Annotated in this window: 74 protein-coding genes, 1 tRNA gene, 2 pseudogenes and 3 riboswitches (1 of these 80 running past the window's edge); of the genes and pseudogenes, 26 read left to right on the forward strand and 51 right to left on the reverse strand. The window is 64.8% G+C overall.

Going from position 1 to position 115,343, the window contains the following annotated elements; translation table 11 throughout:
• Positions 1 to 993: 993 nt before the first annotated feature.
• Positions 994 to 2,349: an oxygen-independent coproporphyrinogen III oxidase gene (hemN, locus tag ACFC2Y_RS08160; protein ID WP_375174983.1), complete on the forward strand. Its 1,356-nt coding sequence runs from the start codon at positions 994 to 996 to the stop codon at positions 2,347 to 2,349.
• Between the two features lie 37 nt (positions 2,350 to 2,386).
• On the opposite strand, the gene ACFC2Y_RS08165 is transcribed toward hemN, so the two are convergent.
• The 4 genes from ACFC2Y_RS08165 to ACFC2Y_RS08180 all read right to left on the reverse strand — a co-directional run bounded on the left by ACFC2Y_RS08165 (position 2,387) and on the right by ACFC2Y_RS08180 (position 5,799).
• On the reverse strand, positions 2,387 to 3,274 hold the full coding sequence (locus ACFC2Y_RS08165) for an amidohydrolase family protein (protein WP_375174982.1): 888 nt from the start codon (positions 3,272 to 3,274) through the stop codon (positions 2,387 to 2,389).
• A complete protein-coding gene (locus tag ACFC2Y_RS08170) occupies positions 3,271 to 4,299 on the reverse strand; it encodes a 4-oxalomesaconate tautomerase (RefSeq protein WP_375174981.1) in 1,029 nt (342 codons plus the stop codon). Before ACFC2Y_RS08170 ends, ACFC2Y_RS08165 begins: the two co-directional genes overlap by 4 nt.
• Before the next feature lie 76 nt (positions 4,300 to 4,375).
• Positions 4,376 to 5,068, reverse strand: a complete 693-nt coding sequence (locus ACFC2Y_RS08175) for a 4-carboxy-4-hydroxy-2-oxoadipate aldolase/oxaloacetate decarboxylase (RefSeq protein WP_375174980.1) — start codon at positions 5,066 to 5,068, stop codon at positions 4,376 to 4,378.
• Positions 5,065 to 5,799: a PIG-L deacetylase family protein gene (locus ACFC2Y_RS08180; RefSeq protein WP_375174979.1), complete on the reverse strand. Its 735-nt coding sequence runs from the start codon at positions 5,797 to 5,799 to the stop codon at positions 5,065 to 5,067. Before ACFC2Y_RS08180 ends, ACFC2Y_RS08175 begins: the two co-directional genes overlap by 4 nt.
• A gap of 113 nt (positions 5,800 to 5,912) precedes the next feature.
• Here ACFC2Y_RS08180 and ACFC2Y_RS08185 point away from each other — a divergent pair, with 113 nt between their 5' ends.
• From ACFC2Y_RS08185 to ACFC2Y_RS08200, 4 genes are all read left to right on the forward strand, one after another.
• Complete coding sequence (locus ACFC2Y_RS08185) at positions 5,913 to 7,166, forward strand: LysR family transcriptional regulator (RefSeq protein WP_375174978.1); 1,254 nt, start codon at positions 5,913 to 5,915, stop codon at positions 7,164 to 7,166.
• A 120-nt stretch (positions 7,167 to 7,286) separates the two neighbouring features.
• Positions 7,287 to 7,682 carry a protocatechuate 4,5-dioxygenase subunit alpha gene (gene ligA / locus ACFC2Y_RS08190; RefSeq protein WP_375174977.1) on the forward strand — a complete coding sequence of 132 codons (396 nt, stop codon included), beginning with the start codon at positions 7,287 to 7,289 and terminating at the stop codon, positions 7,680 to 7,682.
• A complete protein-coding gene (locus tag ACFC2Y_RS08195; protein ID WP_375174976.1) occupies positions 7,682 to 8,524 on the forward strand; it encodes a class III extradiol dioxygenase subunit beta in 843 nt (280 codons plus the stop codon). The genes ligA and ACFC2Y_RS08195 overlap by 1 nt, the downstream gene beginning before the upstream one ends.
• 7 nt (positions 8,525 to 8,531) lie before the next feature.
• On the forward strand, positions 8,532 to 9,479 hold the full coding sequence (locus tag ACFC2Y_RS08200; protein ID WP_375174975.1) for a Gfo/Idh/MocA family oxidoreductase: 948 nt from the start codon (positions 8,532 to 8,534) through the stop codon (positions 9,477 to 9,479).
• A gap of 484 nt (positions 9,480 to 9,963) precedes the next feature.
• On the opposite strand, the gene ACFC2Y_RS08205 is transcribed toward ACFC2Y_RS08200, so the two are convergent.
• From ACFC2Y_RS08205 to ACFC2Y_RS08230, 6 genes are read right to left on the reverse strand one after another with little or no spacing between them, the layout of a single operon-like run.
• Positions 9,964 to 11,946 (reverse strand): translocase, encoded by a 1,983-nt coding sequence (locus tag ACFC2Y_RS08205; RefSeq protein WP_375174974.1) that lies wholly within the window; start codon positions 11,944 to 11,946, stop codon positions 9,964 to 9,966.
• A complete protein-coding gene (locus tag ACFC2Y_RS08210; RefSeq protein WP_375174973.1) occupies positions 11,939 to 14,089 on the reverse strand; it encodes a PqqD family peptide modification chaperone in 2,151 nt (716 codons plus the stop codon). The genes ACFC2Y_RS08205 and ACFC2Y_RS08210 overlap by 8 nt, the downstream gene beginning before the upstream one ends.
• Before the next feature lie 7 nt (positions 14,090 to 14,096).
• A complete protein-coding gene (locus tag ACFC2Y_RS08215; protein ID WP_375174972.1) occupies positions 14,097 to 15,971 on the reverse strand; it encodes an HlyD family efflux transporter periplasmic adaptor subunit in 1,875 nt (624 codons plus the stop codon).
• Between the two features lie 20 nt (positions 15,972 to 15,991).
• Entirely contained in the window at positions 15,992 to 16,627 is a 636-nt protein-coding gene (locus ACFC2Y_RS08220; protein WP_375174971.1) for a VPLPA-CTERM sorting domain-containing protein, read from the reverse strand.
• A 34-nt stretch (positions 16,628 to 16,661) separates the two neighbouring features.
• Positions 16,662 to 16,991, reverse strand: coding sequence for a DUF3467 domain-containing protein (locus tag ACFC2Y_RS08225; protein WP_375174970.1), 330 nt, complete (start codon positions 16,989 to 16,991; stop codon positions 16,662 to 16,664).
• Positions 16,992 to 17,023: 32 nt separating this feature from the next.
• Positions 17,024 to 53,704, reverse strand: coding sequence for a CARDB domain-containing protein (locus ACFC2Y_RS08230; protein WP_375186429.1), 36,681 nt, complete (start codon positions 53,702 to 53,704; stop codon positions 17,024 to 17,026).
• Between the two features lie 169 nt (positions 53,705 to 53,873).
• Between ACFC2Y_RS08230 and ACFC2Y_RS08235 the strand changes: the two genes are divergently transcribed.
• From ACFC2Y_RS08235 to ACFC2Y_RS08270, 8 genes are all read left to right on the forward strand, one after another.
• Positions 53,874 to 54,701: an efflux RND transporter periplasmic adaptor subunit gene (locus ACFC2Y_RS08235; protein ID WP_375174968.1), complete on the forward strand. Its 828-nt coding sequence runs from the start codon at positions 53,874 to 53,876 to the stop codon at positions 54,699 to 54,701.
• 184 nt (positions 54,702 to 54,885) lie between these two features.
• A riboswitch (cobalamin riboswitch) is annotated at positions 54,886 to 55,087 on the forward strand.
• A 129-nt stretch (positions 55,088 to 55,216) separates the two neighbouring features.
• The gene (locus ACFC2Y_RS08240; RefSeq protein WP_375174967.1) at positions 55,217 to 56,002 is read left to right on the forward strand and encodes a DUF4198 domain-containing protein; all 786 of its coding nucleotides are present in this window, start codon (positions 55,217 to 55,219) and stop codon (positions 56,000 to 56,002) included.
• 6 nt (positions 56,003 to 56,008) lie between these two features.
• The gene (gene cbiM, locus ACFC2Y_RS08245; RefSeq protein ID WP_375174966.1) at positions 56,009 to 56,620 is read left to right on the forward strand and encodes a cobalt transporter CbiM; all 612 of its coding nucleotides are present in this window, start codon (positions 56,009 to 56,011) and stop codon (positions 56,618 to 56,620) included.
• Positions 56,617 to 57,201 (forward strand): cobalt ABC transporter permease, encoded by a 585-nt coding sequence (locus ACFC2Y_RS08250; RefSeq protein WP_375174965.1) that lies wholly within the window; start codon positions 56,617 to 56,619, stop codon positions 57,199 to 57,201. The genes cbiM and ACFC2Y_RS08250 overlap by 4 nt, the downstream gene beginning before the upstream one ends.
• The gene (gene cbiQ / locus ACFC2Y_RS08255; RefSeq protein ID WP_375174964.1) at positions 57,201 to 57,989 is read left to right on the forward strand and encodes a cobalt ECF transporter T component CbiQ; all 789 of its coding nucleotides are present in this window, start codon (positions 57,201 to 57,203) and stop codon (positions 57,987 to 57,989) included. Before ACFC2Y_RS08250 ends, cbiQ begins: the two co-directional genes overlap by 1 nt.
• Entirely contained in the window at positions 57,980 to 58,630 is a 651-nt protein-coding gene (locus tag ACFC2Y_RS08260) for an energy-coupling factor ABC transporter ATP-binding protein (protein ID WP_375174963.1), read from the forward strand. The genes cbiQ and ACFC2Y_RS08260 overlap by 10 nt, the downstream gene beginning before the upstream one ends.
• A 52-nt stretch (positions 58,631 to 58,682) precedes the next feature.
• Positions 58,683 to 58,946, forward strand: coding sequence for a metal-sensing transcriptional repressor (locus tag ACFC2Y_RS08265; RefSeq protein WP_375174962.1), 264 nt, complete (start codon positions 58,683 to 58,685; stop codon positions 58,944 to 58,946).
• Positions 58,947 to 58,958: 12 nt separating this feature from the next.
• The gene (locus ACFC2Y_RS08270) at positions 58,959 to 59,837 is read left to right on the forward strand and encodes a nickel/cobalt efflux transporter (RefSeq protein WP_375174961.1); all 879 of its coding nucleotides are present in this window, start codon (positions 58,959 to 58,961) and stop codon (positions 59,835 to 59,837) included.
• Here ACFC2Y_RS08270 and cobF read toward each other — a convergent pair.
• The 6 genes from cobF to cbiE are packed head-to-tail and all read right to left on the reverse strand — an operon-like array spanning position 59,831 to position 64,981.
• Positions 59,831 to 60,562, reverse strand: coding sequence for a precorrin-6A synthase (deacetylating) (cobF, locus tag ACFC2Y_RS08275; protein ID WP_375174960.1), 732 nt, complete (start codon positions 60,560 to 60,562; stop codon positions 59,831 to 59,833). The genes ACFC2Y_RS08270 and cobF overlap by 7 nt on opposite strands.
• A complete protein-coding gene (gene cobA, locus ACFC2Y_RS08280; protein ID WP_375174959.1) occupies positions 60,555 to 61,301 on the reverse strand; it encodes a uroporphyrinogen-III C-methyltransferase in 747 nt (248 codons plus the stop codon). The genes cobF and cobA overlap by 8 nt, the downstream gene beginning before the upstream one ends.
• The gene (locus tag ACFC2Y_RS08285; RefSeq protein ID WP_375174990.1) at positions 61,301 to 62,611 is read right to left on the reverse strand and encodes a cobyrinate a,c-diamide synthase; all 1,311 of its coding nucleotides are present in this window, start codon (positions 62,609 to 62,611) and stop codon (positions 61,301 to 61,303) included. Before ACFC2Y_RS08285 ends, cobA begins: the two co-directional genes overlap by 1 nt.
• Before the next feature lie 2 nt (positions 62,612 to 62,613).
• Positions 62,614 to 63,408, reverse strand: a complete 795-nt coding sequence (gene cobM, locus ACFC2Y_RS08290; protein WP_375174958.1) for a precorrin-4 C(11)-methyltransferase — start codon at positions 63,406 to 63,408, stop codon at positions 62,614 to 62,616.
• Entirely contained in the window at positions 63,405 to 63,785 is a 381-nt protein-coding gene (locus ACFC2Y_RS08295; protein ID WP_375174957.1) for a cobalamin biosynthesis protein, read from the reverse strand. Before ACFC2Y_RS08295 ends, cobM begins: the two co-directional genes overlap by 4 nt.
• A complete protein-coding gene (gene cbiE, locus ACFC2Y_RS08300) occupies positions 63,782 to 64,981 on the reverse strand; it encodes a precorrin-6y C5,15-methyltransferase (decarboxylating) subunit CbiE (RefSeq protein WP_375174956.1) in 1,200 nt (399 codons plus the stop codon). Before cbiE ends, ACFC2Y_RS08295 begins: the two co-directional genes overlap by 4 nt.
• On the opposite strand from cbiE, the gene ACFC2Y_RS08305 reads away from it, so the two are divergent.
• On the forward strand, positions 64,980 to 65,735 hold the full coding sequence (locus tag ACFC2Y_RS08305) for a cobalt-precorrin-6A reductase (RefSeq protein ID WP_375174955.1): 756 nt from the start codon (positions 64,980 to 64,982) through the stop codon (positions 65,733 to 65,735). The two genes, cbiE and ACFC2Y_RS08305, sit on opposite strands and share 2 nt — an antisense overlap.
• Here ACFC2Y_RS08305 and cobJ read toward each other — a convergent pair.
• From cobJ to ACFC2Y_RS08345, 8 genes are all read right to left on the reverse strand, one after another.
• A complete protein-coding gene (gene cobJ, locus ACFC2Y_RS08310; protein WP_375174954.1) occupies positions 65,711 to 66,460 on the reverse strand; it encodes a precorrin-3B C(17)-methyltransferase in 750 nt (249 codons plus the stop codon). The genes ACFC2Y_RS08305 and cobJ overlap by 25 nt on opposite strands.
• Positions 66,457 to 67,185 (reverse strand): precorrin-2 C(20)-methyltransferase, encoded by a 729-nt coding sequence (locus tag ACFC2Y_RS08315; protein ID WP_375174953.1) that lies wholly within the window; start codon positions 67,183 to 67,185, stop codon positions 66,457 to 66,459. Before ACFC2Y_RS08315 ends, cobJ begins: the two co-directional genes overlap by 4 nt.
• Positions 67,182 to 67,811, reverse strand: coding sequence for a precorrin-8X methylmutase (locus tag ACFC2Y_RS08320; RefSeq protein WP_375174952.1), 630 nt, complete (start codon positions 67,809 to 67,811; stop codon positions 67,182 to 67,184). Before ACFC2Y_RS08320 ends, ACFC2Y_RS08315 begins: the two co-directional genes overlap by 4 nt.
• Complete coding sequence (locus tag ACFC2Y_RS08325) at positions 67,811 to 68,935, reverse strand: cobalamin biosynthesis protein CobG (RefSeq protein WP_375174951.1); 1,125 nt, start codon at positions 68,933 to 68,935, stop codon at positions 67,811 to 67,813. The genes ACFC2Y_RS08320 and ACFC2Y_RS08325 overlap by 1 nt, the downstream gene beginning before the upstream one ends.
• On the reverse strand, positions 68,932 to 72,234 hold the full coding sequence (gene cobN / locus ACFC2Y_RS08330; RefSeq protein WP_375174950.1) for a cobaltochelatase subunit CobN: 3,303 nt from the start codon (positions 72,232 to 72,234) through the stop codon (positions 68,932 to 68,934). Before cobN ends, ACFC2Y_RS08325 begins: the two co-directional genes overlap by 4 nt.
• 42 nt (positions 72,235 to 72,276) lie before the next feature.
• Positions 72,277 to 73,332: a cobalamin biosynthesis protein CobW gene (gene cobW / locus ACFC2Y_RS08335; protein ID WP_375174949.1), complete on the reverse strand. Its 1,056-nt coding sequence runs from the start codon at positions 73,330 to 73,332 to the stop codon at positions 72,277 to 72,279.
• A 9-nt stretch (positions 73,333 to 73,341) separates the two neighbouring features.
• Positions 73,342 to 73,743, reverse strand: a complete 402-nt coding sequence (locus ACFC2Y_RS08340) for a DUF1636 family protein (RefSeq protein WP_375174948.1) — start codon at positions 73,741 to 73,743, stop codon at positions 73,342 to 73,344.
• Between the two features lie 30 nt (positions 73,744 to 73,773).
• A riboswitch (cobalamin riboswitch) is annotated at positions 73,774 to 73,974 on the reverse strand.
• A 242-nt stretch (positions 73,975 to 74,216) separates the two neighbouring features.
• Positions 74,217 to 74,291, reverse strand: a tRNA-Phe gene (locus tag ACFC2Y_RS08345).
• 275 nt (positions 74,292 to 74,566) lie between these two features.
• Between ACFC2Y_RS08345 and ctaD the strand changes: the two genes are divergently transcribed.
• Together ctaD and ACFC2Y_RS08355 are read left to right on the forward strand one after the other, a co-directional pair.
• Entirely contained in the window at positions 74,567 to 76,237 is a 1,671-nt protein-coding gene (ctaD, locus tag ACFC2Y_RS08350) for a cytochrome c oxidase subunit I (RefSeq protein WP_375174947.1), read from the forward strand.
• Positions 76,238 to 76,338: 101 nt separating this feature from the next.
• Positions 76,339 to 76,812 carry a DUF2244 domain-containing protein gene (locus ACFC2Y_RS08355; protein ID WP_375174946.1) on the forward strand — a complete coding sequence of 158 codons (474 nt, stop codon included), beginning with the start codon at positions 76,339 to 76,341 and terminating at the stop codon, positions 76,810 to 76,812.
• Positions 76,813 to 76,921: 109 nt separating this feature from the next.
• On the opposite strand, the gene ACFC2Y_RS08360 is transcribed toward ACFC2Y_RS08355, so the two are convergent.
• Positions 76,922 to 77,380 (reverse strand): GatB/YqeY domain-containing protein, encoded by a 459-nt coding sequence (locus ACFC2Y_RS08360; protein ID WP_375174945.1) that lies wholly within the window; start codon positions 77,378 to 77,380, stop codon positions 76,922 to 76,924.
• Positions 77,381 to 77,573: 193 nt separating this feature from the next.
• Between ACFC2Y_RS08360 and carA the strand changes: the two genes are divergently transcribed.
• Positions 77,574 to 78,731, forward strand: a complete 1,158-nt coding sequence (carA, locus tag ACFC2Y_RS08365; RefSeq protein ID WP_375174944.1) for a glutamine-hydrolyzing carbamoyl-phosphate synthase small subunit — start codon at positions 77,574 to 77,576, stop codon at positions 78,729 to 78,731.
• 212 nt (positions 78,732 to 78,943) lie between these two features.
• Positions 78,944 to 80,503: pseudogene (locus tag ACFC2Y_RS08370) on the forward strand (glycosyltransferase); the annotation flags it as partial.
• Between the two features lie 336 nt (positions 80,504 to 80,839).
• On the opposite strand, the gene ACFC2Y_RS08375 reads toward ACFC2Y_RS08370, so the two are convergent.
• On the reverse strand, positions 80,840 to 81,475 hold the full coding sequence (locus tag ACFC2Y_RS08375; RefSeq protein WP_375174943.1) for a GntR family transcriptional regulator: 636 nt from the start codon (positions 81,473 to 81,475) through the stop codon (positions 80,840 to 80,842).
• A 107-nt stretch (positions 81,476 to 81,582) separates the two neighbouring features.
• Between ACFC2Y_RS08375 and ACFC2Y_RS08380 the strand changes: the two genes are divergently transcribed.
• The 3 genes from ACFC2Y_RS08380 (at position 81,583) to ACFC2Y_RS08390 (ending at position 83,814) form a co-directional block, all read left to right on the forward strand.
• Entirely contained in the window at positions 81,583 to 82,227 is a 645-nt protein-coding gene (locus ACFC2Y_RS08380) for a pyrimidine 5'-nucleotidase (RefSeq protein WP_375174942.1), read from the forward strand.
• Between the two features lie 99 nt (positions 82,228 to 82,326).
• Entirely contained in the window at positions 82,327 to 82,545 is a 219-nt protein-coding gene (locus ACFC2Y_RS08385) for a hypothetical protein (RefSeq protein ID WP_375174941.1), read from the forward strand.
• 66 nt (positions 82,546 to 82,611) lie between these two features.
• On the forward strand, positions 82,612 to 83,814 hold the full coding sequence (locus tag ACFC2Y_RS08390; protein WP_375174940.1) for a UbiH/UbiF family hydroxylase: 1,203 nt from the start codon (positions 82,612 to 82,614) through the stop codon (positions 83,812 to 83,814).
• Between the two features lie 80 nt (positions 83,815 to 83,894).
• Here ACFC2Y_RS08390 and ACFC2Y_RS08395 read toward each other — a convergent pair whose 3' ends face one another.
• Positions 83,895 to 84,362 (reverse strand): Lrp/AsnC family transcriptional regulator, encoded by a 468-nt coding sequence (locus ACFC2Y_RS08395; protein WP_375174939.1) that lies wholly within the window; start codon positions 84,360 to 84,362, stop codon positions 83,895 to 83,897.
• On the reverse strand, positions 84,359 to 84,814 hold the full coding sequence (locus ACFC2Y_RS08400) for an Lrp/AsnC family transcriptional regulator (RefSeq protein WP_375174938.1): 456 nt from the start codon (positions 84,812 to 84,814) through the stop codon (positions 84,359 to 84,361). Before ACFC2Y_RS08400 ends, ACFC2Y_RS08395 begins: the two co-directional genes overlap by 4 nt.
• 142 nt (positions 84,815 to 84,956) lie before the next feature.
• Here ACFC2Y_RS08400 and ilvC point away from each other — a divergent pair, with 142 nt between their 5' ends.
• Positions 84,957 to 85,979, forward strand: coding sequence for a ketol-acid reductoisomerase (gene ilvC / locus ACFC2Y_RS08405; protein WP_375174937.1), 1,023 nt, complete (start codon positions 84,957 to 84,959; stop codon positions 85,977 to 85,979).
• A gap of 66 nt (positions 85,980 to 86,045) precedes the next feature.
• Here the strand turns inward: ilvC and ACFC2Y_RS08410 are convergent, their stop codons facing one another.
• The 9 genes from ACFC2Y_RS08410 to ACFC2Y_RS08450 form a co-directional block, all read right to left on the reverse strand.
• Positions 86,046 to 86,210 carry a hypothetical protein gene (locus tag ACFC2Y_RS08410; RefSeq protein WP_375174936.1) on the reverse strand — a complete coding sequence of 55 codons (165 nt, stop codon included), beginning with the start codon at positions 86,208 to 86,210 and terminating at the stop codon, positions 86,046 to 86,048.
• Positions 86,211 to 86,352: 142 nt separating this feature from the next.
• Positions 86,353 to 87,369, reverse strand: a complete 1,017-nt coding sequence (folP, locus tag ACFC2Y_RS08415) for a dihydropteroate synthase (RefSeq protein WP_375174935.1) — start codon at positions 87,367 to 87,369, stop codon at positions 86,353 to 86,355.
• Positions 87,366 to 88,283, reverse strand: coding sequence for a dihydroneopterin aldolase (locus ACFC2Y_RS08420; protein ID WP_375174934.1), 918 nt, complete (start codon positions 88,281 to 88,283; stop codon positions 87,366 to 87,368). Before ACFC2Y_RS08420 ends, folP begins: the two co-directional genes overlap by 4 nt.
• Before the next feature lie 145 nt (positions 88,284 to 88,428).
• Positions 88,429 to 89,070, reverse strand: coding sequence for a cell wall hydrolase (locus ACFC2Y_RS08425; protein ID WP_375174933.1), 642 nt, complete (start codon positions 89,068 to 89,070; stop codon positions 88,429 to 88,431).
• A 161-nt stretch (positions 89,071 to 89,231) separates the two neighbouring features.
• Complete coding sequence (locus ACFC2Y_RS08430; RefSeq protein WP_375174932.1) at positions 89,232 to 91,781, reverse strand: putative PEP-binding protein; 2,550 nt, start codon at positions 91,779 to 91,781, stop codon at positions 89,232 to 89,234.
• Between the two features lie 65 nt (positions 91,782 to 91,846).
• Positions 91,847 to 94,063, reverse strand: coding sequence for a glycine--tRNA ligase subunit beta (gene glyS / locus ACFC2Y_RS08435; protein WP_375174931.1), 2,217 nt, complete (start codon positions 94,061 to 94,063; stop codon positions 91,847 to 91,849).
• Between the two features lie 140 nt (positions 94,064 to 94,203).
• A complete protein-coding gene (locus tag ACFC2Y_RS08440) occupies positions 94,204 to 95,070 on the reverse strand; it encodes a DUF1206 domain-containing protein (protein ID WP_375174930.1) in 867 nt (288 codons plus the stop codon).
• 82 nt (positions 95,071 to 95,152) lie between these two features.
• Positions 95,153 to 95,665, reverse strand: coding sequence for a DUF6446 family protein (locus ACFC2Y_RS08445; RefSeq protein WP_375174929.1), 513 nt, complete (start codon positions 95,663 to 95,665; stop codon positions 95,153 to 95,155).
• Positions 95,665 to 96,609 carry a glycine--tRNA ligase subunit alpha gene (locus tag ACFC2Y_RS08450; protein WP_375174928.1) on the reverse strand — a complete coding sequence of 315 codons (945 nt, stop codon included), beginning with the start codon at positions 96,607 to 96,609 and terminating at the stop codon, positions 95,665 to 95,667. The genes ACFC2Y_RS08445 and ACFC2Y_RS08450 overlap by 1 nt, the downstream gene beginning before the upstream one ends.
• Before the next feature lie 153 nt (positions 96,610 to 96,762).
• On the opposite strand from ACFC2Y_RS08450, the gene ACFC2Y_RS08455 reads away from it, so the two are divergent.
• On the forward strand, positions 96,763 to 98,562 hold the full coding sequence (locus ACFC2Y_RS08455) for a serine protease (RefSeq protein ID WP_375174927.1): 1,800 nt from the start codon (positions 96,763 to 96,765) through the stop codon (positions 98,560 to 98,562).
• Between the two features lie 111 nt (positions 98,563 to 98,673).
• Here ACFC2Y_RS08455 and ACFC2Y_RS08460 read toward each other — a convergent pair whose 3' ends face one another.
• The 12 genes from ACFC2Y_RS08460 to ACFC2Y_RS08515 all read right to left on the reverse strand — a co-directional run bounded on the left by ACFC2Y_RS08460 (position 98,674) and on the right by ACFC2Y_RS08515 (position 108,962).
• Complete coding sequence (locus ACFC2Y_RS08460; protein ID WP_375174926.1) at positions 98,674 to 99,291, reverse strand: class I SAM-dependent DNA methyltransferase; 618 nt, start codon at positions 99,289 to 99,291, stop codon at positions 98,674 to 98,676.
• Complete coding sequence (locus tag ACFC2Y_RS08465) at positions 99,288 to 100,772, reverse strand: TrkH family potassium uptake protein (protein WP_375186132.1); 1,485 nt, start codon at positions 100,770 to 100,772, stop codon at positions 99,288 to 99,290. The genes ACFC2Y_RS08460 and ACFC2Y_RS08465 overlap by 4 nt, the downstream gene beginning before the upstream one ends.
• A gap of 122 nt (positions 100,773 to 100,894) precedes the next feature.
• Positions 100,895 to 101,533, reverse strand: coding sequence for an urease accessory protein UreG (gene ureG / locus ACFC2Y_RS08470; RefSeq protein ID WP_375174924.1), 639 nt, complete (start codon positions 101,531 to 101,533; stop codon positions 100,895 to 100,897).
• A gap of 11 nt (positions 101,534 to 101,544) precedes the next feature.
• Positions 101,545 to 102,186, reverse strand: coding sequence for an urease accessory protein UreF (locus tag ACFC2Y_RS08475; RefSeq protein ID WP_375174923.1), 642 nt, complete (start codon positions 102,184 to 102,186; stop codon positions 101,545 to 101,547).
• Positions 102,176 to 102,727, reverse strand: coding sequence for an urease accessory protein UreE (locus tag ACFC2Y_RS08480; RefSeq protein ID WP_375174922.1), 552 nt, complete (start codon positions 102,725 to 102,727; stop codon positions 102,176 to 102,178). Before ACFC2Y_RS08480 ends, ACFC2Y_RS08475 begins: the two co-directional genes overlap by 11 nt.
• Before the next feature lie 28 nt (positions 102,728 to 102,755).
• Positions 102,756 to 102,977, reverse strand: coding sequence for a hypothetical protein (locus ACFC2Y_RS08485; protein ID WP_375174921.1), 222 nt, complete (start codon positions 102,975 to 102,977; stop codon positions 102,756 to 102,758).
• 166 nt (positions 102,978 to 103,143) lie between these two features.
• A complete protein-coding gene (gene ureC / locus ACFC2Y_RS08490) occupies positions 103,144 to 104,853 on the reverse strand; it encodes an urease subunit alpha (RefSeq protein WP_375174920.1) in 1,710 nt (569 codons plus the stop codon).
• Positions 104,854 to 104,898: 45 nt separating this feature from the next.
• Complete coding sequence (locus ACFC2Y_RS08495) at positions 104,899 to 105,204, reverse strand: urease subunit beta (protein WP_375174919.1); 306 nt, start codon at positions 105,202 to 105,204, stop codon at positions 104,899 to 104,901.
• 108 nt (positions 105,205 to 105,312) lie between these two features.
• Positions 105,313 to 105,615 (reverse strand): urease subunit gamma, encoded by a 303-nt coding sequence (locus tag ACFC2Y_RS08500; protein ID WP_375174918.1) that lies wholly within the window; start codon positions 105,613 to 105,615, stop codon positions 105,313 to 105,315.
• 3 nt (positions 105,616 to 105,618) lie between these two features.
• The gene (locus ACFC2Y_RS08505) at positions 105,619 to 106,392 is read right to left on the reverse strand and encodes an urease accessory protein UreD (protein ID WP_375186430.1); all 774 of its coding nucleotides are present in this window, start codon (positions 106,390 to 106,392) and stop codon (positions 105,619 to 105,621) included.
• A 193-nt stretch (positions 106,393 to 106,585) separates the two neighbouring features.
• Positions 106,586 to 107,677 (reverse strand): GTP cyclohydrolase FolE2, encoded by a 1,092-nt coding sequence (folE2, locus tag ACFC2Y_RS08510; protein WP_375174916.1) that lies wholly within the window; start codon positions 107,675 to 107,677, stop codon positions 106,586 to 106,588.
• 106 nt (positions 107,678 to 107,783) lie between these two features.
• Positions 107,784 to 108,962: a trans-sulfuration enzyme family protein gene (locus ACFC2Y_RS08515; protein WP_375174915.1), complete on the reverse strand. Its 1,179-nt coding sequence runs from the start codon at positions 108,960 to 108,962 to the stop codon at positions 107,784 to 107,786.
• A gap of 71 nt (positions 108,963 to 109,033) precedes the next feature.
• Positions 109,034 to 109,110: riboswitch (SAM riboswitch) on the reverse strand.
• A 114-nt stretch (positions 109,111 to 109,224) separates the two neighbouring features.
• Between ACFC2Y_RS08515 and ACFC2Y_RS08520 the strand changes: the two genes are divergently transcribed.
• Positions 109,225 to 110,163, forward strand: coding sequence for an alpha/beta hydrolase (locus ACFC2Y_RS08520; protein ID WP_375174914.1), 939 nt, complete (start codon positions 109,225 to 109,227; stop codon positions 110,161 to 110,163).
• A 13-nt stretch (positions 110,164 to 110,176) separates the two neighbouring features.
• Here ACFC2Y_RS08520 and ACFC2Y_RS08525 read toward each other — a convergent pair whose 3' ends face one another.
• A complete protein-coding gene (locus tag ACFC2Y_RS08525; protein ID WP_375174913.1) occupies positions 110,177 to 110,767 on the reverse strand; it encodes a GcrA family cell cycle regulator in 591 nt (196 codons plus the stop codon).
• A 269-nt stretch (positions 110,768 to 111,036) separates the two neighbouring features.
• On the opposite strand from ACFC2Y_RS08525, the gene carB reads away from it, so the two are divergent.
• Entirely contained in the window at positions 111,037 to 114,312 is a 3,276-nt protein-coding gene (gene carB, locus ACFC2Y_RS08530) for a carbamoyl-phosphate synthase large subunit (RefSeq protein WP_375174912.1), read from the forward strand.
• 379 nt (positions 114,313 to 114,691) lie between these two features.
• The gene (locus tag ACFC2Y_RS08535) at positions 114,692 to 115,237 is read left to right on the forward strand and encodes a VPLPA-CTERM sorting domain-containing protein (RefSeq protein WP_375174911.1); all 546 of its coding nucleotides are present in this window, start codon (positions 114,692 to 114,694) and stop codon (positions 115,235 to 115,237) included.
• A 72-nt stretch (positions 115,238 to 115,309) separates the two neighbouring features.
• On the opposite strand, the pseudogene arsH reads toward ACFC2Y_RS08535, so the two are convergent.
• A pseudogene (gene arsH, locus ACFC2Y_RS08540) lies at positions 115,310 to 115,343 on the reverse strand (arsenical resistance protein ArsH); it runs 617 nt beyond the window's last position.

Here is a 115,343-nt window from a genome sequence, read left to right on the forward strand (position 1 = left end):
AACCGCTCAAAGAACGCCCACTCCTCGTCCGACATCAGGTCTCGTGCCAAGCTGGTCTCCATCGCAGATATCAGCTTGAATCACGATTAGTCCGCCCTGTGAATCCTTTTTGTCAACACTACCTAGGAGTGACGTTCTATCACGAAAGTCTGCTGTTTCGGCACTTTCAGTAGCCAGTTGAAAACCTACCGTCAGAATTTTCTTAGGCATATTTACCTCGGGAGCAGACAAAACTCTACATATAGTAGTTGATGCTCCTCGTGACCGCAACAACGCGATAGTTTCAGGAAACGGGATATCTTTGATGTGCGTCTCGAGGGTTCCACGTTTTTTAGCTCGCTCTATTCAGGCTTTGGCCCTCTATTGTCAGTTGGTGATGCCTCTACGGGCTGAAGCCTTTGACGTTCGCGTGGGGGCAGTGGTGATTGTAATCGTCGTGCCGGGCCTACCGCGCGTATGCCGGTCCACTCCTGCGCCCCCTCGCCCACCAATGCGGAGAACTGAAAGGCCGCTTTTCTTCGCATTGCTGACGCCTGTGAAGGCGCAGCGAAAGTCAGCTTTCCGCCACGCCGTAGAGTGCTGCACTGTCCACCAAATCAGCAACTTGCCCCCAAACCAGCCCCCTACGCGACACCTCGTCTGCGATGCACGGACAATCTCCGCCGGGCGCAGTCCCGCCAGCACAGTCCCGCCAGCGGATGGCGCCGCCGGGGGTCTTCGTGGCGGGCCCGCCGCCGGGCTTGATGACCTTTTTCTAGCGGGCGTGGCGCGGGGTCACGTTCCGGATCTGATGGCATCCTGAGGCCCCTCGCCTGCCTGGCCTGTTGCCCACCACGACGGGCTCGAGACCGCCTGCCAGGGGATACAGGCCCTTCCGCAAAAAACCGAAACGCACCGGCACGGATTGCGGACAGCCCCCCAAAAAATCCACCGATCCGCCGCCAATTGATCCTGCTCAAAGTCACCCCCGGCCAAAAGGGACATAGCGGAGACATGAAACAGATCGACCGCCTCAGATCCCTCGGCCTCTTCGACGCCCGGGTGCCCCGCTACACCTCCTATCCCACGGCCCCCGTCTTCTCGCCACAGGTCGGCGCGGCGGACCAGGCCCGCGACCTCGCGGCGCTGGACCCGGGCGAACCCGTCTCCGTCTATCTGCATATCCCCTTCTGCGAACGCCTCTGCTGGTTCTGCGCCTGCCGGACGCAGGGGACGAAGACCCTCTCGCCGGTGGAAAGCTATATCGGCACGCTGGAGCAGGAGCTGGCGCTGCTGGCCGACATTCTGCCCCGGGGGCTGCGCATGGGGCGGATGCACTGGGGCGGCGGCACCCCGACCATCCTGCCCCCGCATCTGATCCATCGCCTCGCCCGGGCGGTCAAATCGGTGATCCCCCAGACCGGGGGCTGGGAGTTCTCGGTGGAGATCGACCCGACCATGGTCGACCGCGACAAGATCGCCGCCCTCGCGGCGGAGGGGATGACCCGCGCCTCCCTCGGCATCCAGGATTTCGACCCCCAGGTGCAGGAGGCCATCGGCCGCATCCAGCCCTTCGACATCACCAAAGCCTGTGTCGACGACCTGCGCGCCGCCGGGATCACCTCTCTCAACGCCGATCTGGTCTACGGCCTGCCGCATCAGGATATCGCCCGGCTGGATGACACGGTCAGCAAGGTGCTGGACCTCGCCCCCGACCGCGTCGCGCTTTTCGGCTATGCCCACGTGCCCTGGGTCTCCAAACGCCAGCAGCTGATCGACGAAGAGGCCCTGCCCGGGGAACTCACCCGCTACGCGCTCGCCAACCACGCCGCGCTCCGTTTTTCCGATGCGGGCTTCGACAGCATCGGGATCGACCACTTCGCCCTGCCCGATGACGGCCTCGCCCGCGCCGCCCGCACCGGCCACCTCCGGCGGAACTTCCAGGGCTATACCGACGACACCTGCCCCACCCTGATCGGCCTCGGCGCGTCCTCGATCTCCCGCCTGCCGACCGGCTACCTCCAGAACGCCCCGGCCACCGCCGCCTATATCCAGCGGATCGAGGCCGGGACCCTCGCCGGCGCCCGTGGCCATGTGATGAGTGACGACGACCTCCTCCGCGCCCGCGCGATCGAGATGATCATGTGCGACTTCCGCCTCGACCGGCAGGAGCTGAAGGACCGTTTCGGCCCCCTCGCCGCCACGCTCGATCCCGTCATGGCCACCGTCGCCGAACGCTTCGGCGATTACGTCCGCATGAGCGACACCGCGCTGGAGATCCGCCCCACCGGCCGCCCTCTCACCCGGATCATCGCCAGCGCCTTCGACGCCCATGTGCCCGACGGCGTGCGCTACAGTCAGGCGTCGTGACGGAATCGCGCCGGACGCGACGGCCCCCGCCAGCAGATCACGCCCAGTAGAGACGCATCGGGTTGTCGACCAGCAGTTTCTGCTGCTGTTCGGGCGCCGGAGCGATCCGGGGGATGAAATCGACCAGCGCGCCGTCGTCGGGCATGTGCGATTTCATGTTCGGATGTGGCCAGTCCGTGCCCCAGAGGACACGGTCGGGGAACCGGTCGACAATGGCAGCAGGGTACGGAACGACGTCGTCATAGGGCGGCCCGGCCTTGGTCAGCCGCTCCGGGCAGGTGACCTTGGACCAGATCGTCTCGTTTTCTTCCATCAGGCGGATGAAGCGTTGGAAATCCGGGTGATCGACACCCTTGGTCACATCCGGGCGCCCCATATGGTCCACCACCAGCGTCGTCGGCAGCTTTTTCAAGAACGGCTCCAGTTCCTCCAGATCCTGCGCTTCAAAATAGACCACGATATGCCAGCCGAAGGCCTTGATCTTGTCGGCGATGGTCAGAAAGACCTCCTGCGGCGTCGAATCCACCAGCCGCTTGACGAAGTTGAAGCGCACCCCGCGCACCCCCGCCGCGTCCATCTCGGCGATCTCCGCCTCGGTGATCTCCGCCCCGACGGAGGCAATCCCCCGCGCCAGGTCCCCCGCCGTCCGGCAGGCATCGACCATGGCGCTGTTGTCCTTGCCGTGGCAGGTCGCCTGCACGATCACATTGCGCGCAAACCCCAGGTGATCGCGCAGGGCATAAAGCTGATCCTTGCCCGCATTGCAGGGCGTGTACTTCCGTTCCGGCGCAAAGGGAAACTCGGGGCTGGGGCCAAAGACATGGCAATGCGCATCCACCGCCCCCTCGGGCAGCTTGAAATCCGGCACTTTCGGATCGGGATGAAATTCCAGCCAATCCGCATCCATCGTCTGTATCTCGCTCATACGAAGACCTCCCCGTCCATCAATTTGCGCGCCGTCCGCAGGATCGCCGCGCTTGTCACCTCTCGGGCCTCGTTCAGCCGCGCCACCACCGTCATCTCGCCCGTCGGATGTTCGACCGCAAGGCTACGTTCCGCCCCCTCGCCCCGCGCAGCCAGATCATAGCCCACGGCCCCCTCGATCAGGCAGGCCGTCGCGACACTCACCGCGCCCAGCACGCCAATTGTCTTGTGGCAGCGATGCGGAATGAAGGTCCGCGTCGCAATCGCCCCGCCGTCGCGCGGTGCGCTGACCATGGTCATCTTCGGCACCGACTTCTCGCGCACATCGCCGAGGTTCATCATCGGCCCGCAGAGCAGCCGGATCGCTTCCAGCTTCTCCCGCAGCGCCGCATTGCCTTCCAGCTCCTCCGGGCTCTCCTCGCCCGAAATCCCCATGTCCGAGGCCCGCATGACGACACAGGGCATCCCGTTGTCGATCATCGTCACCTCGACGCCTTCGACCACGTCCGACACGTTCCCCGTCGGCAACAACGCGCCACAGCTGGACCCGGCCGTATCCTTGAACTCGATCGGCACCGGCGCGGCACCGCCCGGCACCCCGTCAATCCGAGCCTCGCCCTTATAGGACACACGGCCCGCAGGCGTCTGAACCTGCGCCACCGCGACCTGGCCGGTATTCTTCATATAGATCGTCACCGGCGTCACCCCGTCCTGCGCCGCGACCAGCCCCCGCTCAATCGCAAAAGGCCCGACACCGGCAAGGATATTGCCGCAGTTCTGCGCATCCGTGACAATCGCCTGATCCACAAAAACCTGCAAAAACAGGTAGTCCACATCCACGCCTTCACGCGCGGACGTCGACACAACCGCCACCTTGGAGGTCAGCGGGTCGGCGCCGCCCATCCCGTCGATCTGACGGATATCGGGCGACCCCATGATCCCCAGCAATGCGGCATCGCGCGCGGCCACATCCGCAGGCAGGTCGTCCAGCAGGAAATACCCGCCCTTGGACGTCCCGCCCCGCATCCACATTGCCCGGTAACTTTTTTCGCTTTCCGCAATCCCGGACGCGGAACCGGTGCCCACTTCCGCTGTGATTGCTTCAGACATACTTCAGACCCTTCTCAGCCAGCCGCCCGCGCATGTCGTAGATATCAAGCCCCAGCTCCCCGGCCTCGAACCGCGCCCGCTTGGACGCCTCGTTGGCCTCCCGTGCCCGCGCCTTCTCCAGCACGTCGGCCGCCTCTTCACGCCGCACGACGCAGACGCCATCGTCATCCGCGACGATGATGTCCCCGGGGTTCACCAGCTCATCCGCGCAGACAACCGGCACGTTCACCGACCCGAGCGTCTCCTTGATCGTCCCCTGCGCAAAAATCGCCTTGGACCAGACCGGGAAATCCATCTCCGTCAGGTCGCGCACGTCGCGCACGCCCGCGTCGATGATCAGCCCCTTGCACCCGCGATGCTTGGCCGAGGTCGCCAGCAGATCGCCGAAATACCCCGCATTCGACGGCGAGGTCGGCGCCAGCACCAGAATATCCCCCGCCTTGATCTGCTCGATCGCGACATGGATCATCCAGTTGTCGCAGGGTGGCGCGGAAATTGTCACCGCACTCGCCGCGACCCGCGCGCCGGGATAGATCGGCCGCATGTACTCCGCCAGCAGCCCCTTGCGCCCCTGCGCCTCGTGCACCGTGGCCACGCCGCATTCGGCCAGCCCGTCGATCACCGATTGATCGGCCCGTTCGATATTCTGGACGACAACGCCCTGTGTGCCTATCGGATAGCTCATACCAGTTCGTCCATGACAAAGGGGAAGATGCTCTCGAAGCCTTCGGCGTATTTGCAATCCCGCCCCCCGGCCATCCCGCCGGAGTTGCGCTTGAAATGGTTCGCCCGTTGCTGCGCGACGCGGGTGTAGAAGTCCCACAGATGGACCTGCCCGTTCATGCATTCCATCGCGGCCTTCTTCTTTTCCCAGACCGGGGTGATGTCGAGGAAGACATTCGGCTTCCACTGCATCTGCTCCGTCTGGTGCGGCTCGAACAGATACATCTGCGGCGCGCCCAGAACCTTCTGACCCGGGTTGTGCCCCCAGGCCTGCGCGATCATGCGGCAGGTCAGGGCGAACTCCGTCGTCTTCATGTGGTCGGTGTTGTAGGGGTCCCATTTCGAGTGGGAGAACATGAACTTCGGCTGCACATCGCGGATGATGTCCACGACCTTGTTCTCGTAGTCCTCGGTGAACCGCAGAGGATAGTCCCCCATGTCGAGGAACTTGATGTCATGCACGCCAAGCGCCTCGGCCGATCCCTCGGCCTCCGACTTGCGGATCGCCTTCACCTCGTCGAGGCTCTTGCCCTCTTTCCACAGCCGCGCGCTTTCCCCGCGCTCGCCGAAGGACAGGCAGACCACCGTCACATTGTATCCCAGTTCCTGATGCAGCGCGATCGCACCGCCGCACCGCCACACGAAATCCGCCGCATGCGCGGAGATTACCAGCGCCGTCTTGTTCTCAGTCATTCGAGTGCCTCCCAAAATGCCTCATGAAGCTGGACGAAGCTTAGCTGAAATCCGGCGGGGATCACCATTTCGATTGATGGCAAACCGAATTTGATTTCGTTATAAGCCGTCAAATGCTGGCACCCGAAAACACCCCCGAACTTCCCCATATCCGGTACCTCTGCGTGGTTCGGGAGGTATTTCGACACGGTCGCATCGGGGCCGCCGCCGATGTCGTCCATGTCTCGCAGCCTGCCGCGACCCAGTCGCTCGCCAAGATCGAGGCCCTGCTCGGCGTGGACCTCTTTGACCGTCGCCCGACCGGCATGTTCCCGACCGAGGCCGGGACCCTCTTCGAACGCCGTCTCGACCGCATCCTCGAACACCTCCGCCGCGGCGACAGCCTGGCCCGCCGCCGCGCGCCCCGGCCCAAATCCGGCCGCCCGCTGAAATCCTTCTACACGCTCTGCACCCCGGTGCAGGTCCGCGCCCTGCTCGCCATCGCCCGCGCCGGCAGCTTCAGCCAGGCCGCGAATGAACTGGGCGTCAAGCAACCCGGCATCCACCGCGCCGCCCGCGATCTGTCGGCCCTCGCCGGCTTCGACCTTTTCGAACAGACCCGCGGCGGCGTGATCCTGTCCGCCGCGGCCGAGGCCTTCGCCCAGCAACTGCGCCTCGCCGCCAGCGAATTCCGCCAGGCCATGTTCGAGATCAACGAGTTGCTGGGCCGCGACGTGACCACCATCAACATCGGCTCCCTGCCGTTGTCGCGCGCCACGATCCTGCCCGCCGCCATTGACGAGATGATCCGCGCCGAAGGCGCCGCCGTGCAGGTCAACTGCGTCGACGCCCGCTATGCCACCCTGCTGCACGACCTGCGCTTCGGCACGCTGGACTGCCTGATCGGCGCCCTGCGCTTCCCCCCGCCCGCCAGCGACATCGAGCAGGAGGAGCTTTTCGTCGACCGCCTCGCCGTCGTCGCCGCCCCCGATCACCCGCTGGCCGGTCGCGACCGGATCGCCCTGCAGGACACGCTCGCCTATCCTTGGGTCGCCCCGCCCCGGACCTCCCCCTCCGGCGCCTACCTCTTCGATACGCTCGGCATCCAACACCTGCCCAACACCCCCGTCCGCGCGGTCTCCAGCTCCCTCGTCCTGCTGCGCGGGCTGCTGGCTCGGGGCAATTACATCTCCATCGCTTCGGTCCGTCAGGTCGAGGTGGATGAACAAATGGGCGCGCTGATCCGCCTGCCCGTCGACTTGCCGGGATCGGAACGCACCATCGGCCTGACCTTCCGCAAGAATTGGTCCCCCACCCCGGTGCAGCGCCGCTTCCTCGACATCATCCGCCGCAGCACCGCCACCGTCCCCGCACCAACCTCAATATAACATTTTCGAATATCGGAACCCGCATTCGAATTCGCAGATCAGAGTCACCCTCGCTATACTCCTGCAACAGATCGGGCTATGCGCAGGACAAGGCGAATGCACCGACAAGGAGGTCATCGAATGTCGATCAAGAAGGATTATGAGGATATTCCGGGCACGTTCGTGTTCGACGCCGACCGGGCGCGGATCGGGTATCACCTGAACCAGTTCTGCATCTCGCTCGGCAAGGCCAAGGGCCGCGATGCCTTCCGCGAAGACCCCGAAGCCTACCTCGCCAAATACCCGATGACCGAGGAACAGAAGCAGTCGATCCGCGACCGCGACTGGAACCGCATGCTCGAACTGGGCGGCAACATCTACTACACGTCGAAACTCGCCGCCTTCGACGGGATCAATTTCCAGAACCTGGCCGGGCTGATGACAGGCATGGGCGTCGAGCCCTACCGCGAAATGATGCTCAACGGGGGCCGCTCGATCGAGGGCAACCGCTACAAGAGCGAATGGGAGAAAGAGTAATGGCACGCATTACCGCAGGCGTGGGCTGTAGCCACGTCCCCGCCATCGGTGTGGCAATGGACACCGGCATCACCGAACAGGATTACTGGAAACCGGTCTTCGCCGGGTTCGAGAAATCCCGCGAATGGATGAAGGAAGCCAACCCGGACGTGATCTTCCTGGTCTACAACGACCATTGCACGGCCTTCGACAGCTCCATCATCCCGACCTTCGCACTTGGCTGCGCGCCCGAATTCCAGCCCGCCGACGAAGGCTGGGGCCCCCGCCCCGTCCCGGTGGTGAAAAACCACCCCGTACTGGCCAGCCATATCGCCCAGTCGCTGATCCTGGACGAATTTGACATCACAATCATGAACGAGATGGAGGTCGACCACGGCCTGACCGTCCCCCTGTCGGTCATGTACGGCCAGCCCGAGGAATGGCCCGCGCTGGTCATCCCCCTCGCCGTCAACGTGGTCATGTACCCCGCCCCGACCGGCAACCGCTGCTTCCAGCTGGGCAAGGCGATCCGCCGCGCCATCGAAAGCTTTGACGAGGATCTCAACGTCGTCATCTTCGGCACCGGCGGGATGAGCCACCAGTTGCAGTACAAGCGCGCCGGCCTGATCAACCCTGAATGGGACAAGTCCTTCCTGGACCGCCTGACTTCCGACCCCGTCGGCCTGTCCCAGATGCCGCACGTGGAATACCTGCGCGAGGCGGGCTCCGAAGGGGTCGAAATGGTCATGTGGCACGTCATGCGCGGCGCGCTGGACGACGAGGTGACAGAGGTGCACCGGCACTATCATGTTCCCGCCTCCAACACGGCCGTCGGCCATATCATTCTGGAAAACAAGACCTGAGGATTTGATGATGCGGATTTGCGTAGCAGGCGCCTATGGCGCCTTCGGCCTGAAACACCTCGACGCCCTCGCCCAGATCGAGGAGGCAGAGGTCACCTCCGTCATGGGCCCCACCAAGGCCAAGATCGAGGGCCTGGCACAGGACCGCGGCATCCCGCATGCCGCCACCACGCTGGAGGAATGCCTCGCTCGGGATGACGTCGACGCGGTGATCCTCTCCACCCCGACCCAGTTGCACGCCGAACAGGCGCTCGCCTGCATGGACGCGGGCAAGCACGTGCTGATCGAGATCCCGATGGCCGACAGCCTCGCCGACAGCCGCGCCATCGTGGCCAAGCAGGAAGAAACCGGGCTCACCGCCATGGCCGGCCAGGTCCGCCGCTTCAACCCCTCGCACCAGTGGATCCGCAACAAGATCGACGCGGGCGAGCTGAAGGTCCAGCAGATGGATGTGCAGACCTATTTCTTCCGCCGCACCAACACCAACGCCAAGGGCGAACCGCGCAGCTGGACGGATCACCTGCTCTGGCACCACGCCTGCCACACGGTCGATCTGTTCCAGTACCAGACCGGCGGCCAGGCGGTCGAAGCCTTCGGCCTGCAGGGCCCGCCCCATCCGGACCTCGGCATCGCCATGGACATGGCCATCGGCATGAAGGCCGCCGACGGCGCGATCTGCACCCTCTCGCTGTCCTTCAACAACGACGGCCCCTTCGGCACCTTCTTCCGCTACATCTGCGACAACGGCACTTACCTCGCCCGCTATGACGACCTCTACGACGGCAACGAGAACAAGATCGACCTCTCCGGCGTCGCTGTCTCCGACAACGGCATCGAGCTGATCGACCGGGAGTTCATCTCGGCCATCACCGAAAAGCGGGTGCCCAACAGCTCCGTCGCCGATGTCCTCTCCGCGATGGAAACGCTGGACCGGATCGAAAAGTCGATGTCGTGAGTCGAGTACCCCACGGGGGCAGTCCTCTGCGGGTCCGCGCAAAGGGCAGCGGCGGTCCGCGGGGGGACGCGAAGCGGCCGCCCAGGGGGGCGGACGGCCGCTGCCCGGCGTAAACGCCGGGCGGGACCCATGATCGGTGTCATCTTCAACTGGCCCTGCTTTTGGCCCTAGAATTGGTCGACGGTCGTGTGTAGGTCGACGCAAAGCGGCCGCCGTCGCGCGAAAGGCGTGCCAGCTATTGACGGCGCACCTCTGGTGCGACGGGGGCGGCACCCTCTCCTCGATTTCGGGAAATCGACTGTCGGGCAACGGGCGGTGCCGCCGGGCGGGACCTGTGATCGGTGTAGAGCAAAGCAGGCTTCACAGCCGTCTGACACTGCAAACTGCCCCACCGACCATCCACCGACAAAATACCGACGTAATACCGACCTCGATATTCCGGCCTGATCGCAGGCCAGGCCACTAAATCACCCGCGCCGTCCGATCACTCCGCCCGGCCGGTGAAGGCCAGGCTCTTCTCCATTTCCTTGTCCAGTTTGGTCTGTTCGCGCCGGGTCAGCGCATGTTCCCGCTCCGCCTTTGCCTGGGCGGATTTGCGCATCCGCTCGCACAGGCCCGGAGTTTTGACCACCTTGCAAACCCGCAGCCAGGTCTTTGAAAAACGGTGAAATAATTCGTCCTCGAGGCTGACGATTGCTTCGGTCGATCCGGGATCGCCCTGCCGCCCGGCCCGGCCATATAGCTGACGGTCGATCCGGCTGCTTTCGTGAAATTCCGTCAGGATCACATGCAGCCCGCCCATCTCGCGCACGCCTTCGCCCAGGTGAATATCCGTGCCACGCCCGGCGATATTGGTCGCCACGGTGATCGCCCCCGGCTGACCCGCAACCGAAACAATCGCCGCCTCCTCCGCATCCTGACGCGCATTCAACACCGCAGGCTCCAGCCCCCGCGCCCGCAGCGCCGCCTCCGCCGCCTCGCTCGCCTCGACGGAGCGGGTGCCGATCAGCACCGGCTGCCCGGTCTTGTGCAGCGCCACGACGCGCTTGGCCAGCCGCTCCCACTTGGCGGCCTCGGTCCGCAGATAGACCGTTCGCAGGTGACGCCGCAGCAGACGCCGGTTGCGCGGGATGCGCACCGTGGGCAGGCCGAAGGTATCGAGGAATTCCCCGGCCAGTTCCGTCCCGGTCCCCGTCATCCCCGCCAGCCGGACATAGCGCCGGAAGAACCGCTGATAGGTGATCCGGGCCAGCGTGTATTTCTGGCCGCTGATCTCCACCCCCTCCTTGGCCTCGATCATCTGGTGCAGCCCGCCCTGCCAGCTACGATCCGCCATCACCCGCCCGGTGTATTCGTCCACGATCTGGATCGAGTCATCGACGATGATGTAATCCTTGCCATGCTCGAAGAGGCACAGCGCCGACAGCGCCTGCCGCCCCAGTTCCTCGCGCGCCTTGCGGATCTGCCAAATCCCCGGCAGATCCTCGGCCAGCTGCGCCAACCGCGTCTTGCCCGCCTCCTCCAGCGTGATCTGGCGGTTCATATGGTCTATCTTGTAGTGCTGCGGCATCTGCAACTGCCGCACCATCTCCAGCGCCTGCCCGTAGATCGCATTGGCCTCCGGATCGTCGGCGGAGGAGGACAGGATCAGCGGCGTCTTGGCCTCGTCGACAAAGACGCTGTCCGCCTCGTCGACAATCGCGAAGGCCAGCCCACGCAGCATCAGATCCCCGCCCCGTCCGCCCGACAGATAGTCCAGTGTCCGCCGCCGGGCCGCGGCGCGGCGGTGCTGCAGGGAAATCCGGTCGCGCAGGTAATCGAAGGTCAGGTTCTTGTTGGAGACATAGGTGATATGACAGCCATAGGCCTCTTTCCTGGCCTGCGGGTCCATGTCACTGTCGATGATCCCGATGGAGAGGCCGAAGAAATCGAAGATCGGCGTGTTCTCCTCCGCATCCCGTGCGGCGAGGTAGTCATTGACCGTGACGACATGCACCGGCAGTCCGGCCAGGGCCGCGACCACGGCGGCGGGCGTGGCGGTCAGGGTCTTGCCCTCTCCCGTGGCCATCTCCACCATCCGCCCCTCGAAGAGCGCCCGTGCGCCCATCAGCTGCACCGGGTAATGCCGCTTGCCCAAGGTCCGCCAGCTGACCTCGCGCACCAGGGCGAAGGCGCGGGTCAGCTCCGGCTCCGCCATCTCGTTGCGCAAAAGCGCCGGGCGCAGCCGCTCCGCCTCGTTGCGCAGGGCGTCGTCCTCCCAGCTTTCAAAGGTGGATTGCAGCCGCAGCACCCGCCAGGCCGCCAGACGCAGGCGCAGCCGGGTGAAGGGCGTATGCGCCAGGATGCGGCCCAGCTGCCGCTCCAGCCAGCGATCCACGGCGTTGTTGATCGGATCGGCCAGCTCCTTGTAGGGCGCCGTGCCCAGCCGTGGCCCGCCAAAGCCGAGGAGCCCCCGCGCCTCAGGCACCGAACCGCCTCAGGAACAGCTGGCGCGCGCGGCGGAAGCCCTGTTGAGCGATGGTTTCATGCCCATGATCGAACCGGACCAGCACCCGCGCGCCAAAGGGCGCGGTCCGCAGTGTGTCCGGCAGGGCGATGTCATAGACGAAGATCGGCTCCAGCGTCTGCAGCCCCTCCTGATCGCCAGGGTTTGTCACATGCCGCCCGCCTCCCATCTGGCCAAGCGCCGGGCTGGGCAGTTCATTCACACCGGTCGGCACCGCGCGCAACACGCGGCTTTCGTATTTCTCCTCCGCCCGCCCGGCCAGCACCAGCTCCACCTTGTCAACCCGGTCGCGCACCAGGGCGATGTCATCCTGCGGCACCACCACCCGCACCTCCGTCGCGTGATCGGGTAGGACATAACCGACCAGATCGCCCTCCTGCAGGTAGCGCCCGGGCAGATCATCCAGCGGCATCACCGTCTCGAACCGGCCTTCGCGCGGGGCACGCAGGGCGAGGTCGTGCCGCCGCTTGCGTTCACGCTCCAGCTCCGCCTCGGCCTCCGACAGTTCCAGCCGGGCCACCACCAGCGCTCGGCGGTCCTTCACCTCCGCCGCGACGACCCGCAGGGACATCTCGCGCACCCGCGCCTCCATCGCCGTTATGCGCGAGTCCAGCGAGGGCTCTGTCAGGTCCAGCAAGGGCGCGGCCTGCGCCACCTCCGCCCCACGGGTCGCCCGGATCTGCCGCACGAAGCCCGATGTCTCCGCCCGCACATGGGCGTTGTCGGGCAGCCAGACGACCCCCTCGCTATCCGTGCGCAGCGGCATCGGGATCAGCGCGATCGCGGCCAGCAGCACCGCGATCGTCCCGAAGGTCCAGGCCTTGGCCCGCCGCCGCACCTTGCGCAGCTTGGGCGAGGTCAGCACATGCCGGATATGCTTGAACGAGGGCTTCACCAGCGCGTTGAACACCGACCAGAGCGCGATGCAGACCCCGACGATGAAATACTTCGTCGCCACCAGCGTCGCGATCCCGATCATCACCGACATCCGATAAACGAAGGCCGCAGGCGCATAGAGCACGAACCAGACCTTTTCACCCGTGGTGGCGGTCTTTTCGCGCATCTGTTTCGCACCGAAGACATAGCGCTGGATCAGGTGGCCGTAGAATTTCGTCGCGCGGTCCGACAGGTTCGGGATCTCGATCAGGTCGCTGAGGATGTAGTACCCGTCAAACTTCAGCAGCGGGTTGCCGTTGACGATGATCGTCGACAAACCGCCCACCATGATCACGTTGAACGCCAGGGCCGAGACCAGCCCCGTCTCCGCATTGGCCCAAATCATCACCGCCACGGCGGCAGCAAAGGTCTCGATCAGGATGCCCCCCGCGCTGACCAACGCACGATGCCACTTGTTGCGGAAGGCCGCCGCGGCTGAGGCATCGACGTAGGGCACCGGGAAGAAGACCAGGAACATGATCCCCATCTCCCGCACCTCCGCCCCGCGCCGTTTGGCCAGATAGCCATGCGCCAGCTCGTGCAGCGCCTTGAGCAGCGGATAGGTGACAAGGGTGATCAGCAGGTTTTCCGTCGCCAGGATGCGGTCGGCGAAATTTTCCGTCAGCCGCCCCCAGTTGAGGAAGGCCGTCGCGCCCCCGGCCAGGATGACAACCGACCAGAGCAGCAGGCCGAACCAGCCCAGAAGCCACTGCACCCCCGGCAGGGTCTTGTCGAGAAAGGCATTGGGGTCCCACAGTGGCACCCGGATCGAGATCGGATTGGTCAGGTTCTGCTTGATCACCTGGCGCGACTGCTTGTTGTACCGCTCCAGCAGCTCGGCCACATCCGGCGCGCCCTCGTATTGGATCAGGTCCTGCTGGTGCAGGGTCGACAGCAGCTGGATCACGTCGTCCTGGCTCGGCGCGTCCTCGTCATAGCTGTCCGCCAGTTGCTGCCAGATGCTGTCCACCGTCCTTGCGCCGTCGAACTGGCCGATCAGCATATAGGCCCCGGGGGTGAAACGGTGGATGCGCCCCGCCCCGTGGTCATGCAGCACATACCAGGGATGCCCCCGGTAGCGATGACGATGGACGGAGACATGGGCGCGCAGCCGCGGCTTCAGCTCGGCGACGCGGTACCAGATGGTGGAGAGGAAACTGTCCGCCATGGGGCCCTCACGGTTGCCAGGTCCAGGCCGTCTCCCGGACCCAGTTGATCAACCGCCGCGTCCAGACCCAGGCCATCAGCTCCTGCCCCGCGTCGATCCGGGCAACCCCTTCCATCCCCGGCCGCAGCCAGGTCGGCAGGGTGGTCAGCTCCGCCTCCACCCGGAAGGTATTGCTGCCATCGCGCGGCTCGGCCACCGGGGTGATGCGCGTCACCTCGAAAGGCAACGCCTCGTCCGGCCGGCCGGAGAGGGCGATATTGCCGCTCATCTCATCGCTGACATAGCGCAGGTCGCGCTCGTCGACGTAGATGTCGATCCGGAAGGCGTCCAGCGGGGCCACCTCGAACAGCAACTCCCCCGGTTGCACCGGCGCGCCCAGCTTCTGGCTGAGGTCGCCGTTCACCACCAACCCGTCGATCGGGCTGGTGATCCGGGTCCGCGACAGCTGTTGCACCGCCAGATCCAGCTGCGCCCGCCCCTGGGCGATCTGTGCCTCCAGGAAGGCCACCTGGGGCCGGTCATACTGCGCCAGCGCATCCCGTTGCTGCGCCTCCAGCCGGTCGATCTCCGACCGCCAGCGCAATTCCTCCAGCCGAAGGTCGGTGGCGTCCAACTCCGCCAGGACATCCCCCGCCGCGACCGTATCGCCCGCGCGGACCGATGCCGTTTCGATGAACCCGTTGAACGGCGCGACGGCCGCGCGCAACACGGACCCCCGCATCACCCCATCCGCCGTCACTCGGAACGGCCCCTGCACCGTCGCCGCCGCCACGCCAAGCGCGATGACCGCAATGGCCAGCAGCTTCCAGCTCAGCCGCCGAGGCCCCAGCACCACGCCCAGGGCATGGCCGACCGTGTCGATGATCCGCCCGCCGAACCAGCGCCGGTTGCGGCGTTTCAGCTCCAGCACCGGCCCGACCAGCGCGGCAACGCTTTCCAGCAGGCGGATGTCCTCGTCGGCAAAGGGCGCATCCGCCCGGCGCCGCTCTACCGTGATCGCCCCGACGGCCCCGTTCTCGTCCTGCAGGGGCGCGGTCAGCACATGCTCTGTCCGCCCCGCCTTGACCAGATCCTCATGCGCCACGGCAATCGCCCGCTGCGTCGAGGGCAGCGCCGGCACCGCGACACATCCGTTCTGGTCATAGGCCTCCTCCATCGCCGTCTCGATCCGTTCGGCCAGGGCCGAGCGTTTCTTGAACCAGGCGGAATAGCTCATCGCCATCAGCTTGATACGCGGCGAGGAGCGGCGGCGCACGATCATGCCAAGCGACACCTGATCGGCCTTCATCACGGTCTGCAACTCGTTGATGATCGCCACGGCGGCCGGTTCAGGCCGTTGATGTTCGGAGGTCAGCGCTAGCAGGTCCAGCGCCACCGCCGCGCGATGCATGCCAAGCGTCTGGTCGATCGCAAAGCTCTGCCACGACTTGGAGGTCAGCCAGCCCCCCGCCCAGTGGATCTCGCGCAGCGCCGCCTGCCCCTGCGCCTTGTTGGCCTGCCTCAGCTCCAGCGCAACGACGCGGCCCACGGGCGCGGCCTCGATCCGGACGGGATAGGCCACCAGGATCGTCCCGTCCTCGGTCGTTTCACTGGCGGGCCGGGCCGAGGTCAGGACCTTTTCGGCGATATCCTTGAAATGGGTGCAATCACGGCGCGGGTCCGGCGCGATGGCCGAGGGGACGAAGGCGCCGGAGGCCAGGTCCGGCTCCAGGATCACCCCGAGAGAGGCGCGCGGCACCTTGGACAGGATCAGCGCCAGCCAGCTGGTCAGAAAGGCGCGGTCCCCTTTCGCGTTCGCGAAAGAGGACCAAAGAGACGCGTCAAGCGCGATTGTATTCTGACTGGAAACAAGTGGGTCGGAATTGCCGCTGAATACCGTCATCCGACCGCCCCCGGTTCAGATCAGGCCGCGGTCGCCTTGCGACGCCGCAGCAGAGCAAGAGCCGCCAACCCGGAAAGCACCAGCGGCGCCCCGGCCGGCAGCGGGATCGCGGGGGTGTCGGCGAAGTCGATGTCGACAGGCACGTCATAATCGGCCAAGACATAACCGTCAGCGTCAGTCTGATACCAGACGTCAAAATAGAGCGTCGTATCGACGGCACCGGCCAAAGAGGAGAAGATCAGGTCGATATTTCTGAAACCTGCCGAACCAGCCGCGGAAAATACTTCGAAGTCAGCAAAAACGGTGCCTGGGCCATATTCCACCCCCCCGATCCCCTCGGACACAGGAACCGGAGTTAAGCTGACGAACTCGCCAGCAATCCCGCCATCATCGACGTCGTTTGCGCGGTCCAAAAACACCGTCGGAGTAGGGTTCGACACAAAGGTGAAGTAGTCGGTGCAAGTGATTTCGCCGCAAAAGACAATTCCAAATGAGATCAGATCCGAAGGATCACTTGGATCATCTGCGGAAAAGCCGACGGAAAAAGAATTCCCAGGCTCAACAGGCCCGGATGGCGCGTTAAACGAAAGCGCCTCGGCCTGGGACACCCCAAGCCCAAGGAACGCTGCTGCAATACCAGCAAATAGATGTTTCATTGTTTCCCCCACGGAAAAAATTCAAATAGAAAAATCAACCTTCTAACTTACCATAACGGGTTTCATGCTCTTCGATCAACCGTATCATCATGTCGCGAACGCGCTTGGCCGCATGGGGTGACATGACGATGCGGTGCTGCAGGGCGACCTCCAGCTTCTCGCGTCCCATGTCCCAGTTCTGGTTGACGCCGAAATTGACGACAACCTCCTCGCGGGTGGATGACCCATTGCAAACATTACAATAACTGCTCTTCAGCTCTGATGTGTTGAAGGCAATCTGTGAGGCCGGAGTGGTCTGTGCACTCTTGGTCTGAGGGGCACCGTTCGCTTCGGCCTTGGTCTTGGGTTCAGGGCTTTTCGCCATTGTTTCCTATCCGTTCAAAATGAATTTCCGAGTTAACCTGCCCGATTTTCGTCGGACCAGTGGCGTTCGTCGAGGGTCAAGCCAGAAACATCCTGTTTCGGGTTGATCGACAAGTCCACCCCGTCAACCTCCAGCGACGCCAGATCAATCCGACCCAGAGGCAGGCTATCCGCCCGACGCACCACACGCAGCGCCGCCGCGGCGACGGAGCCGGTGACGATCACGCTCAGCAGATCGACGGTGACCCGGGCCAGCCCCGGTTCGACGATCTCCAGCGTGACGCCCTCCGCCGCGTGGCTCAGCTCGAAGCCCCGGTCGTGATGGACCTCCATCACCAGCGATTGCGCCCCCTCGACCCCGTCAAAGAAGATCGGCAGCAACCCATCCGCCAGCAGATCGGGATCGATCAGACCTGGCACCGCGACATCGGCACCAAAGTCGCTGATGCCCAGGGTCATCGCCAGCTTGCCCTGCGGCAGGGCGTGGTCGCCAAGTTCGACAACCGCGGCCTCACCAGCGCGCGCCAGCTGCACCGGTTGATCCACCGCCACGCCGTTCACCGAAAGCGTCTCGATGGTCATACCGGCCCGCTCCAACGCGTCCGAAGCATCGCCGACCGGCCGCGCCTTGAGGCGCAGCAATTCCGCCACCGGCAGATCCAGCGTCTCCGCCAGGCTCAGCCGGACGATGAGACCCTCTGCAGTCTCCTCCATGTCGATCCGGGTGCCCGCAGGCAGATCCGGACCGAGGGCAACGTCGCGCAGGCTCAGCGCCGCATCGTCAAAGCGGATCGCGAACTCCATCTCCCGGACCCCGCCATCGCTTTCGATGACCAGCGGAATATCCAGATCCCGCAGGACCGGGAAATCCCCCCTGTCCATGTCGGACACGCGCGAGACCGTCATCGTCCGCGTGGCAGTGACACGGCTGCGCGAATAGCTGCTGCGCACAGTGGTATCCCGCGATGTGGTGACAGGCGCGCTACGGCTCGTCGTCAGGGTCGACACCGTCGGCGTGGATGTCTCCGGTTCGGAGGTCGGGGCCGTTCGCAGGCTGGTTGTCTGCGTCGTGGTCCGCGATCTGGGTTGATAGACCGGCGGGTCTTGAACAAGCCCCTCGGGGCCGGGATGTTCCGGATCGAAGGTGACCGTGAAGCCACCCGGAACATCCGGGATCACGTCAACATCGACCCCGCGATATTCACCCGAAATCATGGACGCATCCAGCGACGTGATCGCCCCGCTGCGGTCGACATCGCCGATGAGCAGCGGGGAAACGCCCTCCTGCCAGGTCGTCAGGGACTGCAGCATTCCGCGAGAGAAATACGCAGCCATCTGGACATCGCCTTGACCCAACGCCCCATCCCCATCCAGGTCGCCGATATAGCCAATCACGACCGTCAGCATGGAGGCCTCGGTCTCCACCGGCAGGCCGTCGACCTCTGTCACCTCGACCGTGACATCCTGCAGGCTGCCATAGGCCGCGCCCTCTTTCACCTTGAGTACCAGATCCGCGAGGGCATAGGTCCCCGCCGCGATCGGGCTGCCCAGGGTGATCCGGATCTGCCCGGTTCCCAACAGCTCCACCACGTCACCGGCCCGGGCCTCTGCGCCGGCCTTGACCTGATCCACCTCGAAGGCCGCGGCCTCTAAGCCCAGATCGACGATGATCTCGGTGACATTGGCATCGACGGTAAAGCTCAAAGGCACGCCCTTGACCGAGGTGCTGGGCAGTTGCACCAGCTGACCCGGACCCGCCACCAGCGGACCGGCCATCACGACGACAGAGGCGCTGCGGACGATGTCCGCCTCCTCCACCACCAGGGCGAAGGTGACCATGCCGGTCAGCCCGTCCTCATCCGTGACCTGCAGCTTGACCGTGTACTCACCCACGTGACCCGTGCTGTCGCCACTGACCGCCCCCGTCTCGGGATCGACCAGGATCCAGTCGGGACCTTCCAGCTTCTCGAAGCTCAGATCGGCCGGATCGCTGTCGGCATCGGTGACCACCGGCAGGATCGAAACCGGATCGCCCACGGTCATCGTCACCGGGCCGATGTCGGCAAAGACCGGGCTGGCCTGGACATCGACCACAAAGGTGACATCCGCGCTTCCGCCCTGCCCGTCCTCGACGATGACGGTAAAGCTCTGCGGTCCGGCAAAGCCGGTGCTGTCCCAAACCAGCGCGCCGGTTACGGGGTCGATGCTGGCCCCCTCCGGCACCGTGCCGAGCGAGAAGGTCAGCACGTCCTCCAAATCGGCATCCGTCGCCTGGATGTTCAGCGCCAGTGCGGCGCCCGCGACCAGGGTCAGATCCCCGACCGGGTCGATGGCAGGATCGTCATTCACCGGTGTGACGGTGATCGTCACGGTGGCCGGTGCGCTGTCCAGATCGCCGTCGTTCACACGGTAGGTGAAACTGTCGGTGCCATTGGCGTTGGCGTCCGGCGTGTAGCTGTAGGTGCCGTCCCCGAGGGCCGTCAGCGTTCCCGCAGCCGGACCCTCAATGATCTCGACGATCAGCGGATCGCCTTCGCCATCCGTGTCATTGGCCAGCAGGTCGATGGTGACCGGCATATCCTCGTCCGTCGTGGCCGTGTCATCCACAGCCACCGGCGCGGTGTTGTCGCCAAGACCAAGCAGGCGCACATCGTCGATGTTTGCGCGGCTGTCGACCACGCCGAACCCGATCAGATCAAAGCTGAGCAGGACCGCCTCGGGCAGGGTCAGACCGTCGAAGTCGATGGTGACGATCAGGTCAGTCCCGTTCTCCACGACGGAGACGTTGGCACTCAGGAACCGCGAGCCATCCGACTGGATATTGAGGAAGGCGTCCGTACCGGGCAGGCCCACGGGATCACCCAGGACCGACGTGCCCGTGACCGCATCCAGCAGCGCCACTTCGAAGGCGTCGGGCGCGGAGCCCTCGGTCTGGTTCAGATCGAGATCCCGGATCGTGAACTGCAGCCCCGTGGCCGCCGCCGGAAGGGCGAAGGTCTGGCCCATCCCGGTCATGGAGACATCCGCCTCCCGCAGGACGGCCTCGCCGCCCTCGGTGGTGACATCGCCGTCGAAGACCCAGTTGGTGAGCCCTGCGCTGAAGCGTCCGTTGCCAAAGGCTTCCGGATCGCCGCTCAGCAGCGCAAGATGCCCGCCAAACGTGCCACCCGACCCGGAGGACGAGGCCGCTGCATTGCCGGAGCCCGGCGCGATCGGGTTGGTCAAACCGTCCTCACCAGCGAAGGGATCTTCCTCCTCCGTTTCCAGACCGCTGTAATCCTGCACGTCCGGTCCGCTCGGCAGGCGGCGTTCGCCGGTGTCGAGCAGGGCGTTCATCAGATAGCTGGGATCGCCAAGGCCCGGATAGTCGGTCAGGCCAAGGGCATTGCCCATTTCGTGCAGCATGACCGTCAGCAGGTCGATCCGGTCCTCGACCGGGCCGCCGATGGAGCCGGTGAAGAGATGCGCATGGGACGTGGCGTCGAATTCCTCGTTCGCGAGCGGTGTGGCATCGACGAACCAGCCGTGGCCCGCCGCATCGCTGTCGAGGGTGATCGTCGTTTCCGTCGTCTCGGCCAGATGCGCCCCGTCCAGATCGCCGATGGCGACCATGATGCTGTCCAGCGGGGTGGTGTCGGGCACCAGGCCACTGTCGGCCCAGATGCCGCGCGCCACTTCGGCCAGGGCCTGCGCGGCCTCCAGCGTCAGCGCGGGCTGACCGCCTGCCCCTTCGCTCACCGCGGTCTGCGGGTTGGAGGAGGAGGCAAAGCGCACATCGTCGAGGATCATCAGGGTGGACACCGCGGAGGACAGCCCCCCCGCCGTATCCGCCAGATCACCGAGCAGGCCGCCAATGAGGGCTGTCTCCGTCGCGCCGATGTCGTTGAGCAGGTTCAGGTAATCGTCGGAGGTGTCGTATTCGAGACCAGAGTTGCTGATCGTCATGTTGACGACGTTGTCCTTGATGCCTTCAGGCAGCGGGAAGGTCACCGTGTTTGTCGTGAAGAACTGCGGATTGATGACCTGCTTCAGACCCGGATGAGAACCGGAGTCATACACGTTTCCGTCGAGGTCCGTGAAGGTGACCTCGATGGTCAGGCCCTCGCTCAGCGCCAGCGGCACGAAGACGTCCATCTTCAACTCGTCCACATCACGCGGCACGAACATGCGGTTGTGCGTGACCGTGTCCAGGTTGCCGATCTGGTCCAGCTTTTCGACGATGAGGTCCGCAAGGGATTTCCCGTCGAGGCCTGGCAGTTCGATCTCGGGCGTGAAGACCTGAACCAGCGTCTTGATCACCTGACCGCCACCGAAGATCAGACCGTAATCCGGCTTGGCCAGATCGCCGATATTCTTGTCCAGAATTCCAAGGGCCTGTGCCGCCAGCAGGAAGATGTTGTCGGACAGCCACTTGGCCACACCCTTCAGCGCCGCGCGCTTCGCATTGCGCTGCTCCGCCGTCGTTTCCGGCATGGAGAAGACGTCGCGCATCTTCTGCAGGTTGGTCAGTTCGGGCGGCAGGGCCTTGAACCACGCGATTCCCTTCTGCAGCGCCTTGGCCTCTTCCGAGGGGGCATTGGCCGCCACGCCGTTCAGGTAATCCAGCGCGAGGTTAAGCTGCGATGTGATGGAGTTCAGCGGATCGAGCCATTTCTGACCGAAGCTGTGGTACATCGTGATGGATTCTTTGTACTGCGCCTCGGTGAAGAGCGTGGTGCCGGAAGAATCCCGGTATTTGACCGTCCCGTCGGTGTCGGTGAACTTCGTCCAGCCCTGCGTCGCCGCATCGGCCGCCATCTTCTGATCGACCGCTGCGGCCTGATCCGTGTTGTAATCCTTGATGAAGTCACGATCGCTGTCGGCCTTTGCCAGCTGGAAGACCAGACGCTCCATCAGCGGCTGAACCGCCAGTTTGAGCAGGTCGATCAGCTCAAGGATGACATTGGTGTTGACCAGGAACAGCCCGGTGATGTCGACCGGCCCGCCAAAGAGCGACGGCGCGATGTTTTCCAGCAGCTTGATCGCGTAGGAATAGCCCTCGTCCTCCCCGCCGTCATTGGCGACATCGACACCGCCGTGCATGGACCAGCCCGGAAGGTCGAAGTGGTAGGGGAAACGACCCAGTTCCGCAGGCAGATTGCCCAGACCGTCCAGGCCCTTCTTGCGTGGCTTGTACTTGACGTTCGGGTCATCGGTGTCCGGCACCCGTTCGTCGGCACTGGTCGCGTTGGTGGCAACCTGCGTGAACAGCCACTTGATGTAGTTGGAGATCGAGTGGCGCGTTCCCAGTTCGAAGTTGCCGTTGAAGATCGTCGTGACCGGTTCGTTCGCGACCTTGCCCGCTTCGGTATTGTCGTAGCTGGTCGGGATCTTGGCCTCGCCCGTGGTCGGCCGTTTGCTGACGTCGCCCGCGACCTCGGCAAAGTAATAGCCGGTGCCGACCGCCTCGTTTGCGGTCCACTTGAGTGCCGGATTGGTGACGGCGGATTTGGCGTTCTTGAAGTAATCCTTGTACCAGTCCCCGACCTGATTGTTTTCAAAGAAGCTGGCCGAGGCGCCATACCAGGGCTGCCCGGTAAACTCGTCCGTGAACCAGCCGCCATCCTGCAGATCGACGCCCTCGTCCTTGTAATTCCGGTAGATCAGGTCGCCGCCGATGGATTTGGCATTCACATCCGCCGTGCCCAGATACCAGTTCACGATCCGCGTGCTCGGCGTGCCGCCGAAGTCGTCGTCGGTGAAGCCCGGCACCTCGGGATCGGTGAAGCCCAGTTCGATATCCGGCGTCACCTTGTAGCCCGGCACCGCCGTGGACGGGATCTTCGTTCCTTCGAAGGTCGTGGTGATCGAATAGCCCGAGAAGGCCTGACCGATCAGGTTGCCAAGCGAGCCGAACACCAGGTCCGGGAAACTTGTCGGCGGGTTGTTCGGCCCGGTGACCGAGGTCTGATAGTAGTTGTCGAAGAAGTCGATGTTGTCCCAGTAGAGGACGTTCGGATCCTTGAAGTCGTTGTAGGGGATCGGCTGAAGCTGAAGCCCCGTGTAGCTGATCCAGCGCATCAGTTTCTCGAACGCATCCTTGGCCTTCTGGATCCGCTGCGCCACCCCGGCGGCAGGCGGATAGAAGGGCGTCACCAGCACTGCGATATTGCGCGCCGTGGAAAGGTAATTCGAGATCACCGAAGGCCCGTTGATCGCCAGCGACCCCTGCGCCTGATCATGCGGATCAAGCGTGGTCATGTGAATCCGCGGCGCACTGTCGGTGTAGACATGGCCGATCCGCTGCACGATCTCGGAGTTGACGACCGCCCCGCGCTCATGCCCGATGAAGTGCATCGGACCATCCAGCAGCTTGTTGGAGGTCTGTCGATCAAGATGCGCCAGCGAGGCAAAGAAGGCATCCGCCGCCGCCTCGGCAAAACCGGTGTCGGAGATGTCGCTTTCGCGCAGCCAGTCCATCACGATGGTGACCGGCTCATCCTGCTGCAGGTCGGCCCCGTTGAAGGAGGTGGACATGTTGATCCGCTGGCTGGCCGGGTCGTACTCGTGGAACAGACCCGTCTGGCGGTTGTAGACGAGGATGGTGCCCCCGCCCCCGGCTTCGTCAAAGATTTCCGCCGCTTCGAGCCAACGCTCGAGGTTGTTTTCGCTGCGGCTGGTGTGACCGCCGAGCGCGGTGTTGGCGTAATCCGGGAAGAAGGCGAAATCCATGCCGTGGGTGATCACCGTCACGGTCGAGAAATGACCATCGGTCGGCACCGCCTCGGTCTGGAACGAGGTCGAGCGGCGGATCACCTGGTCATTGCCGGTGACATCGACACCCCAGTAGTAGGTCTGCCCGCCGGTCAGCATCTGACGATGCCCCTCGGACATCTTGACCTGCACCCGGTGCTTGATCAGCTCTGCGGGCACATCGTCGCTGGTCAGCGGACGCGAAGAGGCGATCGCACCAAAGGCGTCCAGCTCGTAGTAGTAGCCGCTCTTGAAGGCGAATTCTCCGGCGGTCAGCGAGGTGTTGAGCAGAATGCGATGCTTCTGGTTGTTCTCCGCCACCGAGCCACCGCTGAACGGATAGAAGGACCGGTCACGTTCCGGATCATCCGGGAAGAGGCCCTGCCGCTGCGGCTGCGTGGAGAAGTAGAGATCCATCTTCCACTCCGGCACGCCGAAGGCATCGGGATCCAGTTCCACCTCGAAGATGAATTCGTCCGCATCCTCGCCATGCGCCTGGTTCTGCGACACGGGGCGCATCAGTTTGATCCCCGGCTCCAGCTGGACATCCAGCCCGCGCGCATAATACGCCACTTCGATACCGACCTCGGTGTTCGGCGCATCCGGGTTCAGGCCGAAGACGAAGGGGTTGTTCCTCGGCTGGCCGAACTCGTCCACCTCGTCATACATCAGGTCGATCGGCCAGATCCGGTTCAGCGGCGCATTGACGCTCGGATCGTTCTGACCTTCACGGCTCTCGAACTCCAGGATCCAGTTCTCGACGTCATAGGGGATCACCACACCGGCGGCCCGGAACAGCGCATAGAGCTTGGAGGCATCCGGCGTCAGCGCCAGATCCTGCAGGAACTGCATCGGAATCGGGCTGGTGGCAGACACCAGGTTGGTCTCGCCCCATTTAACCCCGGTGGTTTCCAGCTGGTTCCATTCCGTTTCGGACATGCCGAAGGGGTTCCGGATCATGCCGATCTTGGAGCCGACATCATGCCGCAGCTCGATCTCGTAGGCGAGTTCGGAGGACATCGTGAAGTAGCGCGACAGGTGGTAATCCGCCACGAAGGCGTACTTCAGATCCGGCGTCACCTGCACGCCCGTCGCATTGCGGATATCCAGATCGTATTTCTGCGCCGAGACCTTGCTGTAGTACGGAATGTAGATCGGCCCGATGAAGCTGGGGATCGTCAGCGAGTTCGACTTGACCATGACCTGGCCGTAGTTCAGCAGCATCTGCTGCGGCGACCCGGTCTGCTGGCCCCGGTTGTTGTAGGAATTCACGCCATCGAAGGTCTTGACCGAGGCCGCGTATTTGGCCGGGTTGGAATTGGTCACGATGATCGTGTGGAACCCGTGCTTGGTATCCCCGCGCGAGGTGAAGGCCATCTTGTTCGGGTCGGAGGTCGCGGTGATGTCATAGGGGTCAGTGAACCCGTTCAGGACATCAATGACCTGCAGATACTTCTGCGGACCACCGGGCATCCCGCCCTCGGGCCGGGATTTCGGATCGACATTGATGACAAAGATGCTGCCTTCCTTGCCGGCCCCGCGGACCCAGCCATCGGTGCCGAACATGCTGCCATCGGGCACGGCGACATAGAGCTTCTTGCTGTCCGAACTCAGCTCGATGTCGTTGATCTGGCCCTCGGTGACGGAGCCGGGGATGTTCACGCTGATCGGCGGCAGATATTGCAGATAGGTCGAAGACCCGGGCCGCAGGTCGATCACGTAGATCTTGCCGCTGCCCGCCGCATAGAGCCAATTGCCGTCGCCGGAAATGGTGACCTTCTGCACATTGCCGCCGGGGATGCGGATGATATCCGTGCCCTCGGTCGTCGGATCGACATCGAACTGCTGAAGCGTCAGCATGTCGACCACGGCGATCCCCTGGAAGGTCGCGACATAGGCGGCGCTGTTGTCGGAGGCCAGAACCACGTCGTTCAGCCAGGTCAGGTTCGCCCCGTTCTCGTCGGTGATATGCAGATCCTTGACCACCTGGCCGGCCGTCTGGCTGCCGACGCCTTCGGTATCGAAGATCGACAGGATCGACCGCTGCACCCCGTCGGTGTAATCGCTGCCCGGCGTGACGCCATAGCCCTGAGTGTTGGCGATGGTGAAGTCCGCGCTGTTGATCCAGTTCTCATTGATCTCACCCGGGATGCCAGGCCCGCGACGCTGGTAGGTAAAGGTCGCGCGGGTGGCCAGGATATCGTTGGGAATGTCGAACTTGAACGTGCCGGCCGACAGTTCGTTGTCGCTGACCACGACATCGGTGAACTCGTCCCCATAGATGTATTGCACGTAGTTGCCGATCTGCATCCGGATCCGGCTGTCCTCGATCGAGAAGAGCGAGTCATGTTCGACGAGGTTGGCGCCGATCATCTTCAGCTTGACGTTGCCGGCGCTGTCGAACTCCGGCGCAACCTGCGTGAAGATCGGCTCCACCCCGGCGGGCGGGACGGTCGGCGCGGGCGGGATATCGACAGACACGCGGAAGGTGTCGCCGGTGATCCCGGTCGGGTCGATGGTGGTCGTCTCCATCTCGCCATACTTGTTCCAGGCCTTGAGGTCCTGAACCCGCGGGCTCACCACCGAGGCGACCGAACCCAGGATGACCGAAGAGGCAACCGACAGGCCGATCAGACCCGCAGGCGCCGCCATCACCATAGCGGGCAGGATCATCGCGGCGGCCACGGCCAGCAGCGGGCTGTAGACGCTCATGTAATTCAGCGGCTTGTTCGCCTTGGCGACCAGGATGTTGCCGTTCTTGGACATGCCCGGGAACGGCGGGGACGCGGTGCGCGCCACGCCATCGGCGCCCACGGTGCCGCTGTCGACGATGGTCCAGAGCTTGCCATATTCGCCGTTCGTGATTTCGGTGTAGTCGACCTCGATAAAGAAGAAGACCTCTTCCCCCGGCGCCGCGACGGCAGGGTCGATCGGGGTGGCCAGCTGGATCGGGCCATTGATCTCGCTGTTTTCCACCTCGAGGTTGAGCGCGGCGAGGAAGTTGAAATCGGGCGGCGGCGCGGTGTCGAGGTTGGCTTCGGAGATGGAGCTGACATTGACCGTCGCGCCATCTTCCAGCTGCCCCGCCCCGAAGGCAGCGACGATGCCGTCATCCGTCTGGATCGCACCACCGGCCGATCCGATCTCGGCGCTCGCCCCGACCTGCGGCGCGATGACGGAGACGTCGATCGTCTCCTCCCCGTTCCGGTAAAGCACGGTGACCTTGGTCCGGCCTTCGGACACGGCCTCGATCAGACCGTCTTCGTTGACGGTGATGATGCCATCGTCATGCGCGATATACATCACGCCATCCCCGGCGCCCTGAACGAACTGCTCCTGATCCGTACCGACGGAGGTCACGATCTGACGGCTGCCGCCATTGGGCAGGATCGTCACGGAATCCGGGTAGGCGTCGATCCCGTAGTAGAGCGAGATCATCCCGTCCGGATCGTTCGGAACACCGACGGTTACGACCGTGCCGTCCGCAATGCCCCCACGACGCGCCACCAGCGCGGTATCGCCATCGCCACGGGTGGTCAGGATGCCGTTGGAATTCACCACCGCCACTTCGGGATCCATGGTCTGCACATCGACGTAATCGAACGGCAGGATCACGTCCTCCTGATCCGCGAAATCGCCGATCACGATGACCTGGCTGACCTCCCCCGCCGAGGAGAAGCGATAAACCCGCGTGGCCAGTTCGATATTCGTCAGCGGCGCGTCGGAGACGTCCACCTCGACCTCGATCTCTTCAGAGGCCGTGAACCCGTCATCCGCGATCACGGTAAAGGTCCCGACACCGGAGAAGCCGTCATTCGGCCGGATGCGGAGGAAGTTGCCATCCGCGGTCAATTCCGCATCGACATTCTCTTCGCCGACGATGCGGAAGAACATCCGGTCGCCATCCTCATCCACCGCTATATCGTCTAGCGCGACAAGGATTGGCAATTCGACATGGGTGAAGACCTCCGGCAGCGTCTCGACCTGGATCGGGGCGCCGTTCTTCTTGATGCCGAAGTTGACGTTGAGGATCTGGCGGTCCTGCTGGTCGGTATCGCCGTCCCCGTCGATATCCGTGCCCGGCCCGCCCGCGCGCAGCAGATCGCTGTCGACCCCGTTCACCGACCCGTCGAGGTTGATGTCGCCGGCGATAGAAATCTCCATCTCGGTGTCCGGGCCGTCCACGTCGATCCGGTAGAAGCCGCCACGTTCAACCGAATAGAGCGCGACCGTCTGACCGCCGTTGCGCAGCAGGCTCAGCAGCCCCGCGCCTTCGAGGTTGGGTGTCGCCGCTTCGCCGCTCAGGGCGATGCGCAGGATCATGCGACCGCCGGCCGCCGCGGCGACCTCATTGTCGCGGATCGTGAAGGTGTAGGTCGAATTGCCCGCGGGCACGTCGGTCACCTGGCCGACCACCTGACCAACGCCGCCAAGGTCCGCCTCGACCTCCGCCTCGGTCACGCTGCCATCGGCATTATAGGCGATGGTGCGCCCGGTGCCGCCGATTTCCGACAGCGAGGTGAGCAGACCATCCGCGTATCCATAGCGCGCACCTGTCCCGTCGTTCAGCTTGCGCACGCCGATCAGCTGGCCCAGCTCGTCATAGCTGTAGACGACACTCTCCCCGGAGGAGGAGGTCGCCCGCGCGATCCGCCCCTCAGCATCGCGCAGGAAGGACAGCACCTCGCCGGAGGCCGCGGTGATGCCGCTGTCGCCAACGAAGAGCCGCTTCGTGGCGGTGCGGATTTCCTGAATGCGACCGTCGGTAGCAAGCACATAGGCGGTGCCGTCCGGCCCGGTCAGGACAAAGGGCTCCTCGCCGCCGATGAAGGGATCCTCGACATTGTAGGGGATCGCGCTGTCGGTCGTATAGAACCGGCCACCCGCCTTGCGCAGGTCGATCTTGTTGGAGCTCAGCTGCCAGTCCGATCCTTCATCCGCGACCCAGGCCGGGGTGTAGAAGTTCAGATCGCCGATCTTCTTGACCACCGGTGCGAAGGTGAAGCCAAGCCGCGTCCCGTCCGGCGCGGTCAGGTAAAGACGCGTGCCCTCCTGCATCGCCGCGTATAGGCCCACGGCCTCGCGACCGGTGGTGTCGGTATTGACGGCCAGGTTGGTATCGAAACCCGCGCTCCAGGTGCCGAAATCGGCATCCTGCGGCGCCAGGCTGTTGTAGCGCCGGATCAGATCGAAGGTGAACCCGCCCAGATCGACCGACAGGTCGATGCGTTCGTCTGCGAAGAACCCGGTCTTGTCGCGGCCCTTGACCTCCATGTCGGCCAGGACACGCGCCATGCGGCCGCCGATATCCATCGCCGTCAGCCGCAGCTGGTAGAAGCCGTTCAGCAGCGTCCCGGTATCCAGCGTTGCAAAGGTCAGATCGCCGGTGGTCTCATCCGTGGCCAGTTCACGCAGCAGGTTGCCCTCGGCATCCAGCAGCTCCAGCACCCAGTAATCGAGGTTCGACTCCTCGACAAAGCCGCCGATCTCGACAACCCCGGCAGAGGCCCCGCGGCTGAGCACGGAATCCAGCGCCACGATCGGCGCCAGCCGGTCGGCCGGGTCGCGCACCTTGAGCGTCAGCTCCTGCGCGCCCTCGATCCCGTCCGCATCCGTCGCGGTCGCCCTGAGCGCGATCTTGCCCGGCACATCCGGGACCACCACGGCACGGCCAAGCGCATCCAGCGCCGTTTCCACACCGTCCACATAAAGCGTCATTCCGGTGATGTCGGACAGGCTGTCGGCCACGACCTGCACCAGGACGGGCTGTCCCGGAACCGCCGGGAAGGACGGGGTCAGTTCGATCCGCACCGTCGGCTCGATCGGTTCGAGAGAGGCGCGCATGACGATGGTCTGACGCCCTTCCCGCTTGCCGTCATTGGCCAGGAAGGTGACGTAGTAATCGCCCGCCTGCCCCGGTCCGGGCAGCCAGGTGACCTCGCCCGTCGCCTCGTTCAGCACCGCCCCTTCAGGCAGGTTGATCGCGCGGAAGGTCAGCGGATTGCCATCGGGATCGGAAGCTTCCAGCGTAAAGCTCTTCTCTTCGCCGATCAGGAAGGACCGGTCGGAGGCCACGAGCTCCGGCGCGCGGTTCACATCCGCGATGGAAACGGTGACTTCCAGCGTATCCGACGCGCCCGAGGGATCCTGCACACCGAAGGTGATGACATAGTCGCCCGACTGATCGTATTGCGGAATCCAACTGAACTGGCCGGTTTCCTCGTTGAAATACGCCCCCTCCGGCAGGCCGTCGATCACCGACATGACCACCGGATCGCCATCGGCGTCATCCGACACGACGGTAAAGCGCAGCTCCGCCCGGTCGCGACCGAACTGCGTGGTCATTGGCACGAAGACCGGCGCGCGGTTCAACTCTGCGATCACCAGCGTTACCGTCTCGGACGAGGAGCTGTGGCCATCGCTGGCCGTCACCGTCATCTGGTAGGTGCCCGCCTGGGTCGAGGACGGCAGCCAGTTGAATTCGCCGGTTTCCCGATCGAAGGTCGCGTTGCGCGGCAGATCCTCGACCGAATAGGTGATCCCGTCGCCGTCATCGTCGCCGGCGTTGAAATCATAGCTCAGCGGGGTGGATTCCGTTCCGGAAATCGTGCCGACCGGATCCAGCACCGGTGCGCTGTTCGTCGTGCGCACCGACAGGTTGAAGGTCAGCTCCGTCTCGGCCGGATCCGTCAGCCCATCCGCCCCGGTATCGGTCGCCGTCACCGTCACGGCGTAGGTCCCGACATTGCCGATCTCCGGGTTCCAGCTCAGAGTGGCGCGGCCGTAGATCAGCGGGTCCATCGTCAGCACCGCCCCCAGGGGCAGGCCGGACAGATCGAAGGTCAGGTCATCCGCATCCATATCCGATGCGTTGATCTCCAGTTGGAGGGTCTCGCCCACCTTGGCGACGACACTGCCCTGGTACTCGAACTGCGGCGGTTCATTGTCCGACAGCACGTCGATCACGAAGGTATAGCCGGAGCCCCGGATCACCCCTTCGTCACCGCCATTGTCATGAGCATAGACCTGGATCGGATGCTCGCCACGGTCACCGACACCCGGCGCCAGCCGCAGCACACCGGTGCCATCGCCATTGTCGATGAAGGTGATGAAATCGGGCAGCGGATAGCCGGGCTGTTCGTTCTTGGCCCCCAGGGTCACCGGGTCGCCCTCGGGATCGACCGCGCTGATCGGGATTTCCAGAACCTCGCCGCGTGCGATCTCTACATTGCCCAGTTCGGCCAGTTGCGGCCCGCGATTGAGGTCCAGCACCTCGATCGTCACCGTTTCCGTCACGACCGCAGGCGTACCGGTGCCGTTGCCGTCATCGGTGGCCCGGAAAGTGATGTCGTAGGTCCCCGCCTGAGTGGCGCCCGGAACCCACTTCAGCTCCCACGTATCCGCGTCGAAGGTGGCGCCATCGGGCAGATCACCGACCACCTCGATCTCGACCGTCTTGGGGAAATCGGTCGGCTCGAACAGCTCGCCCTCGCCGGTGCGGACGGTCGGCTCGTAATAGGGGTTGTCCGGATCGCTGGCGAAGGCCCGCAGCGCAAAGCGCTGACCCTCATAGACCCGCAGCCCGTCGAAATTGTCGAAAACCGGCGCGCCATTGCCATTGGTGACCTCGATCACCGTGGTGTTCATCGCCACCCCGATCCCGTCGGACACGGCGAACATGATCTCGTAGGTGCCCGCCTGGATAAAGCCCGGCACCCATTCGAACTCGCCCGTGGAGGCATTGAGCGTCGCGCCAAGCGGCAGCGAATTGTTGAAAACGCCAAACGACAGCGGCGTCCCCGGCTCTGCCTCGGCATCGAGGTAGAAGCGGATCCGGTCGCCCTCGACCGCGTTTATGCTGGCGGGCACATGCAGCGACACGGGCCGCGCCACTTCGGAAATCAGCGCCGTGATATTGGCCGAGATGTCCGCAATACCGTCGGAGGCATGGACGGTGATGTTGTAGGTCCCCGCCTGGTCGTAGCCGATGGTCCAGGTGAGGATCCGGGTTTCCGGGTTGTAGGACGCGCCCTCGGGCAGGTTGTCGACCCAGATCACCACGTCATCGGCATCCGGATCGGCCGCCACCAGTTCGACCTCCAGCGTCTCGCCCTCGGAGGAATTCAGCTGCGTCGGCATGGCGATGAAGACCGGGGCAGAGTTGCCGCCGTCCACATTCAGGATGAAGCGCTGCACCGCCACGGCGCCGCGGCTGTCAAAGGCCTGGATGACCACCGGAACCTGAACGTCATGTTCCGGCGTCGGTGTCCAGACAACCTCGCCGGTGACCATGTCGACGGTCATGCCCTCGGGGCCCGTCAGCAGATCGTAGATGACCGTCTGACCATCCGGATCCTCGGCAATCGCATTGAAGCGCAGCTCCTGCCCGACGGAGGCCACATCGGGCACCTCGCCGGTGAAGCGCGGCGCGCGGTTCGGCGCGGTGGAGGCCACAACACCGGTCGAGAAGAGCACGCGCTGACGATCCGGTGTGGCCACGGAAATGGTCTGGCCACTGGTCGTCGCGCCGGAGGGCAGCTTGCCATCCGCAGGCAGCGAGGCCGAGAGATCGACAAGCCAGACACCCTGGTCGTTCTGGCCTTCGTTGGCGGTCGGCAGGCCCGCATAGCCGCGCTGCGGATCCAGCGTCAGCAGGGCCGGCAGGACGATCTCGGTATCCGAGTTGTTGGTGATGGTGACATCGTAGGAAATCGTCCCGAGCGCGCGGTTGTACCGCGTCGCGCCAAAGTCGATGTCCACAATCGTGCTGAGGTCGTCGATCCCGCGGAATTCGGTGACATAGGCGTCGCCCATCCGCAGCCCGTAGTTCGAGGTCACGCTGCTGGCGACGGTCAGCGTGTAATTGTCCGCCAGCATGTTCTCGAACCGCACCAGCGCCGTCCGGGTGGAGGCGTCATAGACGATCCCGACGGGGGTCATCTCGCCCTGGTTTTCGCCAACCAGCGTGTAGTTCTCGATGTTAACGACAGAGGCGGTCGAATTGGGATCGCCCGCGAACATGTCCTGATCGAAGCGCACGGTGATCGCGCCAAGCGGCAGCGGCACCACCGCATCGGCGGGCGGGTTGGTCGCGACGACCACCGGCGAATAGGCCGGGCTGATGACATCCACCTGGTTCGACTGGCTCAGCAGGACGCGGCCATCCGTGGTGGTGATCAAGACATCGCCCCGCGTACCGCCCTTGGCCAGGTCGATCTGGCGCCGGGTGGCCTGGTCGATCATCGTCAGCGCCGATCCCTCGGCCACCGCGCCGGTGTCGGAGATGCGGCCGGTATTGTGGCTGACAAAGATCAGATCGGCGATGGCGGTGCCAAGCTGCCCGAAGGCGATGCTGTCGATTTCGCTGTCGAAGGTATATTCGATCTCCGCCCGCTGGCGCTCGGTAAAGCTGACCACCTGCATGCGATCGGGCCAGGTCACCGCCCAGAGCTTGCCATAGTTGTCAAAGGCGATGGAGCCGATGCGCAGGTTCTCGTCTCGGCTCCATTGGGTGAACTCCCCGGTGGCCGTGTTGAAGGTCAGGATGCCGGAATTACTGCCGACATAGATCAGGCCGGTGTCTTCCTCGATGGCCAGCCCCATGGTGAGGCCCTCGCCATAGCGCGCCACGACACTGCCCGTCGTGGCATCCAGCTTGAGCAGCGCGCCACCCCCGGTGGTCGCCCAGATATTGCCGTCCGCATCCTCGGCGAGGTTGAAGATCGGGTCGTCCAGCTGGATCAGCTGCGCGCCCTGGTCGAAAGCCGACCCGCCGTCCTGCGGATCAAACAGGTAGAGCGTGCCGCGATTGGCCCCGCCCGACACCAGAATGTCACCGGTACTGAGCTCCAGCAGCGCCATCGGCGCGATCCCGGCGTTGGAGCCGGGGATGTCGGTGGCAAAGCTCTGCGCCACGAAGGGCCGCAGCACGCTGTCGAACTCCGACGGGCGCGTCAGCGGATCGGCGGAGGGCACCAGTTCCTCGGCGATCGAGAAGAGGTCGTTGGACGAGGGTTCCGGGGTCGGGGCGGGCGGGCGCCCGAAATTGGGCGGAGTCGTCCCGTCGACCGTTGCCGGCGCACCCAGATTGACCGGGGCCCCGTCTGCCGTCACGGCCGATCCGTCGCGCGGTTCTTCGCGGTTGCCCGCGACATCGGTGCCCAGGGCCAGGAACTCGTATTCCTTGCCCGCCACGCCTTCGAAGATCTCCACACCCGAGGCGGATTCCACCCGTCGTTGCCAGATCTTGAAGTCGCCACCGTCCTCCGAAACATAGATCGTGACGTGTTTCACGCCCGATCCGGTCGCGTCATCTTCGGACGACCAGCGCACTTCGACGTTGTCGGTCCCGGCGATCTTCGCCGTTTCCAGCGTGGTCACCGGGCCGGAGCCATCCACCACCTGGACCAGTTCCAGCGTCTCTTCCGGCGCGGCGGTGTCAAAGGCCACGACGGCCGACGACGAGATCCGCGTGCCCGTCTCCACATCCTCGTTCGGGCGCACGGTGTAGGCGACAAAGCCCTGCCCCTGCCCGCCCGCGTTGTTCGGCGGGAACAGCCCGCGAGCGCTGTCCTGGATCTGTTCACCGGTCAGCGGGTCGATCGCCTGGATGACCCATCTGGCCGCCGCCGGATCCTGGTAGATGTCGATACCAGCCGAGACGCGCACGAGGAAGCCGAGCGTATCGGTAAAGTCAATCTCGTCCTGATAGAACCAACGGCCATCGGGCACGTCGATGGTGATGTCGCCGATCTTGATATCGCCCAGTTCGAAGCTGCGCGGGTCCAGATCGGTGTCCAGCTGCGTGACCACCTCGATCCGGTTCGCATGGCGCGTCGACTCCGCGTCATTCTCGAACTTGACCGTATAGGGCAGCGGCGCCGTCGCGGGCAGCCAGCCCATGGTGTCAAAGGTTTGCGGCCCCACGAGAGAGGCTAGGCGATCGGAGTTCTGCGGATCGGCAAAGTAATCCGAAAAGTCGAGCGCCGAGAACCCGTCGCCATCCACCGGGCCCGGGGCGCCGGAGATCAGGAAGTCCTCGGGCAGCGCCGCGCCGCGGTCCTCGAACGGAACCCAGGGGCTGAAGATGCGGACCGCCTCGAAATGGGTCTCGTTGGTCAGGCCCAGGTCGTAGTCCTCGAATTCCGGCAGAGCCGCGAACGGGATCTCGCCCGTGTAGCAGTCGCTCATCCGTTCTTCCCAGAACTCGATATCCGCCATGATCGTCTCGTCATGGCCGTAAAGCGTGCGGAGCTGTTCGAAGAAGCCCAGAATATCCGCATCGCCACGAATGTCCGTGCCCGCAGGCCCGAACAGCAGACCCGAGGCGATCACCGACATCAGAGACAGGATTTCCTGACGCTCGCGGATCGGCGGGGTTTCCCCGTCGTCGCGCAGGATGCCCGCCTGCTCCAGGGCGGCGAGGTAGAGGTCAACCCAGATTTCCGGATCGGCTGCCAGCGCCAGGACCCCGCCCGGCGCGTCGTCCGCCGCCAGGATCGCGTCGCGCAGATCCAGCGCCTCCTGCGTCTGATGCGCCACGAATTCATCGCGCGTCATCGAGGTCGAGGCCGCAAAGATGTGGAAGCGGAACGGGATGAAGGGGATTTCACAATCGCCCGGTTTGGCCGCATTCTTGTTGTAAAGGTCCTCGAACGGGAAGTTCGCCAGCGCCGCGCCCAGCCCCGGGCTGACCTCCGTCGCCTTTTCGACCACCGCGTCGAACCAATCGCCGATCGCCCCTTCGCCACCCTCGGCGAGGATCGGATCCAGATCAGGCAGCACATTGGCCATCCGCGCCCGGAAGGCGCCAAAGGCCTCGTCATGCAACTCGCGCAGACCCGGATAGGTCGAGATATTGAAGCTGAAACCCGCAAAGCCATCGGCCGGCAGATCGAACAGGTAGCCGCTGGTGGTCAGTTGGCCATTGGTGTTCACGATGCTTTCCAGCCCGGCCCAGAAGACATCCTCGTTCGGCGTCCCGGCCGCGCCATCGGGCGTACCGCGTACATTGGTGAAGAACTCCAGGAACGGCAGACCGTAGACATAGGGGTTCAGGTGCAGTTCCGGCACGCCGACCTCGAAGAAGGTATAGGGCGCATCGGTGTTGTTGAGGTTATGCAGCGCGACGGAATAGGTCTCCGTCTCGCCGGGCAGAATGACCCGGCTGCCGCCGATCCCGATGGTCACATCGCCCTCGATGGCGCGTTCGACCAGGAAGCGGTAGGGCAGCACGGCCTTGGCCCCCGAAGGATTGGTGACCTCAATGTCATAAAGCCCCTTCGGCGCATCCGTCAGATCCCAGACCGCGATGATCTCGGTCGAGTTCACCACACGCCAGTCGACGGGCGAGAATTCGGCGATGTTCGGCCGCACCAGCTTGACGGTGGCGCTTTCCCCGAACTGCGCCCCCTTTATGGTGGTCGTGACAAACTGCCCGTCCCCGCCCCGGTCGCTTTCGACACTGGTGATGACCAGCGGAAGCAGTTCCGCCAGCAGCGTGATGTCGACCCCTTCCGGCGGGCCGGAGTAGTTGCGCACGGAGACATAATAGACCCCCGGTTCCGTGTCCGGGACCACCGCCACCAAATCCGACGATAGCGGCCCTTCATAGGTCGCATCGAACGAATTCGGCGAGGGCAGCGCATCATGGCGCAGGAAGATCTCGTTGTTGGCCGTGTCATCGGAGGACACCAGCGTCACACGCAGGGTTTCCTCTGGCGGCACCTCGATCCGGTAGAGCCGTTCCTTGCCCAGCCCCAGGCTCGTTGTCAGCGGCGTGCCGATCAGCAGTTCGTCCACCGCGACATCCAGCGCATCGGGGCTGGCGGTCGTGTTGTTCGCCTCGTTGATGTCTTCATAGACCTGGTTGAAGATATCCGTCCGCACGATAACGCGATACCCGCCCGGCGTGGAGGCCGGCATGGTCGTCTGAAGTTCCAGCGTATAGCTTTCCCCCGGGGCCAGCGCGCCGGCGCGTTCCACACGCCCGATCGGACGGTCGCCGATGTCCCAGATCCCGTCCTTCGACAGGAAGACGGAATCCGACCAGCGGCCCTCGGCCACAACGGAGTCGGAGTTGTTGGTGACAGTCCAGTTGATCGTGATCGGCTCGCCTGCCCGCGCGCTTGTCGGGATGTCGATAGACGACACCTCGATGTCCGTCGGAGGCGGCAGTTCGACGATCATCTGCACGTCGGAGCGGCGATCGTTATCCGCCTCTGCCTCGCCCTCGAAGACCGAGCCGCGGCCGCCATAGCGGTTCGGATCGGTCACGACGAAGACGTAATAGGCTTCGGTCGGCAGCTCGGTCGGCACGCTGAAGGTGCGGTCGACGTCATAGCTCTCGCCCGCCGCCAGCCCGCCGGTGTGGGTGATACTGCCCAGGAACCTGTCGGCCTTCAGATCGAGGAAGGCATCGCGGCTGAGGTAGACCAGATCATTCCAGCGCGCCTGCTGGAAGGGCACATCACCGCCGCTGTTGGTGACCGTGTAGGAGACATCGAATTCCTGACCGCGCACCGCCCGCAGGCTGGCGTCCAGCGCCGTGACCTGAAGGTTCGGCGGCAGATACGGGCCTACCGTCACGGCCTCGAAGGTCGTGTTGTTGCCCTCGCCCTGGAATTCGCGAACGGTTCCGTTCGCCCCCCCGGCCAACCCGGGCAGGCGCGAGGAAATGGTCGACTTGGCGCGGCCGCTGTCGCCCAGATCGCTGTCGGCCACCGCCAGGACGTGGAAGTCGCCCTCGATCTCGAACGGCAGGGTGACGGTCACGGTAGCGGTATAGCTTTCCCCGGCTTCGAGGATGCCGACGCGGTTGTGCGCGGCCCGGATCTCGCGGTTGTTTTCCTCGCGACGCAGCAGGAAGTCGCCCTCGTCCAGCGAGGAATCCAGCGACAGGTAGACCCGGTCGACCCAGCTTGACTCGCGGGTGGCGCGGTTGCCGACGTTGGTCACCTCGAAGGTGATGTCCACCGTCTGCCCGGCCTGCAGATCCGTCGGCACCTGCAGATCGGTGACCTGAAGATCGGGTTCGGCATAGATGACAGGCATATCCGCCCGCAGCATCGTGCCCGAGGGATCCTCGAAGGCGATCTTCTGCAGGCCGCCGATCTGGCCCCCGTAGGTCCCGCCCCGGATCGGCCAGGCGCGTTGATGTTCCTGCAGCCCGCCACGGACATTCGTGAACACATAGATGAAGAAATCGCCCTCGATCCCCGGCGGCAGCGTGCCTTCGAAGGTCCGGGTATAACTTTCCCCGCCCTTCAGCGGCGTCGCATTGGAAATGAACTCCGTCCGCAGCAGCACGGCGCGTTTCGGATCAAAGACCGGATCCTTGGTTATATAGATCCGGTCCTCCCAGAACTGCGTGCCGTCCCAGATATCGGCGTCGCTGTCGTTGACGACGGTATAGCTGATCTCGACCTTCTCGCCGGAATAGGCCTCCGTCGGCGGAACGATCTCGGACACCACGAGATTGGGCTCGGGCGAATTGACATCGGTCGCCGCGACGTCGCTGTTGTTGGAGGTGTCGGGATCTCTGCCCAGTCTCAGCTCGGCAATGATGTATTTGCCATCCAGCCCCGGCGGCAGATCGAACGTCTGGTTGAACGACAGCGTGCCGCCCTCGGCCTGGATGGATTCCCCCCCGAACCGGCCCAGGAGCCACTTCTCCTGCCCCGGGGCATTGATGGAGGCGGTTTCGGTCAGATAGAGGTCGACCGTGTAGCCCGAGGCCGGGCCGTCGCCGTTGTTTGTCAGGGTATAGCTGACCTCGAAATCATCCTCGCCCTCGACGCCCGCAGTCGCCGACGGTGTTACCGCGTTGATGACGATCCCCAGTTCCGGGGTGACGATCGGCGGCGGATTCCCGATGATCTGCAGGACATTGCCCTGTCCCAGCACATCGGATCCGCCGGCCTTGTAGTTGTTGGAGTTGATCTCGTTCGGATCGTCCTCGTTCACGTTCACCGCCAGCGTATCTTCCAGCAGCGTGGCATAGGGATCGACCCAGGGGGTGATGTAGTAGTTGCCGGAAACCAGCGTGTCGGGCAGCGACACCGTCAGCTGACGGTCATAGCCCGCGCCGACCTCCAGAATGCCGCCGGTGTAATCCAGCGTCTTGAGCAGCACATCGCCCTGCCCCGGATGCGGCCGGTTCTTGTCCAGCGTCAGCCAGATCTGTTCCTTCCACGCGCCCAGGTTGGTATCGCCCGCGCCACGGTTGGTGACCGTGTAGTTCACCGTGACCTCGTTCCCTTCGAACGCCTGGAAGGGCGTGACCACGTCATGCACGACCAGATCGGCAAAGGGGATCGGCTCCACGTAGAGCTCATGAACGCCGATATTGTTGTTCTCGTTTGGCCATTCCGAAATCCGGTCGGAGCTGTCGGTATGCACCAGCAGATAGACCGTGCCGCGGAACCGCTCCGGGATCTTGTAGAAGACTTCCTGGCTCCGGTACTCCTCGCCCGAGCCGAGCGCGGCCTCGTTCGAATAGCTGCCCAGTCGGATGTCGTCGAAGGAGATCTTGGTGTCCAGCGACAGGTAGACGCTGTCGGTCCAGTTCGGCCCGGCCGCTTTTGGCCCCTGGTTGATGACGGTCCAGAACAGGCTGCCCGTCGCCCCGGCGGTCAGTTCCTCCGGCGCCTCGAAGCCCGAAACTTGCAGGTCGGGCCGTGGCAGGACAGAGACCAGGATCTGCGTATCCGCGGCGCTTTCGTTGTCGTCCTCGTCGGTGTGTTCATAGACGTCATCGTTGAAGTCGGTGATGACGATCAGGTCGTAGCGGTCGTTGGTTTCGACAGGCAGAACCAGCTGTTCGCGCCGCGTGTAGCTGGTATTGGCCTGCAGCGGGCCGGTGAACGTATAGCTGCCGACAAGGATGTCCCTCTCGTTCGCCGCCGTGTCGGTATTGCGCAGATACAGGCGGTCGGTCCAGGACCCTTCGGCCGGGCCGACACCGTCGTTCTTGACCGTCCAGGTCACGTCGATGGCGCTGCCCTCGGGCGCGGTTGCCGGCGCGATGACGTCGGTCACGATCAGGTTCGGCGGCGGCGTCAGCGCCACATCCACGGCCTCCGAAACACCCTTGTTGTCCTCTCCGGTGTAGATGAACTCGTATGGGCCGCCGCCATAGGCGGTGCTCGTCCCCGGCGTTTCGACAATGAAATACGCCGGTCCGGTCCAGCCATCGGGCAATGTAACCTGCGCCTCCCGGGTATAGGAGGCATCCGGCGCCAGGAAGCCCAGATGGTCGAAGCTGCCCATGAAGATGCGGCCCGTGCCTTCGGCATTGTCCGCCAGGTAGACCGCGTCATACCAGCGCGAGGTATTGGTCAGCCCGATCCCGTCGTTCAGAACCGTCCACGACAGGGTCATCGGCTGACCCGATTGCGCCGTGGCCGGGGCGGTGACATTTGTCACCTTCATGTCGGCATAGGGGATAGGCGTGACGTCGAAGAAGCCGGTCAGCGTCTTGGTGTTGTCGGCCTCCTGCCCGTTCTCGAAGACCTGGCTTGTGGCATCGGTGGTGACATAGAGCGTGAAGCGCCCTGTCAGCGCCGCCGAAAGATAGACGGATTCCGTGCGTTGATAGCCCTCGCCCGCGTTCAGACCACCCGTGTGATCGAAGCTGCCGACCAGGATATCGTCGCTGTCGCCCAGGATATCGTCCCGCGACAGCCAGATCTGATCGACCCACTCATCGGTGATGCCGCGCCCGGTGCCGGTGTTCTCGACACTCCAGGTGAATTCCACCTGCGCCGGATCATCGACGACCAGCCCCGGTGCGATCACCTGGGTCACTTCCAGATCGGCATAGGGGGCCAGCGCAATCTGGATCGGCGTGGCGGAGGTATTGTCCCCCTCACCGCCGGATTCCACGATCGCATTCTCCGCGTCGGTCTGTACCAGCACATACCAGTTGCCCGACACCTCGATCGGCAGATCCACCGTCAGCGATCCCGGCCCCTCGGCCGCGACGTCGAACGGCAGGCCCGCGTCGCTGTCGCGCGCGCCCAGCAGGATATCGGCGCTGTCCAGCACCTCGTCCCGGCTGAGCCAGACCTGATCCACCCAGCCCGAGGTGGCCGCGCCGGTCCCGTCATTGGTCACGATCCAGTCGACCTGTATCGTATCGCCGGACTGCACCGCATCCGCCGACAGAACGGCCGGGGCCACGGTCAGGTTCGGATGACGCAGGCTCAGCGGATCGTCGGAGGCGCTGTTGTCCTCGCGCCCGCCCTCGAAGACGTTGGAGTAGCGGTCGGTAATGACCGTGATCTGATAATCCTCTTCCGCCACATTGGGGATCGTGACGGACCGGGTGACCTCATAGCTGGCCCCCACGGCCAGATCGAACAGCCGCTCGACCCGCGCCAGCATGGTGCCGCTGCCCAGACCCGGGCCGGTCAGGCGGATCTCGTCCGTCCAGGGCGACCGCGCAGCGGCCTCGCCGGTGTTGGTGATCCGGAAGGTGACCTCGACCACCTGCCCCGGCACGATGCTGTCGGGGCCATCTACCAGCGTGACCTCCAGGTCCGGCGACGGGGCCGAGATCAGCTCGAAGCTTTGCGCCGTGCCGCGAACGTTGTTGCCCGAGGCGCCGCGCTCGTAGACGCTGCCATCGGCGTTGGTTTCCACCACGATGAAGAAGTTGCCGACGAAGCCCGGAGGCATCGTGATGTCCTTGACCTGGCTGTAGCTCTGACCGACGGCCAGATCCGATGTCCGGGTGAAGGTGCCGATGGTCGCCACCGATCCGGCCAGCGTGCCGTCGGTCGACAGATGCACCACATCCGTCCAGCCGCCCGCAGGCGCGATCAGCGCGCTCGGCCCGTCATTGACCACCCGCCAGGTGACCTGCACCACATCATTGGCCGCCACCGTGCCGGTCGGCCCGGTCAGGGTCTGCACCCGCATGTCGGAATAGGGCGAACTGACGGTCACCAACTCGCGGTCGATGTTGTTGCCGAAGGTATCCGGTTCCACCACCATGCGATCCGCGTCGCTGACGACCAGCAGGTAGACGTCCCCCTCGATCCCGATGGGCGAGGTTACATCGGCGCTGCCGGTATAGGTCTCGCCCACCCCCAGATCGCCGGTCCGGGTGAAGGAACCGATCTCGGTATCTCCGGCGTCAAAGACCGTGTCGCTCGACACATAGATGCGATCCGTCCAGCCCCCGGCCTCGGTCGCGCGGTCGCCGATGTTCTCCACTTGCCAGCTGACCGTGGTCGGGCTGCCGCCGTCCAGGGTCGACACCGTGCCGATGATGCTGGCAACAAGATCCGGATAGGGCGTCGCAACAGAGGTGACATCGACCGAATTGCTGTTGTTCGACTCGGCCTGATGGGTCGTCAGCCCGGCGCGGGCCTCGTTCAGAACGTCCTGGCCATTGCGACGCTGATCCGCGCGCACTTCGACCCGGATTGTGCCCACCCCGGCCAGGCCTTCGGGAAGGTCCAGAACCAGACTGCGGACATGACTGCCGCCAGCGGCCAGCGGCATTTCGGCGTTCAGAACCTCCAGATCATGCAGATATTGTCCGGTCGTCAGGTTGCGCACGATCACCCGGTCGTACCAGTCGCCGGGGGTCGCCGCCGCACCGGCGTTCTCCACCGTCCAGTTGATGGTCAGCGACCCGCCGGCGTTCGGCTCGGCCTCGTCTACGGAGACACCCGAGACGATCAGATCGGGCGCCGAGGCCACGACGAGTTGACCGGTATTGTTGGTCTCGCCCGTTGCGTCGGGGTTGCTTTCGAACTCCTCGCCAAGCGCATCGACCACCACGTCGAACCGGAATTCACCGGTGCTGTCGACCCCACTGGGCCAGGCCAGGGCAATGAACCGATCGCGCGTCGCGCCTGCTCCCAGATCCGTGGCATTCTGTTCGCGCAGGTCCTGCGAGTAGACAACGCGCCCGGTGGATTGGTTGGTCACGATCAGCCGTTCCGTCCAGGGGCTGGTCGCCGCCTTGGTGCCGCTGTTCGTGGTCGTCCAGTTGACGGTGACGCCCTGCCCCGGGGTCCAGCCCTGGGCCGGGTCCACCGTAATGTCACTGACGACAAGGTCGGTATAGGGCGCCAGCTCTGTCGTGATGGCCAGGTCGGCGGCGTTGTTCAGCTCTGCCGTGCCACCGGCGTTCTGCTCGGCGACATTGTTGTTGATGTCGACCCGCAGCGCGACGGTCAGATCGCCGACCGCAGTGGTCCCCGCGGGCAGGGTCAGGCTGGCCATGCCGGAAATCGTCCCGTCCGGACCCACGACATTGGCGCCCGTCGCATCATAGGGCACCACCATATCCGCCAGAACCAGACCGCTGTCGGCCCGCCGGATCGTCACGCGCGTGTTGAACGCGGCATCGACATCGGCGTCGCCCGCATTGCGCAGTGTCCAGCGCACGGGCACCGTCCCGCCCGACAACAGCGTGTCGGTCGTATCCAGCGCGAACTCGTCGACCACGAGGTCCGGCGCGGGTTCGCCATCCACCGCCAGTTCGATCGGCTCGGTCACCGGGTTGGCATAGACGTTGAAGCCGAAGGTCTGCGTGCCGCCCACATGGATGCGGCCTTCGACTAGGATCGTGTAGGTCCCGGTTTCCTGCAGCACCGTCGTGTCCAGATCGTTCGCGAAATAAGCCTCGTGCATCTCGCGCCCATAGGGGTCGAGGATACGCCAGAAGACATTCGAATTGCCGGAGGTCGCGTCGAAGAAATACCGCTCACCCGCCGTGCCGTGGAACTGGTAGATCTGCGTTTCGCTGGCCGGAGCCAGTTGACCGCTGATCGGCGTGCCGATGGTAATCTGTTCCGCGGCCGACACATCCAGAACGGCCAGCGAATAACTGCCCGTCTGACCGCCACTGGTCGTGATGTTCAGACTGTAGTCGCCCGGCACCAGATCGAAGAACGGCGGATAGCTGGCGGCATTGGCGTCCGATTGCCCGAAGGCGCGGGAGGAGACCTGCCCGCGCGGACCGGTCAGCGTCCACTGCCAGCTGTTGTTGTTCGGCCCCTGGATGTCGACATAAAGCGACTTCGCCTCGGCCAGCGAGAAGGTGTAGGTCGCGCTTTCTCCAGGCAGATCAAAGGCATCCTCGATCCGTTCGCCCAGTGTCAGAGCCTCGGTCGTGCCGGACAGCGGGATCAGCCGGAAGGAATGGGTCCGCTCGTCCGAGTCGTAAACCTCGCCCTCGATCATCAGATAGAACAGACCGTCGGACTCCAGCGTGACCGACTGGATATCGGTGTAAACATTGGTGTTTCCGGCGGTCACGAGCGAGCCGTACTGGTTCACGATCTTCCAGTGACCGTCCAGGTTGCCGCTGACGAAATCCAGGTAGAACCGGTCGCCCGCCTCGCCCGAGAAGCTGTAGATCCGCGACATGGACCCGGGGTTGTAGATCGCATCGACCTGTTCCCCGATGGTCAGCGCCTCCGCATCTGCCAGGCTGCGCACGACAAAGGAATAGTCCGTCGTGTTGAACTGGGTCTCGTCCAGGGTGATCCGGTAGCTGCCCGGCTCGACCCAGATCACCGTCGCATCGGTGCGGAAGTGCCCGTCGGTGCGGCGGATTTCGTTGTTGTAGAGCGTGCCGGACGGCCCGGTCAGGATCAGGTCCAGGGTGCTGGAGTCGGTGAAGCCGTCGATATGGATATACCCGGCCTCGGCCACGTCGAAGGTGAAGGTATCGCGATCCCAGTAACGGTCGATCGACCCGCTGACGACCTCGCCGATTTCGATGGCCGTGTCAGCGCCATAGTCCGGCGACACGACACGGAACCGATAGGTCGTCTCGTCGGTGCGGTAATAACGCGGCTCCGCCAGCAGGGTATAGGTCCCCGACACGAGGAGGTTCTCGGTTTCCCAGTTGTTGGACCCGTAGAGGCGATGGAACACCGTCTCGCCGGCTGGCGCGATCAGCTTGTAATAGAAATCCGCGCTGCCCGAGGTGATCCCGGTCGCGATGTAGAAGGGTTCGTTCCCGTCCCAGTCGAACTGATAGATGTTCGACCCGTTGAACGGTGCGAAACTGTCTTCGGTCAGCACATCCAGGTCGATGGTCTGCGCCTCCGCGGCGACGTCGACCAGGCGGAAGGCATAAGACCCGGTGGAGAAGTTGTTGGTGTAGACCCGCAGCTGGTAATCGCCGGCCTTGAGCACCGGCAGAGCTTCGCCGGTGAAGTCATAGCTGTCCGAACCGGTGAAACTCGCCACCGGCAGATTGGTCGGCCCGACGAGGGACCAGCGCATCTGGTTGTTGTTCGTAAGGCTGTCGAAATAGACTTGGGTGTCTTCGGTCAGGGTGAAATAATAATACTCCGCCGCGCCACCGGTCAGGATCGCGCCGTTGACCTCCTCGCCCAGGGCGAAGGTCAGTGGAGAGGTTGCCGGTGTGACGTCGATCGCGACATTGTCGATCGTCAGGCCGACCGTCTGCGATGTGCTTTCGCCCATGATGGCAAATCGGGTGTCGGCCAGGTCGAACCCGTCGGCCATGATATTGCTGGCCAGCTCATACCGCGTGCCGTCGACGATCAGGGCGATCGTGACATGCATCCCGTTCTGGACGGTTGTCATCTCCATGTCGAAGGAGGCCGGGCCGTCCAGCAGATCCTGAACGGTCAGCCCTGCGTCGGCCAGGTTGATATTGCCCCAGCTCGTCGTGTTGAAATAAAGCGACAGATGCGGTGTGCCGGTCAGATCCAGACCCGCCGCGAACCCGCGCGAAATCGCCGGATCGACACCGACCCAGGGGATCTGCCCGGATTTGCCGAAGGTGTTGGACTTGGCCATCACGACCGAGAAGCCGCGCCCCGGCTCGCCGCTCGCAGGCGCTTCGAGATCGAAATCGAACTGAATCCGAGCACTGTCATAGGGCCCGCTGGCCGTCTGACCAAAGGCGATGCCGCTGCGGGTGTTGGCCTGAAGCGGATCAAGCAGACGCAGGACGGTCTCCGCCCCCTGCTCTTCTTCCACAGGCGCCGCACCCTGAGCATTGATCAGCACATGCGCGATGGAGGACCCGGTGCCGAACTCCTCCAGCACATCGCCGGTCGCATCGGCGACATTGGGGCTGTTCAAGATGAAGCGGAACGGGTTGGTCGTGGTCCCGTCACGCCCGTTGCCCTCGACAAAGAACAGGTAATCGCCATCCAGCGGCAGCACGACATCGCTCAGGTCCAGCAAGCGCCGTCCGGAAACCACCTGCTCGCCCGACGGGCCGATTAATCGCCAGCTGGTATAGGTGTCCGGCATCTGGATCACGTCGAGATCGAAGATCTGGTGACGGCTGCCCGTCAGCTTGTAGATCAGCGTGCCCAGCCCCTCTTGCGGCAGCACCCCCTGCGTCTCGTCGTTGAAAAAGACCTCGCGCGCGGCCGCTTCGGCATCCACATCCAGCAGACGGAAGGTGAGGTCACCGGTGATATCCGTCGTCGTGTAGACCGTCAGGACATAGCTGCCCGGCCCGCCTTCGAGGATCGGATTGCCCGTGTAGCGTTCCGCATCGGTCTGATCGAACCGCCGGTCCGACCCGGTCAGATAGTTGCCCGCAGGTCCCTGCAGGGCCCAGTAGACCTCCGACGAATAGGCGTTCAGCCCGTCCATGACCATCCGGGTGTCCTGGCTCAGATCGAACTCGAACCGCTGGAAACCGCCCGGCTCCTCGATGGAGGCGGTCATGACATCGCCGAGGGTCAGCGCAATCGGATCAGGCTCCGCCCGCTCATGGATGCTAAAGCTGTAGTGCGAGCGCCCGGCATTGCCGGTCTCGCCCTCGACCATGAAGATATAGGTGCCCACATAGGGCAGGTTCAGGCGCGTCTGGTCAGCCGGCGAGGTATCGCGCAGCATCTGCCGCCCGAAGGGATCAATGATCCGCCAGTCCATGTCGCCGGATTCGACCAGTTCATCGACAAAGACCTGGGTCGGTTCGGTCACCTCGAAACTGTAGAGATGCGTGGCGTTCGCCGGATCCAGGGGCCCGCTGACAACGCTGTTGAACGAGATCGGTGTCGCATCCGCCAGATCACGCATGACGAGGTTGAAATCGCCCGTCGCATCGCCCTCGCCCTGCACCAGCAGAGTGTAGTCGCCCGCATGCAGACGCAACACCGGGTTGCTGGACTGGTTGGAGGCGTCGATCTGATAGAAGGAGCGGTCCAGATAGGTGCCGTTCGGCCCGGTCAGCCGCATCCGCAGATCGCTGCGGTCGGTCAGGCTGTCGATATAGATAAGCCGCTCTTCACTCAGCGTGAATGTATAGGTCCGCTCCTGCCCGACGGTTTCGATCGTGCCCGTGATGCCCGTCTCGGCATAGCTTTTGATCGCCGCATCCAGCCCGTTCGGCCCGGCATCCGGCGTGCTGCCGACATCGGTGGATTGCAGCGGCAGGTAGAGCAGCAGGTTCTCTTCGTCGCCGATCAGGGCCGTGTCATATGCATCCGCGATCTCTGTGGCGCTGCGCGCGGTGGACCAGGCCCGCAGATCGGCGATCTTGCCGGTAAACATTGCGTAAGTGTTGGAGGTTTCCTTGGTCCAGCCGACCAGGAAGGGCGCATCGGAACCAAAGCTGGGCGCAGGCGTGGTGCCCGCGGATTCCACATCGACCTCGGCTCCGTTCACATAGATGCGCTGCTGGCCCGCCGCCTTGTCGAAGACCGCGGCGATATGCACCCAGGACCCCGGGGTCACATAGCCGCTGCCCGTCTGGGCGGTATCCTGTGTTCCGCTGCCATCGCGATAGGAGCTCATGTAGACGGAGCCGTTGCTGTGCAGCCAGATCGAATAGGTCCGTTGCGACCCGTCGGATTTCTGGATCAGCGGCGTCCATGTGTCGTCGAAAAAGTCGATATTGACCCAGGTTTCCAGCGTCAGGTTGCCGGTATGGTCAATCGCGGTATAGCCCGCGATCTCAAGGTATTCCGCCCCCCGCAGATCCAGCGCACCGGGCAAGGAGCCATCGGGCATCGGCCCTTCGACAACCGGGGCCTGCCCGCCGACGTTCGGCCCGCCGATGGTCACCGGCACCGGCGTCGCGATAATCGGGTTGACCGCAAAGCGATAGGTCAGCCCCGCCTGCACCAGGTTCTGCCGGTCCCCTTCGAGGATCAGCGTATAGGTCCCGTCGACCGGCAGGTTCAGACCGTCAATATCCCCCGCATCGACCGCACCGTAGATCTGCTGGCCAAACGGGTTCAGAACCCGCCAGGTCGCCAAGCTGGTGCCGACATTGATGCTTTGCATGTCGATGAACACACGGTCGCCCGCGCTGGCCTCGAAACTGAAGGCCTTGGCGCCGCGCTGCGTCTGGATCTCGCCCTCGATGATCGTGCCGTCGGCGGTGATCGGTTCCGCATCCGCCAGATCCATCAGGCGCAGACCATAGGCCCCCTTGAAGGTGTTGCGGCCGTCAAAGGTCAGCGTGTACTCGCCCGGCGGGGCGGTGAAGGCATAGTTGCCGTCGAAGTTATGCGCGCCGCCATCTTCCAGCTCGCGCGAGATATTGACCCCGCCCGGCCCGCGCAGGGTGGCGATGATCTCGCTCTGGTAGGCATGGGTGTCCCAATAAAGCAGCCGCTCTTCGCTCAGCGTGAAGGTGTAGACATCCACCTCGCCGGCCTTGTCGAGCCGCCCGGTGATCAGCCCGGGCGTGCCGTCGGACAGATCCTCGACAATCGCGGTGACGTCCAGCGGCCCGGCATCCTCCGGCGCGGTGACAAAATCGCCCAGGGCCGCGCCATCGTCCATCGGTAGGTCGATCAACTTGTTGACCGCAACCGCCTCGCCCCCAAAGACCGAGGCCGCCTGCGCATCATCCAGTGCACCGTCCCAGTAGACAAAATCGCTCAGCGCACCTTCGAAGCCGGTGTTGCTGACCCCCCCGATATAGAGCGGACCCGTCCCGGAAAGCGGATTCCCACTGATCCCGGATGTGGAGAGCAGCACCCCGTTGATATAGGTCCGGATTTCCCCGTCTGTGCGATCATAGACCGCAACCGCGTGGTTCCAGTCGTCGAAAGTGATCGAATTGTTGGGCGTGTTGGCGTAGTTCTGGGCGCTCGACGTATAGCTCTTGGTCGTGTGAAGGAAACCGCTGTCCTCAACCCAGAGAGAGAATTCGCGGCCGTAGTCGAGGCTGGTATCCTCGCGGAAGATGAGCGGCATGTAGGACCGCCGCATCTGGTCCGGCTTGAACCAGATCGACACCGAGAAATCACCGTCATTCTGCAACGCCGGGTGTTCGATCTTGATCCGTTCGAACCCGGTATAGGCGAGCGCCGTGTCGCCTTCGCCGCCCGGCCCTTCGACCACGCTCAGCCCGCTCTGGCTGTTGGTGCTGTCCAGATCGGCGTCGAAGGTCTGAACCTGCGCCTCCTCCAGTACGAAGTCATAGGAGATCGTCCCCGCCCCTTCGTAGACGCGCCCCTCGATCAGCAGATAATAGCTGCCGGTGCGCGCGAAGGTATGAGTATCCCGGTCCACCAGTGAGGTCGGAGAAATCTCGTTCGCGCCGCGCGGGTCGATCAGACGCCAGTGGACACCATGCACCGACCCGGCCACGCTGGCCACATCCATCAGGAAGGACTGCCCCGCCACCGCGTCAATGCGGTAGATATCCGTGATCTGCTTGGGATCGAGCACACCAGTCACGCGATCGCCCAGAACGATATCCGTCGCCTCGTCGGCCAGATCGCGGAAGGCGAACTTGTAACCGCCGGTGCGCGACCCTTCCATATAGACGGTGATCGTGTAGGTCCCGGGCAGGACCTCGATCGTGACATCCCCGGTGTAATCCGCCGAATCCGTGTGGCGCGCCCGGTAGTTGCGATCCACGCCGCCAGGGCCCTGGATGCGGACACGCTGGTAATAGTCGTTGACGAAACTGTCGAGGTACAGGGTCTTGGCTTCTGTCACCTCCAGCGTCATCACATGGGTCTGGCCGACCCTGTCGATCGTCCCCTCGACGATGTCCCCGACAGCCACGGCGCGCGGCGCCGGGTCCTGCGGATCCTGGAGGGTGAAGCCGTAGGTGATTGTATTGGCGGCGTTCTCGTAGGCGTGGGCCTCGATCATCAGCGTGTAGGTGCCACTGCGCGGCACGGTGAAGGGATCGCTCGAGGTCAGATGAGTTGAGCTGATCACCTGCTGGCCGTAGGGATCGACTAGCCGGTAGTAGGCATTATAGCTGCCACCGGTGTTCGTCACATCGGTGATCGCGAAAACCTCGCCCGCCTGCAGCTCGATCTGGAAAAGATCGGTCTCCGTTGCAGGGGTCAGCGTGCCGGAGACCGCCTCGTCCAACGCAGAGGCGGTCGCATTGGCGGCCACATCCAGGAAGCGGAAGGTGTACGACGGGGTCTGACTGGTGTTGTTTGAGGTGACGCGGACCGTATAGTCCCCGGCCGGCATCATCAGCAGCGGCGGGTTGCCGTTGAACGGACCATCGACATTGCGGAAGGTGTTGGAATAGCTGAACCCCCCGGGCCCGTCGATCGTGAAGGAGGCATAGGGGCTGTCCTGCAGCGAATCCAGCGCGACCAGTTTGGCCTCAGTCAGCGAGAAGGTATAGGTCGCGCTGTCAAAGGGCGTCGCGAGGCTGCCCGCGACGGGGGTGTCCAGCGCCATGGCTTCGGTCGTGGCGGAGGTCGAGCGCAGGTTCAGCGCATAATTGACCTCATAACCTTCCGGGTCGTAAATCCGCCCTTCGACCAGCAGCGTATAGCTCCCCGCGTCGAGGGTCAGGGGCGATCCGCTGTTCAGGGTCTGCGGTGACCGGACCTGACGGCCCCACTGATCCATAATCCGGTAATAGGCCGCGTAATACTGGCCTGTGACGCTGATGTCCTGCAGGAACACCCGCGTCTGTTCAGTCAGTTCGAAGGTGTAGCGATTGGTCTCCTGACTAGGTGCGAGTGTGCCGGAGAATTCAGTGTCGACAGCGATCGCCGTGGCATCGCTCAGATCGAGCAGCCGGAAGGAATAGTCGCCGGTATTGCTGCCCGGTTTGCTGACGCGCAGCCGGTAGGTCCCCGCCTCCAGTGCAATCCCCGGGGCGCTGGTGTAGTCGATCCCGTCCGAGGCAAAGAAATTGCGCGTGACGACCAGATCGCCGTCCGGCCCGGTCAGCGTCCAGTAGGTGGTGCTGGAGGGAGTATAGAGCGCGTCGAAATAGATCGACGTGTCTTCGGTCACCGTGAAGAGGTAATCATCCACCTCGGACCCGGTGGCGATGGTCGCATTGACCGTACTCCCCACGACATAGGCCAACCCTTCCAGCGGCGCGGGCGGGGTGGAGCCGCTCTTGACGATGTTAAAGGCAAAGGTCTGGCTACCCGTAGGCGAGGCGGAGTTGAGCCCCTCGACCAGGAACAGATAGGTGCCGGTCGACCGCAGGGTCTGCGTGCCGAAGTTGGACTGATACCCTTCGAAAATCTCCTGCCCCGTCGGTGAAATGAGCCGCCCATAGGCATTGTTGGTGATCCGCTGGATCTGCACCTCGTCGCCCACCTCGCCCGTGAAGGAGAAGGCGGCGGTGGAATTGCCCGGGTCCAGCGTGACCTCGATGGTATCGCCGTCATCCTCGGGGTCGTCATAGGCCACCGGCGTCGCACTGGCGGTATCGAACAGGCGGAAGGAGAAATCCCCGGTTGCGTCCCCCGAGCCGTCGACGATCAGCGTATAGTCCCCGGCGATCAGATCCAGCAGCGGATAGCTGATCGAGGAGCTGTCGGACTGGTCGAAACGTCGGCCCGAGACCTCCGTCCCGCGCGGACCGACCAGCGTCCAGGTCATGTCGGACCGCCCCGTCAGGACATCGAAATAGACCTGCGAGTCGTCGGTCAGGTTGAAGGAATAGGCCTTGCGTTCGCCCAGAACCGCAATCTCGCCCTCGATGGCGTCGCCAACGGTCAGGCTCAGCTCTTCGGTCGCTTCCGGCACGACGAGCATTGAGTAGCTCTGCGGCTCAGCCTCATCGCCGTAGCCCTCGATCAGCACGGTGTAGACCCCGTCATCCGGGATCACCAGCGGATCGATATCCCCCAGACCTTCCGGCCCGCGGATCGTGCTGCCATTGGGCGCCAGGATACGCATGTAGATATTGCCGGTCCGGGCGTTGTCGAACACCAAGCGATCACCGGCATTGGCCGACAGCTTGTAGATATGCGTCCGCGTCCCCGGCCCCGGTTGGATCTGCGCCGCCGGACCGCCGGACACCCGGTTGACCAGATCTAGCCCGCTGGTTTCGTCAAAGCCGAGGTTGACCAGCAGCCCCTCTTCGTCCCCGGTCAGTTGCGCTGCCATATTGGCCTGGATCTCGGCCTGGCTGCGGACATCGTTCCACAGCCGGAATTCGTCCATCTTGCCGCGGTAATTGTAGCCGGAGTAATGCCGCCCCAGTTCCAGCATCCGGTTGGCGTGGACCACATCCGCGGTAATCTGGTTCTCGCCCACCAAATCGCCGTTGAGGTAGAGCTTCATGCTGCCGGATTCATAGCTCGCGGCAATATGCACCCATTCGTCCACCGGCAGAGGGGCCACGATGCGGACGCTATTGTTGTTGTACTGATTGATGAAGAAGACAAGGTTGCCCGAGCTTTCGGTATAAAGCCCGTAGCCGTCGTTCCAGCTAGTGCTGGAGGACCGCATGGCCAGCACATCCCATTGGTTGGTCGCGGTCGGAAGGTACCACCCCTCCAGCGTGAACGCCGCGGAGTTCAGCGCGGCGTCATTCTCGATCTGCACGGCCCCTCCGCCGCCCCAGAAATCCAGCGTCCCGCCCGGATCCCCGTCCAGCGGCGCGTCCGAAGCGGCGCGCCGCCGCTCCGCTTCGAAACCGGCGTCGTCAATAACGCCATTGACCTGCTCCCCCGCGGTCAGGGTCTGGGCCGAGGCATCCGTGAGGATCTGGAAGGCATAGGCGCTCTTGTTGTCAGACGCGCCGCCGATGGTCAGCTGGTAGTCTCCTTCGGGCAGATCCAGCAACGGCGACCGGTGCGCCCAGTCCGAATACCGCATGTCGAGATTGGAGAAGACCGTGCCCTGCGGCCCGGTCAGGCTGATCCGGAGATCGGTGAAGACGCCCAGAAGGTCGAAATAGGCCCGGGTCTGTTCGGTGACGGAGAACTCGTAGATATGGCGCTGACCGGCCTGGGTGATCTCGTCAAAGATCGGCGTATCCAGATCCAGCGCACGGGTCTGGTCGACCACCTGCTCCACCGTGAAGGCGTAGCTGCTGTCCGACCCGTTGTAGACATAGCCTTCCAGCAGCAGCGTGTAGGTGCCGGTCTTGCCCACGGTCAGGCGCGCGGGGTCGGAATTCACGCTGAACTGCGTATTGCTGAACACCGCCGCCCCTTCCGGGTCGATCAGCGTCCAGTAGGCGGTGCCGGAGGAAAACTGCTGCGCATCAAAGAACAGCTCCGTGCCCTCGACCGCGTTGAATTGGAACAGGTCGGTTTCCCGTCCTGAGTTCTCCAGCGTGCCGGAAATCTGGGTGCCGAGATCGACAGGATCGGCATTCGACAGATTCAGCAGACGGAACTGATAATCGCCCGTCTGATCGCCCGAACCATTGACCCGCAGCGTGTAGGTCCCGGAATCCAGCGCCAGGATGGACCCACCCTGGGCCGCGTCCGCAGAGGTGAGGGCCTGTGCGGATACAACGGTGCCACCGGGGCCTTCGAGCGACCAGTTGAGATTGCCATTGGGGGTGAGCGAGTCAAAAACGACCTGGCGCTCTTCGGCAAGTTCGAAGGAGTAGTAGTCGGTCTCGCCCGGGACTTCGATCGTGCCCGCAACGGGGATCAGATCGGCGGAAAGCAGGATCCGCGGTTCCAGCGTTTCGATATGAAGACCGCGATTGAGAGAGGTCGATCGCCTCAGTCTGCTTTTGCGGCTGTCAAAGCGCCGATCGTCCAGATTTTCCGTAATACCCAAAGCTAAAGCCCAGGCGGAATCACCCTTTAAAAAACCCATAACGTTCCCCCCAGAACGAAAATGAAGTATCTAAAAAACGTCTTAACAGTCCAAAGACCGACCCCCTGACCATAACCCCAGGATCCCCTTTTCGGCAATGTTTTGCTGATTGTTTGGAAGCTCTTGACCTCTTAGGATGGCTCCGGTTGACCAAACGGAATGCAGCGCAATGTTTAAAATTTTGTTAACGTTAATAAAATCTAGCCAGACCCTTCTTGCTGCCTTTTCGACCCTGTTTGCGCTCGCACTGCCTGCAGTTGCGCTGGAGCCGATCCGGTGCCTGATAGAAGCTGATGACCTGATCGAGCTTTCCACCCCGGTTGCGGGAATCATTTCCGAAGTTGCGGTCGGTCGCGGCGACCGAGTCGAGGCAGGTCAGATCGTCGCCCGCCTCGACAGCCGCGCCGAGGAGGCCAGCCTGAAACTTGCCGAGGCCCAGGCGGCCGACACCACGGCGATAGATGCCGCCCGCGTCCGGCTCACTTTCCTCGAAACCCAGGCCGAGCGCGCCAACACCCTGGCCGCCCGCAACGCCGTTTCCGAAACCGTCGCCAACGAAGCGCAGCAGGAGGCCGAGATTGCCCGTCAGTCGCTGCGCGAAGCGGAATTCAACAAGAGCCTCGCCGCGATCGAGGCCGAACGCGCCCGCGTCCAGCTCGATCAGAAGACACTCCGCTCTCCGGTCACCGGTGTGGTGACTGAACAGCTGCTCAGCCCCGGCGAATACCAGGCGGGCGAAACCCAGATCGTGACCGTGGCCAAACTGGACGTCCTGCGCATCGAGGCCTTCGCCCCCCTCGACTATTTCGAACACCTCGCCCTGGGTCATCAGGCCGAAATCCTGCCCGAACCGCCATTCGACCAGCCGCACAAAGCGACGATCACCGTCATCGACAATGTCTTCGACGCCTCCACCGGCACATTCGGCATCCGACTGGAACTGCCAAATGCCGATTTCGCCCTGCCCGCCGGGCTTCGTTGTACAGTGCAGTTCTAGGCAGACCGGCGGTCAGGTTTCCCATGGAGTTGGGGTAAAACCGTAGCAAAAGCATGGCCGATTGACCGTCACAGTCGCCTCTCACGGCAAACTGGTACGCGCGCCCTCCAAACGGGTTCGAGAAAGACGTTTCCGGGCACGCGGCGCAAGCGAATCCACGTTTACAAGAACGCAGGGTTTCTGCTAACTCCGTCCTATGTCTGGTTTCGGGTACGCCCGAACGTAATAGGGAATGCGGTGCGGGTTATTCGATGACCCAAGTCCGCAACTGCCCCCGCAACTGTAGGCGGCGAGCAGGGCTGACAAGCCACTGGGATACCCCGGGAAGGCCAGCCCAATGCAACGACCCGCAAGTCAGGAGACCTGCCGGACATATGCCCTCGGAAAGGGCATGTCACCGGCGCCGGGGTGCGCGCCAGACCGATGCACCCGTCCGGGTGACCTGGTCCGGCCGATCCCGATGTCACAACGTGTTTCGTGTCGGGGACGACACGACGGGACAAGGACGAAGATCCATGAAAAAGCTGCTCCTCGCGGCCGCTGCCGCTGTGGCGCTCCCCGCCATGGCGCAGGCGCATTTCCTTCTGGAATACACCACCGAAACCATGATCAAGGCCCCCGGCGACGTGCCGGTGAAACTGATCTTCTGGCACCCCTTCGAAAACGGCCATGTCATGGACCTGGAGATGCCACAGGAATTCTTCATGGTTCACAATGGCGAACGGACCGACCTGAAAGGGACATTGGAACCCGTGCGTTTCAAGGGCGCCGCGAACGAAGGTGCAGCCTTCAAGGGCTCCGTACCGGTCAAACGCTCCGGCGACTATGTGCTGGTGACGGTGCCGGTGCCCTATTACGAGGAAGCCGAGGATGCCTATATCCAGCAGATCACCAAGGCCTTCCTGAACCGCAATGAACTGCCGACCGACTGGATGGAACCGGTTGGCCTGCCGACCGAGATCATCCCGCTGAACAAGCCCTACAACGTCATCGCGGGCGGCACATTCACTGGCCAGGTCCTCGCCAATGGCGAACCGGTTGCCGGGGCCGAGATCGAGATCGAATACATGGCCGCCGAGCCGGACATGGAAAGCTCTGCCGCCTCTGCCCCGACGGTGTCACCGATGCCCGGCGGTTCGGTTGTCGCGATTTCCGACGCCAACGGTTATTTTTCCTTCGGTGTCCCAAAGGCCGGCTATTGGGGCTTTGCCGCCCTCGGCTCCGGCCCCGCGACCGAGCATGAGGGCAAGGAGCTGAGCCAGGACGCTGTGATCTGGATCCGCGCCTGGGACATGGAGTAACCCGGCATGCACATCGTCGACGGAGCCCTGTCCAACCCGGTCGTCATCGCCGGTGGCGTCGCGGCCCTGGGCGGCGTGGCCATGGGGCTGAGGTCGCTCGACCTCGACCGCATTCCCACGGCTGGGGTTCTGTCGGCCTGCTTTTTCGTGGCCTCGCTGATCCATGTGCCGATCGGCCCGTCCTCGGTGCATCTGATCCTGAACGGTCTGGCCGGGCTTCTGCTTGGCTGGGCCGCCTTTCCCGCGCTTTTCGTCGGTCTGCTGTTGCAGGCGGTCTTCTTCGGCTTCGGCGGTCTGACCGTCCTCGGGGTCAATACGCTCAACATCGCGCTGCCCGCCGTCATGGCGGGCCTGCTCTTGCGTCCACTGATCGGCCGCGGCAGCCCGCTGGCCGGGGCGATCTGGGGCGGGATCGGCGGGGCCTTTGCCATCGCCGCCACCACCGCCCTGGTGGCCGTATCGCTGGCGCTGTCGGGTGACGAATTCCTGCCCGCGGCCAAGCTGGTCTTCTTTGCCCATATCCCGGTCATGGGCATCGAAGCCCTGCTGACCGGCTTTGCGGTCCTGCTGGCATGTAGGGTCAAACCGGAACTCTTCGCATCGGGAGCCACGGCATGAAACGGATCGCCCTCATTCTCGCGCTGTGCTGCGCGCCCCTGCCCGCCCTTGCACACAAGGTCATCGCCGGGGTCTTTCCCTCCGGCGACGCCATCGAGGGCGAACTGGGGTTTTCCAACGGCGACATGGCTATCGGGACAGAGGTTGTGGTCAGCGGGCCGGACGGTGCGGAACTGGGCCGCACGGTGACGGATGAGGACGGGTTTTTCCTCTACACGCCGACAGCGCCGGTGGCGCATACCTTCTTCGCCAATCTCGGCGCGGGTCACGTGGCCGAGGTCACCATGACCGCCGAGGACGTGGCCGGGATCATGGGCGTCGCCGCCGCCAAGGAGGAAACGGCACCTGCGGCCGAGCCCCCCACACCCACACCGGGTGCCATCACCGTGGCATCGCTCAGCGACGAGGAACGAGAGGCCATAGCACAGGTCGTCCGGGACGAGACGCGCCCCCTGCGACGCGAGATCGCGGCCTACCGCGAACACAACGACCTTCAAACCATCCTCGGCGGCATCGGCTATATCGCCGGGTTGTTCGGTCTTGGCTTCTACCTCGCGGCGCGCCGCAAGCTGGCCGCCTGATGGCGCACGTACTGGGACACCGCGAAAAGACCCTGGCCCAGGCCGGGACGGTCGCGCGCCAGGGGGCGATTACCCCGCTCGATCCACGGATGCGGATCGTGATGGCCTGCGTCTTTGGCTGCGTCACTGTCGCCCTGTCCACCCTTCCGGCTCTGGTGGCCGCCTTTGCCATCGCCCTGTCGTTGCTGGCCATGTCGCGCCTGCCCTGGCGGCAGACCCTGAAGCGCATGGCGATGATGGACGCCTTCATCATCTTCATGCTGATCCTCCTCCCCTTCTCCATGCCGGGGGACCCGATCTTCACCCTCTGGGGCTTCCCCGCCAGTTGGCAGGGCCTGTGGAAGGCGGTCGAAATCGCGCTGACCGCCAATGCGGTGATCCTGGCGCTGATGGTCCTGGTCGGCACGATGGAGCCGGTGGCCCTGGGCCATGCGCTGCACCGGTTGCGCTGCCCCGAAACGCTGGTCCATCTGCTGATGTTCACCATCCGCTATATCGAGGTCCTGCGGGAAGAATACCTGCGCCTGCGCGCGGCGATGAAAGTGCGCGGGTTCCGCCCCGGAACCAACTGGCACACCTATCGCAGCTTCGGTTATCTTGTGGGCATGATGCTGGTCCGGGCGATCGAACGCTCCGAACGCATACTCGGCGCGATGAAATGTAGGGGGTTCTCGGGACGGATGCTGTTGTTGCAGGATTATGCCCTGACCCGTCGGGACATCACCTTTGCCCTGGGGCTGACCGGCCTCTGCCTGGGCCTGATCTGGCTGGATATCGCATGGCGCTGATCGACCTGCAGGACATCCGCTTCGCCTACCCGGGGCAGGCGCCCGTTCTGGACGGGGCGACTCTGCGCCTCGACGCGGGCCAGCGCCTGTCGCTGACAGGACCGAACGGCGCCGGAAAATCCACCCTGCTGCGCATTACCCTGGGACTGCAGAGGCCATCGTCCGGCACCGTCACCCTCTTCGGCAAGGAGCGGCGTGAAGAGGCGGACTTCCACGAGGTGCGTCGCCGGATCGGCCTGGTCTTTCAGGATGCCGACGATCAGCTCTTCTGCCCGACCGTGGCCGAGGACGTCGCCTTCGGCCCCCTCAACCTCGGCAAGAGCCGGGACGAGGCCATCGCCATCGTCGACCGGGTGCTGGGCGATCTGGATCTGATGCACCTGAAGGAGCGGATCACCCACAAGCTCTCCGGCGGGGAAAAGCGGCTCATCACCCTGGCTACGGTTCTGGCGATGGACCCCGAAGTGCTGCTGCTTGACGAACCGACCAACGCGCTGGACACGAAGAACGAGGCCCGGCTGCTGGAGATCCTGACCGCCCTGCCCCAGGCGATCCTCCTGGTCAGCCACGCCCCCACCTTCCGCGCGGCCCTCGCCCCCGAGGCGCTGGAGCTGCGCGACGGCAGGCTGGTGCCCGTCTGATACCTGTCAGAACACTTGACGCCTATCCCCCCCGGGGGGATAGGATCAGGGCATGGAACATGCCAGCCACCCAGACATCGCCAAGCGGTTGAAACGCGCCCACGGACACCTCGCCAAGGTGATCGAGATGATCGAGGCCGGGCGCCCCTGTGTCGATCTGGCCCAGCAATTGCATGCGGTCGAACGCGCGGTCACCAATGCCAAGACGGTACTGATCCACGACCACGTGGACCACTGCCTGGCCCATGCCGCCGTGGCGCCAGAAGACCGTGAGGCCCAGTTGCAGGAGTTCCGCGACATCACCCGGTATCTGTGAGAGGCACGCCCGATGGATCTGACCGGCATGATCGAGACAGGCGGTGCGAACCCGGTGCTGCTGTTCCTCTTTGCGCTGGCCCTCGGCGCGCTGCACGGGTTGGAGCCCGGCCATTCCAAAACCATGATGGCCGCCTATATCATCGCCGTGCAGGGCAGCGTGAGGCAGGCTGTCCTTCTGGGCATCTCGGCCGCCTTTTCGCATTCCATCATCGTCTGGGTCCTGGCGATGCTGGCCCTCTTCTGGGGCAACGAGCTGATCGGGGAGGAGCTGGAACCCTGGTTCATGATCCTGTCCGGGCTGCTGGTCCTGGGCATCGCCGCCTGGATGCTCTGGCAACAGACCGGCGGCAGACGGGCGGCGGTTTCGGCCCACGACCACGATCATGGGCATGGGCATGGGCATGGGCATCACACCCATGACCACGCGGACGGCCACCATGCGCACAGCCATTCCCACGACCACGGGCATGATCACCACCACCACCACAGCCACGACGACGCCCATATGGATGCCCACGCCCGGGCCCATGCGGCAGAGATCCGGCAACGCCTCGCCTCCGGCCGGACCGGCACCTGGCAGACCGTGCTTTTCGGTCTATCCGGCGGGCTGATCCCCTGCCCGGCGGCGATCACCGTCTTCATCCTCTGCCTGCATCTGGGCAAACTCACACTGGGGATCACCCTGGTCAGCGCCTTTTCCATCGGCCTGGCGGCGACGCTGGTGGCCGTCGGGGTCATCGCGGCCTACGGGCTGAAGGCCGTCTCCGCCCGCACCTCCCGCTTCGACGCCATCATGAACGCCGCACCCTGGATCTCGGCCGCGCTGATCGCCTGCATCGGCCTTCTGATCATCTGGTCAGGGCTGAGCCACCTGGCCCAGCCTCACTGACTGCGCAGCAGATAGGTATCCATGATCCAGCCGTGCTGCGCCCGCGCCTCGGCCCGGGTCCGCACGATCCGGGGGCCAGCCTCGGCCAGCGGCCCCTGATCCAGCACCTGCTCCGCCATGCCCAGAAAGCCGCCCCACCATATGTGCAGCCCCTCCGGCGGCAGCGTCTGAAAACTGCACTGGCCATCCAGCATCACTACCACGGTCTCCGCCCGCTCCGGCCAGCCGTGATCGCGCAATTGTCGCCCGGTTGTGACCGTCACCGCCCCGTTCACCGTGTTGAAGGGGATGGCATGGGCGGCGGTCAGCGCCTGCAGGGCCGTGATCCCCGGAACAACCCTGAGCCGGGGCTTTGGCGACAGCCGCTCCGCAATCCGCAGGGTGCTGTCGTACAACCCCGGATCGCCCCAGACCAACAGCGCCACCGGTCCCTCCGGCGCATCTGACAGCGCCGCCTGCCACCGCCGCGCGATCTCGTCATGCCACAGCGCGACGCGCTGCGCATAGGGCTGGCTCTCGTCCCGCACCGGCATGTCGAAGGGGATCACCCGCGCCTGCGCCCCCGCCTGATCCAGAATGGCCTGACGCAGATGGGCCAGATCTTCCTTGCCGCTGCCCTTGCGCGGGATCAGCACGCAGGCGGCTTCGCGCAGGGCCTGCATCCCCTCCAGGGTGACATGGCCGGGATGGCCCGTGCCCATGCCGATCAGCCACAGCTCAGTCAATGCCCACCCCCATCTCCGCCAGCGGGCCATAGAGGATCAGCGCGGGCTTGTCGCCGATCTCCTTCCGCAGCTGATCGGCCAGCTCGGTGACCGTCGCCCGGCGCAGCTGCTGTTCGGGAGTGGAGATCGCCTCGGCCAGAACCGCCGGGGTATTGCCCGGCAACCCGCGCGCCATCAGCGCCTCCAGCAATTGCGGAAAGGTCCGTTTGCCCATGAAGACCACTGTACAGGCGGCGGGATCGGCCAGGGCGTCCAAGTTGATATCCTGCGGCAGCGCCCCGCTCACATCGTGGCCGGTGACGAATTGCACGCGCCGCGCGGTCAGCCGCCGGGTCAGCGGGATGCCACATTGCGCGGCGGCGGCGATGGCCGAGGGCACGCCGGGAATGATCTCATAGGGAATGCCCGCCTCGCTTAGCGCAACCAGCTCCTCCTCCAGTCGGCCGAACAGCCCGCTGTCCCCGGATTTGAGCCTTACGACACGCTGACCGCTCTTGGCGTAATCGACCAGCAGACGGCTGACATGATGCTGGCGGGGCGAGGCCCGTCCGGCCCGTTTGCCCACGCCCACAAGATCCGCCTCCGGCCCCGCATGGCCCAGGATCGGCCCGGAGGACAGATCGTCGAACAGCACCGCATCCGCCCGCGCCAGCCGGTCCACCGCCTTCAGCGTCAGAAGCTCCGGATCGCCGGGGCCGGAGCCCACGAAACTGACGAAACCAGTCGTTTTCTCGTCCATCAGGCCGCGCCCTCCTCTTCGGTGATGAGGTGAAAGAAGGTGCCGCTGACCGTCCCCCGGAAGGACCCGGTTTCGGGCACCGGGTTGCCATCGGCATCGCGGACCTCGGCCAGCGGCGCGTCGGGCTGCTCCAGAATGGTGGAATAGTGAAACTCATGCCCCCGCAGATGATCGCCGGGTTGATAGCCGGGCAGCGCGGCGTGCAGCCGCGCGCGACGATAGCCGAGGTGGAACTTGCGCTTTTCATAGCTGGTCACGAGGCCCAGAAGGCCCGCCATCTCATGGCGTACCCCTTCCTTGTCGATCAGCGCCTGGCCCAGGGCCATGTAGCCGCCGCATTCGCCATGCACCGGGCGGGTTTCGGCATGCCGACGCAGCCCTGCGCGGAACCGCGCCGCCGCGGCCAGCTTGCCCGCGTACAGCTCCGGATAACCACCGGGCAGCCAGACCAGATCGGCCGTGGGATCGGGCGCCTCATCCGCCAGCGGGGAAAACGGCAGGATCTCCGCCCCTGCGGCATGCCAGCCCTCCAGAAGATGCGGATAGGTGAAGGAAAAGGCCGCGTCCTGCGCTAGGGCAATCCGTTGCGCGGGCGGCTTCGGCAGGGCCCCGCCGGGTCGCATAGATGCACCCTGCGCCGCGGCTTTGAGCGCCTCCAGATCCACATGCTCACGCAGGAAGGCCGCATAACCCGCAATCGCCGTGTCCAGATCGGGGTGTTCGACCGCCTGGATCAGGCCCAGGTGCCGCTCCGGCAGGGTCAGATCGCCGCGCCGGGGCAGCACGCCCAGCACCGGCATCCCCGCCTTTTCCATGCCAAGCCGCGCCAGCCGCTCGTGCCGGGGGGAGGCCACGCGGTTCAGGATCACCCCGGCAAAGGGCAGCTCCGGCATGTAGTTGCGAAAGCCGAGCGCGGTGGCCGCCGCCGACTGCGCCTGCCCGCCGACATCCAGCACCAGCACCACGGGCCAACGCATGCGCTGCGCGGTTTCGGCGCTGGAACCAAAGCCCGTCTGCCCCCGCGTCGCCACCCCGTCGTAAAGCCCCATGGAGCCCTCGGCCACGCAGATATCCGCCCCCTCGGCCCTCTGGCCAATCGCATCCAGAAGCCCCGCGCCCATGGCCCAGGTGTCCAGATTGTACGACGCCCGCCCGCTGGCCGCGCGGTGAAAGGCCGGGTCGATATAGTCAGGCCCGGATTTGAAGGGCTGGACCACCAGCCCATCCTCGACCAGCGCCCGCAGCAGCCCCAGCATGACGGTGGTCTTGCCCGTCCCCGACGAGGGGGCAGAGATCAGCAGGCCGCGCATCGTCATTCCCCCTCGGGCGTCCAGTCGGACCAGGGGCTGTCGGCGCTTTGCGGCCGGTAGCGCCGGTCGTAATCCACGGAATAGAGACAGCTTTCGTCAAACCCTTCCCCCGCCAGCGCCGGCCCGACAAGGATCAGCGCGGTGCGATTGATCCCCTCGCCCAGGCGGCCCTGAATATCCGCCAGGGTGCCGCGCAGTATCTGTTCGTCCGGCCAGCTGGCGCGATAGACCACCGCGACCGGGCAATCCGGGCCATAGGCAGGCGTCAGATCCGTGACCACCCGGGCCAGGTTCTGGATCGACAGGTGGATCGCCAGCGTGGCCCCTGTGGCGGCGAAATTCGTCAGCGTCTCACCTTCGGGCATGGATGAGGCGCGCCCCGGCGTGCGGGTCAGCACCACCGATTGCGCCAGACCGGGCAGGGTCAGTTCCGCGCCCAGGCTCGCGGCGGCGGCAGCAAAGGCCGGCACGCCCGGTGTGACAGAAACGGGAATACCCATCTCGCGCAGGCGGCGCATCTGTTCGCCCATGGCGGACCAGACCGACAGATCGCCGGAATGCAGCCGCGCCACATCCTGCCCGGCCTCATGCGCGATGCGGATCTCCTCCATGATCTGGTCCAGATCCAGCGGCGCGGTATTCACGATCCGCGCGCCCTCGGGACAATGGGCCAGTATCGCCTCCGGCACCAGCGACCCGGCATAGAGGCAGACCGGGCAGGACGCGATGATGTCGCGCCCGCGCAGGGTCAGCAAATCCGGCGCACCCGGGCCGGCACCGATGAAATGGACGGTCATTCTGGGTCTCCTTCGTTTGGGGCGCAGGCAATCGCGCAGGTGGCCATGCTGTCCTCCGATATGACACGTGCGCAGATCAGCCGCGCGCCGGGACCGGCTGCCGCCAGCGCCGCCGCCTCCGCCACGCTGCCGGTCTGGCGCAGGTCGCGGACCACGGCGCTGTCGGTCCGGGTCTTCTGCGCCGTCATGGCCTCGTGGGTCACGGGGTGAACGGGCAGGCCTTGCACCGCTGCGAATGTCAGGAAGGCCGGGCTCTGGGCCTTGTCCGCGGCGGTGGCCAGTGCGGTGATCCGCCCCGCCTGCCCGGTGGCCAGCAGGGCGTTGCGCAGGCTGTCCACCTGCACTGCATCGCGAAATCCGAACCCCGCGACGATCATAGCGTCACACTCAGTTGCGTGATCGGATAGGCCGTTTTCCAGCCGCGTTTCGCCCCCAGGGGCGCGGCCTCGGACAGGGTGATCCGGGTCAACTCGCCGCCAAGGCGGGCATGGGCCAGCGTCACCAGCGCATCGCTTTCCAGCGTCACCGCATTCACCACCAGCCGTGCACCGGACGCGAGCGCGATCACCCGCTCCAGCATCTCCTCCGACAGGCCACCGCCGATGAACACGGCGTCGGGCGGCGCCAGCCCCTCCAGCGCGGCGGGGGCCTGGCCGGTGACAAGGTCCAGACGGTCGACACCAAGACGCGCGGCGTTGGACCGGATGCGCGCGGCGCGCTCCGCATTTGCCTCGATCACCGTGGCCCGGGTCGACGGATCGGACAGCAACCATTCGATGCCGATGGAGCCGGAGCCGCCGCCGATGTCCCACAGGTGCTCTCCCGGTTGCGGCGCGAGGGCCGAGATGGTCAGCGCCCGAACGGGCCGCTTGGTGATCTGGCCATCATGATCGAACCAATCGTCTGACAGGCCAGAGGCGCGCCCCATACTAGCTCCCATGCCCTGCACCTCGATCGCAACGCAGAGAGGATGAGCAAAATCTTCGGCCTCCGTCAGCGCGGAGGCGAGGTGCACCGACACGGCCTCACCCGGCCCCGCCAGCGATTGCATCACATGCAGCCGACTGTCGCCGAACCCTTCGCCTGTCAGATAGGCGGCCAGTTGCGCCGGGGCCGTGCCATCGCGCAGCGTCACGATCAGTCGGCCCCCCCGCGCCAGATGCGGCCTGAGACGCGACAGTGGCGCGGCATGCAGGCCAAGGCAGACCGTCTGCTCCAAAGGCCAGCCCAGACGCGCCGCCGCCAGCGAAAAACAGGACGGCCCCGGCAGTGCGCGCCATTCGCCAGCCTCCACATGCCGTGCCAGAACGCTGCCCGCCCCGAACCAGAAGGGATCGCCGGACGCCAGCACCACCGTCCGCCGCCCCCGGAACCCCAGCAGCTGCTCGATCCCCTCGGCGAAAGGCACCGGCCAGTCCACCCGCTGCGCCGTCATCTCCGGCAGCAGGGCCAGATGGCGCGCCGGTCCCATGACGATTTCCGCCTCTTTCAAAGCGGCAAGGCTTGCGCTGGTCAGCCCATCTGGCCCATCTTCGCCCAGCCCGATGATCGTCAACCAGGGATGCTTATCCATGACACCCAACCTTCTGGTCCTTGGCGGCACGACCGAGGCCTCCGCCCTGTGCCGACGGTTGGCAGAGGCGGAGATCACGGCGCAGCTGTCGCTGGCCGGCCGGGTCGAGCGCCCGAAGCGCCAGCCCTTGCCGGTGCGCATCGGCGGCTTCGGCGGGGTGGATGGGCTGGTCCGCACCCTGCAGGACGAGGGGATCACCCATGTGATCGACGCCACCCATCCCTTCGCCGCGCAGATGAGCCGGAACGCGATCGCCGCCTGCGCCCGGGCGCAGGTGCCGTTGCTGGCCCTGACCCGCCCCGCCTGGAAGGCGGAGCCGGGTGACCAGTGGCAGCACGTTCCCGACATCGCGGGCGCAGTCGCGGCGCTCGACCGTGCGCCGACCCGCGTGTTGTTGGCCGTGGGCCGGATGCACCTGGCCGACTTTGCGCCCAATCCGCAGCATCATTACGTGCTGCGCCTGGTCGACCCGCCCGAAGCCCCCCTGCCCCTGCCCGATCGCACCGTGATCGTGGATCGTGGCCCCTTCAGCCTGGAAAACGACCGGGCCCTGATGCTGGACCACGGGATCGGGATCGTGGTCTCCAAGAACGCCGGCGGCACCGGCGCCAGTGCCAAGATCCTCGCCGCCCGCGCCCTGGGCCTGCCGGTCATCATGATCGACCGCCCCAGCATCCCGACACGGCCGGAGGTGCACGACGTCGAGGCCGCGATGACGTGGCTGGGCGCTCATGGCGTCGACCTTGGGGTGTAGACGATCGGCGCGCCGTCACGCGTAATCACCCGCGTCCGCGACGATCCGACCAGTACCATGGTACGCATGTCCGCCATCTCCGGCTGACACTCCGGCAGGGGGACGACGCGCAAATCCTCCTCCGGGGTCGACACCGCCCGGGCAAAGATCACCGGCCGCGCGTCGCCGCAGACTTCCTTCAGCACCTCCAGCGCCCGGGCGAAGCCTTCGGGCCGGGATTTCGACCGCGGATTATAGAAGGCCATGGCGAAATCCGCCTCCGCCGCCAGCCGCAGACGTTTCTCGATCAGCGCCCAGGGCTTGAGATTGTCGCTGAGGTTGATGGCGCAGAAATCATGCCCCAGGGGGGCGCCGGCCCGCGCGCTGGCCGCCAGCATCGCGGTGATGCCGGGCAGGACGCGGATATCCAGATCGCGCCAGGCGGCGGGCCCAGCCTCCAGCGCCTCGAAGACAGCCGATGCCATGGCAAAGACCCCCGGGTCGCCAGAGGAGACCACGACGACACGATGCCCCGCTGCCGCCAGATCCAGCGCATGACGCGAGCGATCCAGTTCCACCCGGTTGTCGGAGCCATGTTTGACCAGCCCCTCGCGCTCTGGCACCCGGGCGACATAAGGAAAATAACCAATGACATCCGTCGCCTCGGCCAGGGCATCGCGCACCTCCGGCGTCACCAGATCCTCCGCCCCCGGCCCCAGCCCCGCGATGGCGATCCAGCCGCTCATGGCCTGCGCCCCTGTCCATGCACGACGATGATGGAGAAATAGGGCGTCACCTTTTCGGGCGCTTCGGCCAGGCGTTGCACTGTTTGGCGGGGCATGGCGGCATATTCGATCAGCCAGGCGCTGTCATGGCGTCCCGCCCGGCGCAGCGCGCGGCGCACCTTGTCGATATTGCGCCCGATCTTCATCACCACCACCGCGTCGGAGGCCGCCATGCGTTCGGCCAGCACCTCTTCGGGCAGGGTCCCCATGAGAACGGTCAGGATGTCGTCCCCCCAGGTGATCGGCGATCCTGTCGCGGTCCAGGCGGCGGACATGCCGCTGATGGCGGGCACCACCTCCACCGGAACGTGATCGACCAGCCGGGTGTAGAGATGCATGAAGGAGCCGTAGAAGAACGGATCCCCCTCGCACAGCACCACGACATCCTCTCCCCCCGCGGCAAGGGCGCGCAGATGCGCCGTGCTTTCTTCGTAGAAAGCCGACAAGAGGCTGTTGTAGCGCGGGTCGGTCAGCGGAATCTCCGTCGTTACGGGATATTCCATCGGATATTCCACCGCGCCCTCGGGGATCATCCCCTCGACGATCTGACGCGCCTGGCCCTTGCGCCCGGCCTTGCGGAAAAAGGCGACATGCCGGGCCTGCCGCAGCAGACGGTCGGCCCGCACGGTCATCAGCTCGGGATCGCCCGGGCCCAGACCCAGACCATAGATCGTCCCCGCGCTCATTCCTTGCGGCTCGCTATCGCGTTGATCGCCGCCACGGTGATGGCGCTGCCACCGAGCCGCCCCTCGACGATGCAGCAGGGCACCGGCTGATCGGCCCAGAGCGCGGCCTTGCTTTCCATGGCCCCGACAAAACCGACCGGACAGCCGATGATCGCTGCAGGGCGCGGGCAGTCCGGGTCTTCCAGCATGTTCAGCAGATGGAACAGCGCCGTCGGCGCATTGCCGATGGCCACCAGCGCCCCGGCCAGCCGGGGCCGCCACAGCTCCAGCGCGGCGGCGGAGCGGGTGTTGCCCATCTCCTGCGCCATGCCGGGAATAGCAGGATCACGCAGGGTGCAGATCACATCGTTGTCGGCCGGTAGACGCGGCCGAGTCACCCCTTCGGACACCATATAGGCATCGCAGAAGATCGGCGCCCCGGCCTCCAGCGCCCCGCGCGCCGCCTGGGCAAATCCCGGTGACATCTTCACATGTTTTTCCAGCCCGACCATTCCGGCGGCATGGATCATGCGCACGACGATCTGTTCCTCGTCCGGCGCGAAACGATCCAGATCGGCCTCCGCCCGGATGGTGGCAAAGCTCTGGCGATAGATCGCCGCGCCGTCTTTTTCATAGGTGTATGGCATCACATCCGCTCGACTATATTCAGGAGATCATCTGGCAGGACCCCGCGTCGGACAGGCTCTTCCCATGGTGCGCCGCTTTGGACAAGATCAAACGCCCCCTCCCGGCCAACCAAAGTAAGATCCGCCGTTCGGGGCAAGGCACAGCCCTTGGCACAGCCCGACACATGCAGATCACCCCGTACCCGGCCTGCCAGCGTCCGGGCCAGGGATCGGGTTTCGACACTGGCCTGCGGACAATAGGGCGCGCCGGCGCAGGCATGGGCGGTCAGCATGGGATCCCCCGCTTCGCTGATGAAGCCCTGTGCCTCCGTCACCCCCTCCAGCAGGAACAGCCGCCATGGCGTCACGCGGATCGCCCGGAGGTCCTGGGTGTGCAGCACCTCCTCCAGCGCGGCGGCGTCGATCTGGCCAAAGGCGGCCCCGACCAGCGGGCCCTGTCCGGTCATGCCCGGTTCGGGGGTATCGGCAGCCGGACGCGGCGCCACCTCCGTCCAGGACACAGGCAAGGTGTCGTGGGCCAGGACAGCCGCCATGCGCCGCCGTTCTGGCGTACGGCGGGCGTTGAACCACTCGGCCATCTCTGCCAGCGCGGTCATGGCGGTCTCCTCGGTAATCTCCCGCCCCCGCGCGCTGCCATCGGCCCGCAGGATCAGCCCTTCAGCACTGCGTTCGAACCGAAAATCGGCGGAGGCCCCGGTCAGCAGCGGTGCTGGGCCGGTGTCCACCGCAAAGCCCACCTTGGCAGGCATCTCCGGCAGATCGGCCAGCCCTTCCAGCAGCTTTGTGGCCAGTCGTTCGGTCAGATCACCCGCCTGCCAGAAGGGCGAGACGAGGACATTGCGCCGCCGCTCCATCGCAGGGTCCACATCCAGCAGGTCGAGCAGCGAGAGATAGCGCAGAAGCGCGTCATGATCGGCCTCGGCCACCCCCCGGATCTGCAGGTTCGCCCGATTGGTCAGGTCGATCACCCCGGAGCCGAAGCGCAGCGCCAGATCACACAGCCCGGTCACCTGCCGCCGATCCAGCCGCGCCAGCCGGGGCCGCACCCGCACGACCAGCCCGTCGCCCGACATCATCGGGCGATGCGCCCCGGGGCACCATCCCCTGACTTCCGGCGCGCTCACGACCCCGCCTCCAGCTCCGCCCGGATGGAGTTGCGGCGCGTCTGCCACAGCCCCGCCTCCAGCAGCGCGGCAAAGCGGTCGCAGAGGGCGCAATAGGCCTCCGGATTGGCCTCTTTCAGGAAATCGCGGACATCCTCATCCCCAAGCGTCGCCTCGTGGTAGAGGTCAAAGAGATGCGGGCCCACCACCCCCGCCAGATGCGCGAAGGAAGCCATGTGATCCAGCGTCGCCGCAATCTCGGCCGCGCCACGGAAGCCATGATCGCGCATCCCGGCGATCCAGGCGGGGTTGGCGGCGCGGGCCTGAACCACGCGGGCAATCTCTTCGGGCAGGCTGCGGGCGCGCGGCGCCTGCGGGACGGTATTGTCGAGATGCCAGAGCGCGGCCTCACCCCCCAGCCCGGCCTTGGCGGCGGCAAATCCCGCCTCATGCGCGGCATAGTCGGAGGCCAGCAGCAGATCGGTTTCCGGCAGGTCCTGCAGATGCACGAAACTGTCTGCCCCGGCGATCCGCTGGCGAATGCCGTCGGGGTCCCGCACGGCATCCTCGCCATCCAGCGCCCAGGATGACGCGGCAAGCCAGGCCTCCCCGGCGGCCCGACGGCTGTCTTCGGAATACTCTTCCAGCATCGGCCCCATGCCGAGGCCGAAACTGCCCGGCGCGGGCCCATAAACCCGCGCCCCCGGGTCCTGCCCCACGTAGGGGTTCCAGTCGGGCGCCTCGTCCCGGTCGGCCAAGGCACGGATCGCCTGGGAAAACAGCGCCGAGAGCGTGGGAAAGACATCGCGGAACAGCCCCGAAACCCGCAGCGTCACATCGAGGCGTGGGCGGTCCAGCTCGGCGATCGGCAACACCTCAATACCCGAGACCCGCTCCGACCCCGCGTCCCAGACCGGGCGGACGCCCAAGAGATGCAGCGCCATGGCGAATTCCTCGCCCGCCGTCCGCATCGTGGCAGAGCCCCAAAGGTCGACGACCAGCCCGCGCGGCCAGTCCCCCTCGTCCTGCAGATGCCGCCGCACCAGTTCCTCGGCCAGCTTGACACCCTGCGCATAGGCCGCCCGCGACGGGACGGAGCGCGGGTCGGTCGTATACATATTTCGCCCGGTCGGCAGCACATCCTCGCGCCCGCGATAGGGCGATCCGGACGGGCCGGCGGCGATGCGTCGCCCGTCCAGCGCATCCAGCAGCGCCTGACGTTCGGCGGCCACCGAAGCCTCGGTCGCAAAGGGCACACCGGGCTGGGCGGGCCGGGCGGGCCGACCCCAGATATGCAGCCCCTCGCCGAACTGGCTGTCCTTCACGTCGCAGACAAAGCGGTCGATCCGGGTGATCGCCTCCGCCGAACAGCCCGCACGTTCCAGCCCCAGATCATCCTCGAGCCCCAGGGCCTGGGCCTCGCCGCGGATATCCTCTTGCAGCCGGTCGCGGCGGCGCGGGTCCAGCCCGTCGGCATTGGAAAACTCGTCCAGCAGCGCCTCCAGCCGGGCCAGACGGTCCGGCGTCCCGCTTTGGCGCAGCGGCGGCGGGATATGGCCAAGCGTCACCGCCCCGATGCGCCGCTTGGCCTGTGCCGCCTCGCCAGGGTCGTTGACGATGAAGGGATAGATCACCGGCAGTGTCCCGGTCAGCGCCTCGGGCCAGCAGTCGCGCGACAGGGCCACGGATTTGCCCGGCAGCCATTCCAGCGTGCCATGCGCCCCGATATGGACCAGCGCATCCGCATGCCTCTGCATCCAGAGGTAAAAGGCCACGTACCCATGGCGCGGCACGCGGGACAGGTCGTGATATTCGTCCTGCCGCAGATGCGCCGCCCCGCCCCGTTCGGGTTGCAGGGCGATCAGCGCCGTGCCGCAGCGGATCATCGCGAAGCGAAAGGCACCATCTGTCAGATCGGGATCGTCTTCCGGCGCGCCCCAGGTCTCTGTCAGATCGTCCCGCAGGCCCTGCGGCAGTGCCGCCAGCGCCTCCAGATAGTCGGTCAGCGGCCAGTGTTCGGCCCGCTCCAGCAAGGCCCCGGACAGATCCTCCGGTGCCTCCGTCACGTCATAGCCCGCCCCCGCCAGATCCGACAGGATCGCCCGGGCCGAAGCCGGCGCGTCGAGGCCGACCGCATGGCCCAGGTTCCAGTCCTTCCCGGGATAGGTCGACAGCACCAGCGCCACCCGCCGCGCGACCACCTGCTGACGCGCCAGCCGCAGCCAACCATCCACCCGGGCGACCACGGCCGCGATCCTCTCCTCCTCCGCCGCATGGGCGAAGCGGGCGTATTCCAGATCCGGGTCGCGTCGGCCCGGCTCCTTGAACGACACGACGCCACCCATGATCCGCCCGTCAACCTCGGGCAGGACGACATGCATGGCCAGATCACTGGGCGACAACCCGCGCTCCGACCCCGCCCAATCCTTGCGCCGCGCGGTCGACAGCGCGACCTGAAACACCGGCACCCCGCCCGCATCCAAGGGCGAGCTGCCATCTTCCCCCCGCCCGGAAAAGGCGGTGGCATTGACGATGGCGGCGGGGGCAAGGTGGCGGACTTGACGGCGCAGCCAATCCGCCGCCTCTGCGCTTTTCAGCGTCGGAGCATAGAGGGCGACGGCCTCATAACCCCGCGCCTCGAAGGCGGCGATGAGGGCGGCAATCGGCGCGGTATCCGCCGCAACGAGGTAAGACCGGTAGAAGGTCAGGACGATGCGCGGACGGGTGGCCGCGCCCATGTCCGACGGATCGAACACCCCACGCTCCGGCGACCACCCGCCAAACTGCGGCAGGGATTTCGACCCCGGCACCGGCCCGGCGTAAAGCCCTGCGGCCAGCGCCAATTGCGCCAACGCCGCCTGGGCCGCGACCTCGCCCCCGGTGTCACACAGATGCGCCAGCCGCCGCAGGGTGGACACGGGAAGGGTCGAGACCTCGTCCAACCGCGGGTCGGGCCGCCCGTCGGCAGGCAGAACCGCCAGGGCGATCCCCCGCGCCTCGGCCAGGGCGCGCAGCTGTTGCAACCCGTAGGACCAATAGGGCACCCCGCCGATCAGCCGGACGAGGATGCCCTTGGCCCCGCTCAGCGTTTGTTCGACATAGGTATCGACCGAGAGCGGATGCCGCAGCGCCACCAGATTGGCCAGCCGCAACCCGGGCAGCTGCCCCTCCGGCCCCCTGCCCCGATGCCAGGCTTTGGCAAACGCCCCCAGATCGCTGTCGGAAAAGGACAGGACGACCAGATCCGCCGGGCTCTGCCCCAGATCCATCGGGGTGTCCGTTTCCTCTAGACCGTGGCTTTCGCGAAAGATCACATGCATGCGGTTTGTCCCGACGAGGGCGGCAGGGTGCGTAGCCGCCCGTTATTGCGCGGCCTCGGACACCACGCCAAGGGCGGCTTCGATCACCTCGCGCCGGATGTCATCGTGTTCGGCAATCACGACCAGACGGCCCTGACGCGCCTCGCCCGCCGCCCAGGGACGGTCGAACTGATGCCGCACCCGCGCGCCCACGGCCTGCACCAGCAGCCGCATCGGTTTGCCCGCCACGGCGGCGTAACCCTTGACCCGCAGGATATTGTGATCCTTCGCCAGTCTTTCGATCGCCCGGACCAGATCCTGCGGATCGGAGAGCTCGGGGATATCGACGACGATGCTGTCGAAATCCTCGTGATCGTGATCATGCGGATCATCGTGGTGGCTGGGACGGGCGTCCATGTCGTCCTCGGCGGCGGCCTCCAGCCCCAGGATCACCCTTGGATCGACAACACCTTCGGCCACCTCGATTACCGGCAGGGGGCGCGGGGCCTCTGCGGCGATCACGGCCTTGGCCTTGGCGACACCCTCGGGCCCGGCCAGGTCGGGCTTGGTCAGCAGCACGATGTCGGCGCAGGCGATCTGATCCTCGAACACCTCAGACAGCGGCGTTTCGTGGTCGAGACTGTCATCCGCCAGCCGCTGCGCATCCACCGCCGCGACATTGGGGGCAAAGCGTCCGGCCGCCACGGCCTCCGCATCGGCCAGGGCGATGACACCGTCAACGGTGATCTTCGACCGGATATCCGGCCAGTCGAAGGCCTTGAGCAGCGGCTTCGGCAGGGCCAGCCCGCTTGTTTCGATCAGGATGTGATCCGGGCGCGGCTCCAGCGCCATCAACGCCTCGATCGTGGGGATGAAATCATCGGCCACAGTGCAGCAGATGCAGCCATTGGCCAGTTCCATGATGTTTTCCGCCGGGCAATCCGGGATCGCACAGCTTTTCAGGATCTCGCCATCCACCCCGACATCGCCGAATTCGTTGACCACCACGGCCAGCCGTTTGCCCCCGGGGTTCTGCATCAGTTCGCGGATCAGCGTGGTCTTGCCAGAGCCGAGAAAGCCGGTGATCACAGTCACGGGGAGTTTTGCAAGTTTGGACATGGGGCCCTCTCAAAGGTCTGTCAGGTTGGGCGCGGCTTTCCGCAGGGGCGGAATGCGCGCGATGCAGTTGCGTTTGAAATGCTCGGGGCGCTGACGCCAGGGGATCAGCCCGTCATTGGTGTCACGATAAAGCGAAACCCCATCCAGAAGGAGGTCCGTATCCGACGCTTCGTGCAGGTTTCCGTACACATAGGTCCAGCGGTCGTCGCCTCCGCGCATGGCCACCGAACATCCGTGATCGCAATTCTGCAGGCAGTCCACAGGGGTCAGCGTCACGCCCTCGGGCATGTCCTGCGCCGCCAGGCGTTCATAAAGCGCGGTTCCCGGACGCTCCCCCTCTGCGGACACATCAGTGCCGCGCTTGCATTTGATGCAAACCAGAAGCTCGACCGGAGCTGAAGTATCTTTCATCTCATCCTCCACCGGGGCACCCCGCCCGGGCTCAAGTTGTTCGGGGATGGCAGGTCTCCTGGCTCGCGGGATATCGCCTGCCGCCTTCCCGATGCGGGTGACCCGCAACCAGTGGCGTCGTGACAGGCGCAACCGCTAACAGTTGCGGGGGCAGCCGCGGGATTTCACCGCGTTCCCTTTTCATGCGCCGCCGACAGGATCGGAGGCACAACCATCGCGGGCCAGATGGCCCGGATCACCCGCCCTTGTCAATTGCCGGAGTGCCGGCATGGGGCGGGGTTGGCCGGGAGGTATGATGCAGGTGCACCCTGCGGGGGCGCCGAGTCGGGATGCCGACGCGTCGTCCTGCCAGCGGCTGATTGTAATTCGGCGGCAGGCTCGCAAAAGACGACTGTGGGATACTTGCACCAGAACAGGCGAAGTTTGGGCACTCTTGCACGCAATACGATTTCGGGCGCGATGAGTTTTGGAAGTGGTGCCCGGGGGCGGAATCGAACCACCGACACGAGGATTTTCAATCCACTGCTCTACCCCTGAGCTACCCGGGCACGGGTGAAGGATCGGCTTGGGCCACCTTCGGGTTGCGGCGTTCTATGCGGGGGCGCGGGGCTTGTCCAGACCGATTTTCACCTTTCGCCCCGGCTTTTTCGCCCGCGCCGGGATCGGGCTGTGGACGCCCCTCGGCGAACAAGGGGGTGCGACAAAATTATTTGATCTGCGTCAATAGCAGCCATTGCCCGCCGGGGAGGTTCATTCTAGAAACCGAATAATTCTGGCACCGGTCTCCGGGGCCGGGCGCAGTTTCACCAGCAGGAGGCACAGCATGGCTGACGCAGCTGTCCACAGCCAGGGGCATGAGGACAACCGCGGGTTCTTTACCCGGTGGTTCATGTCGACCAACCACAAGGATATCGGGATCCTCTACCTCGTCGTTTCGGCGGTCGCGGGCCTGATCTCTGTCCTTTTCACCGTCTATATGCGCATGGAGCTGATGAGCCCCGGTGTGCAGTACATGTGCCTCGAAGGCGCGCGCTTCATCGCGTCGGCGGCGGAATGCACGCCGAACGGACATCTCTGGAACGTGATGATCACCTATCACGGCGTCCTGATGATGTTCTTCGTGGTGATTCCCGCGCTCTTCGGCGGTTTCGGCAACTACTTCATGCCGCTGCAGATCGGCGCGCCGGACATGGCCTTCCCGCGGATGAACAACCTCTCGTTCTGGATGTACGTCACAGGTGTCGGGCTCGGCGTGGCCTCCCTGCTTGCCCCCGGCGGCAACGGTCAGGCTGGCTCCGGCGTGGGCTGGGTGCTCTACCCGCCGCTCTCGACGACCGAAGGCGGCTCTTCGATGGACCTCGCGATCTTCGCGGTGCACGTCTCCGGCGCCTCCTCGATCCTGGGCGCGATCAACATGATCACGACCTTCCTGAACATGCGCGCCCCGGGCATGACGCTCTTCAAGGTGCCGCTCTTCTCCTGGTCGATCTTCGTCACCGCCTGGCTGATCCTTCTGGCCCTGCCTGTCCTGGCCGGCGCCATCACGATGCTGCTGACCGACCGCAACTTCGGGACGACCTTCTTCGACCCGGCGGGCGGCGGGGACCCGATCCTCTACCAGCACATCCTGTGGTTCTTCGGCCATCCGGAGGTCTACATCATCATCCTTCCCGGCTTCGGCATCATCAGCCACGTGATCGCCACCTTCTCCCGCAAGCCGATCTTTGGCTACCTGCCGATGGTTCTGGCCATCATCGCGATCGGGGTGCTGGGCTTTGTCGTCTGGGCACACCACATGTACACCGTGGGCATGTCCCTGACGCAGCAGAGCTACTTCATGCTGGCCACCATGGTCATCGCGGTGCCGACGGGCGTGAAGGTGTTCAGCTGGATCGCGACGATGTGGGGCGGCTCGATAGAGTTCAAGACGCCGATGCTCTGGGCCTTCGGGTTCCTGTTCCTCTTCACCGTGGGCGGCGTGACCGGCCTGGTGCTGAGCCAGGCACCGATCGACCGGGCCTACCATGACACCTACTATGTCGTGGCCCACTTCCACTACGTGATGTCGCTTGGCGCGGTCTTCGCCATCTTTGCCGGGATCTACTTCTGGTTCGGCAAGATGACAGGGCGTCAGTACCCGGAATTTTGGGGCAAGCTGCACTTCTGGATGATGTTCATCGGGGCCAACCTGACCTTCTTCCCGCAGCACTTCCTGGGTCGCCAGGGCATGCCGCGCCGCTACATCGACTATCCGGAGGCCTTCGCCACCTGGAACTACTGGTCGTCGCTCGGCGCCTTCCTGTCCTTCGCGTCCTTCGTGATGTTCTTCGGGATCATGGCCTACGCCCTGCTGCGCGGCGCCAAGATCACGCAGAACAACTACTGGAACGAATATGCCGATACGCTGGAGTGGACCCTGCCCTCTCCGCCGCCGGAGCATACCTTCGAAATCCTGCCGAAGCAGGAGGACTGGGACAAGGGCCACGCCCACTGATCCCGGACCGGTAAAGGACCAGGGGCCGGAGGGAAACCTCCGGCCCTTTTCAATGGGGCCCCCGTGGCAAGGTCGGCCCGCGTCAACAGAGGTCAGCTGACATGACCTATCACTGGACAAGCGAGAACCGGATGGAGCTGCGCCCGCACCGCTCCCTCCCCATGACCGGCTTCGCCGTGGTCATCCTGACCTTCTTTGTCTTCGTCACGATCCCCGTCGTTGCTCTGGTTGGTACCGTGCTGCTCTGGGGCCTGCTCCCCTTCGCCCTGGGGGCGGTCGCCGCCCTGTGGTGGGGTCTGCGGCGCAGCTACCGCGACGGCAATATCCTCGAGGTGCTGGAGCGCGACGGCCACGACCTTGTCCTGACCCGCACCGATCCCGACGGCACCGTCCAGGACTGGCGTTGCAACCTGCACTGGGTCCGGGTGGAGATACACGACCGCACCGGCCCCGTTCCCCATTACGTCACCCTCACGGGCAATGGCCGCACCGTCGAAATCGGCGCCTTCCTGTCCGAAGAGGAACGCCCCGCGCTCTACGCGGATCTGCAACGATTCCTCACAAGCCACCGCTGACACGAAAAAGGTCCCGGCCGCAGCCCGGGACCTGTTGTCCTCTGGTCCGAAATATTTCGGGGTGTGTTGCAGGACGGGGGCGCCGCCCCCTGCCCGACCCCGGACAGCCTCAGCCCAGGCGGGCCTTCACGACAGGCCCAACCGCGCCGAAATCCATCTGGCCGGTGTACTGTGCCTTCAGCGCGCCCATCACCTTGCCCATGTCGCGGATCGAGGTCGCCCCGACAGACGTGATCGCCTTGTCCACGGCCCGGGCCACTTCCTCGTCCGTCAGCTGGCGCGGCAGGAAATCCTCGATATAGCCGATCTCCTTGCGCTCCTGCTCCGCCAGGTCGATCCGCCCGCCCTCTTCATAGGCGCGCGCGCTTTCCTGGCGTTGCTTGACCATCTTGCCGAGGATGCCCAGCACCTCGTTGTCGTCGACGCCATCCTCGCGCCCCTCGCCCCGCAGGGCGATATCGCGGTCCTTGATCGCAGCATTGATCAGGCGCAGCGTGCTCAGCCGGTCTGCATCCCGGTCCTTCATCGCCTGCTTGAGCGCGGCCAGTATCGTTTCGCGAAGTTCCATAAGGTCCCGTTTCCCTTGGTCTCGAGCCCGCGACCCTAGCCGCATGCCCCCCATTGCACAACCGCGGCGACGCCACGGCAGACCTATTCGCCCGTATAGGCCGTCTGCCTCAAATCCCCCGCCAATCGCCCTTGACCCCCCCGGCGGGCTTCCTTAGGTAGACGCCAATTTGCCATCCCGTCGGAGCCGCAAAATGCCCCATACACATCAGAAGAAACCAACCGCCTGCCTGGCCCTCGCCAACGGGACGATCTTCATGGGCCGAGGCTTCGGCGCCACCGGCGTCACGGTAGCGGAGCTCTGCTTCAACACCGCCATGACCGGCTATCAGGAAATCATGACCGACCCCTCCTACGCGGGGCAGATCGTGACCTTCACCTTCCCCCATATCGGCAACACCGGCGTCAATACCGAAGACGACGAAACCGGTGATCCCGTGGCCAACGGCATGGTTGTGCGCTGGAACCCGACGGATGCCTCGAACTGGCGTGCCCAGGCCGAACTGTCGGACTGGCTGGCCTCGCGCGGGCGGATCGCCATCGGCGGCATCGACACCCGCCGCCTGACCCGGGCCATTCGTGCCCAGGGTGCGCCCCATGCGGCACTGGCCCATGATCCCGACGGCAATTTCGACATCGAGGCGCTGGTCGCCAAGGCGCGCGCATTTTCAGGCCTGGTCGGGCTGGACCTGGCCAAGGATGTCACCTGCGCCCAATCCTACCGCTGGAGCGAAAGCAGATGGGCCTGGCCCGATGGCTTCGGCACCCAGGATCAGCCGAAACACAAGGTTGTCGCGCTGGATTACGGCGCCAAGCGGAACATCCTGCGCTGCCTTGCCTCCGCGGGCTGCGACGTGACGGTCCTCCCCGCCACCGCCACCGCGGAGGAGGTGCTGGCACATGAGCCCGATGGCATCTTCCTGTCGAACGGCCCCGGCGATCCGGAAGCCACCGGTGCCTATGCCGTGCCGATGATCCGGACCATCATGGACAAGACCGACCTGCCGATCTTCGGCATCTGCCTCGGCCACCAGATGCTGGCGCTGGCGCTTGGCGGCAAGACCGTCAAGATGAACCACGGCCACCACGGCGCCAACCACCCGGTGAAGGACCGCGAGACCGGCAAGGTCGAGATCACCTCGATGAACCACGGCTTCGCTGTGGACAGCCAAACCCTGCCCGACAACGTGCTGGAAACCCATGTCTCGCTTTTCGACGGATCTAACTGCGGGATCCGCATGACCGACCGCCCGGTCTTCTCGGTCCAGTATCACCCGGAGGCCAGCCCGGGCCCGCAGGACAGCTTCTACCTCTTCGAACGCTTCGCCGCCTCGATGGCGACCCGCGCCTGATCCGGAAGCAGCGGGTGTTGCGAGATAAGCGCGGCACCCGGACGATCCGGCCCGTCGCCCTCTCAATCACCCGCCCCTGACCCCTGGCCGCATCATGGGGCGCAGGCCTGTTCCCCCTGCATGCACCTGAAACCCATCTCCGTGGTCCGGTGTTCAGGCAAAATTAACCATCCTGCCGCCAACCTGCCCCTGGGCCAAGTTCCGGGGGTAGAATGCCGTCATCGAAATTGCACAGGTTGACCGGCCATTCACGCCGCCGCTCATCAGGACGGAGGGGTCGCTCCCGCAGCAGCTTCCCCGGCAGTGGTTTTTCAGAGGCCCCCGTTACCCTGGCCCCGCAACCGGTCTTCCGCCACCGCGACCCGCACCCCACACCGGAGAACCTGCGCCAGGCACATGCCGCCGGACAGATCACCGGCGCAGCCCTCGCCGATGGCCTGGCCCGCGCCACCGGGACGCCTCGCGTCCATTTCGAACTCACCCGGCCCGCGCCGGATGTTGCGGACATTCTGGATCCGGATTTCAGCCTGCGGCACCAATGCCTTCCCTGGCGGAGAGAGGGTGAAACGCTCTGGATCGCCACCGCCCGACCGGACCACTTCGGGCAAACCGCCGAATTGATAAACAAACACCTCGGACCTCAGGCGCCACGGATCCGCCCGGTCGTCGCCCCGCGCGACGACATTCAGACTTGGATCGCCCGACACCACCGCATCACGCTGAGTGAGAGGATGCGCAGCCGCCCGCCCCTGCACCTCTCCTGCCGCGCATGGAAAGCCGAAAGCCGGGGCCGGGCTCTGCTCTTTTTCACGGCTCTCTGCGCCCTGTTGTTCGCCTTCTCCGCCGCGCCGGAGCAGGTGATGACCCTGCTGATCTACCTCGCCCTGGCCACCATGGTCGTCGCCAGCACGCTGAAGACCGCCGCCGCGCTCGCCCGGTTGACCGACCGGACCCCACCCCCGAAGCCGCGCAAGCCCCCCGCGCCGGCGACCCTGCCCAGGGTCTCGGTCCTCGTCCCCCTCTTTCGCGAGGACCGGATCGCCACCACCCTGCTCAGACGGCTGAAAAAACTGACCTACCCGCGCGACCGGCTGGAGATCCTGCTGGTTCTGGAGGAAACCGATCAGCTGACCCGGGACACATTGGATGTAACCCCCCTGCCGCCCTGGATCCGCACCGTGATCGTGCCCGACGGCGCCCCTCGGACCAAGCCGCGCGCCATGAACTATGCCCTCGATTTCTGCGAGGGGGACATCATCGGCGTCTACGATGCCGAAGACGCGCCGGACCCGGATCAGCTGCTGCGCATTGCCGAGCGGTTTGCCAAGGCCCCGGAGGACGTCGTCTGCCTGCAGGGCGTGCTGGATTACTACAACCCGCGCGCCAGCTGGATCGCGCGCTGTTTCACCATCGAATACAACATCTGGTTCCGCCTCATCCTGCCCGGCATGGCGCGGCTCGGCTTTGCGCTGCCGCTCGGCGGAACGACCCTCTTTGTCAAACGCGACCGGCTGGAGGAGATCGGCGCCTGGGACGCCCATAACGTGACCGAGGATGCGGACCTGGGGTTTCGCCTCGCCCGCAGCGGCTATCGCACCCTCACCTTCGACAGCACCACGGGGGAGGAGGCCAACCACCGCCCCGTCCCCTGGATCCGGCAGAGGTCACGCTGGCTCAAGGGCTATCTCGCCACCTATTGCGTGCACATGCGCACGCCCTTCCGCCTGTGGCGGGACCTCGGGACATGGCGGTTCCTGGGCTTTCAGGCGCATTTCGTCACCGCGCTGACGCAGTTCACCCTCGCCCCCCTGCTGTGGATCTTCTGGATGGTCAGCTTCGGTTTCGATCTGCCCTACACCACAGTCGATGCCGACCCCCGGGTGCATATCCTGGTGATCGCCTTCCTCGGACAGGAGGTGCTGACCATGATCCTCGGCGTCATCGCCACCCGGCGCGCCGGCCATCGCAAGCTATGGAGATGGGTGCCCCTGATGCACCTCTACTGGCCGCTCGGAGCGGTGGCGATGTGGAAGGCGCTGCACGAGCTGATCTTCCGCCCTTTCTATTGGGACAAGACGGATCACGGCCATTCCCTGCCCGATGTGGGATCAGTCGACCGTACCAATCGCCCCGGAATCGAGCTTCAACCGCGTCACGAAGGCCCGCGAAATATGCTCGCGCAGCCGCTCACCCGCCGCGACCTCGTCCCGCGCCTCGATGGCCGAAACGATGGCGTCATGCTCTGACAGCGCCACCTCGTCCCGCCCTTCGGCCGCAAGCGAGGTCAGCGCCAGCAGCGCCATGGAGCGGTGGACGAGATCCAGCTGCTGCACCAGGAACCGGTTGTGCGAGGCCAGGTGGATCTGCTTGTGAAACCGCCGGTTGGCCCGCGAAAGCCCCGCCGGATCGCCCAGAAGCGACCGGTCATCTTCGACCATGTCGCGCAGCACTCGCACCTCTTCGGCGGTGGCATGCCGCGCCGCCAGCCGCGCCGCCAGCGCCTCAAGCTCGGCCCGGACGACATAAAGCTCCGCCAGCTGGTTGTGATCCAGCGAGGCCACGATCAGCGACCGCCCGTCCCGCGTCAGCAGGGACTGCGTCTCCAGCCGCTGTAGCGCCTCGCGGATCGGGGTCCGCGACACGCCGAACCTGTCGGCCAGCTCGCTCTCCACCAGGCGGTCGCCAGGCTTGTAGAGCCCCGTGTCAATCGCCTCTAGGATCAGGGTATATGCGTCTTTCTGCACCGGTGTCCGTTTCGTCTGTTCGCTGTCCGGCCAGATTAGCCATGCGCTGCCCCCGACGTAAAGCACTGGCTCTTGCGCCCATTGTCGCGCCCTCGTACCGTCCGCCCATGCCACGCGACCAGTTCGCCCATGTCACGACATGGGTCTTCGACCTCGACAACACGCTCTACCCGCCTTCCGCCCGGCTCTTCGACCAGATCGAAGTGCGGATGACGGATTGGGTGATGCGTGTCCTCAAGGTCGACCGGGCGGAGGCGGACCGGCTGCGTCACGACTACTGGCGCGACCACGGCACCACCCTCGCCGGGCTGATGCGCAACCACGGTGTCGATCCGGGCCCCTACCTGGAGGAGGTGCATGACATCGACTTCACCGTGCTCACCCCCGATCCAGAACTGGCCGACCGGATCGCCGCCCTGCCGGGACGACGCATCATCTATACCAACGGCTGCGCCCCCTACGCCGAACAGGTGATCGAGGCGCGCGGGCTCTCCGGCCTCTTCGATGCGATTTACGGCGTGGAACATGCGGCCTTTCACCCGAAGCCCGACGCGGCCGCCTTCGATGCGATCTTTGCCCTCGACCGGCTCGACCCCGGGCAGGCCGCCATGTTCGAGGACGACCCCCGCAACCTCGCCGTGCCGCATGCCCGCGGGATGAAGACCGTCCATGTCGCCGAAACCCCGATTACGGCCGAGCATATTCATCACCACACAGCCGACCTGACGGATTTCCTGTCGCGCCTGACCTGAGCCGCCCGACAGTAGACCCCGGGGCGCAATGTCGCGTCGCAATGCAGCGGTAAACACATATCTGCAAACAATGTAATCCTGAACAAGGCGCAGATCCCCATGTCCGACCACCCCCGCTCCCCGCTTGACGAACTACCACTGATCCGCGGTCTAGCCCGTAACCCTGCCGTGGCCCTGACCGTGCTGGTTGTCCTGCTCACCCTGGTGTCGCTGGTCCTGGCGGTCCAGACCTGGGGCCTCGTGGCGCTTGGCCTTGTTGCCCTTGCGACGGTGCCGGTGATCTTTGTCGTGCTCTTCCTGATCACACTGGGCCGATAGACCGGGACGCTTTGCCGCTTTCCCCTGCCCCGCCCGAGGCTTATCTAGGGGCCAGGAGGCTCTGCCATGACCGATTTTGATATCATCGTCTCCGGCGGCGGTGTCGCCGGGCTGACCACCGCGGCGCTCTTCGGCAGCCATGGGTTTTCGGTCCTGCTCTGCGATCCCGCCCCGCCCGTCACCGAGGGCGAGGCGGAGGGGGCGGACCTGCGCACCACCGCCTTCCTGCAACCCGCCCGCGACCTGCTGGAAGATGCAGGCCTTTGGGAGCGGTTGTCGGACCACGCCGCGCCGCTGCAGATCATGAGGATCGTGGATGCGGGCGGCGACACGCCCGAACCCCGGGTCACACGGGATTTCAAAGCCGCCGACATTTCCTCCGGTCCCTTCGGATGGAACCTGCCCAACTGGCTGCTGCGGCGCGAAATGGTTGCCCGACTGGCCGATCTGCCGAATGTGGAATTCCGCCCCGGCACCGGCACTGCCACCCTGCTGACCCGCGAACGCGAGGCACTGGTCGGGTTGAGCGACGGCACAAGGCTGCGCACGAAACTGGTCATCGCCGCGGATGGCCGCAATTCTCCGATGCGCGAGGCTGCGGGCATCACAACCCGCACCACCCGCTACGGACAGAAGGCGCTGGCCTTCGCCGTCACCCACCCCATCCCGCACGACAACGTCTCGACCGAGATCCACCGCTCCGGTGGCCCCTTCACCCTCGTGCCCCTGCCCGACCGCGACGGGCGGCCCTGTTCCGCCGTGGTCTGGATGGAGGACGGGCCGGAGGCGCTGCGCCTTTCCCGCTTGCCGGTTGAGGACTTCGAGGCGGCGATGATGGACCGCTCCTGCGGCCTCTTCGGTCCGCTGACGCTGGCCACGCGCCGCTCGGTCTGGCCGATCATCACCCAGGTTGCCGACCGCATGGCGGGCGAACGCATCGCCCTGGTGGCCGAGGCGGCGCATGTGGTCCCCCCGATCGGCGCGCAGGGGCTGAACATGTCACTTGGCGATCTGCGCTGCCTGCGCGATCTTGCCATCGCAAATCCCGGCGATCTGGGCGGACGCGCCATGCTGGACGCCTATGAAAAACGCCGCCACCCGGAGGTGAAGATCCGCGCCGCCGGCATCGACGCCCTCAACCGCGCCTCGCAACTCCACGCCCGCCCCCTGCGCGACCTGCGCGCAGCAGGTCTGTCCGCGCTGTATGGCGCGGCGCCGGTGCGGAAGATGCTGATGCAGATGGGGCTGGGCGCCAAGGGCGGAGCCTAAGCGCGCGACACGGCCCCCCTCCCCCTGCAGGCGAGGGAAAGCGCAACGATCCAACCGGCGCGACGGCGACCGGGAGGGGGTCAGATCGGCCCCGTCAGCCGCTCCTCGCTCAGCATCACATTGGCATCGACGTTTGCCACCCCCGGCAGCGTCATGATCCGCCGCCGCAGCACCCGTTCGAAATCCGCGATGTCCCGCGCCGTCACCCGCAGGCGGTAGTCATAGAGGCCGAGCACATGTTCCACCGTCTGCACCTCCGGCACCGCGCTCACCGCGCGTTCGAAATCGGCCAGGCTGACCCGCCCCTTGGTGCCCAGCTTGACCCCCAGAAACACCGTCACCCCAAAGCCGAGCGCCGCCAGATCAAGGTCCAGCCGCGCCCCTGCCAGAACCCCCGCCGCCTCCAGCCGCTGGACCCGCCGCCATGTCGCGGGCTGCGACAGGCCGATCCGCTTGCCCAGAGCCGAGGCCGAGAGCGTCGCATCCTCCGACAACTGCCGTAGGATCGCCCGGTCGATATCGTCGAGATCCGCGACGGCTCCTGTCATAGTGGCACCGTCTCATCCGTCTTGATCCGCGCCACGTGCATCAGCGCCTCAAGGTCCGCGATATGCGGCAGGGTCAGGATGCGGTCGCGGTAGAGCTCCTGATAATGCGCGAGGTCCCGCGCGATCAGGCCCAGGCGCACGTCCACCTGCCCCAGGAAGGTCTGGATCTCCAGCACCTCGGGAATGCGCCGTGCCTCTGCCGCGAAATCCTCGAAGGCGCGCGGCGCGGCCTTGTCCAGCGTCACCCGCAACGAGACCTCCACCGAATAGCCAAGCGCGCGCCAGTCGATCACCGCATGGGTGCCGCGCAGCACGCCGCGTTCGCGCAGCCGTTCCAGCCGCCGCCAGCAGGTGGCGGCATTTACCCCGGCCCGGTCGGCCAGCTCCGCCCCGCTGAGCCGCGGGTCGGCCTGCAACTGACGCAGGATGCGTCTATCAGTATCGTCAAGCATGAATTATCGCAGCCAGACCAAAAGGAAGAATGATTTTCTAGCATATCGTCGGAAATTCTCAAGATATGCAAAGCAATCTCCCTCCGACTCTCTATGCTGCCGCCATCCCGCCCCTCTGGGCGGCCAAACGGAGGATATATCCATGCGCGTGTATTACGACCGCGATTGCGACATCAACCTGATCAAGGACATGAAGGTTGCCATCCTGGGCTACGGCTCCCAGGGCCACGCCCATGCCCTCAACCTGCGCGACTCGGGTGCCAAGAACCTCGTCGTCGCCCTGCGCGAAGGCTCCGCCTCCGCCAAGAAGGCCGAAGGCGAAGGCCTGAAGGTCATGGGCATTGCCGAGGCCGCCGCCTGGGCCGACCTGATCATGTTCACCATGCCCGATGAACTGCAGGCCGAAACCTACAAGAAATACGTCCATGACAACCTGCGCGACGGTGCGGCGATTGCCTTTGCCCACGGTCTGAACGTCCACTTCGGCCTGATCGAGCCGAAGCCAGGCGTCGACGTCATCATGATGGCGCCCAAGGGCCCCGGCCACACCGTGCGCGGCGAATACACCAAAGGCGGCGGCGTGCCCTGCCTCGTGGCCGTGAACAACGACGCCTCCGGCCGCGCGCTGGAAATCGGTCTGTCCTACTGCTCCGCCATTGGCGGCGGCCGTTCGGGCATCATCGAGACCAACTTCCGTGAAGAGTGCGAAACCGACCTATTCGGTGAACAGGCCGTTCTCTGCGGTGGTCTGGTCGAACTGATCCGCGCTGGTTTTGAGACGCTGGTCGAGGCCGGCTACGCGCCGGAAATGGCCTATTTCGAATGTCTGCACGAGGTGAAGCTGATCGTCGACCTGATCTACGAAGGCGGCATCGCAAACATGAACTACTCCATCTCCAACACCGCGGAATACGGCGAATACGTCTCCGGCCCGCGAGTCCTGCCCTACGAGCGGACAAAGAAAGAGATGAAGGCAATCCTGACCGACATCCAGACCGGCAAGTTCGTGCGCGACTTCATGCAGGAAAACGCCGTCGGCCAGCCCTTCTTCAAAGGCACCCGCCGCATCAACGACGAGCACCAGATCGAACAGGTCGGCGCGAAACTGCGCGAGATGATGCCCTGGATTTCCGCCGGCAAGATGGTCGACAAGGAAAAGAACTGATCCCGCAGGATCGGACAGGACGGCGCGGATGATCGCGCCGTCCACCGCCCGCGGGGCATGGCCGGTTTAGGTGTCCATACCGTCCGGCTCAATACACCAGATGTCGCCCTTGACGGTCCAGACGACCTCGCTCGTCTCGGCACGGATCACGATCCGCCCCTCGCTGGTGTCGAATTTCTCCGGAGAGATCATGCTGAGAAACAGCAGCATGGCTTTGGGTGTGAGGCACATGGTCAGGTCTCCTTGATCGGATCGCCCTCCCATGGGTTCAGTCTGCGCCGAATTTCCGGTCAAGCCAGATCAAACACCTCTGGCTGCCCAGATGTGGGGAGGTTCCCCCGCCTACTGCCAAAGTTTAGGGCAAAATGCGCGTTCAGGGAAGCGCCTCGCCCTCACCCCGCGCCATCGCCATCCACAGCCGCAAGGCCTGCGCCGTCTCTGCCACGTCGTGCACCCGCAGGATCTGTGCCCCCTGCGCCGCCCCCCAAAGCGCCACCGCCAGCGATCCGGGCATCCGGCCCAGGGCCTCTTCGCTGCCGCCGATCGTGCCGATGAACCGCTTGCGCGAGGCCCCCAGAAGCACGGGCAGACCGAGGTCATGAAGGGCGGAGAGGCCGCGCAGCAGCTCCAGATTATGGGCTTTCGTCTTGCCGAAGCCGATGCCCGGATCGACGACGATCCGCTCCCGCGCGATGCCCTGCCCCTGAGCGAAGGCAACCCGGGCAGCAAGGCTGTCCAGCACTTCGGTCAGCACGTCGCCATACCGCGGGTCGGCCTGCATGGTTTCCGGCGTGCCCTTGGCATGCATCAGGCAGATCGGCACCTCGCGTTCTGCCACGACCCTCGCCAGATCGGGATCGTAGGTCAGGGCGGAGACATCGTTGACGATATCCGCCCCCGCATCCAGCGCCGCTTCGGCCACTCTGGCCTTGCGGGTATCAATGCTGATCGGGGTTGTGATCCCGGCGGACCGCAGGGCGGAGATCACCGGGACAGTGCGGCGGATCTCTTCCTCCACCGGGACGTCCTGAGCGCCCGGACGGGTGGATTCCCCCCCGATATCAAGCACATCCGCCTCAATGGCCATCTCCATCGCCTTGGCGACGGCCTGATCGAAGCCGTGGTGCAGCCCCCCGTCGGAGAAACTGTCCGGCGTCACGTTGAGGATCCCCATGATCCGCGGCCGGTCCAGCGCCAGCCCGCAGAGATCCGGACGCAATGTGGTCAGCCGGGCAGACGTGTCCCGTCGCAGGTCGACCGCTGCGATGTCCTCGCCACGCCGCCCCTCGGCGATCCGTTCGACCCGGGCGAAGCGGACATGGGGCTGCCCGGCCAGTGGCCAGCCCTCCTCTACACCGGGGGTGACGATCGGCCTGATCCAGGCCGTCATGGCAGGGCCTCTGCCCGCCGGGCGGGGATATCGCCTCGGGGGATCTCCTCCGCCTCCGCCAGAACCAGGAACTCCGTCGCGCCCATTTCGCCAGCCAGCCAATAGGCCAGCTCCGATGCCGTGGCGTGGCGTGCGGGCGCTTGGACCGCATCCAGTACCATTTTCGAGGGGGCCCAGACGCTGACCTCGCCGTGTTTCACGGCCCAGTCCAGCTCCGTCCGGCTGTCCACCACGACGCAGCGCGCATCGCGGCCCGCCAGGACCCAGGCATTCTGCTCGATCGCCAGCAGGTCGATCCGCCGCTGCGCCAGCCCGGAGTCCGAACGCGGCAGCGTCAGGTCCGCAGGGCCACAGCACAGGATCAACGGCGTCCCCGACGCAATCAGCGCGTCGATTCGCGACGACACGTCCGGTGCGGCGATTGCCTCATTCCCCAGGAAGACGACGCGCGGGGCGGCGGCCACCCCCGCCACCTCCGGCGCGAGAGGCTGTGCATCGTCAAGGCTTCGCATGATTTCGACACCAAGCGCGCCTGCAACGCGATCCAGCTTTTCGATCCGGACAAAGACGCGTTCCGCCTGCGGCTCCATCAGGATGCGGGAGGCGACCCTTTCAGCCAGTGTTTCCAGCAGGTTGAGCCGTTCGCTCTCCAGCTCGGCCTCGATTGCCTCGGTCACTCGGTCGTAGGAGAGGATGCGGTCCACGTCATCGGCCAGCGGCCCCTCTGCCGGGACGACATCGACCACCACATTGAACTGCAGCCGTTGCTGATGGCCCCGCTCCTGCTGGAAGGCCCCGATCTCGACCTCGACGATATAGTCGCGCAGGGAGATACGGTCGCGGGGCTCCGCCCCGGCCAGCGCCTCCGCCCGCTCAATCGGGTGCCCGAAGGCCTGTGAAATCCGGTCGCTCATCGCCGCCTGCCGCTGATGCCCATGTCAGGAAAGCCCGTCTCAGGAAAGTCCGTGTCAGGCGCGGCTTACCGTCTTAACACCGCGAAGGCAAAGCCACCGACGGCGACCCTGGCCCCAAAAGCGGCATCCGGCGCAATTGTCGCGATTAATTCGACGAGACCCGGGTGTGGCGGCGGTAGAAGTAGTGCACGCCGATGCTGGCCGTCCGTGCGAACTTGCGCGACCAGGCTGGGGCGACCCCATGGGTATGATAGTAGGTCGCGCCATCGGTCAGCGGACGTGCCCCGCCCTGCGCCATGATGCTCGCAACCTTGGAGACGCCGTTATAGGCCGCCTTTTCGTGGATCACCTCGGGATAGCCGTCGCAGGTATAGGTGAACTGGCAGGCGTATTTCCGACCGGTGCCCTGGTGGATCACACCGCAGATCGAATTCGGGAAGGCGGGGCTGTCCACCCGGTTCATGATGACCTCGGCCACCGCGAACTGGCCCCTGACGCTTTCGCCCCTCGCCTCGAAATACAGCGCCTCCGCCAGGCAGGCCGCCTGATCCGACAGCTTCGGCTTGGGCATTTTGGCCAGCCATTTCCGGGAATATTCGACATTCGGCGCCTTGCGGGTCTTTGGCCGGGTCTCCCGGAACAACTCTGGATCCAGCAAGGAGGCGAGCTTGAGAGAGCCAACGCCGTTCAGGCCCGATTTCTCCGCACTCGCGATGTCATTAACATTGCCTTCAGCAAAGGCAGCACTCGAGGCAAGCAGCAATGCCCCGACAAGCAATCCGCGCATGGTAAACCCCCCGGCCAAATATCGTGACCGTTTCATCCATCCAACTCGGGGTCGCCTAACGAATTACGCCGCGCAGGTCCAGCCTGCGGGGTGACGTTCACGGCAACCACGCATCCATGTTTTGCGCAGAACCGTTAACAAGCCGTTGAATAAAATGAGATTTAGTCAGCGAATTTCAGCCGATCCCGAACCGCAAGCTGCGCCGCTGCAAGCCGGGCAACCGGCACACGGAAGGGTGAACAGCTTACATAATCGAAGCCTGCGGCCCTGCAGAAGGCGATTGATTCGGGGTTGCCCCCGTGTTCGCCACAAATGGAAAGTACAAGGTCTTTTCGTGCATTCCGCCCCCGATCAGCACCGATTTTCAGCAACTCGCCAACGCCCTCGGCATCGAGCATGTGGAACGGATCTTCGGGGAAGACCCCCTGATGCACATAGGTCTGCATGAACCGCCCCGCATCGTCGCGCGACAGGCCGTAGGTCATCTGCGTCAGGTCGTTCGTCCCGAAGGAGAGGAAGGCCGCATGCGGTGCGATTTCCCCGGCCCGCAGCGCCGCGCGCGGGGTTTCGACCATCACGCCCAGGCGGTAGTTGAAATTGCGTCCCGACGTGGTGCGGACCGCGGCTGCCACGGCCTCCACCCGGTTCTTGACCAACTCCACTTCCCGCTTGGCGGAGACCAGCGGGATCATGATCTCCGGCACCACGGCCGCCCCTTCTGTGCTCGCCTCCAGCACGGCTTCAAAAATCGCGCGCGCCTGCATGTCGTAGATTTCCGGCATGGTGATCCCCAGACGCACACCACGCAGGCCCAGCATCGGGTTGTATTCCGACATCTCCTCGATCCGGCGTTCCACATCCGACAGCGGACGATCCAGCGCCTCGGCGAGCGAGCGGATGCCGTCGCGGTCCGAGGGCAGGAATTCGTGCAGCGGCGGATCCAGCAGGCGGATGCAGACCGGGTGGCCCTGCATGATCCGGAAGAGCTCCACGAAATCATTGCGCTGCATCGGCAGCAGCTGATCCAGAGCGGACTGGCGGTCGGCCTCTTCGGCGGCAAAGATCATCTCGCGCATCACCGTCAATCGACCGGGATCGAAGAACATGTGCTCCGTCCGGCACAACCCGATGCCTTGGGCGTTGAAATCCCGCGCGATTTTGGCATCGGCCGGCGTGTCGGCATTGGCCCGCACCCCGATGTCGCGCAAGTCGTCCGCCCAGGACATCAGCATCTGGAACGCATCGTCCTGCGCCGCCTCCAGCAAGGGCGCCTCGCCCGAGATGACATTCCCGTTGGTGCCGTCGATCGTGATCGCGTCGCCCTCTTTCAGCACCCGGCCATCGGCCATGGCCACCGTGTTGCGCCGCAGGTTCACCTTCATGTCCGAGGCCCCGACGACACAGGGCAGGCCCAGCCCCCGCGCGATCACCGCCGCATGGCTGGTGATCCCGCCCCGCTCCGTCAGGACGGCGGCAGAGGCATGCATGCCCCGGATATCCTCCGGCGTCGTTTCCCGCCGGACCAGAACGCACAGCTCGCCACGCGCGGCCGCGGCCTGTGCCGCGGTGGAGGAAAACACCACCCTCCCATGAGCCGCACCCGGGCTGGCGGCGATCCCCCGCGCGATCACCTCGCGCGGGACATCGGGGTCGACCTGGCGGTGCAGCATCTCCGTCGCCGCACGTGGCTCCACCCGCAGGATCGCCTCCTCCTTCGGGATGATCCCGTCCTCCGCCAGGGCCACGGCGATCCGCACCGCTGCGCGTGAACTGCGCCGGATGCGTACCCCGTCCAGCACGTGCACCTGCCCATTTTCAATGGCAAATTCCGTCTGCATCTCCTCCCGCAGGCGGATACGCATCTGCCGCGTATAGTCGATCAGCTGGGCAAAGGCCTCCGGCGCCAGATCCTCCAGCGAGGGGCCGCGCGGATCCTTGGCCAGGTAGATCGACGCCCCCTCCTTGCGCAGCGCATCCCGCCCCTGGCTCTGGCTGAGGTACCGTCCGGTGACCCTCGGCAATCCTGTGGCCGAACTGACCAGCTGGATCACACCGGACCCGCATTCGCCCTTGCCCAGACCAAGCGCCATTTCCTGCACCACGAGGCCCAGCCCCGCATCGGCCGGCGCCCCCTTGGCCTGCCGCAGAAGGCGCGCCGTCGTCCCCTCCCAGGCCCGCGCCATCGACCGCAACACGCCCGACAGCTGCACCTCGGGATCCTGGGGAAAGGGCTCTTCGGTCTCGTCCTCATAGGCGTCCAACACCTGCCGCAGGCCTTCATGCCCCTCCAGGCTCAGCCCGTCGAACATATCCGGGTCCAGCCGCGCCACATGGATCGCATAGCCCTGAACGAACCGCATGTAGACGGCCGTCGCCGCCTCCGTCCCGATCTTCTTGCACAGATCGGCATAAAGCGCGTCATTCATGCCGACGTTCAGCACCGCCCCCGGGCCGCCCCAATCCGGATCCTCGGACGACGGACGCACGCACAAGAGCGGTTGATCCCCGAAGGGCGCCAGCAGCGCCTTCATGTCCGGCATCTCTCCGGCCGCGATCTTGTGAACCGTGGCAAAGGACAGCGCGACCGTGCGCGGCACCGGCAGATCCATCCGCACCAACCGCTGCAGACACTTGGCCCGGCCACCATGAGTGGCGGTGGCAATTTCGGCGGTCGGGGTGATCTGTTCGGGCGGGGGCGATATCTGCTGCACTGCGGCGATCCTTCTGGTTCGCGCAGCATAATCCTACGGACGGCCCGGGCAAGGAAAAGCTGTGGTCAGCCTTCCAGCCGGGTCAAATCCGCAACGGCCAGGCAGGTGGAGCGGATTGTCGACAACAGGTTCAAGCGGTTACGCCGCACGATCTCACTCTCCGCATTCACCTGAACCGCCTCGAAAAAGGCGTCGATCGGGCCGCGCAGGCCCGCCATGGCGGTCATTGCGGCGGCGAAATCCTCGGCCTCCATGGCCTTGTCGATCTGGGGCCGCGCTTCCTGAAGCGCATCAAAGAGCGCCTCTTCGCTCGGATCCTCGGCGAACTTCTTGTCCGCCCCGAATTCGTAGGACACGCCGTCCTTCTCCTCGGCCTGGCTGAGGATGTTGTTGGCGCGTTTGAACCCCTGAACCAGGTTCTCCCCTTCCTCGGTCTTGAGGAAATCGCCAAGCGCCTGGGCGCGGCGGGTCAGCAGGGTGATGTCGTCGTTGCCGGGCATGGCGAGGCAGGCGTCGATCACATCGTGCCGCATCCCCTCGTCACGCAGGTGGACCTTGAGGCGGTCGTGGAAGAAGGAGAGGAGGTCGTCGCTGACATCCGGCTTGTGCTCGACGATCTTGCTCAGCCAGCCTGGCGCATCGTCGATCCGGTCGATCACGGTGCGCACCGCGGCGCCGAAGACGCCATGTTTGGCCACCTCGCCCAGGAGCTCGCTCAACAGCGCCGCTTCCTTCTCATCCGTAGGGGTAATCTGATGGCGCAGAAGTTGCGCATCCACCAACCGGTCGAGATGGACCCGCAGCCCGTTGCTCAACGCCAGCCGGATCACCCCGAGCGCGGCGCGGCGCAGCGCATAGGGGTCCTTCGAACCCGTCGGCTTTTCATCAATGGCCCAGAACCCGGTCAGCGTGTCCAGCTTGTCCGCCAGTGCCACGGCGACCGACACCGGCGCACTCGGCACGCTGTCAGACGGGCCGAGGGGCGAATAATGCTCTTCGCAGGCGGCGGCGACCGCGGGCGGCAGGCCCGCGGCCTCGGCGTAATAACGGCCCATAAGCCCCTGAAGTTCGGGGAATTCATAGACCATTTCAGAGCTCAGGTCCGCCTTGGCCACCCGCGCAGCCTGTTCCGCGAGCTTGGGATCGGCCCCGACATGCGGCGCGATTTCACGGGCCAGCGCGGCGATCCGGTCGATCCGATCCGCCTGGCTGCCCAGACGGTTGTGGAAGGTCACATTGGAAAGCTGTTCGGTCCAGCTTTCCATGCCCTGCGACGCAACGCGAAGATCGTTTTCCCAGAAGAACTTGGCATCCGACAGACGCGCCGCCAGCACCTTCTGGTTCCCCGCCAGGATCGTCGCGCCATCATCCCGGGTTTCGCGGTTGGCCACGGTGATGAAGCGTTCGATCCGGCCCGTCTTGGGATTGCGGACCGAGAAGAACTTCTGATGTTCCTTCATCGAGGTCTGCAGAACTTCGGGCGGCAAGCCCAGGAAATCCTTGCCGATCTCGCCCATCAGAACAACCGGCCATTCGACCAGCCCCGCGACTTCCGCCAGCAGGCCGCAGTCCTCAACCACCTCCAGCCCGGCGGCAAAGGCCATGTTCGTCGCATCCTGCCAGATGTGATCCGCCCGTTCGCCCGCGTCCAGCACCACGAAAGCGCGCTTCAACTTCGCCGCGTAATCCTCGAATCCACTGACAGAAATCGCCCCCGGCGCCATGAAGCGATGGCCCGACGTCCGGTCCCCGGCCTTGATCCCCTCGACCTCCAGCGGCACGACCTCGGCACCGGAGTCATCGCTGAGCAGGCAGATGATGGAATGCAGCGGTCTTACCCATTTGAGTCCACCGCTGCCCCATCTCATGGATTTGGGCCATGGGAAATTGCGGATAACTGACTCGAGCACCTCCGCCACGATCTCCGCTGCCGGACGGCCCGGCTTCTCGATCACAGCGACATAGACCTGGCCCTTCTTGTCGTCCTGGACCTTCAGATCCTCTTTCGCGACCCCGGCCCCGCGCAGAAACCCTTCGATCGCCTTGTCCGGCGCATCGACGCGGGGCCCCTTGCGCTCCTCGCGCAGGGTCGGCGACTTGTCGAGAAGCCCCTCCACCGCCAGCGTCAGGCGACGCGGCGTGTGAAAACCCGCCGCGCCCGCATAGGTCAGGCCGGCCTCGACCAGACCATCCGTCATCCGCGCCTTCAGGTCCGCCGCCGCACGCGCCTGCATGCGGGCGGGAATTTCTTCGGAAAACAATTCGATAAGAAGGTCGGGCATGGGATCGCTTTCGGGCCTGTCTCGCTTCGTTCATCCGGGGATGATACGGCAAGACCGCGCCACCCCGTCGTCGCAGGGTGGATAGCGGTCCTCGACCTCAGGGTCCAGCGGATAAGCATATACCGCAGGCGGCTCGACCCTTAATGAGCAGCCTGACGCGCCTTGCGTTTGGCCTCGGACTTCGCCCGCGACGCCAGAGTGGAAATCTCGTCCCCCGAGAGGCGCGGGATCACACGGTAACAGGCCTCGACAAAGCAGTAGACGGCGAACCCCACGGTGCCCAGGCCCAGCACCCCCAGCATGATCCGCCCGAAGGGTTGCGCACGGACGACTTCAAAGGCCTTGCCCACACCACCTGCCTCGCCCGGATCGGCCGTCTGGCCAGCATAGAACAGGAAGACGCCGATCAGAACGATGACGACACCATGGGCGACAAGCCCTGCTTTCACAGCAGGGTCCAGCCTCTCCGTCACAGAGGTCAACCGAATGTTTTCCTTGTACTTTTCAGACAAACCTTTGTAGCCATAGTAGAGACCGGCCGCCACGACCAGCAGCCCCAAAGCCATCACGATCATCTTGCCGTTCGGCATGGCCAGAACCTTGGACGTCAGGCTTTGCGGCGCGGAGTCGCCTCCGCCGCTGCCACTCCCGATGGCCATGCGCAGCACAGACGCACCAAGACCCAGATGGATTACCCCGGTGGCTGTCTGTCCGAGGCGCGCGATGACGCCCTTGGCGTCGTGCCCCTCGTTTTGCAGATCATAGGCCGCACAGATCAACCGCCAGACCGCGTAGGCAAGAAAACCGAGACCGATCAGCACCAGCGCGGCAAGGCCGAGCGGTTCGCCCCGCAATTGCGCGAGCGCCCCCTGCGCCCCTTCGGCCGAGCCGCCACGCCAGGCCGCCAGAACGGCAAGGGCGCCCACGATCACATATGTGACGCCGCGCGCGCCATACCCCGCTTGCATGACGGGCTTGACCCACTCGGGCGCTGAACCATTGGACATGACGATACCTCCGCTGTGGGTCAACGGTCGAACGCAATGCTGGTTCCGCGTTATTTAAAGACCGGAGGCGCCTCCGGGGGCCTCATTCCGGCGGCGTCGGGCAGCCCTCGGGGGCGGGGCGGCCGTCGAAGACGACCTCGCCACACGGATTGATCTGGTGCCAGACATAGCCGCGCCCGTCAGGAAACACGGCCGCGATCCGGTCGATACCATAGGTGATATTGGCAACGGAGAGATAGGCCGTTGCCTCTCCCCGCTTCAGCGCTTCGCCAATCTCATCTGCATTGAAACAGTCGAACCAGCCCGGCGCCTCGAGCGGCTCCGCCCCGTCGTAAGGCTGATAGGCCGCGGCGATTTCCCCGTCGGGCAGATCGGTATGGAAACACGCGCGATAGCGGATTGGCGAGGAATAGGCGTCGATCGCGGCAAAGCTGTCGTAGGAGATCAGTTCAGCCCGGCCATCCATCCGCGTCAGCAGCACATCCTCTCCGGTCGCGGGGACCTCGTCATAGAAGGCGTAGACCTGCGTGTAATACAGCAAGCCCCCCGCGCCCAAAGCACAGATGACGATCAGCGCGGCCAGAAACCGCCCCATCAGGCAGAGGCCTCCTGCGGCACCCAGCCACCGGCGTCGGTTTCGACAAAGGCGTCAGCGCAAAGCTTGGCCAGGGCACGCACCCGCCCGATATAGGCCTGACGTTCGGTAACGGAGATCACGCCCCGCGCATCCAGCAGATTGAACAGATGCGAGGCCTTGATGCATTGATCATAGGCCGGATGCGCCATGATGATCCGCTTGCCGGTCTTGGGGTCGATCTTCGGGGCCTCCAGCAGAGCCGCGCATTCGGCCTCCGCCTCCTCGAAATGCTTCAGCAGCATCTCGGTATTGGCCCCGTCGAAGTTGTGGCGGGAATATTCCTCCTCCGTCTGGCGAAAGACATCGCCATAGGACAGCGCAATCGGCGCCTGCGGATCGTTGTAGGGCATGTCCATCACATGGTCGACGCCCAGCACATACATTGCCAGCCGCTCAAGCCCGTAGGTCAACTCGCCCGAGACCGGATGGCAGTCATGCCCGCCGACCTGCTGGAAATAGGTGAACTGGCTGACCTCCATCCCGTCGCACCAGACCTCCCATCCCAGCCCCCAGGCGCCAAGCGTAGGGCTTTCCCAGTCGTCCTCGACAAAGCGGATGTCGTGCATTTCCATGTCGATGCCGATGGCCGCGAGCGACCCGAGGTAGAGATCCTGCAGGTCTGGCGGCGAGGGTTTGATCAGCACCTGGTACTGGTAATAATGCTGCAACCTGTTGGGGTTCTCGCCATAACGCCCGTCGGTCGGCCGCCGCGAGGGCTGCACATAGGCCGCCGCCCAGGACCGCGAGCCGAGCGAGCGCAGCGTCGTGGCCGGGTGGAACGTGCCCGCCCCCACTTCCATGTCATAGGGCTGCATGATCGCGCATCCCTGCTTGGCCCAGTAGCTCTGGAGCCTCAGGATGATTTCCTGAAAGGAACGGGGCTTGTCTACGGTTTCGGCCATCTCACGTCCTCTGTCCGGTCGGCGATGCTTACCTACGGGCCACACCCGGCAGGGTCAATGCGGCGGATATCGCATTATTTGGATGCGTCAGCCACCGGATTTGATAAAACTCCGGCACGCCAATTCAGAAAAAGACCGGGCAGAGGTTCTTACATGTATTTTCGACTATTCCGGGCTGTCTTTGCCCTGATCCTCGCGACAACCCTGACGTCGCGTATCCTGCACGCGCAGGACAACGGGCCCGTCTGGGTCCAGATCGAGGCGCAGCCGTCGCTGTCGCTGGCCGAAGACGCCATTCGCGGCTACGCAGAGCGGCTGCAGGATGTGAACGGTTTCTCGCTCGGCGGCGGATGGTATGCGATCGCGCTTGGCCCCTATGCCCCGGCCGATGCCGAACGTGTTTTGCAGGTGCTGCGCAGTGAAGGCACGATCCCGCGCGACAGCTATATCGCCATCCCCTCTGCCTTCCGCGACCAGTTCTGGCCGCGCGGCGCGAACCAACTGGCCGCCCCCGCCCAGGTCCCGGCCGAAACGCAACAGACCCAGGCCGAAACGCCGACGGAAAACGCACAGGCCCCGGCCACTGAAACCGCCGCTGTCGAGCCCGCCCCCGCGCCTGAACCCGCCCCCGAACCCGATGAAACCCCGGCCGAGGCCCGCCGTAGCGAAGCACTGCTGACCCGCGAGGAACGGATGGAGCTGCAGGTCTGGCTGCAATGGGCCGGCTTCTACGATTCCGCCATCGACGGCGCTTTCGGGCGCGGCACCCGCGGCTCCATGGCCGCCTGGCAGGAGCAGAACGGATATGAACCGACCGGCGTCCTGACCACCCGCCAGCGTGCAGCGCTGAAGCAACAGTACAACGCCGTTCTCGAAGGGCTCGACCTGCGCCGGGTGACCGACAACACGGCCGGCCTCTCGCTGCTCGTCCCGACCGGCGTCGTGGCCTTCGACCGTTACGAGGCCCCTTTCGCGCACTACGAACCGACAGGCGATCTGAACGCACGTCTGATCCTGATCTCCCAACAGGGCGACCAGCAGACGATGAACGGGCTCTATGACATCCTGCAGACCCTGACCATCATCCCCGAAGATGGCCCGCGCGAACGCCGCAGTGATGGCTTCGTCATCACCGGCCAGAACTCCCGCATCGTGTCCCATACCGAGGTCACCCTGGCCGATGGCGTCATCAAGGGCTTCACCCTTGTCTGGCCCGCCGGCGACGAGGAACGCCGGACCCGCCTGCTGAGCGAAATGCGCCCGAGTGTGGAGCGGATCGACGGCATCGTCCTGCCCGCCGCCATGGGCACCGACAGCGGGCAGAGCATCGACCTGCTCTCCGGTCTGGAAATCCGCAAGCCGCTTTTCTCCCGCTCCGGGTTCTATGTGAACGATCGCGGCTTCGCGATGACCAGCGCCGATATTGTCGGCCAATGCGGTCACGTCACGCTGGACGGCGAGACACGGGCCGAGGTCGTGACCTCCGACCGGGGTGTCGCGGTCCTGAAACCCGCAGATCCGATCGCCCCGATCGGCTTTGCACGGTTCTCCACCACCACCCCGCGGCTGCAATCCGAGGTCGCCTCCGCCGGTTACCCCTATGAAGGCCGCCTGCCCGATCCCTCGCTCAACTTCGGTCGGCTGGAAGAACTGCAGGACCTCTCCGGCCAGGACGGCATGGCGCGGCTTGCCCTCTCCACCCTTCCCGGCGATGCGGGCGGTCCGGTGATGGATCAGAGCGGTGCGGTGATCGGTATGATCTCCGCCGCCGACATGGGCGGACGGCAGTTGCCCGAGGGCGTGGCCTTTGCCGTGGACGGCCCGGTCCTGGTCGAGCTTCTGGGCCAGGCGGGCCTTTCGGCCGTCGCCGCCGACCCCGGCCCAGGCCTTGCCCCCGAAGATATCACCCGCATCGGCATGGCCATGACGGTATTGGTGTCGTGCTGGGAATGAGCAAGCGACCCGGAGAAGGTCCGACAGGACCTTTCGCTTGCGACAGGGCGTAGCCCAAATCTTCCTGAAGACCGCTAAAGCCCGGCCCCGCGCCGGGCTTTTCCTGTCCCGTCAGTCGCCCATCCCGCGCCGCGCGAACAGCACATTCGCGCCGCCGCAGGACCAGTCGTCGTGTAGGAACTGCACCACCTCCACCCCGGCGTCCGCCAGGATCTGCCGATACTCGGCCTCGGACAGGCTGGCGTGATAGACCTCCTCGCCCTCGACATGGCCGGAGATCTCCCCCTCCTCCACACCAAGCGTCATAACCAGCACGCCTCCGGAGCGCAGATGCGCCAGCACGCGCGGCAGGGCTTCGCGCTGCGCGGCGACCGTCAGGTGAAAGAAGCTGTGCCAGGCGATGATGCCGTCAAAGCCCCGGTCCAGATCAAGGGTCCGGATATCCGCCCGGATCCAGTCGGCCCCGGGCAGATGCCGGGCCGCGATCTGAAGCATGGCGGCAGAGAAATCCGCCCCCGTCACCCGCAGCCCGTGATCCAGCAGCAACCGCGCCACCGGCTCGCCACTGCCGCAGCCGAGGTCCAGCACCTCCGCCCCGGGGGCCAGCGCGTCGGCAAAACGGGCGACCCAGCCTGCCTCCATCTCGCTGCCGACCCGCGCACGGTGAAACTCCGCGGCGTTCCGGTCATAGAGCGGGCGCACGTCCTCGGGATCGGGCAGCCCGCTCATGCGCGCCAGAACTGCACGGTGAGAATGGCGTAGACCGCCATCAGCTCCAGCCGTCCGCAGAGCATGCCGAAGCTCAGCATCCATTTGGCTGTAGTGTTGAGCGGTTCGAAATTCCCCGAAGGCCCGATGATCTCTCCCAGCCCCGGGCCGATGTTGGCAATCGCCGTCGCCGCCCCCGAGAGCGAGGTGACGAAATCCAGCCCCGTCAGCGCCAGCGCCACCGCCAGAACCCCGATGGAGACGGTGAAGAAGACGAAGAAGGACATGACCGACCCCATGACATCCTGCGAAATCGGCCGCCCGTCGAACTTGGGCGAAAACCGCCCGTGCGGATGGTGGATGCGTTTGATCTGACTGCGGATCGCGGCAAAGAGGATCTGGTAACGGAAGATCTTGATCGAACAGGCGGTCGATCCGGCGCAACCCCCGATCAGCCCGACAAAGAAAAAGATCGTGATCAGGAAGGGCCCCCAGCCCATGTAATCCGCGCTGGCATAGCCCGTCCCGGACATGATCGAGGTGATATTGAACAGCGCCTCGCGCAGCGATGTTTCCCAATGGTGCGGAAAGATATGTAGAAGCGCGACAAAGCTGACCCCCACAAAGGCCAGGACGGTCAGCATGAAGACCCGCACCTGACTGTCCTGAAAGAGCGCGATCCGGTTGCCGTTCAGCAGCTGCACATAGCGCACGAAGGGCAGCGCCGCGAGCACCATGAAGACCGTCGCCGCATATTCCATCGGCCCCGAAAAAGCGCCAAAGGAGGCGTCCCGCGTCGAAAACCCTCCGGTCGAAATCGTGGTCAGCGCATGCACCGTGGCGTCAAACGCATCCATGCCGAGGAACAGGTAGGTCAACGCGCAGGCCACCGTCAGCGCCACGTAGACCACCGAGATCTGCGACGCGATGGAGGCCGCTCGGGGCAGGATCTTGCCCATGGTATCAAAGGCTTCGGACCGGAAGATCTGCATCCCGCCGACCCGGAGCTCCGGCAGGAAGACCATGGCAACCACAATGATCCCGACCCCGCCCAGCCATTGCAGCATCCCGCGCCACAGCAGCAGACCGCGCGGCAGCGTGTCGAGCCCCGACAGCACGGTCGATCCGGTCGTGGTCATCCCCGACATCGCCTCGAAAAAGGCATCGGTGAAGCTCGACTGGGTTTCGCCCAGCATGAAGGGCAGCGCGCCAAAGACCGGCAGCATCGCCCAGACCCCCGTGGTCAGCAGGAAGGTCTGCTGCAGCGACAGCGCCTCCTCCGTGCCGTTCTGACAGGCCAGCGCGGTCAGCCCGCCGATGGCAAAGGTCAGCACCGCGCTTTCCAGGAAAACCGGCCAATGGCCCCGCCCCTCCGCAATATCCACCGCCAGCGGGATCAGCATGGTCACGCCCAGACAGGCGACCAGCAGGCCGATCACATAGCCGACCGGTCGCAGGTCGATGAAGGAACGATGCTTGGCACGGGCAATCGGCGACGTCACGGGCAGCCTGTCCTGGTTCGGCCCTGCACGGGCGGGAAGGTCGGACCGCGTGCGGTCCATGTCTCTCATACCAAAGGCGAACCCATGGCCGCCCCCGAGCATATTTCAGAGCTGGGAAAGAGTCAGGTGGTTTCCGCCACCGGGGCCGGGATCAGCCCGCCGATCTCGGAAATCAGGGTCAGGATGCGCGGCAGCCCCTCGCCCGTCTTCAGGTTGGTGAAGACAAAGGGCCGCGTGCCGCGCTGATGTTTGGCATCGTGTTCCATCACCGCCAGATCGGCCCCGACATAGGGGGCGAGGTCGGTCTTGTTGATGACCAGGATGTCGGATTTCGTGATGGCCGGACCGCCCTTGCGCGGGATCTCCTCCCCCGCGGCCACGTCGATGACGTAGATGGTCATGTCCACGAGTTCCGGCGAAAAGGTCGCCGACAGGTTGTCACCCCCCGATTCCACCAGGATCAGGTCGAGGTCCGGGAAATCGCGGTTCAGCTCGGCGATGGCCGCGAGGTTGATCGAGGCATCCTCGCGAATGGCCGTATGCGGGCAGCCGCCGGTTTCCACGCCGCGGATCCGGTCCGAGGGCAGCGCCTGCATCCGCACCAGCGCATCCGCATCCTCGCGCGTGTAGATGTCATTCGTCACCACGGCGAGCGAGACGTGATCCCGAAGCGCGCGGCACAGCGCGGCAGTCAGCGTGGTCTTTCCGGCGCCGACGGGACCACCAAGACCGATACGAAGGGGACCATGAGGGGAAGACATCGGGAAATTCCTTAACTTTGGAACAGACGTGTGGTGAGGGTTTCATGCCGCATGGAGGCAATGTCCAGCGCAAAGGCCGCCGTGCCGATCCTGTCGGTCTCGCCCGGCAGGGCCTCCTCGGCCAGTTCTTCGATCCGGGGGGCCAGCGCCAGGGTGATCCCCTGCCCCTCCGTCTGGCCAAGCGGCACCAGCCGGATCGCAGCGGAGACGAGGTTGGCGGCAAAGGCCTGGATCGACAGGCGCAGGGTCAACGGCAGCGGGATGTCGGACAGGCGCGCCGCCCGGCCCAACACAACCGGATAGGGCGCATCGGGCAGGTCATGCCCATGCAGCGACCGCAGCGCCGTGGCCAGGGCCGCGCCCATCCTGTCCGCCTCCGCCAACCGCTCGGCCGACGGCGCCAGCGCGCGGGCCAGGGCGACCAACTCCGGCAACTCCGCGGTCTCGGCTCGCCAGGCCGCCGCCAGCAAGATAGCATCCGACAGCCCCGCCCCGTGATCGAGCGCCGTGACGATCCACTCCTGCGCCGTCACCGCATCGCGCACCTGCCCCTCGGCCACCGCCGTTTCCAGCCCGTGCGAATAGGAAAACGCCCCCACGGGAAAGGACGGCGAGAGCCATTGATGCAGCAGGAGCGCCGGATCAGTCGTCATTCACCGCCTCATCGCGCGGGTCGGAATGGTCGTGACCGTGGCCGCCATGCACGTGAACATGCGGCACTGCGGAATGAACGTGGGAATGATCGTGCCCATGAGTCCGGCCCACGCCGTAGGCCCCGCCTTCGGGGATAAAGGGTTCGGAAACCTCGGACACCTCAGCCCCAAGCTTTGCCAGCATATCGGCCATGACCGCATCCCGACGGATCAGCAGCCGCGTTTCTTCGATTTGGCAGGGGGTGTGGCGGTTGCCGATGTGCCAGGCCAGGCGGATCAGATCTCCGCCCCGGATCTCGATCAAGTCTTCCTCGGCCGCGATCACCTCGATCAGCGCGCCATCCTCAAGAACGAAACAATCCCCGTGATCGAGCGAAACAGTTTCCGCAAGATCAACGAGGATCGGATCATCGTGCACCGTGTGCAGGACTTTGCGCCTCAGGAACCGTGCCTCGTAGTCGAGGGTCACGAGGTCCTTTGGAACCGCGCCGCCGCGGTCGGCGGCACGCTTGATCTGGCGGGCGACGGGCGGCGGCGTCATGCGTCCACCCCCCGCGCATCAGTCTGGTTCAGACGTAGAACATGTCCCGGAAGACATAGGCCGGGATGCCGTCGCGGCTGATGCCCAGCTTGGCCAGTTGCGCGTCGCTCAGCGCGTTCAACTTGGCGATCTGGTCTGCGCGCGAGCGGCGCTCCATGTATGCGGTCATACCAGCGCCGATGGCCTGGAAGAAATGTGCGATGCCGGCGCGAATGCCTGCGTCTGCGATATGTGTCGTTGCGTTTGCCATTGGGAACCTCGATCAACTTTCTTGCGGTTATCTCCCTTGGCTTTGAAGTTAGGTCAGCAGATGCGACCTGACTACAGACATTCCGGTAGCCCTGCCATGCATTTGCTGCAACGCAGAAAAGTTGAAGTTCATTGAGTCCGGTCATCACTTTGTTCCCCGTCCTGGCTCAGAACATGAAGTACCGCTGTGCCATCGGCAAGACCTCCGCAGGCTCGCAGGTCAGCAGCTCACCATCGGCGCGCACCTCGTAAGTCTCTGGATTCACCTCGACATGTGGCAGCGCATCGTTCAGCTTAAGGTCCTTCTTCCCGATGTTGCGGGTGTTGAGCACGGCGATGGTCTCCTTCTCGATCCCATAGGCCTCGCGCACCCCTGCGGCCTGTGCAGCCGCAGAAACGAAGGTCACGGCGGAATTCGTCACAGCCTTGCCGAAGGCCCCGAACATGGGCCGGGTATAGACCGGTTGCGGCGTCGGGATGGAGGCATTGGGATCGCCCATCTGCGCCGCCACGATCGATCCGCCGATCAACACCATCTCGGGCTTCACACCAAAGAACGCCGGGTTCCATAACACCAGATCCGCCCGCTTGCCCTCCTCGATCGACCCGATCTGATGGCCGATACCATGGGCAATGGCCGGGTTGATCGTGTATTTCGCCACATAGCGGCGGACGCGCATATTATCGTTGTCGCCGGTTTCCTCCGGCAGGCGGCCGCGCTGTTTCTTCATCTTGTCGGCGGTCTGCCAGGTCCGGATCAGCACCTCGCCCACGCGGCCCATGGCCTGGCTGTCCGAGGCGATGATCGAAAACGCCCCCATGTCGTGCAGGATATCCTCCGCCGCGATGGTCTCGCGCCGGATGCGGCTTTCGGCAAAGGCCACGTCTTCGGGGATCGACTTATCGAGGTGGTGACAGACCATGAGCATGTCCAGATGCTCGTCCAGCGTGTTCACCGTGAAGGGTCGCGTCGGGTTGGTCGAAGAGGGCAGCACATGAGCTTCGCCACATATCTTGATGATATCCGGGGCATGTCCGCCGCCCGCGCCCTCGGTATGGAAGGCATGGATCGTCCGGCCCTTCATCGCCTTGACGGTATTCTCGACAAAGCCCGACTCGTTCAGCGTATCGGTGTGGATCATCACCTGGACGTCATAATCATCCGCCACCGAAAGACAGTTGTCGATCGCACCCGGCGTCGTGCCCCAGTCCTCGTGCAGCTTCAGCGAACAGGCGCCCGCCTTGATCTGCTCTTCCAGCGCAGCCGGAAGCGACGCATTGCCCTTGCCCGCAAAGGCCAGGTTCATCGGGAAGGAATCCGCCGCCTGGATCATCCGCATCATGTGCCAGGGCCCCGGCGTGACGGTGGTCGCCAGCGTGCCATGCGCCGGGCCGGTGCCGCCGCCCAGCATGGTGGTCAGGCCGGAATGCAGCGCATCCTCGATCTGCTGCGGGCAGATGAAATGGATATGGCTGTCGAATCCGCCCGCGGTCAGGATCTTGCCCTCGCCCGCGATCACCTCCGTCCCTGGCCCGACGATGATATCCACGCCCGGCTGCGTGTCGGGGTTGCCCGCCTTGCCGATCTTGAGGATCCGCCCGTCCTTCAGACCCACATCCGCCTTGTAGATCCCCGTCCAGTCCAGGATCAGCGCATTGGTGATCACCGTATCCACGGCACCGTCGGCCCGGGTGGTCTGCGCCTGCCCCATGCCATCGCGGATCACCTTGCCGCCGCCGAACTTGACCTCCTCGCCATAGGTGGTCAGGTCGCGCTCGACCTCAATGATCAGATCGGTATCCGCAAGCCGGACCTTGTCGCCGGTCGTCGGGCCGAACATCGCCGCATAATCCGCGCGGGAGATTTGGGTGGGCATCTTATACCTCGTTGAATGTTGTTGTCGGGCGCGCCGCTCTGGCTGTCAGAGGGCGCCCATAACCTGTTGATTGAACCCATAGATCACGCGGGCACCGGAGACCGGGATCAGCTTGACTTCGCGCCTCTGGCCGGGCTCGAACCGCACCGCCGTGCCCGCCGCAATATCCAGCCGCATGCCCCGCGCCGCGGCGCGGTCGAAATCCAGCGCCTCGTTCGCTTCGGCAAAATGATAGTGCGACCCGACCTGCACCGGACGGTCACCGGTATTCGCAACCATCACCGTGATCTGATCCCGCCCCTCGTTCAGCGTGATCGTCCCTTCGGCGGGAAAAACCTCTCCGGGGATCATTCGCGCTCTCCTGCCTCGACCCGCACGGGGATCGGTTGCACCGCCGGGATCAGCCCTAGGGAAATCGCAATTTTCTCAATCAAAGTCATCATCTTGCCTCCCGGAGTTTCAGCGGATCGGATTGTGGACGGTCACCAGTTTCGTGCCATCCGGAAAGGTCGCCTCGACCTGCACTTCGTGGATCAACTCGGCGATGCCCTCCATGCATTGATCGACGCTCAACACCTGCGCGCCCTCCTGCATCAGCGTCGCGACGGTCTTGCCATCGCGCGCGCCCTCGACCACTGCATCGGTGATCAGGGCGATGGCCTCCGGATGGTTGAGCTTCACACCACGGGCGAGCCGCTTGCGCGCCACTTCCGCGGCCATGGAAATAAGGAGCTTGTCCTTTTCACGAGGAGTCAGTTGCATGGTCTACAGTGTCCAGGTCTTGGGAATATCGGCGCCGGAAAGCGCTTGAATTGCAGGGATGATATGGCGGCGCAGGATGAACCCGTCCGCAGCAAGGCAGCGCGCATAAAGCACCCCGGGCCGGATCAGGCTGGCCCCGCCCGCCGCGCCCAGGGCTGCGCGCAATCGGTCGAGATAGAGATCCGCATCGGGCGCCACCAAAAGCAGGCTCGCCATCGCCCGCGCCCCGCCCCCGACGGCCGTGGCCGCCATCACTGATTGGATCGGCCCGCTCAGGCGCAGGTTGTCGGCAAAGATCAACTCATCCCCGCGCCTGATGCGCCAGCGGTCGGTGAAATGTCCGGAATCCACGGCTTCGCCCATGGCCGCGCGCCCCAGGATCAGCGGCTCAACCGCCAGCAGACGGCCGTCCGGGGCCACATCCGCCTCCAGCCGTCGGTCCAGCGCCGCGTGATCGAAGAGGATCGTCTCCTGCGGCACCCAGTCCAACCGGGCGCCCGCCGCCACGCTTAGCCGCGTCCGGACCTGCCCGATCTCGCCCGGCTGCGCGCGATAGATCCGCTCCGCCGCCTGGGTGGTCAGAACCATATGCGCCTGCGCCTCGGCCCGGGCGCTCAGATAGAAGCGGTCGCCACCGGTCACGCCCCCCGCCGTGTTCAGGGTCACGACATGTAGCGCCTGGGAATTCCCGTGGGGAAACAGCGCCTTGAACGACCCGACCTGGTGAAGATCGGCGATCCGGCTGCGCCCCGCCCGCACCTTCGCCGCAACGTCCATCCGCCCCCGCGCACGCGGTTGGCGTGGCAGTCCGGAGGCCGTGTTCCGGGTCAATGTTGCGTCGGCGTTAATGGCAGTCTCTCCCGTCAGGCAGAGACTAGCGCTTTGGCCGGGGTTTGGCAGAAGAAATCAGCCGGAAAGCAATGGGCAAGCCCAGTTTGCAAGCACATGCCCAAAACTTAGGCGAAACCGGTCAACCGGAGTGATGCAGCGTCCCGAACAGACGCGGATCCAGGCTCGCCGCCTCAAAGGTCGGGCCCTCCGTCAGGATCGACACGGCATCATGGCTGTGCAGGCTTTCCTGATGGCTGGCGACGATGCGGAAATCGCCCACGCGCTCATCCGCTTCCAGCTCGGCCGCGAACAGCCGCGCCGCGTCCTCGACAAAGATCGGATTGGCGGCGTTCAGCTCCGCAAAGGCCTGTTCATCCTCACGTTTCACCATCACCTGGGTCTCCGTCGGCACGGCCCGCCGTGCCATGTCGATCAGGTCTTCGAACCACAAACGATTGGACCCGCCCAGCACCACCGATATCCTTGCGACAGAGCGCTGCGAATGCGGCGTGGCCAACTGCCCGCGCGTGCGCCGCGCATGCTCCGACAGCTCCAGCGAACAGGGGCAGGTGGAGGAATAGACATAATCCAGATGCACAATGCGCAGACGTTCGCCCGCCGTCTCGATCAGTTCCAACGCGATGTCATAGTATTGATATCCCTGCAGCCCCGACCGCAGGCTTTCGACCTTCAGCGGATAGGAGAACCGCATCTGAATGCGCGCATCAAGGCTCTCCAGATCCGACTTGTAGTCATCCAGCGCCGCCTCGATCACGTCGAAGGAGAAGGTCTTTTCCGAATGGGCATAAAAGGACCGCATGATGCGACTCATGTTGATGCCCTTTTTCTCCGCCTCCAGGCTGACTGTTCCGGTCACCGCGCTTTCCAGCGTCATCTCGCCGCCGTGCCGCGTGCGATACCGGATCGGCAGGCGGAAATTCGAGATCCCCACATGCTGGATCATCCGGCGCGATCCGCGGATCAGGCTGGCGGGCCCGTTCTGCAGATCGGGCATGGAGGCCCGATAAGCCGCGTCCGGCGTGAACTCCGCCGGGTAGCTGTCTGACAAAAGGGGATAGTCCGTATCCTGCAATAGCCGCGCGACAGCCGGGTCCAACGCATTCACCTCCGCATCGGAGGCCGCCGCAGCCCAGGATTTCAGGGTGGCAAGCGCTTCCTTCGCCTCTTCGCGATCCGGCGTGGGCTGCATGTCATGCGGGTGAATGTTCATCTGGCCCCCCTTTGGTCCCAGGCCATGTGTAATATAGGCGGCCGCCGACCGATTTACCAATTTCGTCTAAACTTACGATGAAACCGGCGCGACGGATCACTCTTTCTTACAGCGCCTCCAGCGCCTGGCTCAGGTCGGCAATCAGATCGTCGGGATGTTCCAGCCCGACCGACAGTCGCACCGTCCCCTCCCCGATGCCAAGCGCATCCTTCTGCTCCTGCGGCAGCCGCTGATGCGTTGTGGTGGACGGATGGGTGACGATGGATTTCGAATCCGCGAAATTGTTGGAGATCGTGAAAACCCTCAGACTGTTCAGCAGCTTGAAGCATTCCGCCTTGCCGCCCTTCACGTCGAAGGAAATCACCGTCCCCCCGGATTCGGCCTGCCGCATGGCGACCTCGTGCTGCGGATGGCTTGGCAGTTGCGGATAGCGGACCCCGGCCAGCTTGGGATGCCCCTCCAGCCATTCGGCGATCTGCATCGCACTGGCCGCCTGCGCCCGCACCCGCAGATCCAGCGTGTCCAGCGATTTCAGCTGCACCCAGGCCGTGAACGGGTTCATCGCGCCGCCGGTGTGCTTCATGTAGGTTTCGATCGGGCCGCGGATCAGCTCCTTGGAGCCGCAGATCATGCCGCCCAGCATCCGCCCCTGCCCATCCACATGTTTCGTCGTCGAAATCACGCAGATATCCGCGCCAAACCGGGCGGAGCAGGAAAAGATCGGCGTCGCCATGGCGTCATCGACCACCACCAGCGCGTCATGGGCGTGGGCGCGGTTCACCACATGCTCCAGGTCCACGACCTCCAGCGTCGGGTTGGAAATACCTTCCAGGAAAACCAGCGTCGTCTTGTCCGTAATCGCCGCATCCCAGGCCGCATTGTCGGTGCCGTCGACCAGGATGATCTCCACCCCGAAGCGCGCCAGAACCTCTTCCAGCACGTAGAGGCAGGACCCGAAGAGCGCCCGCGACGCCACCACCTGGTCCCCCGCCTTCAGCAGCGCGCTCAGCGCGCCGGTCACCGCGGCCATGCCAGAGGTACAGGCAAAACCGTCCTCATAGCCCACGATCTCCGACAGGCGGTTTTCGAACATCCGCACGGTCGGATTGCCGTAGCGGGCATAGATGAATTCATCGTCGCCCAGATCCTTGAACCGGGCTTCCGCCGCCTCAGCCGTGTCATAGACGAACCCCTGGGTGACAAAGATCGCCTCGCTCACCTCGCCATATTGCGAGCGGCGGGTGCCGCCGTGGATCAGGGTGGTGCGTTTGTTTAATTTGGTCATCATCGCTCTCCGCGCCGACCACTCTTGGGCGGGTCGGCATATAAAAACCCCCAGACGCGGCCAAGCGTGGGGGTCCCCGACGACTGGCCTTTTAGCGGAATATTTCCCGTGGCCCGCAATCCGGCAACAAATCGCCACGGGGGTTCTCTAGCGCCCCCCGGGGATGGGGGTCAAGCGTTACCATCCTGTTACCCAGGCATCATCTAGATTTCGTAAGCGACAGGTAGACAGCCCCCAGATGATCCGTATGGGGACTAGGGCTATGGCCTTGGCAAAGATCAATCTCGGCGCGACCGGCCTGCAGGAACACGCCACCGGGGCCGCCCCCGAAACCGCCCTGGCGCCCTTTGCCGATCAGGACGGGCCGGTCATCGTGATGATCCACGGGTTCAAATTCGCCCCCGGTAGTGCCGCCTACTGCCCGCACGAACACATCCTCTCCCCCCGGCCCGAGACGCACTGCTGGAAGGCCAAGAGCTGGCCAACCGAACTGGGCCTGACAGGGCGCGACGATCACCTGGGCATCGCCTTCGGCTGGCCCGCGCGCGGGTCGATCTGGCAGGCCTACGGTCGCGCGGCGGAGGCCGGGCGCGCCCTCGCCCGGTTGATCCGCCTGCTCCACCGCCTCGCGCCGCAGCGTCCGGTGCACATCCTGGCCCATTCCCTCGGCGCCCGCGTGGCCCTCTCGGCCCTCGCCCACCTCGGTCCCGGGATGCTGGATCGTCTTGTCCTGCTGGCTGGGGCCGAATTCCACGCCTCGGCCGCAGACATGCTGGCCACGCCCGCAGGTCGCACGGCGGAGGTGATCAGCATCACCAGTCGCGAAAACCACCCCTACGACCGGCTGCTGGAGCGCGCGCTTGGGTCCGCAGCCACGGGCCGGGCCGTCGGACGGCAGGCCCCGGTGGCGCCGAACTGGCTCACCTTGGCGATAGATGACCGGGAGGTGCTGGGCGCGCTGTCCACCCTGGGGTGTGACATCGCCCCTCCGCAGCGCTGGATCTGCCACTGGTCCAGCTACCTGCGCCCCGGTGTCTTCTCGCTTTATTCCGCGCTTCTGACCGACGCGCAAACCCTTCCCCTCGCACAACTGCGCCGCGTCGCGATGGCAGCACGGGACGACAGTCCGCACCGGGGCTGGTCCCGGTTGCGGCCGTCGTTCGCCCTGCCCGGCTTCGGCTTTGGGCGGGCAGCGGGCTGAGGTCAGCTAAAGGTCAGCGGCGGCGGTCGCGGCGCGAGGACATCGGCTGGAACGCCACGCCGACATGGGCTTCGCAATAGGGCTTGCCCGCCTGCACCGGCAGGCCACAGAACCAGAACTTTTCGGTCGCCGGATCGCCCACGGGCCATTTGCAGGTCCGCTCCGTCAACTCCATCAGTGTCAGCTTCTTGGCTTTCTTCTCGATCTCGTTGACCTTGGCCAGGGCTTCGGGGCTGATCTCGTTAGCCGACGGCTGCGGCGGCAGCGGCTGACCCGCAGGCACGATCGCCTTGCGCGAAGGCACACCGGCGGGCGCGGCGGACATGGTGCGCGGCTCGTCCTCATCCTCGGCCTCAGGGGCGGCAGGCGCGGGGGCTGCGGGCGCCGCCTTGGGCGCGGCCTTGGGTTTCGGCTCTGCCTTGGGCGCTGCGGAGGCGGCGGAGGACGTCGCCCCCCCGGTCCGGTTCGACAGGCCCAGACGATGCACCTTGCCGATCACCGCATTGCGGGTCACGCCGCCCAACTCCTTGGCGATCTGGCTGGCGGACTGGCCTTCGGTCCACATCTTTTTCAGAAGCTCGACGCGTTCATCGGTCCAGGACATGGACGGCATCCTTTGCTGTGTCATGAAGCGCGGGCGACCCTGGGCCAGCCCCGGCGCTATGGTATGCTTTAGTATCAAGGGCGGCACGTATCCCGTACCGCCCTCTTGGTCGACCCATATTCTAATCACCGCACCCGGAGATACAAGGGACCGATTCGCGCACCCCTCCTTTTGCGCCCGATTTCTGGTCAGAATAGCGTCCGTCGGCTCTTGCACCGGGGGCGCGCATGGCTATAACGCGCATCAATTTGCGCTGACCGGGGATGACCATGCCGAAGAGAACCGACATCAATTCGATCATGATTATCGGCGCGGGACCCATTGTCATCGGTCAGGCCTGCGAGTTCGACTATTCCGGCGCCCAGGCCTGCAAGGCCCTGCGGGAAGAAGGCTACCGCGTCATCCTGGTGAACTCCAACCCCGCCACCATCATGACCGATCCTGGGCTCGCCGACGCCACCTATATCGAACCGATCACCCCCGAGGTCGTCGCCAAGATCATTGAGAAGGAACGCCCCGACGCCCTGCTGCCCACCATGGGCGGCCAGACCGGGCTGAACACCTCCCTCGCGCTTGAAGAAATGGGCGTTCTGGAAAAATTCGGGGTCGAGATGATCGGCGCCAAGCGTGAAGCCATTGAAATGGCTGAAGATCGCAAGCTCTTCCGCGAAGCAATGGACCGCATCGGTCTTGAGAACCCCAAGGCCACGATCATCACCGCACCGAAGAAGAACGGTCAGTTCGATATCAAGGCCGGTCTCGCCGAAGCCCTGGACGCGCTGGAGGAGATCGGCCTGCCCGCCATCATCCGCCCCGCCTTCACCCTGGGCGGCACCGGCGGCGGTGTGGCCTACAACCGCGACGATTACGAATACTACTGCCGCTCGGGGATGGAGGCCTCTCCGGTCGGGCAGATCCTGGTCGATGAATCCCTCCTCGGCTGGAAGGAATTCGAGATGGAGGTCGTGCGCGACCGGGCCGACAACGCCATCATCGTCTGTTCCATCGAAAACGTGGACCCCATGGGCGTGCACACCGGCGATTCCATCACCGTGGCCCCCGCGCTGACGCTGACCGACAAGGAATATCAGGCGATGCGCTCGGCCTCGATCGCGGTTCTGCGCGAAATCGGCGTCGAAACCGGCGGCTCCAACGTCCAATGGGCGGTGAACCCCGAAGACGGCCGCATGGTGGTGATCGAGATGAACCCGCGCGTCTCCCGCTCCTCCGCGTTGGCGTCCAAGGCCACCGGCTTCCCGATCGCCAAGATCGCCGCGAAACTGGCCGTCGGCTACACGCTGGATGAACTCGACAACGACATCACCAAGGTCACGCCCGCCTCGTTCGAGCCGACCATCGACTATGTCGTCACCAAGATCCCGCGCTTCGCCTTCGAGAAGTTCCCCGGCTCCAAACCCCACCTCACCACCGCGATGAAATCCGTGGGCGAGGCCATGGCCATCGGCCGCTCCTTCCACGAATCGCTGCAAAAGGCGCTGACCTCGATGGAAACCGGCCTCACCGGGCTGGACGAGATCGAGATCGAGGGCGCGCCGGACAAGGCCGCCATCGTCAAGGCGCTGTCGGAACAGACCCCCGACCGCATCCGCGTCATCGCCCAGGCCATGCGCCATGGCCTCAGCGATGATGAAATCCAGCACGTCACCTCCTTCGACCCCTGGTTCCTGGCCCGCATCCGCGAAATCATCCGCGCCGAGGCCGAAATCACTGTGAACGGCCTGCCCGTCACCGAAGAAGGCCTGCGCAAATACAAGATGATGGGCTTCACCGACGCGCGCCTCGCCAAGCTGGCCGGCCGGGACGAGGACAACGTGCGCCGCGCACGCCAGAACCTGGGCATCACCGCGGTCTTCAAGCGGATCGACACCTGCGCCGCCGAGTTCGAGGCCCAGACCCCCTACATGTATTCGACCTACGAAGAGCCCGTGATGGGCGAGGTCGAGGACGAGGCCCGCCCCTCGGACCGCAAAAAGGTCGTCATCCTGGGCGGCGGGCCGAACCGGATCGGCCAGGGGATCGAGTTCGACTATTGCTGCTGCCACGCCTGTTTCGCCCTGACCGACGCGGGCTATGAAACCATCATGGTCAACTGCAACCCGGAAACCGTGTCGACCGACTATGACACGTCGGACCGGCTTTATTTCGAACCGCTGACCTTCGAACACGTGATGGAGATCCTGCGCGTCGAGCAGGAAAAGGGCACGCTGCACGGCGTCATCGTTCAGTTCGGCGGCCAGACCCCGCTCAAGCTGGCGAATGCGCTGGAGGCCGAGGGTATCCCGATCCTCGGCACCACCCCCGACGCCATCGACCTGGCCGAGGACCGCGAGCGCTTCCAGGATCTGGTAAACCGCCTCGGCCTGAAACAACCCAAGAACGGCATCGCCCATTCCGATGCCGAAGCCCTTGAAATCGCCGAAGGGATCGGCTTCCCGCTGGTCATCCGCCCCTCCTACGTTCTGGGTGGCCGCGCGATGGAAATCGTCCGCGACATGGATGGGCTGAAACGCTACATCCGCGACGCGGTGGTCGTGTCGGGCGACAGCCCCGTGCTGCTCGACAGCTACCTTGCCAATGCGGTGGAACTGGACGTCGACGCGCTGTGCGATGGCACCCAGGTCCATGTCGCCGGCATCATGCAGCATATCGAAGAGGCCGGTGTCCATTCCGGCGACAGCGCCTGCTCCCTGCCGCCGCATTCCCTGCCGCAGGACATCATCGAAGAGGTCAAGCGCCAGACCGAAGCCCTGGCCAGGGAACTCAACGTCGTCGGCCTGATGAACGTGCAATATGCGGTCAAGGACGGCGTGGTCTATTTGATCGAGGTGAACCCCCGCGCCTCCCGCACCGTGCCCTTTGTGGCCAAGGCGGTGAACTCTCCGATCGCCACCATCGCCGCCCGCGTCATGGCGGGAGAGAAACTCTCCGCCTTCGATCTGGTCGATCCCCAGATCGACCGTTTCGCGGTGAAAGAGGCCGTCCTGCCCTTCGCCCGCTTCCCCGGCGTCGACACGATCCTCGGCCCGGAAATGCGCTCGACGGGTGAGGTCATGGGCTCCGACACCACCTTCGCCCGCGCCTTCCTCAAGGCGCAACTGGGCGCCGGCACCGACCTGCCGACCGGCGGCCGCGCCTTCATCTCGATCCGGGACGAAGACAAGACCGATGCGATGATGGAGGCCGCCAAGACCCTGATCGGCAACGGCTTCACCCTCGTCGCCACGCGCGGCACCGCGGCCTGGCTACAGGCGGCGGGCCTGGAGTGCGAGCTTGTGAACAAGGTCTACGAGGGGCGCCCGAACATCGTCGATCAGCTCAAGGACGACCAGATCGCTCTGGTGCTGAATACGACCGAGGGCCAGCAGTCGATCGAGGACAGCCGCGAAATCCGCTCTGTCGCGCTCTACGACAAGATCCCCTACTACACCACCGCCGCCGGCGCCCAGGCCGCAGCCCAGGCCATCGCCTCGCGCGATATGGACAGCCTGAAGGTGACCTCGCTGCAGGAACTGGCGGGGGCGTGATCCATCCGTTTGAATGCGGACGGCAAATTGATCCGGCAGATGATTGGCTGCCGGATCGGAAACAGTTCCCCCCTCCGAACAGGAATTGTTTCCACTCTTAGGGATTTTCGCGTTAAAAAAAGACCTTATCAAAAGTGACCAACTGTCATACTAGAGATTGGCCTCGCCTTATTTGAGGTGAACATCTTTTTTGAGGACTACCTAGATGTAACGATTCACTGCTATCAGTGCGCTTTCCATTGCACTCAGCCTCTTTGCTGCCCTGCCGGCGGCGGCTGAGACACTGACGTACCAGATCTCCCAGTACTTCAACGCGCGCAATGTCACTACTTTCGGCCTTGTAGCACCCACCTCCTCCGACTTCTTGTTGTCGGGAACGATGTCTTTCGACACGGACACGCGCACGCTCGTAGGCTTCGACCTGACCAGCCTTGTGCCGAACAATGGCCCTTATTCGTCGTCTGCCGACAATTTCGCAACGCGTTACACCACGGCGACGTCGGTTGTATCCCACTACACATCGAGCCCCACGAACGGGAACACCAGTTTCCGCCTGACTTCGGAATACGGGCCAGTCCTCGATTTCTCGGACAGCACCCGCATCGTTCCCAATGGTGACAGCGGCATCCATCAGCAATACAAGTCGCAGCTGTACATCAATCTTCGCGATCCCTTTTCGGGTGCGCCTCTGACATGGCTATCCCAGTCGGAAAATGTTTGGGAATTCAAGCAGCTTGCCGACATTAGTTATCCCTCTTTCACGACCGCAGCCTATGAAGCCTATGGTACAAATGCCGGTGTTCACAATGGTCAGGGCGTGACGCCTGGGCAGCTTTACCAAGCGCCTACCGTGCCGCTGCCCGCAGGGGGCGTGCTGCTGCTCTCCGGCTTGGCGGCCCTGGCTCTGCGCAAGCGCAAGGCCTGAGCAACCGACATCGAACAATAAAGGCCCGGCAATATCGCCGGGCCTTTTCTATTGCAGAGACGGAAGCGCCCCCTACCCCCGGTTCACCCGCTCCGACGCCTTCTCC

Origin of the sequence: Pseudooceanicola sp. (genome assembly GCF_041987405.1) — a bacterium.
In the GTDB taxonomy this organism is placed as follows: domain Bacteria; phylum Pseudomonadota; class Alphaproteobacteria; order Rhodobacterales; family Rhodobacteraceae; genus Pseudooceanicola.

Excerpts from the sequence above, each read along its gene's own strand:
- ACFC2Y_RS08460 (WP_375174926.1), bottom strand. The coding sequence starts at position 99,291 with ATGAGCGGGCTGCCCGATCCCGAGGACGTGCGCCCGCTCTATGACCGG.
- ACFC2Y_RS08400 (WP_375174938.1), bottom strand. The coding sequence starts at position 84,814 with ATGCTTGACGATACTGATAGACGCATCCTGCGTCAGTTGCAGGCCGAC.
- folP (WP_375174935.1), bottom strand. The coding sequence starts at position 87,369 with ATGACGGCCTGGATCAGGCCGATCGTCACCCCCGGTGTAGAGGAGGGC.
- ureG (WP_375174924.1), bottom strand. The coding sequence starts at position 101,533 with ATGTCTTCCCCTCATGGTCCCCTTCGTATCGGTCTTGGTGGTCCCGTC.
- ligA (WP_375174977.1), top strand. The coding sequence starts at position 7,287 with ATGTCGATCAAGAAGGATTATGAGGATATTCCGGGCACGTTCGTGTTC.
- ACFC2Y_RS08240 (WP_375174967.1), top strand. The coding sequence starts at position 55,217 with ATGAAAAAGCTGCTCCTCGCGGCCGCTGCCGCTGTGGCGCTCCCCGCC.
- cobJ (WP_375174954.1), bottom strand. The coding sequence starts at position 66,460 with ATGAGCGGCTGGATCGCCATCGCGGGGCTGGGGCCGGGGGCGGAGGAT.
- cbiQ (WP_375174964.1), top strand. The coding sequence starts at position 57,201 with ATGGCGCACGTACTGGGACACCGCGAAAAGACCCTGGCCCAGGCCGGG.
- folE2 (WP_375174916.1), bottom strand. The coding sequence starts at position 107,677 with ATGAACATTCACCCGCATGACATGCAGCCCACGCCGGATCGCGAAGAG.
- ACFC2Y_RS08535 (WP_375174911.1), top strand. The coding sequence starts at position 114,692 with ATGTCTTTCGACACGGACACGCGCACGCTCGTAGGCTTCGACCTGACC.
- ACFC2Y_RS08165 (WP_375174982.1), bottom strand. The coding sequence starts at position 3,274 with ATGAGCGAGATACAGACGATGGATGCGGATTGGCTGGAATTTCATCCC.
- ACFC2Y_RS08395 (WP_375174939.1), bottom strand. The coding sequence starts at position 84,362 with ATGACAGGAGCCGTCGCGGATCTCGACGATATCGACCGGGCGATCCTA.
- ACFC2Y_RS08195 (WP_375174976.1), top strand. The coding sequence starts at position 7,682 with ATGGCACGCATTACCGCAGGCGTGGGCTGTAGCCACGTCCCCGCCATC.
- ACFC2Y_RS08295 (WP_375174957.1), bottom strand. The coding sequence starts at position 63,785 with ATGATCGTCGCGGGGTTCGGATTTCGCGATGCAGTGCAGGTGGACAGC.
- ACFC2Y_RS08250 (WP_375174965.1), top strand. The coding sequence starts at position 56,617 with ATGAAACGGATCGCCCTCATTCTCGCGCTGTGCTGCGCGCCCCTGCCC.
- ACFC2Y_RS08230 (WP_375186429.1), bottom strand. The coding sequence starts at position 53,704 with ATGGGTTTTTTAAAGGGTGATTCCGCCTGGGCTTTAGCTTTGGGTATT.
- cbiE (WP_375174956.1), bottom strand. The coding sequence starts at position 64,981 with ATGGATAAGCATCCCTGGTTGACGATCATCGGGCTGGGCGAAGATGGG.
- cbiM (WP_375174966.1), top strand. The coding sequence starts at position 56,009 with ATGCACATCGTCGACGGAGCCCTGTCCAACCCGGTCGTCATCGCCGGT.
- ACFC2Y_RS08340 (WP_375174948.1), bottom strand. The coding sequence starts at position 73,743 with ATGAAAGATACTTCAGCTCCGGTCGAGCTTCTGGTTTGCATCAAATGC.
- ACFC2Y_RS08485 (WP_375174921.1), bottom strand. The coding sequence starts at position 102,977 with ATGGCAAACGCAACGACACATATCGCAGACGCAGGCATTCGCGCCGGC.
- cobW (WP_375174949.1), bottom strand. The coding sequence starts at position 73,332 with ATGTCCAAACTTGCAAAACTCCCCGTGACTGTGATCACCGGCTTTCTC.
- carA (WP_375174944.1), top strand. The coding sequence starts at position 77,574 with ATGCCCCATACACATCAGAAGAAACCAACCGCCTGCCTGGCCCTCGCC.
- ACFC2Y_RS08515 (WP_375174915.1), bottom strand. The coding sequence starts at position 108,962 with ATGACCAAATTAAACAAACGCACCACCCTGATCCACGGCGGCACCCGC.
- ctaD (WP_375174947.1), top strand. The coding sequence starts at position 74,567 with ATGGCTGACGCAGCTGTCCACAGCCAGGGGCATGAGGACAACCGCGGG.
- ACFC2Y_RS08320 (WP_375174952.1), bottom strand. The coding sequence starts at position 67,811 with ATGCCATACACCTATGAAAAAGACGGCGCGGCGATCTATCGCCAGAGC.
- carB (WP_375174912.1), top strand. The coding sequence starts at position 111,037 with ATGCCGAAGAGAACCGACATCAATTCGATCATGATTATCGGCGCGGGA.
- ACFC2Y_RS08380 (WP_375174942.1), top strand. The coding sequence starts at position 81,583 with ATGCCACGCGACCAGTTCGCCCATGTCACGACATGGGTCTTCGACCTC.
- ACFC2Y_RS08500 (WP_375174918.1), bottom strand. The coding sequence starts at position 105,615 with ATGCAACTGACTCCTCGTGAAAAGGACAAGCTCCTTATTTCCATGGCC.
- ACFC2Y_RS08305 (WP_375174955.1), top strand. The coding sequence starts at position 64,980 with ATGACACCCAACCTTCTGGTCCTTGGCGGCACGACCGAGGCCTCCGCC.
- ACFC2Y_RS08315 (WP_375174953.1), bottom strand. The coding sequence starts at position 67,185 with ATGAGCGCGGGGACGATCTATGGTCTGGGTCTGGGCCCGGGCGATCCC.
- ACFC2Y_RS08285 (WP_375174990.1), bottom strand. The coding sequence starts at position 62,611 with ATGCGCGGCCTGCTGATCTCTGCCCCCTCGTCGGGGACGGGCAAGACC.
- ACFC2Y_RS08425 (WP_375174933.1), bottom strand. The coding sequence starts at position 89,070 with ATGCGCGGATTGCTTGTCGGGGCATTGCTGCTTGCCTCGAGTGCTGCC.
- ACFC2Y_RS08420 (WP_375174934.1), bottom strand. The coding sequence starts at position 88,283 with ATGAGCGACCGGATTTCACAGGCCTTCGGGCACCCGATTGAGCGGGCG.
- ACFC2Y_RS08200 (WP_375174975.1), top strand. The coding sequence starts at position 8,532 with ATGATGCGGATTTGCGTAGCAGGCGCCTATGGCGCCTTCGGCCTGAAA.
- ACFC2Y_RS08390 (WP_375174940.1), top strand. The coding sequence starts at position 82,612 with ATGACCGATTTTGATATCATCGTCTCCGGCGGCGGTGTCGCCGGGCTG.
- ACFC2Y_RS08410 (WP_375174936.1), bottom strand. The coding sequence starts at position 86,210 with ATGTGCCTCACACCCAAAGCCATGCTGCTGTTTCTCAGCATGATCTCT.
- ACFC2Y_RS08520 (WP_375174914.1), top strand. The coding sequence starts at position 109,225 with ATGGCCTTGGCAAAGATCAATCTCGGCGCGACCGGCCTGCAGGAACAC.
- ACFC2Y_RS08170 (WP_375174981.1), bottom strand. The coding sequence starts at position 4,299 with ATGCGGGGCGGGACGTCCAAGGGCGGGTATTTCCTGCTGGACGACCTG.
- ACFC2Y_RS08215 (WP_375174972.1), bottom strand. The coding sequence starts at position 15,971 with ATGACGGTATTCAGCGGCAATTCCGACCCACTTGTTTCCAGTCAGAAT.
- ACFC2Y_RS08355 (WP_375174946.1), top strand. The coding sequence starts at position 76,339 with ATGACCTATCACTGGACAAGCGAGAACCGGATGGAGCTGCGCCCGCAC.
- ACFC2Y_RS08505 (WP_375186430.1), bottom strand. The coding sequence starts at position 106,392 with ATGGACGTTGCGGCGAAGGTGCGGGCGGGGCGCAGCCGGATCGCCGAT.
- ACFC2Y_RS08455 (WP_375174927.1), top strand. The coding sequence starts at position 96,763 with ATGTATTTTCGACTATTCCGGGCTGTCTTTGCCCTGATCCTCGCGACA.
- ACFC2Y_RS08225 (WP_375174970.1), bottom strand. The coding sequence starts at position 16,991 with ATGGCGAAAAGCCCTGAACCCAAGACCAAGGCCGAAGCGAACGGTGCC.
- ACFC2Y_RS08440 (WP_375174930.1), bottom strand. The coding sequence starts at position 95,070 with ATGTCCAATGGTTCAGCGCCCGAGTGGGTCAAGCCCGTCATGCAAGCG.
- cobN (WP_375174950.1), bottom strand. The coding sequence starts at position 72,234 with ATGCATGTGATCTTTCGCGAAAGCCACGGTCTAGAGGAAACGGACACC.
- ACFC2Y_RS08260 (WP_375174963.1), top strand. The coding sequence starts at position 57,980 with ATGGCGCTGATCGACCTGCAGGACATCCGCTTCGCCTACCCGGGGCAG.
- ACFC2Y_RS08175 (WP_375174980.1), bottom strand. The coding sequence starts at position 5,068 with ATGAGCTATCCGATAGGCACACAGGGCGTTGTCGTCCAGAATATCGAA.
- ACFC2Y_RS08210 (WP_375174973.1), bottom strand. The coding sequence starts at position 14,089 with ATGGCGGACAGTTTCCTCTCCACCATCTGGTACCGCGTCGCCGAGCTG.
- ACFC2Y_RS08235 (WP_375174968.1), top strand. The coding sequence starts at position 53,874 with ATGTTTAAAATTTTGTTAACGTTAATAAAATCTAGCCAGACCCTTCTT.
- ACFC2Y_RS08360 (WP_375174945.1), bottom strand. The coding sequence starts at position 77,380 with ATGGAACTTCGCGAAACGATACTGGCCGCGCTCAAGCAGGCGATGAAG.
- glyS (WP_375174931.1), bottom strand. The coding sequence starts at position 94,063 with ATGCCCGACCTTCTTATCGAATTGTTTTCCGAAGAAATTCCCGCCCGC.
- hemN (WP_375174983.1), top strand. The coding sequence starts at position 994 with ATGAAACAGATCGACCGCCTCAGATCCCTCGGCCTCTTCGACGCCCGG.
- ACFC2Y_RS08480 (WP_375174922.1), bottom strand. The coding sequence starts at position 102,727 with ATGACGCCGCCGCCCGTCGCCCGCCAGATCAAGCGTGCCGCCGACCGC.
- ACFC2Y_RS08180 (WP_375174979.1), bottom strand. The coding sequence starts at position 5,799 with ATGACTGAGAACAAGACGGCGCTGGTAATCTCCGCGCATGCGGCGGAT.
- cobM (WP_375174958.1), bottom strand. The coding sequence starts at position 63,408 with ATGACCGTCCATTTCATCGGTGCCGGCCCGGGTGCGCCGGATTTGCTG.
- ACFC2Y_RS08445 (WP_375174929.1), bottom strand. The coding sequence starts at position 95,665 with ATGGGGCGGTTTCTGGCCGCGCTGATCGTCATCTGTGCTTTGGGCGCG.
- cobA (WP_375174959.1), bottom strand. The coding sequence starts at position 61,301 with ATGGACGAGAAAACGACTGGTTTCGTCAGTTTCGTGGGCTCCGGCCCC.
- ACFC2Y_RS08270 (WP_375174961.1), top strand. The coding sequence starts at position 58,959 with ATGGATCTGACCGGCATGATCGAGACAGGCGGTGCGAACCCGGTGCTG.
- ureC (WP_375174920.1), bottom strand. The coding sequence starts at position 104,853 with ATGCCCACCCAAATCTCCCGCGCGGATTATGCGGCGATGTTCGGCCCG.
- ACFC2Y_RS08185 (WP_375174978.1), top strand. The coding sequence starts at position 5,913 with ATGCTGGCACCCGAAAACACCCCCGAACTTCCCCATATCCGGTACCTC.
- ACFC2Y_RS08385 (WP_375174941.1), top strand. The coding sequence starts at position 82,327 with ATGTCCGACCACCCCCGCTCCCCGCTTGACGAACTACCACTGATCCGC.
- ACFC2Y_RS08220 (WP_375174971.1), bottom strand. The coding sequence starts at position 16,627 with ATGAAACATCTATTTGCTGGTATTGCAGCAGCGTTCCTTGGGCTTGGG.
- ACFC2Y_RS08450 (WP_375174928.1), bottom strand. The coding sequence starts at position 96,609 with ATGGCCGAAACCGTAGACAAGCCCCGTTCCTTTCAGGAAATCATCCTG.
- ilvC (WP_375174937.1), top strand. The coding sequence starts at position 84,957 with ATGCGCGTGTATTACGACCGCGATTGCGACATCAACCTGATCAAGGAC.
- ACFC2Y_RS08495 (WP_375174919.1), bottom strand. The coding sequence starts at position 105,204 with ATGATCCCCGGAGAGGTTTTTCCCGCCGAAGGGACGATCACGCTGAAC.
- ACFC2Y_RS08475 (WP_375174923.1), bottom strand. The coding sequence starts at position 102,186 with ATGACGACTGATCCGGCGCTCCTGCTGCATCAATGGCTCTCGCCGTCC.
- ACFC2Y_RS08265 (WP_375174962.1), top strand. The coding sequence starts at position 58,683 with ATGGAACATGCCAGCCACCCAGACATCGCCAAGCGGTTGAAACGCGCC.
- ACFC2Y_RS08525 (WP_375174913.1), bottom strand. The coding sequence starts at position 110,767 with ATGTCCTGGACCGATGAACGCGTCGAGCTTCTGAAAAAGATGTGGACC.